General features: G+C 36.8%; 99 protein-coding genes and 7 tRNA genes (1 of these 106 running past the window's edge). 75 read left to right on the forward strand and 31 right to left on the reverse strand.

Going from position 1 to position 115,343, the window contains the following annotated elements; all coding sequences use genetic code 11:
* The 3 genes from HNP38_RS00005 to HNP38_RS00015 form a co-directional block, all read left to right on the forward strand.
* Positions 1-1,674, forward strand: a 1,674-nt coding sequence (locus HNP38_RS00005) for a condensation domain-containing protein (protein WP_228460878.1), incomplete at its 5' end; no start/stop codon positions are given.
* Positions 1,674-2,318, forward strand: a complete 645-nt coding sequence (locus HNP38_RS00010; RefSeq protein ID WP_184182528.1) for a 4'-phosphopantetheinyl transferase family protein — start codon at positions 1,674-1,676, stop codon at positions 2,316-2,318. The genes HNP38_RS00005 and HNP38_RS00010, both read left to right, overlap by 1 nt.
* Positions 2,319-4,235, forward strand: coding sequence for an alpha/beta fold hydrolase (locus HNP38_RS00015; RefSeq protein ID WP_184182531.1), 1,917 nt, complete (start codon positions 2,319-2,321; stop codon positions 4,233-4,235).
* 163 nt (positions 4,236-4,398) lie between these two features.
* Here the strand turns inward: HNP38_RS00015 and HNP38_RS00020 are convergent.
* The 5 genes from HNP38_RS00020 to HNP38_RS00040 all read right to left on the reverse strand — a co-directional run bounded on the left by HNP38_RS00020 (position 4,399) and on the right by HNP38_RS00040 (position 7,780).
* Positions 4,399-4,472, reverse strand: a tRNA-Arg gene (locus HNP38_RS00020).
* Positions 4,473-4,512: 40 nt separating this feature from the next.
* Positions 4,513-4,587 (reverse strand) — tRNA-Pro (locus HNP38_RS00025).
* Between the two features lie 551 nt (positions 4,588-5,138).
* Positions 5,139-5,801: a response regulator transcription factor gene (locus tag HNP38_RS00030; protein WP_184182534.1), complete on the reverse strand. Its 663-nt coding sequence runs from the start codon at positions 5,799-5,801 to the stop codon at positions 5,139-5,141.
* A 13-nt stretch (positions 5,802-5,814) separates the two neighbouring features.
* Positions 5,815-6,582: a sensor histidine kinase gene (locus HNP38_RS00035; RefSeq protein ID WP_184182537.1), complete on the reverse strand. Its 768-nt coding sequence runs from the start codon at positions 6,580-6,582 to the stop codon at positions 5,815-5,817.
* Positions 6,583-7,180: 598 nt separating this feature from the next.
* Positions 7,181-7,780, reverse strand: coding sequence for a hypothetical protein (locus HNP38_RS00040; protein ID WP_184182540.1), 600 nt, complete (start codon positions 7,778-7,780; stop codon positions 7,181-7,183).
* Between the two features lie 294 nt (positions 7,781-8,074).
* Here HNP38_RS00040 and HNP38_RS00045 point away from each other — a divergent pair, with 294 nt between their 5' ends.
* The 6 genes from HNP38_RS00045 to HNP38_RS00070 all read left to right on the forward strand — a co-directional run bounded on the left by HNP38_RS00045 (position 8,075) and on the right by HNP38_RS00070 (position 17,328).
* On the forward strand, positions 8,075-9,688 hold the full coding sequence (locus HNP38_RS00045; RefSeq protein ID WP_184182544.1) for a S8 family peptidase: 1,614 nt from the start codon (positions 8,075-8,077) through the stop codon (positions 9,686-9,688).
* Between the two features lie 38 nt (positions 9,689-9,726).
* Positions 9,727-10,320, forward strand: a complete 594-nt coding sequence (locus tag HNP38_RS00050; RefSeq protein WP_184182548.1) for a hypothetical protein — start codon at positions 9,727-9,729, stop codon at positions 10,318-10,320.
* A gap of 366 nt (positions 10,321-10,686) precedes the next feature.
* Positions 10,687-11,781: a hypothetical protein gene (locus tag HNP38_RS00055; RefSeq protein WP_184182551.1), complete on the forward strand. Its 1,095-nt coding sequence runs from the start codon at positions 10,687-10,689 to the stop codon at positions 11,779-11,781.
* Between the two features lie 17 nt (positions 11,782-11,798).
* Positions 11,799-12,761, forward strand: a complete 963-nt coding sequence (locus tag HNP38_RS00060) for a formylglycine-generating enzyme family protein (protein WP_184182567.1) — start codon at positions 11,799-11,801, stop codon at positions 12,759-12,761.
* Between the two features lie 11 nt (positions 12,762-12,772).
* Positions 12,773-13,378, forward strand: coding sequence for a hypothetical protein (locus HNP38_RS00065; protein ID WP_184182571.1), 606 nt, complete (start codon positions 12,773-12,775; stop codon positions 13,376-13,378).
* A gap of 35 nt (positions 13,379-13,413) precedes the next feature.
* Positions 13,414-17,328 (forward strand): pyruvate formate lyase family protein, encoded by a 3,915-nt coding sequence (locus HNP38_RS00070; RefSeq protein ID WP_184182574.1) that lies wholly within the window; start codon positions 13,414-13,416, stop codon positions 17,326-17,328.
* 125 nt (positions 17,329-17,453) lie between these two features.
* Here HNP38_RS00070 and HNP38_RS00075 read toward each other — a convergent pair.
* From HNP38_RS00075 to HNP38_RS00085, 3 genes are all read right to left on the reverse strand, one after another.
* Positions 17,454-17,527 (reverse strand) — tRNA-Arg (locus tag HNP38_RS00075).
* 40 nt (positions 17,528-17,567) lie between these two features.
* A tRNA-Pro gene (locus HNP38_RS00080) sits at positions 17,568-17,642 on the reverse strand.
* Between the two features lie 17 nt (positions 17,643-17,659).
* Positions 17,660-17,744, reverse strand: a tRNA-Ser gene (locus HNP38_RS00085).
* A gap of 136 nt (positions 17,745-17,880) precedes the next feature.
* On the opposite strand from HNP38_RS00085, the gene HNP38_RS00090 reads away from it, so the two are divergent.
* From HNP38_RS00090 to HNP38_RS00105, 4 genes are all read left to right on the forward strand, one after another.
* Complete coding sequence (locus HNP38_RS00090) at positions 17,881-18,909, forward strand: N-acetylmuramoyl-L-alanine amidase (protein WP_184182577.1); 1,029 nt, start codon at positions 17,881-17,883, stop codon at positions 18,907-18,909.
* Between the two features lie 69 nt (positions 18,910-18,978).
* Positions 18,979-20,379, forward strand: a complete 1,401-nt coding sequence (gene aspA / locus HNP38_RS00095; RefSeq protein WP_184182581.1) for an aspartate ammonia-lyase — start codon at positions 18,979-18,981, stop codon at positions 20,377-20,379.
* 489 nt (positions 20,380-20,868) lie between these two features.
* The gene (locus HNP38_RS00100; RefSeq protein WP_228460880.1) at positions 20,869-21,570 is read left to right on the forward strand and encodes a class I SAM-dependent methyltransferase; all 702 of its coding nucleotides are present in this window, start codon (positions 20,869-20,871) and stop codon (positions 21,568-21,570) included.
* A gap of 395 nt (positions 21,571-21,965) precedes the next feature.
* A complete protein-coding gene (locus tag HNP38_RS00105; protein WP_228460882.1) occupies positions 21,966-23,069 on the forward strand; it encodes a lipopolysaccharide biosynthesis protein in 1,104 nt (367 codons plus the stop codon).
* A 17-nt stretch (positions 23,070-23,086) separates the two neighbouring features.
* Here the strand turns inward: HNP38_RS00105 and HNP38_RS00110 are convergent, their stop codons facing one another.
* From HNP38_RS00110 to HNP38_RS00135, 6 genes are all read right to left on the reverse strand, one after another.
* On the reverse strand, positions 23,087-24,496 hold the full coding sequence (locus HNP38_RS00110; protein WP_184182588.1) for a M28 family peptidase: 1,410 nt from the start codon (positions 24,494-24,496) through the stop codon (positions 23,087-23,089).
* 177 nt (positions 24,497-24,673) lie between these two features.
* Complete coding sequence (locus HNP38_RS00115) at positions 24,674-25,519, reverse strand: glycosyltransferase family A protein (RefSeq protein ID WP_184182590.1); 846 nt, start codon at positions 25,517-25,519, stop codon at positions 24,674-24,676.
* Positions 25,509-26,306, reverse strand: coding sequence for a hypothetical protein (locus HNP38_RS00120; RefSeq protein WP_184182592.1), 798 nt, complete (start codon positions 26,304-26,306; stop codon positions 25,509-25,511). Before HNP38_RS00120 ends, HNP38_RS00115 begins: the two co-directional genes overlap by 11 nt.
* A 75-nt stretch (positions 26,307-26,381) precedes the next feature.
* Positions 26,382-27,860, reverse strand: a complete 1,479-nt coding sequence (locus HNP38_RS00125; RefSeq protein WP_184182594.1) for a lipopolysaccharide biosynthesis protein — start codon at positions 27,858-27,860, stop codon at positions 26,382-26,384.
* A 9-nt stretch (positions 27,861-27,869) separates the two neighbouring features.
* Positions 27,870-28,664, reverse strand: a complete 795-nt coding sequence (locus HNP38_RS00130) for an FkbM family methyltransferase (protein WP_184182596.1) — start codon at positions 28,662-28,664, stop codon at positions 27,870-27,872.
* 264 nt (positions 28,665-28,928) lie between these two features.
* Entirely contained in the window at positions 28,929-29,594 is a 666-nt protein-coding gene (locus HNP38_RS00135) for a DUF2461 domain-containing protein (protein WP_184182599.1), read from the reverse strand.
* A 438-nt stretch (positions 29,595-30,032) separates the two neighbouring features.
* On the opposite strand from HNP38_RS00135, the gene HNP38_RS00140 reads away from it, so the two are divergent.
* From HNP38_RS00140 to HNP38_RS00150, 3 genes are all read left to right on the forward strand, one after another.
* Entirely contained in the window at positions 30,033-31,715 is a 1,683-nt protein-coding gene (locus HNP38_RS00140; protein ID WP_184182602.1) for a DEAD/DEAH box helicase, read from the forward strand.
* 151 nt (positions 31,716-31,866) lie between these two features.
* Positions 31,867-32,505, forward strand: coding sequence for a DUF47 domain-containing protein (locus HNP38_RS00145; RefSeq protein WP_184182605.1), 639 nt, complete (start codon positions 31,867-31,869; stop codon positions 32,503-32,505).
* A gap of 15 nt (positions 32,506-32,520) precedes the next feature.
* On the forward strand, positions 32,521-33,663 hold the full coding sequence (locus HNP38_RS00150) for an inorganic phosphate transporter (protein ID WP_184182608.1): 1,143 nt from the start codon (positions 32,521-32,523) through the stop codon (positions 33,661-33,663).
* A gap of 65 nt (positions 33,664-33,728) precedes the next feature.
* Here HNP38_RS00150 and HNP38_RS00155 read toward each other — a convergent pair whose 3' ends face one another.
* A complete protein-coding gene (locus tag HNP38_RS00155; protein ID WP_184182611.1) occupies positions 33,729-34,109 on the reverse strand; it encodes a helix-turn-helix domain-containing protein in 381 nt (126 codons plus the stop codon).
* Positions 34,110-34,287: 178 nt separating this feature from the next.
* On the opposite strand from HNP38_RS00155, the gene HNP38_RS00160 reads away from it, so the two are divergent.
* From HNP38_RS00160 to HNP38_RS00180, 5 genes are all read left to right on the forward strand, one after another.
* A complete protein-coding gene (locus HNP38_RS00160) occupies positions 34,288-34,623 on the forward strand; it encodes a hypothetical protein (protein ID WP_184182614.1) in 336 nt (111 codons plus the stop codon).
* A gap of 13 nt (positions 34,624-34,636) precedes the next feature.
* Positions 34,637-35,431 carry a GLPGLI family protein gene (locus tag HNP38_RS00165; RefSeq protein WP_184182617.1) on the forward strand — a complete coding sequence of 265 codons (795 nt, stop codon included), beginning with the start codon at positions 34,637-34,639 and terminating at the stop codon, positions 35,429-35,431.
* Between the two features lie 128 nt (positions 35,432-35,559).
* Positions 35,560-36,531, forward strand: coding sequence for a polyprenyl synthetase family protein (locus HNP38_RS00170; RefSeq protein ID WP_184182620.1), 972 nt, complete (start codon positions 35,560-35,562; stop codon positions 36,529-36,531).
* 72 nt (positions 36,532-36,603) lie between these two features.
* Positions 36,604-37,554: a GSCFA domain-containing protein gene (locus HNP38_RS00175; RefSeq protein WP_184182624.1), complete on the forward strand. Its 951-nt coding sequence runs from the start codon at positions 36,604-36,606 to the stop codon at positions 37,552-37,554.
* 78 nt (positions 37,555-37,632) lie between these two features.
* Positions 37,633-38,397 (forward strand): TatD family hydrolase, encoded by a 765-nt coding sequence (locus tag HNP38_RS00180; protein ID WP_184182627.1) that lies wholly within the window; start codon positions 37,633-37,635, stop codon positions 38,395-38,397.
* A gap of 237 nt (positions 38,398-38,634) precedes the next feature.
* On the opposite strand, the gene HNP38_RS00185 is transcribed toward HNP38_RS00180, so the two are convergent.
* From HNP38_RS00185 to HNP38_RS00220, 8 genes are all read right to left on the reverse strand, one after another.
* A complete protein-coding gene (locus tag HNP38_RS00185) occupies positions 38,635-39,894 on the reverse strand; it encodes a DEAD/DEAH box helicase (RefSeq protein WP_184182630.1) in 1,260 nt (419 codons plus the stop codon).
* An 85-nt stretch (positions 39,895-39,979) separates the two neighbouring features.
* Positions 39,980-40,468, reverse strand: coding sequence for a DUF6438 domain-containing protein (locus HNP38_RS00190; RefSeq protein ID WP_184182633.1), 489 nt, complete (start codon positions 40,466-40,468; stop codon positions 39,980-39,982).
* A gap of 83 nt (positions 40,469-40,551) precedes the next feature.
* Positions 40,552-41,535 (reverse strand): GTPase ObgE, encoded by a 984-nt coding sequence (obgE, locus tag HNP38_RS00195; protein ID WP_184182636.1) that lies wholly within the window; start codon positions 41,533-41,535, stop codon positions 40,552-40,554.
* An 80-nt stretch (positions 41,536-41,615) separates the two neighbouring features.
* A complete protein-coding gene (locus HNP38_RS00200; protein ID WP_184182639.1) occupies positions 41,616-42,194 on the reverse strand; it encodes an adenylate kinase in 579 nt (192 codons plus the stop codon).
* Positions 42,195-42,238: 44 nt separating this feature from the next.
* On the reverse strand, positions 42,239-42,793 hold the full coding sequence (locus HNP38_RS00205) for a phosphoribosyltransferase (RefSeq protein ID WP_184182642.1): 555 nt from the start codon (positions 42,791-42,793) through the stop codon (positions 42,239-42,241).
* A 92-nt stretch (positions 42,794-42,885) separates the two neighbouring features.
* Positions 42,886-43,185, reverse strand: coding sequence for a type II toxin-antitoxin system RelE/ParE family toxin (locus HNP38_RS00210; RefSeq protein ID WP_184182645.1), 300 nt, complete (start codon positions 43,183-43,185; stop codon positions 42,886-42,888).
* On the reverse strand, positions 43,182-43,433 hold the full coding sequence (locus HNP38_RS00215; protein WP_184182648.1) for a type II toxin-antitoxin system ParD family antitoxin: 252 nt from the start codon (positions 43,431-43,433) through the stop codon (positions 43,182-43,184). The genes HNP38_RS00210 and HNP38_RS00215 overlap by 4 nt, the downstream gene beginning before the upstream one ends.
* A gap of 100 nt (positions 43,434-43,533) precedes the next feature.
* Positions 43,534-44,634 (reverse strand): hypothetical protein, encoded by a 1,101-nt coding sequence (locus tag HNP38_RS00220; RefSeq protein ID WP_184182652.1) that lies wholly within the window; start codon positions 44,632-44,634, stop codon positions 43,534-43,536.
* Between the two features lie 50 nt (positions 44,635-44,684).
* On the opposite strand from HNP38_RS00220, the gene HNP38_RS00225 reads away from it, so the two are divergent.
* Positions 44,685-45,971 carry an adenylosuccinate synthase gene (locus tag HNP38_RS00225; RefSeq protein WP_184182655.1) on the forward strand — a complete coding sequence of 429 codons (1,287 nt, stop codon included), beginning with the start codon at positions 44,685-44,687 and terminating at the stop codon, positions 45,969-45,971.
* A 37-nt stretch (positions 45,972-46,008) separates the two neighbouring features.
* Here HNP38_RS00225 and HNP38_RS00230 read toward each other — a convergent pair whose 3' ends face one another.
* From HNP38_RS00230 to HNP38_RS00245, 4 genes are all read right to left on the reverse strand, one after another.
* Positions 46,009-46,557 carry a TIGR02594 family protein gene (locus HNP38_RS00230; protein ID WP_184182658.1) on the reverse strand — a complete coding sequence of 183 codons (549 nt, stop codon included), beginning with the start codon at positions 46,555-46,557 and terminating at the stop codon, positions 46,009-46,011.
* A 14-nt stretch (positions 46,558-46,571) separates the two neighbouring features.
* Entirely contained in the window at positions 46,572-47,399 is an 828-nt protein-coding gene (locus HNP38_RS00235) for an N-acetylmuramidase domain-containing protein (protein WP_184182661.1), read from the reverse strand.
* Positions 47,400-47,499: 100 nt separating this feature from the next.
* A complete protein-coding gene (locus HNP38_RS00240) occupies positions 47,500-49,359 on the reverse strand; it encodes a hypothetical protein (RefSeq protein ID WP_184182665.1) in 1,860 nt (619 codons plus the stop codon).
* Between the two features lie 76 nt (positions 49,360-49,435).
* Positions 49,436-51,046, reverse strand: coding sequence for a hypothetical protein (locus HNP38_RS00245; protein WP_184182667.1), 1,611 nt, complete (start codon positions 51,044-51,046; stop codon positions 49,436-49,438).
* Positions 51,047-51,430: 384 nt separating this feature from the next.
* Here HNP38_RS00245 and HNP38_RS00250 point away from each other — a divergent pair, with 384 nt between their 5' ends.
* From HNP38_RS00250 to HNP38_RS00350, 21 genes are all read left to right on the forward strand, one after another.
* Positions 51,431-52,252, forward strand: coding sequence for an energy transducer TonB (locus HNP38_RS00250; protein ID WP_184182670.1), 822 nt, complete (start codon positions 51,431-51,433; stop codon positions 52,250-52,252).
* 167 nt (positions 52,253-52,419) lie between these two features.
* A complete protein-coding gene (locus HNP38_RS00255; protein WP_184182673.1) occupies positions 52,420-53,193 on the forward strand; it encodes a ParA family protein in 774 nt (257 codons plus the stop codon).
* Positions 53,194-53,232: 39 nt separating this feature from the next.
* Entirely contained in the window at positions 53,233-54,126 is an 894-nt protein-coding gene (locus tag HNP38_RS00260) for a ParB/RepB/Spo0J family partition protein (RefSeq protein ID WP_184182675.1), read from the forward strand.
* Entirely contained in the window at positions 54,123-54,761 is a 639-nt protein-coding gene (locus tag HNP38_RS00265; RefSeq protein ID WP_184182678.1) for a DUF5683 domain-containing protein, read from the forward strand. Before HNP38_RS00260 ends, HNP38_RS00265 begins: the two co-directional genes overlap by 4 nt.
* A gap of 142 nt (positions 54,762-54,903) precedes the next feature.
* Positions 54,904-55,605 carry a 4-hydroxy-tetrahydrodipicolinate reductase gene (dapB, locus tag HNP38_RS00270; protein WP_184182681.1) on the forward strand — a complete coding sequence of 234 codons (702 nt, stop codon included), beginning with the start codon at positions 54,904-54,906 and terminating at the stop codon, positions 55,603-55,605.
* Between the two features lie 80 nt (positions 55,606-55,685).
* Positions 55,686-57,338, forward strand: coding sequence for a signal peptidase I (gene lepB, locus HNP38_RS00275; protein ID WP_184182684.1), 1,653 nt, complete (start codon positions 55,686-55,688; stop codon positions 57,336-57,338).
* A gap of 54 nt (positions 57,339-57,392) precedes the next feature.
* Positions 57,393-58,016 (forward strand): WbqC family protein, encoded by a 624-nt coding sequence (locus HNP38_RS00280; protein ID WP_410493752.1) that lies wholly within the window; start codon positions 57,393-57,395, stop codon positions 58,014-58,016.
* A 1-nt stretch (position 58,017) separates the two neighbouring features.
* Positions 58,018-59,730, forward strand: coding sequence for a S8 family serine peptidase (locus HNP38_RS00285; RefSeq protein WP_184182691.1), 1,713 nt, complete (start codon positions 58,018-58,020; stop codon positions 59,728-59,730).
* A 118-nt stretch (positions 59,731-59,848) separates the two neighbouring features.
* A complete protein-coding gene (locus tag HNP38_RS00290) occupies positions 59,849-60,340 on the forward strand; it encodes a lipocalin family protein (protein WP_184182694.1) in 492 nt (163 codons plus the stop codon).
* 23 nt (positions 60,341-60,363) lie between these two features.
* A complete protein-coding gene (locus HNP38_RS00295) occupies positions 60,364-61,053 on the forward strand; it encodes an OmpA family protein (protein WP_184182697.1) in 690 nt (229 codons plus the stop codon).
* 107 nt (positions 61,054-61,160) lie between these two features.
* Positions 61,161-62,048, forward strand: a complete 888-nt coding sequence (locus HNP38_RS00300; RefSeq protein ID WP_184182700.1) for a decaprenyl-phosphate phosphoribosyltransferase — start codon at positions 61,161-61,163, stop codon at positions 62,046-62,048.
* Complete coding sequence (locus HNP38_RS00305) at positions 62,045-63,361, forward strand: FAD-dependent oxidoreductase (protein WP_184182703.1); 1,317 nt, start codon at positions 62,045-62,047, stop codon at positions 63,359-63,361. Before HNP38_RS00300 ends, HNP38_RS00305 begins: the two co-directional genes overlap by 4 nt.
* 3 nt (positions 63,362-63,364) lie before the next feature.
* Complete coding sequence (locus tag HNP38_RS00310; protein WP_184182706.1) at positions 63,365-64,090, forward strand: SDR family NAD(P)-dependent oxidoreductase; 726 nt, start codon at positions 63,365-63,367, stop codon at positions 64,088-64,090.
* Between the two features lie 6 nt (positions 64,091-64,096).
* Positions 64,097-64,684, forward strand: coding sequence for an HAD family hydrolase (locus HNP38_RS00315; protein WP_184182709.1), 588 nt, complete (start codon positions 64,097-64,099; stop codon positions 64,682-64,684).
* 104 nt (positions 64,685-64,788) lie between these two features.
* A complete protein-coding gene (locus tag HNP38_RS00320) occupies positions 64,789-65,181 on the forward strand; it encodes a hypothetical protein (protein ID WP_228460884.1) in 393 nt (130 codons plus the stop codon).
* Position 65,182: 1 nt separating this feature from the next.
* Positions 65,183-66,355: a cysteine desulfurase family protein gene (locus HNP38_RS00325; RefSeq protein ID WP_184182716.1), complete on the forward strand. Its 1,173-nt coding sequence runs from the start codon at positions 65,183-65,185 to the stop codon at positions 66,353-66,355.
* A 67-nt stretch (positions 66,356-66,422) separates the two neighbouring features.
* Positions 66,423-66,740 carry a thioredoxin gene (trxA, locus tag HNP38_RS00330; protein WP_121461284.1) on the forward strand — a complete coding sequence of 106 codons (318 nt, stop codon included), beginning with the start codon at positions 66,423-66,425 and terminating at the stop codon, positions 66,738-66,740.
* A gap of 126 nt (positions 66,741-66,866) precedes the next feature.
* Positions 66,867-66,940 (forward strand) — tRNA-Asp (locus tag HNP38_RS00335).
* 32 nt (positions 66,941-66,972) lie between these two features.
* Positions 66,973-67,046, forward strand: a tRNA-Asp gene (locus HNP38_RS00340).
* A 483-nt stretch (positions 67,047-67,529) separates the two neighbouring features.
* Entirely contained in the window at positions 67,530-69,080 is a 1,551-nt protein-coding gene (locus HNP38_RS00345; protein WP_184182720.1) for a type I restriction-modification system subunit M, read from the forward strand.
* A gap of 48 nt (positions 69,081-69,128) precedes the next feature.
* Entirely contained in the window at positions 69,129-70,289 is a 1,161-nt protein-coding gene (locus HNP38_RS00350; protein ID WP_228460886.1) for a restriction endonuclease subunit S, read from the forward strand.
* 3 nt (positions 70,290-70,292) lie between these two features.
* Here HNP38_RS00350 and HNP38_RS00355 read toward each other — a convergent pair whose 3' ends face one another.
* Positions 70,293-71,474: a restriction endonuclease subunit S gene (locus HNP38_RS00355; RefSeq protein WP_184182723.1), complete on the reverse strand. Its 1,182-nt coding sequence runs from the start codon at positions 71,472-71,474 to the stop codon at positions 70,293-70,295.
* A 128-nt stretch (positions 71,475-71,602) separates the two neighbouring features.
* On the opposite strand from HNP38_RS00355, the gene HNP38_RS00360 reads away from it, so the two are divergent.
* Together HNP38_RS00360 and HNP38_RS00365 are read left to right on the forward strand one after the other, a co-directional pair.
* Positions 71,603-72,526, forward strand: coding sequence for a tyrosine-type recombinase/integrase (locus HNP38_RS00360; RefSeq protein WP_184182726.1), 924 nt, complete (start codon positions 71,603-71,605; stop codon positions 72,524-72,526).
* Positions 72,527-72,614: 88 nt separating this feature from the next.
* Complete coding sequence (locus HNP38_RS00365) at positions 72,615-75,482, forward strand: type I restriction endonuclease subunit R (RefSeq protein WP_184182729.1); 2,868 nt, start codon at positions 72,615-72,617, stop codon at positions 75,480-75,482.
* Between the two features lie 85 nt (positions 75,483-75,567).
* Here HNP38_RS00365 and HNP38_RS00370 read toward each other — a convergent pair whose 3' ends face one another.
* Entirely contained in the window at positions 75,568-76,308 is a 741-nt protein-coding gene (locus HNP38_RS00370; RefSeq protein ID WP_184182733.1) for a DUF6577 family protein, read from the reverse strand.
* Positions 76,309-76,914: 606 nt separating this feature from the next.
* Here HNP38_RS00370 and HNP38_RS00375 point away from each other — a divergent pair.
* The 7 genes from HNP38_RS00375 to HNP38_RS00405 are packed head-to-tail and all read left to right on the forward strand — an operon-like array spanning position 76,915 to position 87,055.
* A complete protein-coding gene (locus HNP38_RS00375; protein ID WP_184182737.1) occupies positions 76,915-78,087 on the forward strand; it encodes a hypothetical protein in 1,173 nt (390 codons plus the stop codon).
* A complete protein-coding gene (locus tag HNP38_RS00380; RefSeq protein ID WP_184182740.1) occupies positions 78,087-79,748 on the forward strand; it encodes an ATP-binding protein in 1,662 nt (553 codons plus the stop codon). The genes HNP38_RS00375 and HNP38_RS00380 overlap by 1 nt, the downstream gene beginning before the upstream one ends.
* Positions 79,741-81,288, forward strand: a complete 1,548-nt coding sequence (locus HNP38_RS00385) for an ATP-binding protein (protein WP_184182743.1) — start codon at positions 79,741-79,743, stop codon at positions 81,286-81,288. Before HNP38_RS00380 ends, HNP38_RS00385 begins: the two co-directional genes overlap by 8 nt.
* A complete protein-coding gene (locus tag HNP38_RS00390) occupies positions 81,285-82,670 on the forward strand; it encodes an AAA family ATPase (RefSeq protein WP_184182746.1) in 1,386 nt (461 codons plus the stop codon). The genes HNP38_RS00385 and HNP38_RS00390 overlap by 4 nt, the downstream gene beginning before the upstream one ends.
* Positions 82,667-83,488, forward strand: coding sequence for a hypothetical protein (locus tag HNP38_RS00395; protein WP_184182749.1), 822 nt, complete (start codon positions 82,667-82,669; stop codon positions 83,486-83,488). The genes HNP38_RS00390 and HNP38_RS00395 overlap by 4 nt, the downstream gene beginning before the upstream one ends.
* The gene (locus tag HNP38_RS00400) at positions 83,488-85,041 is read left to right on the forward strand and encodes an ATP-binding protein (RefSeq protein ID WP_184182752.1); all 1,554 of its coding nucleotides are present in this window, start codon (positions 83,488-83,490) and stop codon (positions 85,039-85,041) included. The genes HNP38_RS00395 and HNP38_RS00400 overlap by 1 nt, the downstream gene beginning before the upstream one ends.
* Positions 85,016-87,055 carry a hypothetical protein gene (locus tag HNP38_RS00405; protein ID WP_184182755.1) on the forward strand — a complete coding sequence of 680 codons (2,040 nt, stop codon included), beginning with the start codon at positions 85,016-85,018 and terminating at the stop codon, positions 87,053-87,055. The genes HNP38_RS00400 and HNP38_RS00405 overlap by 26 nt, the downstream gene beginning before the upstream one ends.
* Positions 87,056-87,737: 682 nt before the next feature.
* On the opposite strand, the gene HNP38_RS00410 is transcribed toward HNP38_RS00405, so the two are convergent.
* Both HNP38_RS00410 and HNP38_RS00415 read right to left on the reverse strand, forming a co-directional pair.
* A complete protein-coding gene (locus tag HNP38_RS00410) occupies positions 87,738-88,331 on the reverse strand; it encodes a DDE-type integrase/transposase/recombinase (RefSeq protein ID WP_184182758.1) in 594 nt (197 codons plus the stop codon).
* On the reverse strand, positions 88,328-89,017 hold the full coding sequence (locus HNP38_RS00415; protein ID WP_184182761.1) for a hypothetical protein: 690 nt from the start codon (positions 89,015-89,017) through the stop codon (positions 88,328-88,330). The genes HNP38_RS00410 and HNP38_RS00415 overlap by 4 nt, the downstream gene beginning before the upstream one ends.
* Before the next feature lie 649 nt (positions 89,018-89,666).
* Between HNP38_RS00415 and HNP38_RS00420 the strand changes: the two genes are divergently transcribed.
* From HNP38_RS00420 to HNP38_RS00530, 23 genes are all read left to right on the forward strand, one after another.
* Positions 89,667-90,338 carry a DUF4255 domain-containing protein gene (locus HNP38_RS00420; protein WP_184182764.1) on the forward strand — a complete coding sequence of 224 codons (672 nt, stop codon included), beginning with the start codon at positions 89,667-89,669 and terminating at the stop codon, positions 90,336-90,338.
* 11 nt (positions 90,339-90,349) lie between these two features.
* The gene (locus tag HNP38_RS00425) at positions 90,350-92,302 is read left to right on the forward strand and encodes a phage tail sheath C-terminal domain-containing protein (RefSeq protein WP_184182767.1); all 1,953 of its coding nucleotides are present in this window, start codon (positions 90,350-90,352) and stop codon (positions 92,300-92,302) included.
* Positions 92,303-92,332: 30 nt separating this feature from the next.
* On the forward strand, positions 92,333-92,770 hold the full coding sequence (locus HNP38_RS00430) for a phage tail protein (protein ID WP_184182770.1): 438 nt from the start codon (positions 92,333-92,335) through the stop codon (positions 92,768-92,770).
* Between the two features lie 10 nt (positions 92,771-92,780).
* A complete protein-coding gene (locus tag HNP38_RS00435) occupies positions 92,781-93,239 on the forward strand; it encodes a phage tail protein (RefSeq protein WP_184182773.1) in 459 nt (152 codons plus the stop codon).
* A gap of 12 nt (positions 93,240-93,251) precedes the next feature.
* Positions 93,252-93,425: a DUF5908 family protein gene (locus tag HNP38_RS00440; protein ID WP_184182776.1), complete on the forward strand. Its 174-nt coding sequence runs from the start codon at positions 93,252-93,254 to the stop codon at positions 93,423-93,425.
* Positions 93,422-94,189, forward strand: a complete 768-nt coding sequence (locus HNP38_RS00445) for a hypothetical protein (RefSeq protein ID WP_184182779.1) — start codon at positions 93,422-93,424, stop codon at positions 94,187-94,189. The genes HNP38_RS00440 and HNP38_RS00445 overlap by 4 nt, the downstream gene beginning before the upstream one ends.
* 7 nt (positions 94,190-94,196) lie before the next feature.
* On the forward strand, positions 94,197-95,870 hold the full coding sequence (locus HNP38_RS00450) for a phage baseplate assembly protein V (protein WP_184182782.1): 1,674 nt from the start codon (positions 94,197-94,199) through the stop codon (positions 95,868-95,870).
* A 1-nt stretch (position 95,871) separates the two neighbouring features.
* Positions 95,872-96,162, forward strand: coding sequence for a PAAR domain-containing protein (locus tag HNP38_RS00455; protein WP_184182785.1), 291 nt, complete (start codon positions 95,872-95,874; stop codon positions 96,160-96,162).
* 62 nt (positions 96,163-96,224) lie between these two features.
* Positions 96,225-96,641: a GPW/gp25 family protein gene (locus tag HNP38_RS00460; RefSeq protein WP_184182788.1), complete on the forward strand. Its 417-nt coding sequence runs from the start codon at positions 96,225-96,227 to the stop codon at positions 96,639-96,641.
* Positions 96,642-96,645: 4 nt separating this feature from the next.
* Complete coding sequence (locus tag HNP38_RS00465) at positions 96,646-99,924, forward strand: hypothetical protein (protein WP_184182791.1); 3,279 nt, start codon at positions 96,646-96,648, stop codon at positions 99,922-99,924.
* Positions 99,925-99,926: 2 nt separating this feature from the next.
* Positions 99,927-102,953 (forward strand): hypothetical protein, encoded by a 3,027-nt coding sequence (locus HNP38_RS00470; RefSeq protein ID WP_184182794.1) that lies wholly within the window; start codon positions 99,927-99,929, stop codon positions 102,951-102,953.
* An 11-nt stretch (positions 102,954-102,964) separates the two neighbouring features.
* Positions 102,965-105,949: a hypothetical protein gene (locus tag HNP38_RS00475; protein ID WP_184182797.1), complete on the forward strand. Its 2,985-nt coding sequence runs from the start codon at positions 102,965-102,967 to the stop codon at positions 105,947-105,949.
* Positions 105,950-105,972: 23 nt separating this feature from the next.
* Complete coding sequence (locus tag HNP38_RS00480) at positions 105,973-106,542, forward strand: hypothetical protein (protein WP_184182800.1); 570 nt, start codon at positions 105,973-105,975, stop codon at positions 106,540-106,542.
* A 5-nt stretch (positions 106,543-106,547) separates the two neighbouring features.
* The gene (locus tag HNP38_RS00485; RefSeq protein WP_184182803.1) at positions 106,548-108,029 is read left to right on the forward strand and encodes a contractile injection system tape measure protein; all 1,482 of its coding nucleotides are present in this window, start codon (positions 106,548-106,550) and stop codon (positions 108,027-108,029) included.
* Positions 108,030-108,189: 160 nt separating this feature from the next.
* The gene (locus HNP38_RS00490; protein ID WP_184182806.1) at positions 108,190-108,864 is read left to right on the forward strand and encodes a chitosanase; all 675 of its coding nucleotides are present in this window, start codon (positions 108,190-108,192) and stop codon (positions 108,862-108,864) included.
* 6 nt (positions 108,865-108,870) lie between these two features.
* The gene (locus HNP38_RS00495; RefSeq protein ID WP_184182809.1) at positions 108,871-110,073 is read left to right on the forward strand and encodes a DUF4157 domain-containing protein; all 1,203 of its coding nucleotides are present in this window, start codon (positions 108,871-108,873) and stop codon (positions 110,071-110,073) included.
* A gap of 64 nt (positions 110,074-110,137) precedes the next feature.
* Complete coding sequence (locus HNP38_RS00500; RefSeq protein WP_184182811.1) at positions 110,138-110,515, forward strand: hypothetical protein; 378 nt, start codon at positions 110,138-110,140, stop codon at positions 110,513-110,515.
* 41 nt (positions 110,516-110,556) lie between these two features.
* Entirely contained in the window at positions 110,557-111,528 is a 972-nt protein-coding gene (locus HNP38_RS00505) for a DUF4157 domain-containing protein (protein ID WP_184182813.1), read from the forward strand.
* Positions 111,529-111,543: 15 nt separating this feature from the next.
* A complete protein-coding gene (locus HNP38_RS00510; protein WP_184182815.1) occupies positions 111,544-112,776 on the forward strand; it encodes a DUF4157 domain-containing protein in 1,233 nt (410 codons plus the stop codon).
* A 19-nt stretch (positions 112,777-112,795) separates the two neighbouring features.
* Entirely contained in the window at positions 112,796-113,212 is a 417-nt protein-coding gene (locus tag HNP38_RS00515; protein ID WP_184182817.1) for a hypothetical protein, read from the forward strand.
* Positions 113,213-113,218: 6 nt separating this feature from the next.
* The gene (locus HNP38_RS00520) at positions 113,219-114,829 is read left to right on the forward strand and encodes a DUF4157 domain-containing protein (protein WP_184182819.1); all 1,611 of its coding nucleotides are present in this window, start codon (positions 113,219-113,221) and stop codon (positions 114,827-114,829) included.
* A gap of 65 nt (positions 114,830-114,894) precedes the next feature.
* Positions 114,895-115,233, forward strand: coding sequence for a hypothetical protein (locus tag HNP38_RS00525; protein WP_184182821.1), 339 nt, complete (start codon positions 114,895-114,897; stop codon positions 115,231-115,233).
* Between the two features lie 44 nt (positions 115,234-115,277).
* Positions 115,278-115,343, forward strand: the beginning of a protein-coding gene (locus HNP38_RS00530; protein ID WP_184182823.1) for an ATP-binding protein. 1,218 nt of this gene lie beyond the right edge of the window; the window shows 66 of its 1,284 coding nt (coding positions 1-66); the start codon lies at positions 115,278-115,280; its stop codon lies off the right edge, out of view.

Consider the following 115,343-nt stretch of genomic DNA (forward strand, 5'->3'; position numbering starts at 1 on the left):
CCGGAGTATATGGTACCGGGTTTCTATGTAGAGTTGGAGGCAATACCATTAACGCCCAATGGTAAGATCGATAGGAAGAGCTTACCCGGAGTGAGCGGGGAAGATCTGATCCGGAGAGAATATACAGCACCGGGGAATGAGACGGAGGAGAAGCTTGTGGAGATCTGGCAGCAAACCCTTGGTATAGAAAAAGTAGGAGTCACGGATAATTTCTTTGAACTGGGAGGACACAGTCTGGCAGCCGGGAAAATACTGAATAGTATTTCCAGAAAATTAAATAAAGAAGTATCATTAAAATATATTTTTGAGAACCAAACGATTGAAAATCTGGCGAAGGTACTTGACAGCAATTCTAAAGCAAAAACTGTTATTCCCAAAGCAGAAACTGTTATTCCCAAAGCAGAAGAAAAGGATTTTTATGCCTTAACTTCCGATCAGATGAATATATGGCTGGCTTCTCAGAAAGAAGACCTTTCCAATGCCTATAATATGTATTCTGTTTTTGAAATAGAAGGGAGTTTTAATGATCTTTTACTGGAGCAGTCAATCCATACGGTTATTAGAGAAAATGAAATACTAAGAACAAATTTCATAGAAAAAGACGGAGGTATATTTCAAACGGTCAGGCAGGAAATTAACTTTAAAATAGAGACTATTCATGTAACAGAAGAGAATTTTTTATCCTCTATTAAAAACCTGACTTCTCAGAATTTTAATTTAGCAGCAGATACCCTTCTCAGAACGGCTGTTGTTAATAATAGTAATGGCAGGAAATATTTGGTTTTCCTTACCCACCATATTATTGTTGACGGCATGTCTTTAGAAATTATTCTGAATAAGCTTATCGGGGTTTATAATAATGAAACTTTAAAAACTACAGGCGATATTCAGTTTAAAGATTATTCCGAATGGCAGCAGATCAGGATTAATCAGACAATGCCGAATACTCATAAAAGCCATGCGAAAACAAAAGTTTTAAATAGCGATCAAATGCGGGGAACAGTCAAAAACGGAACCTTTCACTTGTCCACAGACCGCTATGATCAGTTAAGGGAGATTTCAAATGAAAATAAAACAACGGTATTTTCCTCCGTTCTTACCTTATTGAGCATTGTCCTGAATAAGATATATCAGCAAAACACAATTTGTCTGGGAACTGTTTTTAGCGGAAGGAACGCCGCTCAGCTGGAAGATACAATCGGAATGTTTATTAAGACCTTACCCATTCATTTACCGGTGGATGAAATTTCAAATTTTGAGTCTTTAACCAAAATAAATCAAAACTCACTGATGGATATGGAAGAGAATATGGATCGCTCTTTTGCAGGTAACCTTAGTGAGCTGACCGATTTCCTGGTTATCTATCAAAATTCCGATACATTGTCAAAAGACAATATAGATTTTGGAACATTTGTGTTGAAAAAGCAAAAGATGCATTCTACCCAATCCAGATTTCCGGTGGTATTTAATTTCTTTGAAACGGATGGATTGAAATGTGAAGTAGAATACAGTGAAAACATCAATTATAACTTAGTGGAAATCATTCTGGAAAAGCTATCGTTGTTGATTGATTGGGTGTATGGAAATCCCGGCAAAACCATTAAGGAAGCCGATCTTTCAACAGCTCTGGAAAAACAGGTGAGGGATTCCGTAGACATTGATTTTGATTTTTGATGATCATTTTATATACTTTTATAGAAGAAGGGAAGCACCAATACTTATTGGATAAGTATGCTGAGATCTGCTCCAAAGAATTCAATGCAAAGATCCTGAAATACAGGAGATGGCAGGATGCCCAGCTGTCTTTGCTCGGAAGAGTACTTTTAAGATATGGCTTAAACCATTATTTTGATATAAAAGATTTTGAAATGAGCCGTACATCAGACCATAAACCTTTTATAACAGATCATGCAATACACTTTAATATATCGCACGCAGGAAATTTAGTGGCTTGCTGCATCAGTAGGTCTCCTATAGGAATTGATGTGGAATATATAGACCACAAAATAAATTATGAAGATTTTAAATCTCAGATGACCTCGGGCGAATTTAGCAAAGTGTACCATTCAGAGGATAAGATCAAAAGCTTTTTTACTTACTGGACGGAAAAAGAAGCTATTATTAAAGCCCACGGAAGAGGGTTATTAATCCCGTTACGGTCTTTTGAAGTTTTTCAGGATCAGGCCGTAATTGAAAATGAAAAATTCTTCCTGAAAGAAATTTTTATAGATAAAGAATATCAATGCTATGTTGCTTCCAATGAAGACATCAGGCAGCAAAAAAACCATATAGAACATATAAATCTGAATAAATTATAAATGAGACTGTTTCGTTTTTTTTTCCTTATTACCCTTTTTATTACTGTTTCGTTAAATGCCCAGACAAAGCTGGAGAAAGTAAAGTCATACTTTCCGGATTCAAAAGAATTAAGAAAAGACCCTATTGAATGGTATCGTTTTTCAGTGCCCGAAAATTGGGAAAAAGTGAATGAAAGAAAAATTTCTCTTGCGGTTGCGGTATTAAAATCCAAAACGGCATCCAAACAGGAACCTGTTGTTTTCATCCAGGGAGGTCCCGGTGGAAATACGGTTGCAGAGACCACATTTTGGGTAGATCATCCTTTGAGAAAGAATCATGATATTGTATTGGTAGATTTAAGAGGAACAGGATTCTCAGAACCCCGATTATGTCCTGATCTGGGTAAAAAGTTCTTTGAAATATTAGCTAAAAACCAGCCTGAAGAACAGGATGTAAAAGATAAAGTACAGGTTTCATTAGAATGCAGGCAGGATATGATCAATCAGGGGATAGATTTAGGTTCATACAATAGCATATCTGTTGCACGTGATCTGCATGCTTTGAAAAATGCACTGAAGATTCAGAAATGGAATGTGTACGGAGTCTCTTACGGAACCTATATAAGCCAGAATTATGCTAAAATTTTCCCCAATGATATTCATACTCTAACATTGGACTCTTCAATATCTGATATTTCAGAATATTATACCAATAATACTCAAAACTATATGCTCAGCTTAAACAAGCTCTTTAAAAGCTGTAAAGATGATCCTAAGTGTAATAAAGAGTATCCTAATCTGGAAAAAGTTTACTACAACACTATTGCTGAATTAGAAAAGAAACCTATTACCGTAGAAGTAGATCATTCAGTTGTTCCGTCCGGAAAGTTTACCTATAATGCTGAAGACTATAAAATTGCAATCCAGCAGTCATTATACGAAAAAAAACTGGTTGAGGTATTACCCTTACTGATTTATCAGTTCAAAGAAAGAAATACAGCTGCCTTAGCGGGATTGGTTCAGGCATTTTCAGGGGCATTGTCCCTGAATTACGGGAACTATTTCTGTTTTACCTGTAACGAGGTTATTCCTTACAATAATCTGCAGAAGTACGATTCAATTTCATCAAAATACAAAAAGCTGAACGGCGGATTATCCTTTTACCGGTCAGATTTTAATGTATGCGACCAATGGAATCGGAATCAGGTTTCTTCCATGCCAGAGAGTCCGTCATTAAAAAATGACAATCCGTTTAAAGTATTGATCCTTTCAGGAGGATTTGATCCGATTACACCTGCTTATTTTGCCGATGAAACATCCCGGAATTTTAATAAAAATGTTCAGATTGTTAACGGGTATACCTATGGCCACGGTTTAGGATATACCCAATCAGGAGCCAATATAATTGGAAACTTTATGGAAAATAAGCCGATTACAGATTCTTTAAAGCAATATTTTAATAAAAAGGATATTGCTTTTAAAACTGATATTACTTTAAATAAAGGCGTTGTTAAAATGACCGGAGATATGAACTCGAAGCAGTGGTATTATTTTATTCCTCTGATCATATCTTTAGTGGTGATTCTTGTGGTATTTATAGGAAGTCTGGCCATTATTTTTTCTAAAGGAACAAAATCAGGTGCAGTTGTTCTTTTATTATTTTTAACTTCATTACTGATCCTGACATTTATTATCTCTTTGGGATTAGGGATCAATACTACACTCAATGACAATCTTTACTTACTGGCTTTCGGGCTGCCGTCAAAGTGGAGTTTTGCGTTTCTGATATATAGAGCGTCACTGTTACTTTCTGTCATTGCTTTTTTTGTTTCGCTGGTCAAGACATTCAGGAGCAATATTCCTTTATATGTTATACTATTTCTGGCAATCGGAATTGTTCATTATTATTTTATTAATTGGGGAGAGATTTCATTCTAAAAATCAATCATCATTCTTATTTATTTCATCCGGATTCTATTTATAAGTTCATACAATACAATAAACGGCTAGTATCATCATACTAAATTTCGGGATATGGACAAGATACAGGCATATAAAAAAGAGTTACATAATTTTCATATGTAACTCTTTTTTAATCAAGTGAGCGCGAAAGGATTCGAACCTTTGACCGTCTGCTTAGAAGGCAGATGCTCTATCCAGCTGAGCTACGCACCCTTAAAATGATTCTTGCTTAGTAAAATAAGCTGTGTTAAAGTCGGGGCGGCAGGATTCGAACCTGCGACCTCCTGGTCCCAAACCAGGCGCGATGACCGGACTACGCTACGCCCCGGGGAAGTATGATCTTAATGATTTTTACTTCGTTTTTGCGGGTGCAAATATAAGATAGTTTTGTGATTAAAAAAATAAAATCAATAAAAATCTGATATTAAATAATATTCAGGACGTTTATAATGATCAATATAAAGGATAGCGGCAGATAGTATCTTATCCCCATACCGGGGAAAGATAAATTAGTGAACCTTCAACAATAACATTCAAAAGTGATAAAGCCTTATCAGTATCTTTTATCCGCCAGTAATATCCACCCAGATTATAATTGATAAAAAATTGTTTATAGAATATTGCAATTCTTTATTCAGGGTATTAGCTTTTATTAGACAGCTATAGGCATTATCAGGGTTGTTTTCTATTATATAATAACGGATATGAAGCCTTATAGAAGACATCAATTTGTTCAACGGTCATTTATAAATCCTTTGTGGAAATCTCAATGGGCTGAAGACTGCCGGTTTAATTCCTCTAAACACAATGAATAAAGCAGTTGCAAACGAAAGTTTGTGACTGCTTTTTATTTTATAAATGAAGAGTACAAGCAGATCCTCAGCAAAAAGGGGCGGTCAGTTTATTACGGAAAGAAAAAAGTACAAGGCCTACTTTGGATTTTATCTGAAATTTCTCAAACAGGGCATTACGGTATACATCTACAGACTTTACCGAAACATTCATTTCCTCAGCGATCTGTTCATAAGTAAGCTCTCTTTCATCACATACCAAAGTAAGAAAATGCAGTTCCCTGTCTGATAACCTGATATTCTGCGGCTTATTCTCCTCCCGGGTTTTATAGTTCCTGATCCTTTTTAGAATTTCGGTCACATTACTGTATCCGAAAGATAGAATGTTATCGAGGCAGAATTTGAGTTCTGCTGCACTGCAGTTTTTGTGCAAAAAACCTCTGGCTCCATACTGATAGGCACTTTCAATAATGTCTTCTTCCAGGTGCTGGGTGAGCAAAAGAACTTTATATTCTTCATCCTGCCTTTGCTCAAGCTGCTGTAAAACTTCTATTCCGCTGAGTAACGGCATGGAATAATCGAGAATGAAAAGATCCGGCTTTTCTTTGGCAAAGGGTAATGTATCGAGGAAAATCTGCCCATTCTCAAATTCATGGGTAATGCTGTAATTGCCTAACTTTTCAATAAGCTGTCTCAATCCCTCCCTGACGATCTTATGGTCATCAATAAGAGCAATAGTAGATTTTTTCAATGGAATAATTTTTTTAATTTGGGTTTTTTTCGAAGATTTGTATGGCTGTCCCTTTTTGAAGCTCACTTACAACCTTTAATTCAAAGTTAATGATTTCTGCTCTTTTTCTAAGGGTATTCAATCCTAATTTAGCATTATCATGTTTTGGGATAAATCCTTTTCCATTGTCAGAAATTTCCAGCAGAAAATAAGGCTGAAATTGTAACTTTATGAAAACCCTGTCCGCTCCCGAATGTTTCAAAATATTATTGATGATCTCCTGATACATGCGGAACAGGATGTGAGAATATTCGGGAAGAATTTCGGAGGACTCATTTTCCGGACAACTGAAAGAAAATTCTATGGTATGGTTTTGCCCAAGGTATTCCAGGTCCTTCCGAATTCGTTTTTCGATGGATTTATTTTCTGAAAATGAAGGATGAATACGATGGCTTGTGGAACGTACGGATTCGGAAAGTTTGCCCAAAGAAGAAGATAAATGCCTCAAAGACGGGTTTACTTCCGGAAAGTCCAGCTTCATATTTTCTATCTGGAAGTTAAGTACCGTGATCTGCTGTCCGATATCATCATGCAGGTCGCCGGCTATTTGGGTACGAAGTTCTTCCTGGCTTTCCATAATACTTTGGGTAAGGGTTTTCTGAAAGTCCAGATCTTTCTGGTGGATATCTTTCTGGTAATTGGTGACTTTATAGATATGGAGCCGTACAAGGATCACACAAAACATTACCAGCAAACATACCAGCAGCATAACGATAATGATACCCAGTGCGATTTTATACATGGCTTTTGTTTTCTTTGTAAATATACCAGTTTATAAGAGAGTAATAGATGAAATTGACAAAATGACTTATAAATGCGTAGACGGTAATCTCCTTAAAAATTTTTGTATAGAAAAGATCAGATGAGTCAAAGGCAAATAAGAAGCTCATTCCCATGAAAAACAGGACGGGAGAGGAGATCAAAAGGTAATGATTGGTAGTAAAGAAATTGAAATTTTCCCGCTTTAGTTGAGCGTAGCTTTGGAACAGGAAAAAAGTACAGTATAACAGGGAACCTATGATAAAATTGTAAAAATTGGGTTTCCACCAATTATGGTAGATTAATAAATTGATTCCACAGAAAAATATAAAAACTCCTATAGCATGGGGCTTGTATTTTTTGAAAATGGAGTCTCCGGACAAAAGGGTAGAAAGCCATATAATAAACAGAAGAAATACATAAATATTTGTGCTTAGAGAATTACCTTTAATCAAAAGGAGGCAAATCTCATTGGCTAAAGAAATTAACAGATTCACTATAAGCAAAATGTTATTCCTCTTTTTTTTGAGGAATAACATGTGAATGAAAGTGATTAATATGTATGTATTAATGGGGTTCATTTACATAGCTATTAATGGCGGGGGAGTAGAAATATCAAATAAAGCACCCCCTACATAGAACATAAATTCTCTGGATGATGAATTATAGTAGAAAGTAATGGTATCAGTATCCTGGATTTTTTTCACTCTTCCGATACTGTCAAACAATTGACTCGAAAATGTATGCTTAGGCTCATGCTTATCAACAATCTCAATACCATTGAGAGAGAGTTTTAAATATTTTTTATATTTTTTGTGTGTATCCTTGACAAAAAGAAGTTTAAATTCTTTCCATCCAAATTGAAACATTTTGGTAAGAGTAAATAATTCATGAAGAGCAACAATCGAATCATCTGATCCTTTGGCTCCGTTAATGCCCTCATACTTGATGATTTCACCATTAGCTTTGAGCCATTCGGCTAATTTCCCAAAATCAGATGAGCCTTCTCTGAAAACCTTGATATAGGCTTCTTTTTTTGCATGATCAATAGTAGGTGCTACTCCTAATTCAATGCTTTTTCTTTCCCATTCATCAATATTTTCGACTGTTGTAAGATCCACTATAATAAGATAGCCTTCTTCTTGAAATATTGAGGGAATTTGAAATTGATTTGGTTCCATATTTTAACTGTTTTTAAAGTTCTAGTACAAATCTCCAGCTTCATTTTAAAAGAATCATTAGGGGAAATCCTAAATTATCAGGTTTTTTATCCTAGTGTTCAAATCTTTTGATAAATAAACTATTTTCCAAAAAGTATCTGTCCTGCTATTGCAATTCCAATTTAGGAAAACTCCTATATAAATATATGCTTTTTCGTATTGATTGATAGGAGCCTGCAATAATAATTTTGAAACAGAAATTCAACCGGGCAGTCGAAAACGGTATAGAGTAGACCCATTCAAAATTTGATTATTATGGAAAATTACAGATTAATTTTAGCTTTAAAAGAGAATGTTGATCCTTCTGAGATCTTACCCAACCAAGTTATGGGATCATCTCCCAATTTTTACAGATTATATGATCCGCAGGATCATATAGCAGAATTTAAGGATAGAAGCGATAACATAGCCGCTCCTTATGCCTCAGATGAAGAATTATTTACCAAAGAGATTTATCCATCGATGATTGATTCAGAAAAGAAGCTTTACAGGACATATGCTGTGAATTTGAATTCTAATGAAGAACTGCAGCAGTTAAAAAATTATCTGGAGCAGCAGGAAGGAGTAGAATTTGTGCAAAAAGACGAATTGAATGAGCTGTACCATCATCCCAATGATCCTCTTTTATCGAGGCAATGGGCTGTACAAAAAATTAATTGTGAACAGGCCTGGGATATTTCTAAAGGTGATGATATTATCGTTGCTGTGGTTGATACCGGGGTAGATTATAATCACCCTGATATTTCAGCAAATATGTGGAAAAATGCTCAGGGAAAGTTCGGATATGATTTTTCTGATCAAGATGATGATCCTAAAGACTATCAGGGACATGGTACGCATTGTGCAGGGACGATTGCCGCTGTAATGGATAATTCGCTTTTGGTTGCCGGGATAGCCCCCAAAGCAAAGATCATGGCAGTGAAAATTTTTCCAAATGCCTATGATAGTGTTTGTGTCAGAGCTATAAAGTATGCGGCGGATAATGGCGCGCGGATTATCAGCAATAGCTGGGGGCCGGTAGGTAGAAAGCCTTCCAATCCTTCAGTGGAAGATGCAATCGATTATGCATATAATAAAGGATGTATTGTGGTATTTGCTGCAGGGAATTCAAATGATGATGTTAGATTTTATTCTCCGGCTAACTACTCCAAAGTAATCAGCGTAGCAGCTACAGATATAAATGATAACAGAGCTGACTTTTCCAACTATGGCAATACAATAACTGTTGCAGCACCCGGAGTCGATATTGTTTCTCTGAGAATGAACTCTTCAGATGCCGTTTCTATGTCGGGAACTTCCATGGCGTGTCCGCATGTTTCAGCATTGGCAGCCTTAATCTTAATGAAAAACAGGCAATACACCTTTGAGAAGGTCAGACATTTCATACAGGCCTATGGTGACCCTGTTACAACGGACAGGCCTGTCGGCGGACGAATAAATGCTTTTGCTTCCGTCCAGAATTCATTAAACGTTCCTAAAATAACCGGGGCCAGAATGGTATTTAACTTAACATCGGATGACAAGGATAAAGAAGAAGAAATCCAACTCACGGTTACCCAATCCGGACAGGTAATAGGAGAGGGAAGATTTGGTAAAGGAATCAAATGGAGTGATCCGGGAACCTATCCCTGCACAGTTAATATTGCCCCTACGGACCCGTCTTTACTGTCGTCCATGAAAATAAGAATGTACAAAACGCCCCACGGTTCAGATACAGGGTGTGGAATGGAGGGCAGTATCGCCTGTGATTTAATTCTTGAAGGAGATCTGATCCAGAAATGGTTTACAGTTCCTGTAAGGAGGTATGGCGATAATAACCCTTATGATGTGACTTTTTCGCAAATTAATTTGATTACTAATGAGTTATGATGACCTTTGATTTTTTCAAAAACCTTAAATACAATTTTATGAAAACACAGACTATAATTTTAACCATGATTTTTTGTATGATTCCGATTCTATCCTTTGCAAATAATATTGATACAAAAGATGAAATAGAAGATTGGGAGAGATTTATGGCTTTAATACCGGTTATCCTTTACCTGCTGATCTCAATATTGATATTATGGAAATTGCGTAAAGATCGGGTAACCCTCAAAGAGTTACTTCTCGATAAAGATATGATCGTAGAACTGGAAGCGCAAAAAAACAAACAGGAACTGGAAATAGCAAAATTAAATCCGGTTTCCGCGCAGACTTATTTAGAGCGAACCCGACTTGAAAATGGTTCAGCAGAAACCAGCCAGAAAAGCAGTATCAGCAGGCTGTTGGCATTTATCAGTGGTTTAGTATCTGTAGGACTTGCTTGTGCAATCACAACGTTTTATATGTGGAGCTATTTTGAACCTGATATTATTGTTTCAAATACAAGTACAGGAACTGGAGTACCAAGCATTCAGTATCCAGACCTTGACAAGCTGCTAACTGTTCTTCTATCATTAGGTATAGGGGTAATTCCTTACGGTTTTAACAAAATAGGGAATGCTCTAAGAAATCCTTAATCTAGAGTGCTGACAAGAAACTTAACCATGACATTAGAAAATTAAAAGAAGTGTCCAATCTGCAGGAGCAACCTGTTTTCTCCTGCCGAAATAAAGAAGATGATGACCTATGCCGGCAATTACACAAACAGGTGATTGATAGCCTTGAAATAAAAGTATAATTTAGATTCGGATTTAAACCCAATTATTTATCAGATCAAAGAGTTTAAATTATTTTATGTTGAATAAATGATAAATAATTTTAGAATTCTTTATTTAACTATTGAAAAAATAGCTAACTTTAAGAAAAGATCATAATTGAAAAAAATAAAGTTATATGGCAAATTAATATGATATAATTAAACTAATAACCTAAAAACAAAGAAAATGAACATTTACCAAACCCTTTGGGACAAAGATGAAAACAAATTTTCAGTCTCAAGAAGATTAGACAACAGAGAGTTTGACAATCCGGACGCAGATATCCTGCTTGATGAGCAGATAAGAGCTAATGGAAAACCTGATACGGATCTGGCTAAAAACCCTTTATTTAAAAGCGTCAATAAGGAAAAGCTTCAGACTGATATCAATTTGAAATTTATCAAATTACTGAATAATTATATTGTCAACTTTAAAGACCGTGAAGAATACCTTCCGGAAGAAATAACAGAGATCAACGAGTTTATTGAAGCCATACGGCCTACAAAAGTCTGGGAAGAAGCGATCTATTATATTGAAAGTGAATTAAAATATTCCATTAAAGACAAGCTGCAGGAAACCCTTTTCAATATCTGGTGCAACCTTTATACAAACTGGTATAATAATAACAGGATAGATTACTGTTCCGGCTTTGAACATGTGTTTGTAGGAGAAGGTAAATTAGAAAAAAATCCTATCATAGACGGATATCATAACTGGATAAAATTCCTGCTGGATGAAAAAACAGGACGGGTCAATTACCAGGGATACAATTATGGAATTAATGGAGGCTCAGACTATGACGGGCCTTCCCAGCCTAATATAATCACACTGAAAATGATGTGGGATCTTTTTGACCTGAATGGCAATAAAATAGCTACTTTATTTAAATCCAGAGGTGGCTTTTTTGTAGGGACAAGTCCTGAGTGCGACTTTGCCATGGGTACCATTGCCTACTTTGAGCATCTGGCCGGCAGGCTGGTGGATGATAAAAGAGAAGTCTCTATTAACAAAGGAAGATATGACCTCATCCTGAGAAGAAATGTCAATCAGGACCAGACTTTAGGACAGGCTATCAGATCTTTTTTTCCGGTATACAGAGGAGAAGACATCGTAGAATTTATTCTTAAAAACCGATTTGACGGATTTGACAGAAACCTTTTGGTAAATCTTGCAGGAGGTGTAGACGCACAATTTGTAGGTACCTTACAGGAGAAAGGGGTAACCGAAATTTATTTCCATGATGAAGACTGGAAATTAAGTTTTGAAAACTGGAAAGAATAAACCAAACAATTTTACAGATGAAATATTTGTCCATGCTTTTAGCTTGTGGTCCGGACGGTGGCTGTTCAGACCCGGAGAATTCTGTTACAGAAATTGATGCAGGTAATTCTAAAACTATTTTCAGAAAGATAAAATCGGGAAGCTTTCAGATGGGAAGTGATTTTTATAAAGAGGTAAGCGAAGAAGAAAGAAAATATTTTATAGACGAGTCACCCATTCATCAGGTAACCATTACCAGAGATTTGTGGGTGTCAGAAAGTGAGATCAGTGTCGGACAGTTCAGTTCCTTTGTTTCCGAAACAAATTATATGACAGATGCTGAGAAGGCAGGGGAAAGTTTAGGAAAATATGTAATTGTCACAGATCCTGCAGGTAAAAAATCAGGATCATGGGAGATGGGTGCAGGGCTGAATTGGAAAAATCCCGGATTTCCCGTGTCCGATTCCCAGCCTGTGGTTCATATCAGCTGGAACGATGCCAACGAGTATTGTAAATGGCTGAGTAAAAAGACAGGAAAAGGCATCAGGCTGCTCACAGAAGCAGAGTGGGAATATTGTGCAGGGGGTGACCGGCAGTCTGTATATTCATGGGGAAACGGCTTGCCAACTCAGGAGAACGGAGGCAATATTGCTGATATAAGCTTTAAAAATACATTCCCGGATTGGCGCTACCCCGTTATGGAAGACTATAATGACGGGTATATCTATCCTTCGCCGGTAAAATCATTTCCGGATAATCATAACGGGCTATACGACATGACGGGCAATGTTTGGGAGTGGACCTCCGATTTTTATCAGCCCGATTATTATTCAAAATCCGAAACCGAAGACCCCTCAGGCCCCAACACAGGAGAAGAGCATACCATTCGTGGTGGCGGCTTCGACTGGGAATTGTCCTACCTCAGGATAGCCAAAAGAAGACGTTTGCCACCCGGCAGAACGGCTTGTAATCTTGGATTCAGAGTTTGTTTTAACCCGTAAAATAATTCAGAATGGCATTAGAGATGAACGTTATAAGGGATTTTGAAATAGAAAATCAAAAATTCAGAAGCTGTTTTAGCTTAACAGGAGGAGATTTGGAGCCTCCTAAACAATGGACAAACGTTACCGGCAGCTTTAAAGTTGATGCAATTAGCCAGCATGACAACAGTGAAAACACCATACTCAATATCAATCTTCCCGATTCCTTTCTTTTAGAAAGAATGGAGTATGACAGAATACTGGATAATCATAATGATTCTTGGAAATATTCACCGTATCCTTTGGTGCCTCCCGGCAAAGACTATTTCCTTATATGGAATTTCCTCAACAGGGATATGTATGTATTGAATGGATCAGAAATGCTGGGTCTTGTTCATCTGGATAGAATAGGGGGAAACAGGACGATTGAAGAATATAAATTCGTAGAAAGCGAGTATTTGATTTTGAGACTCAGGGAATACGGTTTTGATGATTATTGGCGGGACTGCATTGTTTTGCTAAACTTTGATGCCGAAAAATCAGGTTTGAAATTTAATATTTTCATAGCAGATACCTACGACTTTTATGATCTTGATCAGATATCTTCTGAAACAATAAAAGAAATATTCAAAAACTAAAAAACTAAAAAACTAACCATTTAATATTAATAAACATGAGCATACATTCCGGACTTAAGAATTCTGAACCATGGTTTAATTCCATTCAGGGAAATATCTTAAAACCACATGGCAGAAATTACCACGCCACCATTATCTTATCATTCGATCCGAGTGAAATTGAAAAGCTGAAACATTGGATCAGCAACCTGAACATTACTACCTTCAAAGAGCAGCTTGAAGGAACAAGAGTATTTCATACCTTATCAATATCAAAACAAATTTCTGATACATCTGATGTATTCACATCCTTTTACTTATCCGCTTCCGGGTACGGGAAATTAGGATTTACAGAAGATGATATCCCCAATGATCCGGCATTCATGCAGGGAATGAAGGTTTCCGGGAAAAAACTTAATGACAGCTCAGCAAATGATTGGGATCCTGCTTATCAACATACTGTTGATGCGGTTCTGATGCTGGCTCATGACGATAAGGAAATTCTGATCGGTAAGCGTAATAAAATTACAGAAGAAATACAAAGCTTTGTGAATATTCTGGGATCTGAGTTTGGCTCCACGGTCAGAGATGAAGATGGGTTTTCAAGAGAGCCGTTTGGCTTCCGGGACGGAATAAGTAATCCCATATTCCTGGAAGAAGACATTCAGAAATTCTCTTCGGATCCTGATAAAAAATTTGACATGAGGGCTACAAAAGAAGTTGTCCTGACCCAGGATCCTAATGATCGTGGTTCTTTTGGTTCCTATGTAGTATTCAGAAAACTCGAGCAAAATGTTAAGGCATTCCACGAAGCAGAACGAAAGATCAGTGAGAGCCTGGGAATGTCCGATCCGGAAAAGATCGGTGCCCTTATTATTGGCCGCCTCAGAAATGGAAATCCGATCATTGATCCGGATTCATCAGTAGCTGACAGAGATAAGATAAAGAGTAATAACTGGGATTTTTCTGCCGACTCATCAGGCTCTAAATGCCCGTTTCATGCCCATATAAGAAAAGCAAACGATAGGGGAGAAAGCCTAAGAACAGGTGTCGGCTTTGGAGATGAAAGGTATAAAAGGATCGTACGAAGAGGATTTACCTATGTTGCTGATGAAGACAGAAATTTTGTCAATCTTCAGTTTGCTGGCAAATCTGTGGACTATCCTGAAAATGGCACCGGCACCATATTCGTTGCTTTTCAGAGCAGTATTGCAGACCAGTTTGAAAAATTGATGGTCACCAATATTAACAATGTGGATTATTTCAAACCCCATACCGGTAATGATGCCTTACTGGGATCCAGAAACGGTGCGGAAGCAGATTATAAATTTTCCCATGATACAAAATCCGTGAATGTTCAGTTAGATTCATTCATTACTTTAAAAGGAGGGGAGTACTTTTTTGCTCCGTCAGTTCCTTTTTTAAAATCCCTGGCCAATTCAAATAATGAAGCGTCACACAGGCTGGGAAAACCTTCCTCGGACAGAACCGCATCATTAAGAAAAAAACTGGTTGAACGGTCTTTCTCCAACAGGAAAAACGAATGGTTCACAAAAGAAATGCTACCAAATATATTATCTGCAAAGCCGCAACTTGCCAGAGAATCGGTGATTGTCCGCCAGGCCTTTGCCTCAGAAGAAATGTTGAAAGCAATGGCCAATTCTGCCAATTCTGTTCATACGCATACCTATGAGATCCTTGAAGAAGAGCTGATTGTTGGGACAATGCCTATGGGGTCAGTCGGTCTAGGAAAGACCTTTCCGGGGTATCTTACAGATGACGAAGCAAGAGCGGCTTCTTTAAGCAACCGTGATGAAGGATCTGTTTTCGCCCATACCGTTCCGAATTTTAAACGGATCCTCCAAAGAGGGCTGAACCATGTAATTGAATTTTCTGAAGAAAAAATAGCTTCCCAATCAATTACCAATGAGCAAAATGATTTCTATAAAGCTGTAGTTATCTCATGCAAAGCTGTTATTGATTATGCAAATTCCTTTGCCGATCTTGCTGTTGAGGAATCTCAGAAAACTTCAAATGAAAAAAGGAAAAATGAACTTTTACAGATCGCATCAGTTTGCAGAAAAGTCCCTGCCTACCCTGCAGAAACCCTCCAGGAAGCATTACAGAGCGTATGGTTCATCCATTTGGCAGAAACTGCATTTTGTATCTTCAACTCATTGGGGCGTCTGGATCAGGTGTTAAATGAATACCTTGAAAACGATTTGCAAAAAGGAACCATAACCAATGACCATGCTCTTGAATTAGTTGAATGTTTTCTGATAAAATGCGCACAAAGATTAAACTTAAACCCTACAACGCTCAAAGATCAGGATTTTTTAACCTTTGGCACAGGCATTGGCACCAGAGCCATCTATCTTGACCAGATTGCAAGCTGTAATAATTTTATTCAGAATATTATTTTAGCAGGTGTAAAACCGGACGGAACCGATGGTACCAACGAAGCCACACTTTTATTTTTAAAAGCACATGGAAATATCGGACTGGCTACACCCACTATGAATGTCCGTGTCGGCAAAAATTCGCCCGAAAAACTGTTAAATGCTATAGATTCAACATTTAGAAATGCAGGTAACGGGCATCCGATCCTTTATAATGAAGATAATGTCATCGCAGGATTGAAGGATGCCGGCCTGCCGGAGGCCGAAGCCCGGGACTTTGCCGTTGCAGGTTGTTGGGAGCCTATGCTGCATGGTAAGAATTCCTTTATTTTCGGGATGGTCAATATGCTGCAGGTGCCGGAATGTGCACTCAACGAAGGAACATTTTTTTCAAGTGACCCACAGTTTCTGGTAGGGCAGAAGCAAAGCTGGAAAAGCCCTGCGCCCAATGATTACAGATCTTTTGACGATCTGATGGCGGAAGTAAAAAAACATATGCGGTTTTTTGCAGACAAAATAGCATTGGGAACCTGCTCCTTTTTCCAGTTTCCATCAGCTGTAACGCCTACGCCGTTTATGTCCGTACTGTTAGACGGGTGCTTGGAAAGAGGTACTGATCAGAGTATGGGAGGTGCAGATTATAATATCATTTCAAATCTGGCCTTTGCAGTTCCTAATACGGCGAATGCCTTAGCAAACATTAAGAAATATATTTTTGATGAAAAAACTAAGAAATGGGATCTTAAAGAGCTTGCAGATGCGCTTCGTGCCAATTGGGGAATGTCCGTAGTCCGTAATGAATATGAACAACAGGAAATTGATGATGAAAGTTTAAAGGACAAATATTACCAGATGAGGAGAACCTTTCTGGAAAGCGATATCAAGTTTGGAAATGATAATGAGTATGTTGATAAGATTGCAGCAGAATTAATGGATTATTGGTATTGGGCATGTAAAGAATCGGAAGCTCTTGCCCGAAAGGCATTTTTAGCAAATGCGGGAGATGCCGAAGCAGATAAACTCAGAATGATGGCCAATTACCCGGCAGATTCCTTTAAGGCAACGATGAGAAATGATCTCAGCATTCATTTCACTTCGGGAGCCGGAACTTTCGGGCAATACTCATCCATGGGGAAAGGGGTTAATGCTTCAGGTGACGGGCGGGCTGCCAATGATGCTTTGGTTCCTAACTGCTCACCTATGGCCGGTACCGCAATTAACGGGCTGACGGGGATTTTCAAAACCCTGGAAAAGCTTCAACTGGAAAGATTCGGAGGTGCTGTGGTAACAGATATACGGGTAGATGGAATTAACCAGCCGGTATCCTATTTCAGAAACCTTATCGAAGAATGGACGAAGCATGGAGGGAATATGCTGACGGTAAGCGTTCTTTCAACAAATGATGTTCTGGAAATGATCAGGCTTACGGATAGAATAAAGAATGACCCCGGTAACGCAGAAGAGCTTAGAAAATATGCAGACCGGTTCTGCAGGGTCGGAGGATGGAATTCCGGCTTTATTTGCCTGCCAAGACCTCAGCAGAGAGATCATTTATTAAGGGCAAGTTTTTAATAAAATAATATCATAAAACGCCAGGATCCGGAATAAATTCCGGATCCTGGCGTTTTATTTAGTAGAGGAGTATACAAATAAAAAAGAGTCACAGTTTCAAAAACTATGACTCTTTACTCATCAAGTGAGCGCGAAAGGATTCGAACCTTTGACCGTCTGCTTAGAAGGCAGATGCTCTATCCAGCTGAGCTACGCACCCTTAGATTGATTCTCGCTTAGTAAAATAAGCTGCGTTAAAGTCGGGGCGGCAGGATTCGAACCTGCGACCTCCTGGTCCCAAACCAGGCGCGATGACCGGACTACGCTACGCCCCGAAATATATTGTATGAAGCGGAGGGTAAGGGATTCGAACCCTTGCGACACTTTCGCGTCGACAGTTTAGCAAACTGCTCCGTTAACCACTCCGGCAACCCTCCTTTTATCCTTGTTTTTTAATGATCGTTACTCCGATATTGCGAGTGCAAATATAGAGCAGATTTCTTTATTTACCAAATATTTTACAAGAAATTTTTTGTGTATTTTTGAGGGAATAAACATTAAAAAATAGACTGCATGCGTAAGATATTATATTTCATTGGATTAGGAACTCTCATTTTTTCATGTACCCCGCAAAAAAACGTTAAGAAAAGCAATTATAGCCCTAAAACAACCTCTATACAGCCTAAAACTGTTGCCAAAACACCACAGGCTCAGGAAAAGCCGAAACCACAGATCACCAACGACAGAGGAGTGGAATTTTTTACAACCAATATCGCAGATCCTGCAAAAAATGATAATACCGTTAGCTATGGTTCCATTGTTTCAGCAAAACCGGCAGGATATAAAGTGGTAAAAACTTATTTCCCGGCATTAGCACAGAATTTCAGGCAAAAATATCTGATATTGCATTATACGGCTTTGCCGGACGATAAATCCATTACTGTTCTTACACAGCAGGCCGTAAGTGCACACTATCTTGTAAATAATACGGGAGATAATGAAATTTATCAGTTAGTGGATGAAAACAAGCGTTCCTACCATGCCGGAGTAAGTTCATGGAGGAGCGATAAAAACCTTAATGACACTTCCATAGGAATAGAGATTGTGAATGCAGGATATACTCCGGACAGTGCCGGAAAAAAGATCTTTGTAACGTTCAGTTACGAGCAGATGAAAAAAGTGGCTGCTTTGGCAAAAGATATAATTAACAGATATCAGATCCCTGCAACAAATGTATTGGCGCATTCGGATATTGCTCCCACCAGAAAGCAGGATCCCGGGCCATTGTTTCCGTGGAAAAAATTATATGACGAATACCAGATAGGAATGTGGTATGATGAAGCTGCAAAACAGAGCTACTATGATCTGGCAATGGCTGACTTTGCCACAAAATACAATGAAGCGTCATTTATTTTCAATATTCAGACCCAGCTGCAGAAATTCGGATATGGATTGGATCTGAGCGGGAAGTGGGATGATGCCACTAAAAAGACCATAGAAGCATTTCAGTATCATTTCCGCCCACAGAACTATGACGGAATTATGGATGCGGAAACATGGGCGATACTACAGGCCCTGAATCAGAAATATCCGGCAAAATAATTTTAAAACGCATCGGCTAAAGATGCGTTTTTGCTATATTTAAACCCTGTAAAATTAATAATACTTTTAATGGAAAATTTCAGAAAAGAAAGTGATTTATTAGGAGAGCTTAATGTGCCGGTAAATGCTTATTATGGAGTGCAGACGCAGAGGGCGATCAATAATTTTAAAATTTCAGGCCAGCTTCTGTCTTCATATCCGGAATTCATCAAAGGATTGGCTTTCGTAAAAAAAGCAGCAGCCAAAACCAATTATGAGCTGGGTTTATTAGATGAGAATTTATATTTCAGAATAGCTGAAACATGTGATGAGCTTATTGAAGGTAAACTTCATGACCAGTTTCCGGTGGATATGATCCAGGGAGGCGCCGGAACTTCCATCAATATGAATGCCAATGAAGTAATTGCCAACAGAGTGCTGGAAAAACTGGGGAAAAATAAAGGAGAATATGAATTCTGTTCGCCAAACGACCATATCAATCTTTCACAATCGACCAACGATGCATACCCTACTGCAATTAAGATGGGATTGTTACAGATGAATGTGAATTTGGTAGAAAAGCTTCAAAAAATAGTGGAGGCTTTTCGTGCAAAAGGAAAAGAATTTCAGGATGTAATAAAAATGGGGAGGACACAGCTTCAGGATGCCGTTCCCATGACATTGGGGCAGGAGTTTGAAGCATTTGCTGCCAATCTGGAAGAAGATATTTCCAAGTTGAACAACAATGCCAATCTTTTTGTAGAAGTCAATATGGGTGCTACGGCAATCGGGACAGGATTGAATGCCCCGGTAGGTTATGCTGTACTTTGTGCCAAAAACTTAGCCCAGATCACCGGTTATCCGGTCATTTCAGCTCCGGATTTGGTAGAAGCAACTCCGGACACAGGTTCTTATGTGATCTACTCATCAGCGATGAAGCGCCTTGCCGTGAAACTTTCGAAAATATGTAATGATCTTCGGCTACTTTCATCAGGGCCAAGGGCAGGGCTTTTTGAGATCAATCTGCCCCCTATGCAGCCCGGGTCATCCATCATGCCCGGAAAAGTAAATCCGGTGATCCCGGAAGTGGTCAATCAGGTGTGCTTTAAAGTGATCGGGAATGATCTTACCGTCACTTTTGCTGCCGAAGCAGGACAATTGCAGCTTAATGTAATGGAACCTGTACTTTCCCATGCCATTATGGAGAGTATCAACTTCCTTTGCAATGCATTGGATACCCTTCGTGAAAAATGCGTGACAGGAATCACGGCTAATAAGGAAATCTGCCTGAATATGGTGAAGCACAGCATTGGGATCGTTACCGCACTCAATCCTTACATCGGGTACAAACAGTCTACACAAATTGCAAAAGAAGCTCTGCAAACAGGAAAAAGCGTCTATAACCTTGTATTGGAAAAAGGGATACTTTCCCAGGAAAAACTGGATGAGATCCTTGACCCTAAAAATATGCTGAAACCTCATAATAAGTAGTTTTGTGAACAAAAAAATGTCAGTGTATTGTTAGAATAGGACCAACGCCAGACCTGCTTAATCTTTTTACTTTATTACAGAGAAGTAATAAAAAAGAATTTCTTAAAAATATCCTCTATATAGAAAATCCAAAAATCCTTCATTTTTATCCACTGATATTTTTTCACTTGCAAAAGAGAAGATAATATGATACTTTTGATGCCTGATAATTTGAAAAATTCAATTCTTAAAACGATTAAAATTTAAACTCATCAGGTTATCTGACTTTTACTTAATTTTTATTTTATTTCACTGATTTGTAATTTGTTGATGTGTAGATAAAGTAAAATAAAAAATAATTTAAAAATGAAATTTGGTAAAATAAAATACGAATATCTGTCTGCTATTTTTTTTGTTTTATTACTTATAATAGGGAGTATAGTATATATATCACTCAAGAGAATCGAAGATTTGGATTTGAATTTTATGGTATTTATTATGCTTGTTACTATGGTTTTAGCTTTTTGGATATTTGCTTCTACCATGAAGATATTGAGAGAAATCCAGATGAAAGGAAAACAATCAGATGCAATTTTTCATCAAATAGAATCCTCAATACAGTTGAATAATTTTGTAAAACCTATCCTTCCTTTTCCCAATACTAGAAACTGGGTTTCTTCTCCGGATTTTTTGGCAGTTATTGTAAAGAATGTTCTTCTTAAAAGGCCTAAGGTAATTGTTGAGCTTGGTTCGGGAGTTTCATCCTTATACGGAGGTTATTTATTAAAACAGCATCATATAGAAGGCAAATTATATTCTGTTGATCACGAAATAGATTATACAAAAAAAGCAATCAACCTCGTAAAAGATCATCAGTTGAATGATTTTGTAGAGGTTTTACATTGTCCTTTGGTCAGACAAAATATTAATGACCACAGCTGGACATGGTATGATATTGATAATATAAAACTGAATGAAATTGATTTTTTGATTATTGACGGACCTCCGACAAATGAAGTTTATAATGCAAGATATCCTGCAATTCCTATGTTTTATAAGTATTTGGATTCAGGAGCTATAATTTTGGTAGATGATTATGACAGGAAAGGTGAAACAGAAATGGTAAAAAAATGGTTAGCAGAATATCCTGATCTGGTTTTTGTAGAAAAGCTTTATACAGAAAAAGGCACGGCAGTTTTAATGAAAAAATAATGTACTGATAAATTGTATAGATGAGTGTTATAGTAAGACAAAGTATAAAATACAGTATGGTAGGATATTTCAGTTTCCTGTTTGGTATTTTATCGACAATTTTTATTTACACAAGCAATTTTCAGTTTTACGGAACATTAAGATATATACAACCTACTGCAGAGCTGATACTTCCTTTTGTTGTCTTTGGCATATCTTCCGCAAATATTAAATTTTATCATAAGCTTAAATCAAAAGGCTTATCTAATGATTTTTTTAAATTTTCGCTTGTTTTTATATTGGCGAACTTTTTATTCATATTTTTTCTCTTTTTACTTTTGGGACAGTTATTTCCCAACATCAGGGAAACCAAGATATGGGAATTTAAATATGAGATCTTTTTATCTGTAGGTTTTTTGTCTTTTTTTCAATTGTTTTCTCGTTATTTGTCTATTTATCAAAGAATTACCGTGGCGTCTATTTTTGATAACCTGTTTCCTAAAATAGCCGGACTGACAGCTTTTGTTTGTTTTGTTTATTTAGGATTGACAAAAGAGATTTCCTTATTTGTATTTGCCTCTTTTTTTGGATTATCTCTGGCAGGTATTTTTTTTTATTTTCTAAAATTTTCTAAAATTCCGAAGAAACTAAATCTGATCTTTATAAAAGACACGAGTCTTAGGAAAGAAATTTTTACATATAGTTTCTTTGTTCTTTTGGGAGCTTTTGGAAGTATGCTTGCATTGCGGATAGATAATTTTATGATCACAGAATTATTGGGGGAAAAGCCCAATGGGATTTACTCTACCATTATTTCAATTATAGGAGTTTTGAGTATTCCTATGGCAGGTGTTTTTTCAATTTTTACACCAATGATTGCTAAGCTTATAGATGAAGAAAATTTTTCAGATCTGAATAAGATTTTTCAAAAATCATCAATGTTTTTATTTTTAGTAGGATGCTTTCTGTTTGTGGGAATGCTTTCCGGATTAGAATATCTGTTTGAGATTATAAAAAACGGACACGAGCTAAAAGCAAATTATCAAGTATTTGTGATAGTGGGTGTGGCTACATTATTTGATATAGCGACAGGGTTTAATTCACAAATCATTGCAATGTCAAAATATTATAGGTTTAGTGTTTACACAATGCTGTTTTTGGCGATCATAACGGTTGTACTAAATATAATTTTTATAAAATATTTCCATTTAGAATTGTTAGGTATTGCATTGGCTACAGGCATCTCGCTGCTATCATACAATATAATAAAACTACTGTACATCTATTCAAAATTCAAAGTTCATCCTTTTTCTAAAAACTATGTCTGGATTATTTTGACCTCTGTAATAGCTTTTTTTATAAGTTACTATATTCCTGAATTTGAGAATAAATATATTAACCTGATCTATAAACCATCAGTTGTTTTAACAGTTTTCTTGATGTTTAATTTTTTATTTAATTTTTTCCCTATTAGTCAGTTAAGAAAAGGAAATCTGAAAACACTACTCATAGGAAAATAAATATTCTTTCTCTTTTTTTACCAGTTTTTATCGATCATAAAGATCATTTGTGTCATTACCACTGCGCCTAACAGGAGTTCACGTCTGTTTACCTTGTCAAAAGTATCTTCTACAGTGTGATTGTAGTCAAAGTATCTTTGTGTATCTACTACTAATTCTGATAATGGGATGTCTAACTTCATTAAAGGAGAAATATCCTGTGGTATTACATCAGTACGATCAAAATTATAAACCCCGTAAGGCAGGAAATATTTTTCCCATTCAAAGATCTGCCTTCTTCTTTGAGGTGGCATTTGCAGAGAAAAACCTCTGGGAGAATAGCCCCCGGAATCTGATTCTAATGCAAAAATGTGCTTTTCTTCTTTCTTTTTTACGTAATCCGCATAAGTGTTGCTTCCGCCGCCGCCATTTTCACTATTTGCAAATAATACCACTCTTATCGTATGATTATTATTTATCCCTAAAGTCTTGAATGCTCTTAAAACTTCGATGCATTGTACGACTCCGCTTCCGTCATCATGAGCTCCTTCAGTAAAATCCCAGGAATCTAACTGGGCTCCGAGAAGAATTACTTTATTGTCTTTTTTTCCGGGAATCTCACCAATGACATTATAGTTTTTCGTTTCACCTTTTGTTTCGGCAGATATATTGAGCTTTGCCTTTACAGGTTGCTTTTTTAATAATTTTTCAAGCTCATCAGCCGACTTTGCCCCAATTGTTAAGGCTGGTATTTTTATTTTATCTTCCGGTTCATAATAAGCTTTTTTAGCATGTGGGATGTCATCGGAAGCAGTGGATAATGATCTGATAATTAATCCTTTTGCTCCTTTTTTTGCAATAATAGAAGGAGAAAATAATTTGGATTTGATAGTAGACAGATAAGAATCCAGAGTATTCACAATCTTCTGGTCAATAGGAAGGTTAACGAAAATAATTTTATCTTTTACCTGGGCTGAAGTCAGACTGTTAAATTCTGAAAAATCTTTTAGAAGAAGGATATCTGCAACAAGATCCTTTCCCCCTGTTCCTTCAGAATTCCCAAAAGACAGCATTCTGATGTTTTTCCAGTCACCAGTTGAGGTTTTTATTTGAAATGATTCCTTGCCTCTTACCCAGATAGGGACACTTGCTTCCTGTTTCCATATATTTTCGGCTCCGGCTTCTTTAAGCTTTTTTTCTGCCCATTCTGTTGCTTTATCATAGCCCGGCGTGGCACTAAAACGTGGTCCTATGCCTTTTGTAAGTTCTTCCAGGTTTTCATAGGCAATGCCATTGATTAGAATCTCATTCGAGATTTTCTTGAATTCATCAGTGTAATTGAATTTTGCTCCGATTGATTTTTTAGCCGGCTTTTTCTGAGGTTTTTTTTGAGAAAATAAAAATCCGCTCAAAAAGAGTGGGAGAATTACAATGAATATTTTTTTCATTTTTTTATTGATCTATTCTTTTCGGGGTATAAAAGTAGGAAAAATAGATGTATAATAAGAAGAGGGTTTAAAAAATAGTAAATCTATATAAAACATATAGAAAATTATCAATTTTAATATTAATCCTGCAACTATAATTCAGTCAGAGGTTTGTGTATATTTTTACATCAGATAATGTTATAGTCTTTTCAGCCTCATCTTTATCAGGTATAGGATGTAATTCAATGAAACGAAAGGAGGGATCATATACCATTTCTTTTGCTCTATATTTTTCATCCTTAACCATTTCAGAAATGATTTGCTTGGATATTTTATTGAGGTGTTTTCCCTTCTTTCCGAAGCTTTTTCCATTACAGCAAGCTTTATTTCAAAAGCAGATTTTTGATATTTATTTAAAGAGATTGAAGAGAAATTGTGACGGTAATAATACAGGCATTCATTAAAAAATACAGACGGGCCGGTTTCTTCTAACTTGTAATATAAGTCCTGATCTACGGCTTTGGTAAGTGTTTCATCAATACCTTCAGTAAGAAAATAATTAGCTGTTTTATAACTTGCAAAATGAGAAATACCAAAATAGGTGAGATGGTTCTCGCCTTTCAGAATTTTTCTTGAACTTCCTTCTTTTATAATTTTTAGTGCTTCGTCACATACAAAATGATTGGAATATATCAGAACAGCATCAGGATTTAGCTGATGCATCTGCACCATTTTTTCTAATGCTGATTGATCTAAAACATCATCAGAATCAAAAAAACCGGAAATTTTTCCACTAGCATTCTTTGCCAACTGTGCTTTAGTAAAACCGGCTCCCTTATTACTCTGGTTTTGGAAAAGTCTGATCCTGTTATCCGAAAAATTTTTAATGATTTTTATAGAATCATCAGAAGAACTGTCATCCCATATTAACAGTTCAAAATTTTTATAAGATTGATCTAAAACACTTTGTATAGCTTCTTCAATAAAGTCGCTTCTATTAAAATTGGCCATTAAAACAGAAAAAAAAGGTGTACTATTGTCCAAACCACATAGTTTTAAGTGCTGAAAAATACGGAATTTTTTCTTGTTTAAGCTTAGGAAGTTTTTTTAATAAAAAATAGACACAGAAAGGATAATATAATAATCCGTAGGCTCTGTGAAAGACTTGTCCGAATGAGTACAGTAGCTTATTGGAATATTGTTTTCCTGAACTTATAAACGGATGATTTACAAGAAATTCAGGAATATATTTCAATCGCAGGCCTGCCCTCAGGCAATCCAATAAAAAAATAACTTCTTCTCCACCAGTCATTTTTTTTGAGCCTATTCCAAAATCGGTATTGAACCAAATCTGCTTTTCTTTTATTTTTTCGATCCGAAAAGCAACCTCAATACTCGATATTTTTAAAATTTTCTGTCTGTTTAATACCGAATTGGAATTCAATTCATAAGAATTTTTGCTGTACCCTTTATAAGGCTTTTCTGTTTGTGTGTCTATTTTATATGTGAAAATATCAAAGTCCGGGTTTTGTTCAAAACTTTTTCTGATAATCTGCTCAAAATCTTCATTATAGGAAACATCGTCATCAGCAATAATTCCTACTCCCTTTTCAACTGCATGTAAACAGGAATTTCTGTTTAAAGAAATCCCTTTGTTTTTCTGATTAATGATCTTTGTAAAAGGTTTATCCCAATCTAAGGCAATATCTTCGTGTATAATTTGATTTGAGACTACAAGCTGTAAATATTCAGAAGTTTGCAGGTACTTAAAGAAGTCATTCTGCAGAATTTTTCTGTCTGTTGTGGCAACTAAAATGTAAATAACCTGCATGCAATGGAGTTTAAAAACAAGGTTAAATTAATGTATTCTAAAAAAATATTCAGGTAATTAATTGATAGGGAAATATTATTTAAATTTAAAAATACTTTTTAAAAATTTCACATTCAGATAATCCTCAATCGGGAATATCTTTGTGAAATAATTTCCTATATAGATCAGCACCAGTACTACTGCCGGTTTATAGATCAGGTTTATAAAATGATTATCAAAATTCGGCAGAACGATAGCTACAGTGATAGCTAATGTACAAATTATTGAGACAAAGATCATCTCAATGCTTAGCGGAGATACTTTGAACATAAAATAATTGAAGACGATCTTGATGATATTGTATGTGGTCAGGGATATTGCTGTAGATAAAGCGATCCCGATCAGTTTCAGTTCTGTATGTTTAATGAAATAATAATTAAGGCCGATAGTAAGCCCTGCCAGCAAAAGCATCACCAGAATATTAAACCGGTAATACTTGGAAAGGGAAATAATATTTCCGTTAAATCCTGTTGCCCGGTCTACCAGAACGGCAGAGCCCCAGATCCATACCACGGGCTCGTATTCCCTCAGCACTGTGCCGTTTTCAGGCATAAACTGCGTCAAATAAGGAAAACCTACCATAATGCAGGAAAACAGTACTGATCCCAAAAAATATAGAGATAAAGAAGTTTTTTTATGAAACCTGTCCAGCTCTTCCATATCCCCGTCAGCAAGATTTTTACTGATAATAGGAGCAGAAACATTGAACAAACCCAATTGGGGGATCGATATAAGAGAGATCAGGGCGTACAATACGGCATAGATCCCATTTTCTTCCATTCCCATAAATTCACCGATCATAAGGCTGTTGATAGCCATATAATTCCCGAATGTTCCCAGAAACCCGAAAAAGCTGTAGTTGAAAAACTCTTTCCAGAAATTATTTTTTCTGAAATAATCCGTATTAAAATCAAGCTCTATTTTCTCCAGTTTATTCATATAAAAAATATACCCTAAAAACATGAGGGCAAACATCCCGAAAAAGAAGGCCAGAGCAATCCTCTGTGACAATGCAAAATAAAAGAAAATGCAAAATGCCCCTAAATTGGCAATTTTAGGAAAAAGATTGTCAAAAACGTTGGATACTACAATTCTTTTAAAATTGGAAATATACTTATTGAAAATAGCACAGAAAGAAAGTATTAAGACCAAGGGGAGAATAATCTCTTTGATTTTCCATGCTTCCGTTTCCCTGAATTTGGGATACACATAAGGCAGAAGGAAAAAGATCAGGGAAAACACCAAAAAATTGATAAAAACAGTGAGTAAGGATAAAGAAAGCATATTCTGCTTTTTTCCGTCCTTTTCGACCGTATGGAAAAACTTGACATTGGAATAAGAGATCCCCATTACCACAAAAGGAACCAAAAATTCCGCGCTTGGAAGGATGTAGCGCAGCTTTCCATAAAATTCAAAATCATTCGGGAAAATGAAGATGGCTGAAACCGTACCCAACAAAAAACCAATATACCCGATAATGGAATATTTGAACCCTTGCCTTGCCACTACACTCATAACGCTGTTTTAAAAATTTTTAGGGATGAAAATTATATTATTGATATATTCGGTTTTATTTTTTTCATTGATGGTATTTTGTGTTATGATCTCTTCTGTAAGCTTTTCAAGCTTAAAATTCCTTCGGTCCAGATATCTTGCTTCATATCCCCAGGTCTCAATTTCGGAAATATCATTCCATACGGGCGGATGATGAGGTCCTTGCTCTATTTCAATCATTAAAGTGGGCAAAAACTGCCTGATCGTTTTCCTGGCTCCTGAAAGCGTTTTCATTTCATTGCCCTGTACGTCTATTTTGATGAAGTCCAGTCTGTTGAAATGCTCCAGGGCAGCCCAGTCATCCAGCTTGATTACCTTTACTTTTTCCGTATGGTATATTTCCTCGTCATTCTCTTTATAGGATATATGTAGGACGCTTTTTGAAGCAGTAGCCTTCCCGTTAACAATAGGAACTTTGAACTTTGCGGTTGCATTTTCGTCAGATAAAGCGAGAGGAAGCACCCTCATCGAAGGAAATAATCTTTTCAAACGGCGGTACAGTTTTTTGTTCGGCTCAAAAGCATAAATGTTTTCGGGATTCAGCCTGTTTTCGATCTGGTACAGAAATGTTCCCACATTGGCGCCTATATCAAGAATGACCGCATTTTTAGATAAGTATTCTTTAATCCAGATCAGTTCCGGCTCTACATTTCGTTTCGAAAAATTATTTCGGTCAAGATTATTTAAATTTTTAAAATATCTTTTTTTATAAAAATCCGGACTTATATACTGTAGTTTTTCTGCAATTCTCTGATATAAAGACATCCTTAGTTTTTTGACGAACAGCAAAGATACGCAAAAATGTTAAACTAATGTTAAAATGTTTGTATTATAACGCTTTGATAGCCAATCAATAATAATTTATTCCTGTTTTCTGTTAATACTAAGTTTTAATTATTGTTTCTGATTGAGACAATAAATGCTAAGAATCAAAACAGAGTTATGTCATCCCAAATCTAAGCCGCAAAAAAATAATAGCGTGGATTTTTATGGAGTGACAAAGAGAAATTATAAAATTGAAAATTAATCTTACAAGAACGGTGTATTCAGGAAGTCATTTAAAGGCTTCATCAGCTTAAAGACCTTCCCAATGTTTTTCACCGCATTCTTATCCAAAGCCTCCTCATCCTTTAAGTTATAGACTACAATGAAGTTCTTCAGCTTTAAATATTCTGCCATCGGATCATCCTTTTCAAATCCCTGCGGAACTTTTACCAGTTTATCGTCCTGATCCAGTTCCGGGAAATACTTTTTGAAATCTTTGCTGTTCAAAATTTTCAGGAAATCCTCTCCATATAAAGAAATCTCCTTTCTTACTTCTTTCAGGACGGAAGATTCAGGCATATAAATTCCTCCGGCAAGAAAAGATTTGCCAGGCTCCAGATGAAGATAGTATCCTCCTTTCTGGCTGCCTTTCCCCATTCCCAGAGAAGCCCCGAAATTGGTTTTATAAGGAGACTTGTCTTTCGAGAACCGGGTATCCCTGTAAATTCTGAAGAGAGATTTTTTTGCATCTATTTTAGAAAGTTCTTCATCAAATCCGCCCATCTCTTTGATCAGGTCTTCCAGAAAAGCAATTACATTTTGCTGGGATTCCGTAAAAAGACCCTTATTTTCATTGAACCACTCGCGGTTATTATTTTTCGTAAGCTTTTTTAAGAAGTCAAAAGTTTTCGGAGAAAGGATTGCTGGCATATTTTGTAATTTTTATCAAATGTAATTAAATCTGTTTATTCACCAAAATTAGATGTTTCGGGATCAGAACCTGTTTAAATTTTATTCCTACCTTTAATTTCCTAGTGTTATTTTTTACTGTTAAATTAAACACACAATCTGTCATGCTGGAATCATCTCTACACCATGTAAATTCTTCGGAATGACAAACTGAATTCCACTGCAAAAAATATGAGTAATAAATTTAAACAGGGTCTGCCGTTTGGTAAAGATTACAATGATTTGATAATTAAAATATTGCTTCTGGTTTGGTTAATTAAAAAATAAAAAAACATACTTTTTTTTGAGGAAATTTTAAAATGAACAAAGTTTTATAAAATAAAATTATTGAATCCGTAATATTATCTCGAATCAATTTCAAATAATAATTGTATCTTTGCAAAAATTTTAAAATATTTAATGAATTTATTTACGGAGACCAATTTAAGTCCTGATATTCTTAAGGCAATTGGCGAAATGGGCTACGAAAGCCCGACAGAAATCCAAAAACAGACTATCCCTTTTATTCTTTCAGATATTCGCGACTTGATCGCACTTGCGCAGACTGGGACAGGCAAAACTGCAGCGTTTTCGCTTCCGATTTTGGATATGATTGACGATACGAGTCGCAAAATCCAATTATTGGTGCTTTGTCCGACACGAGAATTATGTCTTCAGATTGCTAAAGACATAAAAAATTACTCTAAATACATGCAGAACATCAAAACCACAGCAGTGTATGGTGGAAGCAGTATTACAGAACAGATACGATCTTTAAGGGATAAACCCCAGATTATTGTGGGAACTCCGGGAAGAGTGATCGACCTTATCAACAGGAAAGCCCTTGATTTTTCAGAGATCCACTGGCTGGTATTGGATGAAGCAGATGAGATGCTATCTATGGGTTTCAAAGACGAATTGGAAACCATTTTAAGCGAAACTCCTGAAACCAAGCAGACTTTCTTATTCTCTGCAACAATGAACAAGGAAGTGGAGAGAATTTCCAAGAACTATCTTACAAAGCCTCACCGTATTTCAGTAGGATCTATTAACGAAGTTAAAAAGAACATCACCCACGAATATTATGTGGTAGGATACCGTCAGAAAAAGGAAGCCCTTAAAAGGCTTATTGACGCCAACCCTAACCAGTATTCCATTATCTTCTGCAGAACAAGAATGGAAACCCAGGAAGTGGCAGATTTCTTAATGCAGAACGGCTATGCGGCAGATGCATTACATGGTGATCTTTCTCAGGCGCAGAGAGATACCGTAATGAAGAAGTTCAGGCTGAAGAACATTGATATCCTGGTGGCAACTGATGTGGCAGCAAGAGGACTGGATGTAAATTCCCTTACCCACGTTATCCATTATTCTTTACCGGATGATCCTGAAGTATTCGTTCACAGAAGCGGAAGAACAGGTAGAGCAGGGAAAGATGGTATTTCAATGGCGCTGATCAAGCCGGAAGAAAGCAGAAAACTGAAACAGATCAAATCTGCAACAAAGATCGATATCAACGAGAAGAAGATCCCAACCGGGGAAGAAGTTATAAAAGCTCAGGTAGGAGGTGTTTTTGAAAGCCTTTTCGAAGTTCATGAAGATTTTTTTGAATTTGATGATTCTCTAATCCCTGATTTATCAGCATTTACAAAAGAAGAATTAGTACATAAGCTGCTTCAGTTCCAGCTTAAGGATCTTGCATTGTATTACAAGGACAGGCATGATCTTATAGAGCAGAAATTGAGTAACAGGGATGATGATTCTAGAAGAGACAGAAGGGACCGTGACAGAGGAAGAGATCGTGACAGAGGCGAAAGGGGAGACAGAGAACGTAGCGGAAAACCCAGAAGAAGAAATGAGAATATGGTAAGATTTTTCTTCAATCTGGGTAAAAAAGATCAGCTGAAGAAACTGGATGTGCTGGATATCATCAATAAAGCAACCTCTGGGAAAAGCAAAAAAAGAGCAGAAATAGGAGACATTGAGATCCTGGAGAAATTTTCTTTTTTTGAGGTGGAAAAATCTTTCAAGGATAACCTTTTAAGCAATATTTCATCAATGAAATTCAAAGGAAAGGAAATGAGGGCGGAAGTGGCTAACTAAAACTCTTAAAAAATATACCAGAACCGGCATTGCTGCCGGTTTTTTTATTGATAACCAGATGTTAACCTAATGTTAATAAAACTTAATACAAGATTGTTTCAGGTAAGACGCTTTTTTAAGAAATTTGCACACGAATTATAAATACTTAAAAATGGGAATTGGTAATATTTTCCACGCTTTTCAGCCCAAAGATAAAATCTTCTTTGTACTTTTTGAAAAAGTAACTGATAACCTGGTTGCTATGTCTGAAGAATTCAACAACGGAGTAAAGGACTTCGACCTTAACGACGACTCCATGTTGAAAAAAATGAGCGACTATGAACACAAAAACGATGAATTAACACACGAAATTTTTGTAGAACTTGGAAAGAACTTCATCACTCCGTTCGACCGTGAAGATATTCATACACTGGCTACAGGATTGGATGATATTGCAGACTATATCTACGCTTCCACGAAATATATTTTCTTATACAAATCGCCTTTAATGAGGGCTTATGCAGATTTCTCTCTATTGATCCATAAAGCATGCCTGGAGATCCAGAATGCCATGAAAAACCTGAAAGGTTTCAAAAACATGGAGCAGGTGAAAGAAGCCTGCATCAAAGTAAATTCTATCGAAAATATTGCTGATGACCTGCTTTCCAACTCAATGGTTGAGTTATTTGAGACCAATGATGCGATCAACATTATCAAAGTTTCATCCGTACTTAATTATCTTGAAATAGTAACGGACAAAGCAGAAGATGTTGCCAATACCATTGAGAACATCATGATTAAATACGCCTAAACAATCTAACAGAAAATGGAATTTCCTATTTTACTTATAGTTATCATTGCTTTGGCTCTGATCTTTGATTACATTAATGGTTTTCATGATGCGGCCAATTCAATTGCCACTATAGTTTCTACAAAAGTTTTAACTCCATTCCAGGCTGTACTTTGGGCGGCGCTCTGGAACTTTGCAGCCTTCTTTTTAGCCGCATATGTCATTGGAGAGTTTAAAATTGGTAATACAATTGCCAAAACTGTTAATGAAAACTTTATCACCCTTGAGGTTATATTCTCAGGACTTGTAGCAGCTATTGCCTGGAACCTCTTAACATGGTGGTTCGGGATCCCTTCCTCATCATCACATACCCTTATCGGAGGCTTTTTGGGAGCTGCATTGATGCATGCTTTTATGATGGATTATCATAGTGTTGCTGCCGCTCAGCCAGAATTAGGTTTCTTTGATACCTTGAAGCATGCCTTTCATCAGGTGACTTCACAGGATGTTGTGAAATTCAATAAAGTGATCCCAATTTTCCTGTTCATCTTTATGGCACCAATCATAGGAATGATTATTTCCATTATCATCACCCTGATCATTGTACACCTTTATAAAAAATCGAACCCATATAAGGCGGATAAATCTTTCAAGAGATTGCAGCTGGCTTCGTCTGCCTTATTCAGCTTAGGGCACGGTTTGAATGATGCACAGAAAGTAATGGGGATTATTGGGGCTGCATTGATCTATTATCATGTTGAGATGCTGAACGACCCGATATATGTAAATCTTGAATCCGGAGCCCGTTTTGATTATTTTGCAGAACACTATCTTTGGGTGCCGTTAGTTTCCTTCCTTGCCATCGGTTTAGGAACCATGAGCGGAGGTTGGAAAATCATTAAGACAATGGGGACTAAGATTACTAAAGTTACTTCCCTGGAAGGGGTAAGTGCTGAAACAGCGGGGGCAATCACTCTGTTTATCACAGATCATTTTGGTATTCCTGTATCCACTACCCACACCATTACCGGTTCCATTATCGGGGTCGGGTTAACGAAAAGAGTTTCCGCGGTAAGATGGGGGATTACGGTGAGCCTTCTTTGGGCATGGATATTAACGATCCCGATTTCTGCAATTGTGGCGGGAGTCACCTATCTTTTAGTGAGATTTATTTCTTAAAACAGAAATTCAAATAATGATAAAAACTTTGTCTGATAAGGCAAAGTTTTTTTTGTATAAAAAAATTATTTGTTAAATAATTTTTCTATCAGCTTATTCTGTATTTCTATGAGGTGGGTTATCTGCTCCTGATTTTGAACGAAGTTTTTAAATAGATCCCCATCAATATTATTATTTATTGTCAAGGTACTGATGTATCCTACCGCAGAATTATTACTTGTTTCAATATCATTAATAATGGTATCTCCCTCTAAAAAATACTGTGGCTCAACCTTGAAAAAATCTGATACTTTCTGCATAAAAAGAAAGTCTATTTTTTCGATTGCACCATTTTCTATTTTACTAAGGTTGCTCTGAGATATGTCTAAATGATATGCTAAATCTTCTTGAGAAATATTCTTCTGTTCTCTTAGTTTTCTTATTTTGAAACCTATACTGCTATTCATAATTCTGGTATTGAAATGTAAAGATAACTTTTTTGTAAGAAATTCTTTATTCTAAATGGAATAGTATTTTATTCTTTTTGGAATTGTTCAGTAAAAGATCGTTTCACATTTTTGATAAAAGTTTTCGCGAAACACTTTTGACTTAAATTTTTTTATTAACTTCAAATTTCAGTTTAAGATGAAAAGAATTATTTTTTTAGCAACTTTAGGAGTTGCAGGATTTATTAGCGCAAAAAACACTGTGGAGCCTTCTAAAGAAATAGAAAAAGAAAGAATTGCTAAACAGGAAACCTTAAAAGAGGAAAAGATTGAAATGGTTTGTTATCAAACATATCAAATGACTTCTTGTGGTGTGGAACTAAATAATAGTGGATATTGTTATGAGCCAGGAAACCTGGCTTCAGCACAAGCAGCGTGGCATTGTGTTCAATCAGATATGCAAGCTATGGAAGCATATTATTGTGGAACAGGTTATAATAATGGCTTAGGTAAAGATATAGAGGGTGTTTGGTAATTTGTAAGTGATAATGAAAAGAAAAAATCTTTTAACATTTCTGATTTTATTTCCTCTTCTTTTTTGCAGTCAAAAACTTACTGTTGATAGCTCATATATTGTATGCAAATATAAGATTATCTCATATGTAGATACATTAGATAGTTATTCAAAATATGAGGAATTGGCTTCTTTACAAATAGGAGATAATGTTTCCCATTTCAAAAGTATTCAAAAGTATATCAGTGATTCATTGTCATATGCAATAGTAGAAAAAGGATTTCAAAATGCGACAAATGGAGTCGTAAAATTAAATACAGGTTCAATACCGAAGGCTTTATTTATATCCGAAGTTTATGTTAATAAAGATAAGGTGTTAATTTATGACAAACTACTGCAGGATTATTATAGTTATGTTCCACAAAGCATATGTACATGGACTTTGACAAAAGAAATGAAAGTGATAAGTGGCTATAAATGTTATAAAGCTATAGGGAAATATGGAAAACGAAGTATTGACGCATGGTACACAGACGAAGTTCCAATTCCTGAAGGACCTTATAATTTTAAAGGTTTGCCGGGGTTGATTATAGAGTTGGAAGATAAACAAAAGCATAATCATTTTATATTGCAATCTTTACAAAGAGTAAAAACTCCAATTAAACTTATTGTAAATTCAGTTGAGACAAGCTACGAACGATACAACGAAAAGCGGAAACAGGTATTAGCAGATCCCGTTTCTTTTATTCGGGCACGCTTCAATATACCAAAAGAAGATGAAGAGCGTGTTAATAGAAACGTACGAAAACGTAACAATTTTTTAGATTAGTTTTTCTATCCTATATAAAAAAGAAGCAAATTATTGCTTCTTTTTTAATGTTTTTTAAAAGCTTTGAATGATGTTTTTGTTTTATAAAGCCCTGAAAAATTGTATTTTTGTTGAAATTATAACACTTTATGGAATTTTTAGACAGATACCAGCAGATCGTTGCAGAAGCCATTGATAAATATACCTTTAAAGATAAGCCTACAGAATTATATGAGCCAATGAATTACATTATTTCCCATGGAGGAAAACGTCTTCGCCCGATCATGGTTCTGATGGCATGTGATTTATTCGGTGGTGATCTCAACCAGGCTGTAAAGCCTGCACTGGCTATTGAATTTTTCCATAATTTTACCCTGATCCATGATGATATTATGGATGAAGCTCCTCTGAGACGAAATAAGCCTACCATTCATACCTTACACGGCCTCAACGTAGGAATCCTTTCGGGGGACGGATTGATGTTAAAAGCTTATAAGTTTTTTGAAGATCTTGAGCCGGAAATCTTTAAGGCATGTATCAGGATATTCACCCATACCGGCCTTTTATTATGTGAGGGCCAGCAGTATGATATCAATTTCGAGACACAGGAAAATGTAACCTATGATGATTATATCCGGATGATCACCTATAAGACCGGAGTTTTAAGTGCTTCTTCTTTTGAGATCGGTGCTTTGATCGCAAGAGCTAACTTTAAGGATGCCAAAGCCATTTTCAATTTCGGGAAACATATCGGGATCGCTTTCCAGATCATGGATGATTATCTGGATGTATTCGGGGATCAGGCGAGCTTTGGTAAAAAGCATGCGGGAGATATTTATGAAAATAAAAAAACAGTTCTTTATCTATTGGCAAGGGAACATGGTACAGAGGAAGAAAGAAAAGAGCTGGATTACTGGTACTCCAAAAAAACCGATAATATCGACAAAGTATATGGCGTTGAAAAGATTTTCAGAAGGACCAAAGTGGATGAAAAAGCTTTGCGTTTAATTGAAAAGCATAATGAGATCGGCCAGAACTACCTTCAAAAGATCGATATTTCCGAAGAAAAGAAAAAACCTTTCATAGAGCTGGCTAATTATCTTTTGAGAAGAGAGAGTTAAATTCAGGTTGCAGGTTTTAGACGACAGGTAATAGTTACCTGTACCTTATGCCTGCAGCTTTATACCTATACAATGAAATTCAGGACTGAAGTTGACATCAGAGAATCGGGGCAGAAAATAGATGTTGAGGATAAAATATTTTCAATAGGATCCTGTTTTGCTTCGGAAATGTCAGACCTGTTCGGTCAGGGACAGCTTCAGACCGTTAATAATCCGTTTGGGACCATTTTTAACCCGTTTTCCATTAATACTGCGGTAAAGAGGCTCCATGATTCGGAATTTTATACGGAAGAGGATCTTATCACCTTTAATGACGAGTTCATCTCACTGGATCATCATACGGGTTTTGATACACGGTACATTCATCAGACCCTGGAAAAGATCAATGCTAAACTAGAAGAAGGCAATGCATTTCTCCAGGATACCGATTGGGTGATCATTACTTACGGAACTTCATTTATTTATGAGTTTCTTCCTAAGAAAAAGCTGGTGGCCAATTGTCATAAGATCCCTCAGAGATACTTTGAGAAAAGGCTTTTGACCCATCATGAAATTACAGACGCCATATACAATACTATTCTCAGTCTGAAAGATATCTGTAAAGATGAGATGCAAATACTCTTTACGGTTTCTCCTGTTCGCCACACTAAGGATGGGATGGTTGAGAACCAGCTGAGCAAATCAAAACTGATCACAACTGTCCATGAAGCCATTTCCGGGCTGGAAAATTGCCATTATCTGCCTGTATATGAAATACTCATGGATGATCTCAGGGATTACCGTTTTTATAAGGAAGATATGATCCATCCGAATGCACAGGCGGTGAACTATATTTTTGAGAAATTCGGGAAAGCCTATTTTTCTGAAGAAACCAAAGATTTTATCAAAGAGAACTTTAAGATCCATAAAGCACTGGAGCATAAAACAGAGGATGAGAAAGATCCGAAATATCTTGAATTTAAGAAAAAACTTAACGAAAGGATAGAAGCCCAGCGGAAAAAAGTAAAGCATAAAATATTTTAATAGTTATGAGTTATAAGTTTTGAGTTATGGGATGACTGCTAAAAACTTATAACTTATAACTCAAAACTTATAACTCAAATGATCGATACCCATACCCATTTATACGCAGAAGAATTTGATGAAAACAGAAAAGAAGCTATTCAAAAAGCTTTAGATAAAGGAATTACAGAGTTTTATCTTCCTGCTATAGATTCTGAGTCTCATGAAAAAATGCTTCAGTTGGAAGCAGAATATCCGGAGCACATTTTCTCAATGATGGGGCTGCACCCTTGTTATGTAAAACCTGAAACCTGGGAAAAAGAATTGAAAATTGTAAAGGATTATCTTGATCAGCGGGCTTTTCCGGCTATTGGCGAGATCGGGATCGATCTGTATTGGGATAAAACCACATTAGACATCCAAGTGAAAGCTTTTGAGCAGCAGATCGACTGGGCGATTGAAAAAGACCTGCCTATCGTTCTTCATACCAGGGAAAGCTTTGACGAAGTATTTGAAGTGCTGGAAGGGAAAAAACATCCGAAGCTTCGGGGGATCTTTCACTGTTTTTCAGGTGATCTTGAACAGGCAAATCGTGCCATAGATTTAAACTTTATCTTAGGAATAGGTGGAGTAGTCACTTTCAAAAACGGAAAGATCGATCAGTTCCTGCATGAGATCCCGTTGGAAAAAATAGTGCTGGAAACAGATTCTCCTTATCTGGCTCCCGTTCCGTACAGAGGGAAAAGGAACGAAAGCTCCTATCTGGATCTGGTAGCCGGGAAGCTTGTGAATATCTACCAAAAGGACTTCGCTGAGATTGACAGGATCACTACAGAAAATGCGAATAAGATATTCGTGAAATGACAAAATAGCGTATAAATTAATAAAAAGTGAGACTTAATTCGTTTAATCTCTAAACCACTAAAGTCGCAAAAGTTTTTATTTAACACTTGAGTACCATAAGTTAATATTGAGCTTGAAGATAAAGCTCACATAAGCTTATTTAAAAAACTAATGGGTTCTTTATTCCCTTTTAAACAGCATCCTGATAAGCTTACGTGTTAAATAAAAACTTTTGCAATTTGCGGTGAAAATTTACTATTATTTCTTTCTGAAAAAGCTTTTATTCTTAGGTTTTTTATACCCTATATCCTCCTTTTTAGCCGGATTAGGTTTTTGGGAATTTGCCTGGACAGGCTTGTTATTGGAGTCCCTTTTCTGTGCAACCAGATTATCCGTATGGAACGGGTGATCCTTAATAACAGGAATTTTCATTCCGATCAGCTTTTCTGTATTCTTTAAGTTTAAAAGGTCAAGCCCGTCCACAAAAGAAATGGAAGTTCCTTCCGCACCCGCTCTTCCTGTCCGTCCGATCCGGTGAACATAGGTTTCGGAAACATCCGAAAGTTCAAAATTAATAACGTATTTCAGCTCATCGATGTCAATTCCTCTGGCAGCAATATCGGTGGCAATCAAGACCCTGGTTTTCCCGGATTTGAAATTACTTAAGGCATTCTGGCGGGCATTCTGGGATTTGTCTCCGTGAATGGCCTGTGCCGAAATATTGCTTTTAACCAGTTTCCGGGTGATCCTGTCTGCCCCGTGTTTGGTTCTTGCAAACACCAAGACCGATTCTGCAATATCATTCTGAAGAATATGGGTAAGAAGATTCAGTTTGTCCTCCCTTTCCACAAAATACACAGACTGCTGAATGGTTTTTGCCGTGGAAGAAACCGGAGTAACCTCTACTTTTACAGGATTTACTAAAATGGAGTCTGCCAGTTTTTGGATTTCAGCAGGCATTGTGGCTGAAAAGAAAAGAGATTGCCTTTTTTGAGGTAAAAGCTTAATGATCCTTTTCACATCATGCACAAATCCCATATCCAGCATCCTGTCGGCTTCATCAAGTACAAAGATCTCAAGGTCCTTTAAACTGATAATTCCCTGTGAAATAAAATCCAATAATCTTCCGGGAGTAGCTACAAGAATGTCAACACCTTTTTTCAAGGCTGCTTCCTGGCTTCCCTGTTTTACCCCGCCAAAAATTACAAGTTTTTTCAAAGGCAGATACTTTCCATACGCTTTAAAGCTTTCTTCGATCTGTATCGCCAGTTCCCTTGTGGGAGTAAGGATAAGAGCTTTTATATGATTATTGGGCGTCTTATTATTGGTCAGGTTTTGCAAAATAGGGATGGCGAAAGCGGCGGTTTTTCCGGTTCCTGTCTGTGCGCATCCTAAAAAATCTTTCCCTTTTATAATTTCAGGAATTGCTTTTTCCTGAATAGGGGTGGGATTGGTGTACCCTTCACCCTGAATTGCTCTTGCAATGGGTTCTATAATGTTAAGGTCTGTAAAATTCAAATGAATAGTTTTAATTAAATAAAAATTCCTTCAAATTATGAAGGAATATACTTTTGCAAAGGTAGTTTAAATATTTTTAAGTGGATTATTTTATCTTGGTCCACTGCTGATTATGTTTCAGATCTTCAAATGCCTGATACACTTTTGCCAGTTCATCGCTGCCGTTCTTTCCGTAATCTTCCACATTTTTAGAGGTTCCGTCTGCAAATTTAATTCTCAGATGTGATGTGGAAAGGTCGGTGATATTGTGATCGCCATATTTGTCTTTCAAATTTTTTACATTCAGCTCATCCAGCAGAGTAACCAGTTTTTTATAGTCTGCATCTTTGATGGTTGCCTTGAAAGTTCCTTCACGTTCTTTCGAAAATTCAGCTTTTGAAGGATTTTTGGTGAAATTGAAATGCTCTGCCTCAAGAACAGCCGCTCTGTCTGAATTGATGGTCATCTTATAGATAGGGCAGAATCCGAAACAGGCACCAGCCTCATATTCAATGGTAGAATATTTGGATTGGGTATTTTGCGAATGGCATGAAAATAAAAATAGAAAAGCAAAAAGGCTTAGTAAATATTTCATAACTTAAATTTGACTGATGTCTTTCAAGAATTGTTCCAAATACCAATAAAAAAGAGAAACTAAAAAGTTTCCCTTATTATATTTTATCCGTGAAGTTTCTTCCAGATGGCATCCTTCAGCTCTGTAAGGCCTTCTCCCGTTACTCCTGAAAAAAACAAAGGCTGTCTGTTCTCAGGAAATTCTGCGGCAATTTCTTTTTTCAGCTCATCATCCAGAAGATCGGATTTCGAGACAGAAATAATGAAATCCTTATCCAGCAGTTCAGGATTATATTCTTTCAGTTCATTCTCAAGGATCTTAAACTCCTGAAAATGATCTTCGGAGTCTGAAGGGATCAGAAATAATAAAATCGCATTTCGTTCAATATGCCTTAAAAACCTGTGTCCAAGACCTTTTCCTTCTGCTGCTCCCTCAATGATCCCCGGAATATCTGCCATCACAAAAGATTTGTAATTCCTGTAATCCACAATTCCCAGGTTGGGGGTCAAAGTGGTAAAGGCATAGTTGGCAATTTTAGGTTTCGCTGCAGAAACAGAGGCCAGAAGAGTAGATTTTCCGGCATTCGGGAAGCCTACCAGGCCCACATCAGCTAAAATTTTAAGCTCAAAGGTAATATAGCCTTCCTCGCCCGGAAGCCCCGGCTGTGCATACCTCGGGGTCTGATTGGTGGAAGATTTGAAATGTTCGTTTCCTAAACCTCCTTTTCCGCCTTCCATCAGGATAATTTCCTGCCCGTCTTCCATGATCTCACCAATGATCTCACCCTCTTCATTTTTTGCGATCGTACCAATGGGAACTTCTATATAAACATCCGCCCCGAAAGCTCCTGTAAGCTGGTTTTTTCCTCCGTTCTCACCACGATCAGCCTTGATATGGCGGGTATAGCGAAGGGGAAGTAAAGTCCATTCGTGGGCATTTCCTTTCATGATAACGTGTCCGCCCCGTCCGCCGTCTCCGCCGTCGGGCCCGCCCTTGGGAATATATTTTTCACGGCGAAGGTGTGCAGAACCTGCACCGCCATGTCCGCTTTTACAATGGATCTTTACGTAATCTACAAAATTTGACATTTCTTATAATTATGAGTTATGAGTTATGAATTATGAGTTATGAATTGTGAAACTTATAACCCATTACTCATCACTTTTAACTATTTTATTTTTTCTACTTCAGCGAAAAGTTTCTGGGCAATTTCATCAATTTCCCCTACGCCGTTTACTTCAACATATTTTCCCTGCTGTTTGTACAGTTCCGCAACTTCTGCTGTTTTGGTGTAATATTCTTTAATTCTGTTCTCGATGATCTCTGCATTGCTGTCATCAGATCTTCCGCTGGTTTCTCCTCTTTTCAGAAGTCTTTCAGTTAAGATCTGATCTTCTACGATCAATGAAAGGCAGATATCAATCTCATCGTTCAGTTCTTCTTTAACGATCTTCTCCAAAGCTTCGGTCTGTGCCACTGTTCTTGGGTAGCCATCGAAAATAAACCCGTTGGTATCGGTCGGTTTTCTGATCTCGTCGATCAGCATATCCGTTGTTACCTGATCCGGAACCAATTCTCCTTTATCGATATATGATTTTGCCAGTTTCCCAAGCTCGGTATCATTCTTCATATTATATCTGAAAAGATCACCGGTTGAGACCTGCTTTAAATTAAATTTTTCGATCAGATTCTGTGCTTGTGTTCCTTTCCCGCTTCCTGGAGGGCCGAACAGAACAATATTTATCATTTTACTTAATTAGTTTATTTTGAAAATTAAATTTAGATTTGAAATTATTCGTTGATCTTTCCGTCCTGCAGCTGATATAAATTAGGTAAGTTTCTACCCAATTCATCATAATCTAACCCGTAACCAAGAACAAATTTGTTTGGAATTTCTTTTCCAATATAATCCAGCTTGAAATCTTTTTTATAGACCTCAGGCTTTAATAAGAAAGAAGCCAGCTTCACCGATTTCGGACGCTGGGTTTCCTTGAAATATTTGAAAAGGCTTTCCACAGTATTCCCAGTATCCACAATATCTTCTACAAGGATGATGTGACGGTCTTTTACGTCTTTGGTAAGCTCCATTTTCTGGTAAACGATCCCGGTAGATTCGGTTCCTGCATAAGAACTCATCTGGATGAAGGCAATCTCACATTTTCCCGGATAATATTTCAAAAGGTCTGAGAAGAACATAATCACCCCATTCAAAACTCCAATGAAAACAGGAACTTCATCCTTGTAATCTTCATAAATCTTTAAAGCTGTTGCTTTTACAATCTCCTGAATTTCGGCGTCCTTTAGGTAAGGAACAAAAGTTTTGTCGTGTACTTGAATGCTTTCCATAAAAATTTTTAGTAGGTGGCAAAGGTACGGATTTTTGGGAAAATATTTTGTGATTTGTTAGTGATTAACAAATCTGAAGCTAGTATGGATTTTTATTCGTCTAATCTTGATGAAATATCCATTTGCTGATGAAGAACTCTGATAATTTCAATTTCTTCATTTTTAAAGTTGATTTTGTAAAATATAAAGTGAAATTTCACTCTTGAACGAAAATATCCTTTTCTGATTTCATTATAATCTTTTCCTGATTTTGGATTATCTGATAAATATTCAATTTCATCCATAATCAGATCAAAATAATGATCTGCCTGTTCTTTTGACCAGACTTCAAAAGTGTAAAGCCAAATTTTTTCTAAATCATGTAAAGCTTCTTTGCTGATTTTATATTTCATGAGCCAGCAGTATGTTTTTGATGAAGATTTTTTAGAAATTCTTTACGATCAAAATTCTCAACAAATCCGAACTTTTCTCCTTTTTTCAATTCGTTGATCAATTCTGATTTCTTGGATTCTTCATACTCAAACATTCTTAAAGCAGCTCTCACAACCTCACTGGCTGAAGAAAATTTTCCAGATTTAATCTGCTGATTGATAAAGTTATCGAAATAATCACCTAATAATATGGATGTGTTTTTTGGCATTATCTTTAATTTATTTCAAATATACCAAGAATTGGTATATTTTCAAAATTTTTAAAGTTCCTTTTAAAGCATTTCGAAATAGAAAATGATATTTATATTTCTATAATTCAAAGTCTTCAGCATATTTGACAACTTCTTGAATCCAATTAATACTTTTACCTATAAAATATGTTTCAATTAATCCTTCTGTTTGTACTAATTCACCTAAATTATTTTGTTCGATGAAATGTTTTTCAACATCATACTTTCTTGTTCTCGTGTTTAAATTTAAATATTCACTGTCATTATATACAGATAAAGCCAATCTATTTAAAAGAGAATGTAAATTATAATCTATAATTTCCTCTAAGATATGCTTTATAAAAAGTACTTTATCAGAAACTGGCTCTATTGAATTTACGTAGTCTTTAAAAATATCCTTATTTTCAAAAATAATATTAAATTTAGAATAATTTGTGTACTCAAATTCATTTAATCGGTATTGATTAATTTGGTCATTTAAATACTTATTTAATTGGTTGATTTCTCCTAATTTTGAAGTCAAGGATATATTTTCTTTTGTAATCATATCAATTTGACTTTCTAAGTTTTTATCTTTTTGATTGTTAATATTCTCCATATTTTGTATCCTGTCTTCATAAGATTTCTTTAAATCTTCAATAGACTGATTATAGTCTTCTACCTCTTTGTTACCAGACAGAATTTTATTCATATCATATTTATGTTTAGTAATTTTAAGTTCTTCATTTCTATCAATGTCTTTTGTACTATTTTTTATTATTTTTCTTTCTTTATTAGGCTTTTTTAATAGATATTCGATTATGAACATTATTGAAGGAAATAAAATAGATGATATTGTACTTAAAAGTAATAATATTAAGAGGTTTAAAATATGATCCCAATGAGTATGGTTTTTATAAATAAAATCAATTTCTTTAATTTTTTCTTCAATTTTTTTTTCAGATAAGAAATAAATTGAAAGTGGTTTCCAATAAGAAATTACTAAAAGAAATATGTAAAATGTAACAATTGGTAGTTTTAATCTTTCCTGACTTGCTTCTTTACTTTCTTTTATAAAATCAATTATTGTTTTAATCATGGTTAAACTAAATTTATGATATCCAAATATAGTAAAAGAAAAAAAATCAACCACACAATTTCCACCCCACCCAAAAATAAAATCCACCCATAATTTGCCCACCCTATTTTTTAAAAGTAATTTTGCATGAATCTAAAAAACAAAAGTAAAATATGTCAACTTACGTAGTTGTAGGTCTTCAGTACGGAGATGAAGGCAAAGGGAAAATCACGGATGTTTTATCGGCAAAATCGGACTATGTTGTACGTTTCCAGGGAGGGGACAATGCAGGTCATACCGTATATGTAGGTGATGAAAAATTTGTGCTGCACCTTCTTCCTTCGGGAGTTCTTCAGTGTAAAGGGAAGTGTATCATTGCCAACGGAGTAGTGGTAAATCCTAAGTCTTTCATTAAAGAAGTTTCCCAGATCGAAAGCAAAGGCCTTAGAACCGACCACATTTTTATCAGCAGAAGAGCGCATGTCATCATGCCTTACCACATTCTTTTGGATACTTACCGTGAAGAAGAGCAGGGAGGAACCCAGATCGGGACGACCAAAAAAGGAATCGGGCCTTGTTATGAAGATAAGATCGCAAGAGTGGGGATCAGAATGGTAGATCTTTTAAATCCTGAGATCTTAAGAGAGAAAATTGAGAAAAACCTGAGAGTTAAGAATTCTCTTTTCGAAAAATATTACGGAAAGCCGGCTTTAGACGTTGAAGAGATTTATAACGAATTTTTAGAGATCGGAAAACAGCTGCAAGATAGAATTGTTGATACGGAACTGGAACTGAATGAAGCTATCCATGAAGGTAAGAATGTTTTATTTGAAGGGGCTCAGGCATTGATGCTGGATATCGATTTCGGAACCTATCCTTACGTAACTTCATCTTCTCCTTCTACAGGAGGGGTTTGTACGGGGGCAGGAGTTCCGCCGACGTCGCTTCAAAACCTGATCGGGGTTGCCAAAGCATACTGCACAAGAGTAGGAAACGGGCCTTTTCCGTCCGAATTAGATAATGAATTAGGAGAAAAGATCAGACAGATCGGTCATGAGTTCGGGGCTACGACCGGCAGGCCAAGAAGAACAGGCTGGCTGGACCTTGTTTCTTTGAAACATGCCTGTATGATCAATGGTATCAATAACCTGGTCATTACAAAATTAGACGTTCTTACAGGAATAGATACTCTGAAAATTGCTACAAAATACAAAACCGAAGACGGAAAGATCATTGATTATTTCACTTCTTCAACAACAAAATTATATGACTACGAAGCAATCTACGAAGAGCTTCCAGGCTGGAATGACGATCTTACCAAAGTAAGGAGCTACGATGAGCTTCCTGCAAACGCCCAGAAATACATCGAATTTATTGAGAAGTATTTGGGAATTAATGTTTATTTAGTTTCGGTAGGCCCTGAAAGAAGCCAGAACATTATCAGAAAAGAATTATTCTAAAATACAAACAAAAATCCTGCTCTCGCAGGATTTTTGTTTAGGCTTCGTTCTGTGAAACGGTGCCTGAAGAAGAAAGTGAAATTTTTCTTACGTTAACGGGCTGGTTGATATATTTAGGTCTTCTGGAAGTATATAGCCGGTTTTTTTCAATCCGGGTAATGCATACTTTGTCACTTTGATTTCCTCCCAGAACATGATAGCAGGTAGCGTCTTCACCTACATATAAACCTACGTGTCCGCCGCCTTTCCGGATGAAAACCAGAACATCGCCCAGCATCGGGACCGGAGTGTGTTTCCCGAAATTACCCCAGTTCAGTGCCCATAAAGGATCTTTAACGATCTGTTTTGAGCTCCTTTTAGCAACTACGGCCATAAAAAGCCCGCACCAGGGGATGGAATCTGCAATGTAAAAATCTTTTACTCCTTTATACATTGGATCTTGCCCTACTTCTTTAGCCCAGGAAAGAATAGTAGGATTGTTTTTGGCTCCCAGAACTTCAGAAGTATCATAAAGATTCAGAGCCTGCTTGATCATGATAGGCCCGTTTTCTTTAGTGAGCCATTCATATTGTTTAGTGAGTGCCATGGTTATTGGTTTTTTTAGTTTTTAGAATATTTTAAATAGGCTTTGGCGAGCTTTTCGTCATATTTGTTCTGCTTATAGCCTGCTCCATTGTATGCTTTAGAAAAGCCTGCCCAGTTTTTGTTTCTCAAATGGATCAATATATTGTTTACTTCCAGGAACTTCCCGAAAGCATTCAGATGCTCTCCTTCGCTGATCTCCATTCTGGCCACAAAGTCACTCACATTGGGATATCCGATGTTTTTAGCATGGAATCCCATGATCTGGAAGCATCCCCATGATGCGGAAGACAGGGCGGCATCTTTAAATTTAGGATCGCTACTCAGGGTAATCGCTTCATTGAGCCTGTCATATTCCTTTACACCGCCCTGATAATATATTTTCGTCCATTTTGGATATAGAACATCTTTGTGGGACGCACTATAATATGAATTTGGGTCGATGCCTCTTTTTTTGAGTTCGTTCCAGAAAATATGGCCTTCAAATAAAATCTTCGGTTTGTTATTGATCAGAAAGCCTTTTCCACTGCTTTCGATCTCGTTAACAGCCTTTACAGCGGCCAGTTCCAGCCCGTATTGATCGGCAAAACCGACCAGGTCACTTTCTTTAAGGAATTTGTCCGTCTGGTTGGCAGGCCGGGTGTTTTTTTCAAGCAAGACCTGCCATGTTTTTACACCAACAATTCCGTCCACTACCAAAGCGTTTTTCCTTTGAAAATCTTTTACGGCAGTATCTACTTCCAGGGTGAAAGAGTCTGAGATCCTGATACTGTACCCCAGTTTGTGGAGTATTTCACAAAGGGTGAGTACTTCCGGGGCTTTTGTGTAATATCTTAAAAGTTTCATAGCGATTGGTTTTTAGTTATGAATTATGAGTTATGAATTGTGAGCTGATCCTTTATTTATTGATCATTAATACATTATACGTCATACATTATACAAATTATCAATTCATCGGTATCTTAGGCATCTTTTCGCAGATCATCCCGATCAGGAAGAATGATTTGAATTTTACTTCTTCCCTCTGCAGCTTGTATTCCAGATTTATGGGAGAGATATTCGTCACACTGAAATTTTGATTTAAAACGGCATAATCATCAATCCTTAATTCAATGCTGTATTCTCCTGTGGGAATGAGTTGATTAATGATTCCTGCTTCATTGCTTTCTATTTCAAAGATCCTGTTGTTATTTATTCCTTTAATGGAAAGAGAACATTTATAGATGGGTTCGTTATTCATTTTGTCAAGTACCCTGAACTGTACATTGGTGCCCGGTGGAGGTGGCGGAACCGGAGTGGTGGGGTATTTCGGTCCCCATGTTCCCCAGGGTGCTCTTATCGGAGTAGGAGAAGGGGTTGCCGGTTTTGGAGTGGGTTGTACAGGGCTTGCACCATGAGGCGCAGGGGTGGCAGGCCTTGTGTTCTTGATCCCTCCTAATATATTCCCAATACTGACTTTGTTGGCATAAGCAACATTAGCCGTCATTTTTACAGCTTCCGGCTGTGACGGTTCTGTGGCGGGTTGAGTGGCAAAATCATTTACAGCAGTTATTCTGGCGGTTTCAAGGGAAGTTGTTTTTCTGGCCATATGATTTAGCTGGTCAGATTTAATGGTTTTCACATTGGTGATAGCCTTTAAAAACTTCTGATTGTTGTTTTTATTGACGAAAACCTGCTGTTTCATTACCAACGGCCCGAAATATACCAGTTGATTAGGATTGTTGACTGCATCATTATTAATGGATGGGTCTAAAATGATCTTCAGGTTTTTGATCAGGATCATTGTTTTGGGGAATGCCGGTAATTTATAATCACTGGAAATGGTTTGACCGTCTGAGATCTTTTTAGACTCATTCCATTCAAACATTCCGGAAAGCATGAAATTCTTATTGAACCAGTTTCTTTTAAGGTGAACGAAAGAAAAGTCAAATTCCACTGCCTGGATCATGCTTTCATCATAATCTATCGAAAGGATCTCGGAAGGGAGATTCTCATTCGCATTTTTGGCCTCCGAATGCAATCCTTCCAGCTCGGATCTTTCGATTCTCATACTATTCCAACCCGATTCGTTTTCCATAAAATCGTAGGGAATGAAATTGATGTCATGAATGGAAGAATTGCTGATCACATCCGTTTTTTCAGCTGCTTCAAAGGTATTTTTGGCATTTTGGGCCATGGCAAGATACAGATCAGCTTCAGAGGCTTTATTGATCTTTTCCAGTTCTTTTTCTATAATATCTTTATTGCCTTTTACCTTCCATTCGGAAAAAGTAAGGTCTTTTATATTGTTGAGGTTGACCAGTTGGTCGTTCCAGTTGTTTTTTTCTTCATCAGTGTCCAGTCCGTCAAACAATTCCAAGTGAGAAGTGATATTGTTAACAGCTGTTTCGTGAGCCGTCCGGTATTTTTTATAAGCTTTGAATTCCTTCGTATCATTGTTTTTAGCATCAAAAATAACCGTGCTTTTGTTCTCCAATACTTTATCCAGATGCTCTTCAATGTCTTTCAGGTTGTTTTTATCAAGGATATCCCTGTAAATATCAAATAAAGAATTGTTGGGGTTAAGGTCCCAGAAATTAGAAGAAATAGGAACGGAATTCAGTTCATAGGCCACATTCTGCTTTTTGATGATGGAAAGAGCCTTTTTCTGCTCATCATTAAGCAGGCTCTGAGGTTTTAGCAGTTCCAGTTCTTCATTTTCATACACTCTCAGGGATGGGCAGATCATCGGCAGATCATTCTCCATAGAGCTTTGGGACATATAGATGTTCTTAAGCTTCTGGTAAACGGCAACAAAGTATTTCATGGTTATTGGTTTTGGTTATTGGAAATAACCGACAGGGCAAAAGCGTCTGCCGGTTACTCGTATTGAGAAGAATGGTTTATGATTTTCCGTCTGTCCATTTTTTGATCTCCGGATTTGGATTTGGAGATTTTGGAACTACGTGGCATTTATAGCCGATGATGTAAATTCCGTCTGATGTTAATTTTTTGCCGTTCCATTTAGAATTGGATTTTACATCCTGGTTGTCATAGCTGTAAGTTCCGCCGAACATGAAAGGCCCGATACCTACTGCGGCGCCCGAGCTTACAGAATTCTTAACATCGGTAAAGGCAGTGCTGTTATTGGCGAAATCCAGAGAAACATCCTTTGCAATGATAAGTTCCGTAATAATAGAAGGCATAAGCCCTTTACCTTTACCATCGCTTATCATATCTCCATTTAGAGCTTGTGGGGACTGCTCGTGCAGCTTCCAGAATTTGGATTCTACAAATTGCTGGTTGAACCATCCTCTTTCCACCCTTACTTTTCCTACTTTGAAGGAAATTTTCATGTTGGTATAGTCTGTATTGATTTTGGTTTTTTCATGTTTTCCTCCACCTCTGGCTCCGATAGAGAAAATACCCATGCTGAATCCTCCGGCAGCACCCCAGTTATGAACGGTCTTTGAGTAATCATAGTTGGATTCGCCTTCTGTAATAGTGATCGTAGGCCATCCTTTGGATTCTTTTAATGCGTTGGCTGCTACCGGAATGGAAGGGGAATAGTTGGTATAATCCAGTATCCTCGTTCTCTGGCTGTTTCTGAATTCAGACTGAATTCTTTTCTTGATCACCAGCATGTGCTTTTCTTCGATCTCGCTCAGGTAATTCTGAATTCTTTCTACCGCTTCCTTGTATCCTAAAGACTGCCATGCTTTTAATGCTGCATCTTCACGTTTTTTCATGTTTTTACCATCGATGGAAAGCTTTGCCATAGCCTCAGGATCTCCGTTGTCGGCAGCGGTCCTGATCTCGTTGTTGGCATCTACGATATCGTAGTATTTCATCTGGTATTCGATGTATTTTGCATACGTAGGAGATACGAAAGTGTGGAAAATTTCAGGTTTGTTCATATCATCTATCGGTGCATTTTCATCAAAATCAGGATTTTTTAGCTTTTTGATTTTGAATAACTTATTTCTTAAAGTGTCTAATTTCTTTTCTACTTTTTCATCGAATTGAGTATCTACTACTACCGACCATTGTAAAAGATCTTCGTACACTTTTGAAACTCTTTTCTGAGAATCGTTCATAATGCTCATGATCGTCATAGATCTTCCGTTTCCATCCGCAGTAAGAGGGGGTAATTGAGAAGGAATTACGTCTACCATTGCCGCAAACTGTTCCATTTGAAGATATTTTCTGAATTTGCTGCTTGATAAAGCATTTTGATACGCTTCCATGTCTATTTTAGGATTTCCGTTGGCGTCCAGGATTGGCTTTCCGGTTCCGTCAAGCATTGGTTTTGGAGACGGTGCATCTCCGAAAAGTCCGTTAAGTGCATAATCAAAAGTGTCTTCAGAAAGAGTGACTCCCACGGGATCAAAGGCGATGAAATCATCAGGTCCTAAAGAATCAGGGTTTCCTCCATTGGTTACAGTGTCATAAACTTGTTTTAAAAGCATGCTCATTAACGAGTTCGATTTTGCTTCTTGGGTAATAGTTGGCATAATTATTAGTTTTAAAATAGTGCTTACTCTTTTAGGTTTTCAGCGTTCCCCTTTTTTGTATGGTACAAATGTATTTCGGCTTTGGAAAAAATATATCAGTGTATTTCCGATTGCACAGGTGTGGTTTTTACTATTTTTTAATTTATGTTGAATTTTTGTGAATTTTAAATGAATATTATTGAATAATGATAAATGTGAATTTCTTGTTTATAAAGGATTATTATTTCATACATAGTTAAATTTAACAGATTAGTATAATTTTTTATAAAATGATGATGTTTTAGTAAAATTTTGGCAAATATTTTGATATTGGTATAATACTTATCGATAGGTCTTATAAAACTAATAATCACCAAGTATTAACAGTTTAAATATTTACTAGTGATGAAACACCTACACCAGAACCAGGAATTTCGCTTTAATGAAATTCTTTTTGAGCACCGTAATAAGGAATATGGTGCCTATGCATTAAGAAATGAATCAGACAGGCTATTAACAAAAGCACTTTTTGTGGGTGTGGGTTTATTGGCTGCGATATCAATTACCCCGATGGTAATTTCGGCATTTAGAACTAATGACGTTGCTCCTACAGGCCCTGTTTACGTTTTGCCTCCGCCTGTGGATGTTGAAACGCCTGAGGTGAAACCTCCAGCAGCACAGCCTGTTCAGCAAACCCGTCCTGAGGTAAAAACCTTTGATAGTACGGTTCCAACACCATCAAGTGACGCAAATGAAAATGATAGAGAAGATGTGCCTGAAAATGCAGTAGCCGGTTTTAAAAATAATTTTAAAGCAGAACCTGCTAAAACAGAGTATGTGCCGTCAACTCCAACAATTGGTACAGGACCGGTGATTTCAATAAAACCTCCTGTAATTGAGACTCCAAAAGAAGACAATACCATTAAAACAGCTGTTGATGAGGAAGCGGGTTATGATGAAGGAATCAACACTTTCAGAAATAAAGTAATGAGTAAGTTTGATACTTCCGGCTTTGAAGGAGAAGGAGTGATGAAAACAATGATTACTTTTGTAGTAGAAAAAGATGGCACAATTTCCGGATTGAAAGCTGATGGTCAGGATGCAAATTTCAATAGTGAAGCACTTAGAACGATCAAATCGATTAAAGGAAAATGGATTCCTGCTAAAATAAAAGGCCAGGCCGTAAGAAGTTATTTCAAATTTCCGATCTCAATGAAATTTGAATAATCAATATCAAAAACAAATCTTGACACTTATCCACAAAGAGCTATTTTTTGTGGATAATTTTTTTGTTGGCTAAATCCTTTATTAACAATATTTTAACTCAATTTAGCTTTCGCTGCTTTCGAAGAGCAAAGAAAAAAAGTGTATTTTTGAAGCTTAAAGTTCTAGTAATGGCAAAAATCATAGGTATCGCTAATCAGAAAGGAGGAGTCGGGAAAACGACAACAGCCGTCAATTTAGCTGCAGCATTAGGGGTATTGGAAAAAAAGATATTAATCATTGATGCTGATCCGCAGGCAAACGCAACATCTGGTTTAGGGGTTGAAGAAGTTCAGTATTCTACATATAATCTATTGGAGCACAGTGTAGATACAAAAAGCTGTATTCAGAAAACCAGTACACCTAATCTTGATATTGTTCCGTCTCATATTGATCTGGTAGCAGCAGAAATCGAGCTGGTAGATAAAGATGACCGTGAATATATGCTTAAGCAGGCACTGCAAGGCGTGAGAGATGATTATGACTTCATTATCATCGATTGCGCGCCAAGTTTAGGGCTTATTACGGTTAATGCACTTACAGCTGCGGATTCTGTAATTATTCCTATTCAATGCGAATATTTTGCCCTGGAAGGATTAGGTAAGCTTTTGAATACCATTAAAAACGTTCAGAAGATCCATAATAAAGATCTGGATATTGAAGGTTTGCTTCTTACCATGTACGACAGTAGGTTGAGATTATCAAACCAAGTGGTGGAAGAAGTGAATGCCCATTTCCCGGAAATGGTCTTTGAAACCATTATCAGCAGGAACGTAAGATTGAGCGAAGCGCCAAGTTTTGGAGAAAGCATCCTGAATTATGATGCGGAAAGCAAAGGAGCGATCCAGTATATTCAGTTGGCAGAAGAAGTTTTGCTGAAGAACGAAAAATTAGTAAAGAATTAAAATAGCTTAAAGCCATAAGCTTAAAGCTTAAAGCATAATATGAAGGACAAAAAAAGAGCTATGGGACGTGGTTTGGGTGCCATTTTAAGTGCCGAATCCAAAGCAACGATCAACTCGGCTACCGATGAAGGAGCGGATAAGTTTGTAGGGAACATCGTAGAAGTGGCCATTGAGGATATTTATCCGAATCCTACCCAGCCAAGAACTTATTTTGATGAAAAAGCATTAAGCGAACTTGCACAGTCCATCAAAAACTTAGGCGTGATCCAGCCGGTTACCCTGAGAAAAGACGGCGAAAAGTTTGAGATCATATCCGGAGAAAGACGGTATAGGGCAAGTAAACTTGCCGGCCTTACCTCTATTCCGGCTTATATCCGTCTGGTAAATGATCAGGAGCTTCTGGAAATGGCTCTTGTTGAGAACATCCAGAGAGAAGACCTTGATTCGATCGAAATTGCCTTGACCTATCAAAGACTGTTGGATGAAATAGGAATGACCCAGGAAAATCTGAGCCAGAGAGTAGGAAAGGACAGAAGTACGATCACTAATTCTATCCGTCTTTTAAGGCTGAGTCCGGATATTCAGAATGCCATCAGAAGCGGGGAGATCTCCGCAGGGCACGGAAGAGCGATTATCAGTCTGGAAAATGATGAATTACAGCAGATATTATTTGACAAGATTATTAAAGAACAGCTGAATGTCCGCCAGACCGAACAGGCCTCTGCCGCTTTAAAGAATCCGAAATCATCTGCCGCCAAAAAAGCAAAACCGGAGCTTTCCAATAATTATAAAAAGGCGCAGAAAACACTTTCTGATATTTTAGACGTAAAAGTGGAAATTAAAACCTCTGGAAACGGTAAAAAAGGTAAAATAGTTCTGGACTTTAAAAATGAAGATGAGCTGGAATATATTTTGTCCCATATTAAACAATGAAAAAAATACTTTTCACATTTTTCCTGTGCCTGTTTTTTATGGCATATTCGCAGGTCAGTCCCAATGATACCATTCGGGTGGAATATCATCCGAAAGACAGTATTTCTGCGGCCAAACCTGCAAAATCCGAAGCTCAGATCATCGCTGATCTTGAAAACGCTAACGGGCCTACCAAGAAAACAATCAAACTGAATCCTACCAAAGCAGGATTATATTCTGCTGTTTTACCGGGATTAGGACAGTATTACAACAAAAAATACTGGAAAATTCCTATCGTTTGGGGTGCTGTGGGAGCAGGAGTAGGTATTGCAGTATGGAACGATAATCAGTATAAAAAATACAGGGAGTATTATATTGCTAAATTAAATGGCACTCCTAATGAATTTGTAGACAGTCATCCGTGGCTGGATAAAGTGGCATTGGGGAATGCCCAGGACAGAGCAAAAAGACAGAGAGACTATGCCATTGCCATTACAGGCCTGATATATATACTGAATATCGTAGATGCAGTAGTGGATGCACACCTCTATGAAAGCCGCCATGACCCGGACCTTTCTTTCAGCCCTGCTGTTATTCAGGATCAGTATAGGATTGCTCCTCCGAAAACAGGATTAAGTTTAAGTTACAGATTTTAATAATTATATTGAGTACGTTTAATGTATTACACTTTGCTAAATGAAATGCCTTTGTGAGCTTAAAAACATGAAGCATTTTAACTTTTCTTTGCGATCTTTGCGTTGAAAAATAAATAAAAACGTATAGTTAAATAAAATAAGTATGAAAATAGCATTAGTTGGTTATGGCAAAATGGGCAAAATCATTGATGAGATTGCCGCAAAAAGAGGACATGAAATAGTGGCCCGCCTGAAAGAAACCCCAACTGCTGAAAACCTTAATCGTCCGGATGTTGTCATCGAATTTTCCTTGCCGGAAGTGGCCTTTGATAACATTAAAGTCTGCCTGGAGAATAAAATTCCTGTGATATGCGGAACCACAGGATGGCTGGAGAAAAAAGAGGAAATAGAAAAGATAGCTGTTGAAAATGCTGCTGCATTCTTATATGGTTCCAACTTCAGTTTAGGAGTGAACCTGTTTTTTGCACTTAACGAAAAGCTGGCTGATTTAATGAAGAATGTTGACGAATATTCCTGCCAGTTGGAGGAAATCCATCATGTTCACAAAAAAGACGCTCCCAGCGGAACAGCCATTTCCATTGCAGAGGGTATCTTTAAAAACAATCCTAGATTTGATGCATGGAAACTGGACGAAACCCAAGGGAACCAATTAGGGATCTTTGCAATCCGTGAAGATGAAGTTCCAGGAACTCACAGCGTTTTCTACAAAAGCGAGGTTGATGAAATTGAAATAAAGCATACCGCCTTCAATAGAAGCGGATTTGCATTAGGCGCTGTAGTAGCTGCAGAATGGATCAAGGATAAAAAAGGAAACTTTACCATGAAAGATGTTTTGGGGCTGTAATACTGTAACAAAATATCAAAACCATAAACTAATAGTAAGTTGTTAAACACAAATTAAAACAGAATAGGCACAAAAAATTTATGAATTACTTTTTAACTTATACGGTATACGTTCTCATTCTATCTTTATTGATGGGGATTTCTACCTGGAAACTGTTCAAAAAAATGGGATATAGCCCATCGTTTGCTTTTATCCCCTTTTATAACTATTTCATTATTTTAAAAGAAACCAAACATCCGAAGTGGTGGGCCATTTTATCATATCTTCCGATTGTGGGGCCTATCATGATGTCTGTTTTTCATATTTATCTGATGAAAAAATTCGGGAGAGGCCTTTTCCAGCATCAGCTGCTTACGGTTATCCTTCCGTTTATTTATATGGCAACGGTCAACTATTCCAAAGATGTGGAAATAGAAGACGAAAATGAATTGTTTTTAACAGACGAAGAGAAAAACGCCAAAAAGAAAGACTCTTTTATGGGGTCTATTACCTTTGCCGTAGTTTTTGCTACTATCATCCATGTTTTCATCACCCAGCCTTTTGGTATTCCTACAGGATCTATGGAAAGGACTTTGCTAGTAGGTGATTTCCTTTTCGTTAACAAATGGAGCTATGGGTATAGGCTGCCTATGCGTCCTTTAGCCATACCATTCTTACAGGGTACAATTTATGATACCCAAAAAGATGGAAACCCTAAAAATGACCCCAAATCATATGTTGAAGGTATAAAATTACCCTATACAAGACTCCTTCAGTTCAATAAGCCCCAGAGGCATGATGTGGTGGTCTTCAACTATCCTCAGGATTCAGTGCATGTAGCGATTGACAGAAAAGACCCTTATGTTAAAAGATGTGTGGCGGTAGCCGGAGATACCTTTGAAATGAGAGCCGGAAGGCTTTTCGTGAACAATAAACCGGAAACCATTTTGGGAGATCAGGAATTACAGCATTCTTATACCGTCAATACAGGAGCTCAGCTGGATATTCCGGGACTTTATAATACGTATGGCTTCCTGCCGGTAAGAGAATACCAGACAGATAAAGGCTTTACATATGTTTTCCAGGGATTGACAGACCAGACGGCGAAAGAGATCAAAACTTTACCTAATGTGATCGATATGAGCGAAAATATCTATCCGAAGGACTCCGCTACCATTTCATATAAATTAAATGCCGATAAGACGGCTTTCACAAAAAGTGTAGATACCACCCAGTCTATATTCCCGATCAACAAACCATGGAACCAGGATTGGTATGGCCCTTTAAGAATTCCTAAAAAGGGAGATGTTGTAGCAATCAATAAAGAAACACTTCCAATGTATCAATGGATCATTTCCGAATACGAGCATAACAGCCTGGAAAATAAAAACGGGAAGATCTTCATCAACGGAAAAGAAGCTAATCAATATACCATCCAGCAGGATTATTATATGATGGTGGGAGACAACAGGGATGCCTCATTAGATGCCAGATTCTTTGGTTTCGTTCCTGAAGAGAATATCGTAGGAAAACCTATGTTTACATGGATGAGCTTACAGGGTGCATTCTCGGATGCCAGTTCTTCTTATCAGGCTCCGTTCAAAATCCGTTGGGAAAGGATGTTCAAAGCAACTAATACCGGGGAAGCCAACAAAACCTCGTACTGGTGGATCGCAGCTATGATCTTGGTCTTATTCTTCGGATGGGATTACTTTATGAAATTGTTCAGAAAGAAAAAAACAGAAGACGATTAATAACTAAAATAAAAATAAAATGAAGTATTTGAAAAAATACTTCATTTTTGTATAATGAATATGAAGAATGTACTATTACCGGTATTTTATTTACCGCCCGTTTCATGGTTTTCAGTATTCCTGCATGCTGAAAATGAAATTGTATTGGAGCAGTTCGAAAGCTTTCCGAAGCAGACGTACAGAAACAGAGCCAATATTTACGGGGCAAACGGAAAGCTGTCACTGATCCTTCCTATCAGTCATAACGGGAAAAGAAAATTGAAGGATATTGAGATCTCCCATTCGGAGGATTGGAGAAAGCTTCACTGGAAATCCATTCAGACCGCTTATCAGAGTTCACCTTATTTTGAGTATTATGAAGATAAATTCAGGAAGATTTTTGATGTCAATGAAAAATATCTTTTAGATTTTAATCTCAAAGGGCTGGAAATTATTCAGCAGATCCTGAAAACAGAAAAGGCATACTCTTTGAATGAAGAATATATCAAAAATCCGGAAGCCGTAAATTACAGAGAAAAATTCTCGGCTAAAGCTCCTTCAGAATTTGAAATGGAAGAGTATTACCAGACCTTCTCAGATAAATTGGGGTTTTTAAGTGATTTATCAATTTTGGATTTAATATGTAACAAAGGCCCGGAATCTTTGACTTATATTAAAAATATTAAACAATTATACTAACATGAAAAAGGTATTATTAGCAGCTGTTTTTTTAGCAGGATTTAATTTTTCTTTCGCCCAGGAAGCACAAACAAAGAATGTTGATCCTGGCAAGGATAAAGACCTTATGACGTGGTACCATAAAGATTTTGCCACGGCAAAAGTATATGGAGTAAATACAGAAAATGCATATAAATTTCTGGAATCCAAAGGTTTAAAACCATCTACTGTTGTAGTAGGGGTTTTGGATAGCGGAGTTCAGGTAGATCACCCGGGATTGGTAAAGAATATCTGGACGAATCCAAACGAAGTACCTAATAATGGGAAGGATGATGACGGAAACGGATATATTGATGATGTACATGGATGGAATTTCATAGGAGGTAAAAATGGGGATATTAGTGTCGATAATATGGAGATCACCAGAGTGGTGGCCAAGTATAAACCTGTTTTCGAAGGAGATGATTCTACAAAGAACAAAGCCAATCAGGCTAAAATGCCGGAAGAGTTTGCCATGTATATGAAGTCTAAAGAGCTTTATAGCAAAAAAAGTATTGAAGGCAAACAGGCTCTGAAAACCTATACCATGATCAATGAGATCATTCCTAATATGGTAAAGCTATTGGGAGGCAAATCCGTAACCGCTGAAAATATTGCTGCTATAAAAGCTCCTACCGATCAAAAGGATGCTATCGCTTACCAGATTTTGGGCCAGGTGTCCCAAAGCCCGGAATTTAAAGGAAAATCTGCTGCTGAGTTTGAAAAAAGTATGAAAGAGCAGATGAAAGAAGCAATCGATCATTACGAACCTCAGGCTAAGCAGTACGATCTGAACTATGATCCTAGAAAAGAAATCGTAGGAGATAACTATGATGATTATTCGGAAAAAGGGTATGGAAACAATCATTATGAAGGGCCGGACGCAGAACACGGGACCCATGTTGCCGGGATCATTGCAGGACTTCCTCAGGGAAAAGAGATCCAGTACGGGGTGGCCTCAAAAGTGGCAAAGATCATGTCTGTAAGAACAGTTCCGAATGGTGATGAAAGAGATAAAGATGTGGCCAACGCCATCAGATATGCTGTAGACAACGGAGCTAAAATTTTAAATATGAGTTTTGGCAAGCCGGTTTCTCCGGGTAAAAATGTAGTATGGGATGCTTTCAAATATGCCCAGGATAAAGGAGTCCTTTTGGTGAAAGCAGCAGGAAATGAGAATGAAGATGTTTCGGAACACTTGGCTTATCCTACCAACTTTAAGAACGTAACGGATGAAAAACCGTTTGTGAACAACGTAATTGTAGTAGGAGCAAGTACCAACAGAAATAACGAGCTGAGAGCAGGCTTCTCCAATTTCAACAAAAAAATGGTGAACGTATTTGCACCGGGTGAAGAAATCTACTCCACAGTTCCGAAGAATGAATACAAATACCTTCAGGGAACTTCTATGGCATCTCCGGTCGTAGCAGGGGCAGCAGCGGTTTTATTATCCTATATGCCGGGCTTGAAACCGGATCAGATCATTGAATCTCTTGTAAAATCAAGCAATCCGAATACGGAAAATCAGTTTGGCGATTTTTCCCAGTCGGGAGGTGTTATCGATCTGAAAAAAGCGGCAGAATATGCATATGCTAATTTTTACAATGCAAAATCTGTAAAATCTTCAGCTCCTAAAAAAGCGGTAAAACCCGTAAAAAAAGCACAGAAGCCTGCAGGAAAAGCAATAAAGTTATAAAATAGTAAACAGATACTGAATTTAAAACGGAAAAAGTCCCGATTTTCGGGACTTTTTCCGTTTTTTTATGATTTTGGCACGGTTTTTTGTAACTTTATTGTATTAATAATAAACAGATATGAAAAAGTTACTACTTGCAGGAATGTTGGGGACTTCGCTCTTTGCAGTGTCTTGTTCCACAGTTAAGAAAGCAGAAACATCTCAGAATCAGAGATCGGAATTCCTAAAGCTAAAAGGAGACTGGGAGATCGTAAGCATCGATTATGATAAACAGTACAAAATCAAACCATTTGATGAGGGTGCTGACGCTCAGTGCTTTGTGGGCAGTCATTGGAGACTGATCCCTAATAACTATTCAGGGGCATATACCTTAAAAGGCGGTGGAGCATGTCCGGCACTTACACAGCCAATTAAATTTGAAATAAAAAGTGGAAACACTTTCATGTTCAAAAAAATAATGGCTGATACAAAAGCCAAGCAAAATACAGTAGGATACTCTCTGAATGTGATTGACCAGACTACAGACCAGTTTTCGCTTGAACAGAATGTTCCGTTCGATGGAAGCACGGTGAGAGTTGTTTATAACTTTCAGAGAACAGGAATGAAATAATTAAAACTAATAAATATTACAAAATGAAATTTAACAAAACATATATAGGAGCTCTTTTTTTGTCATCAGCTTTATTGTTAACCAGTTGTGAGGCAGTTCAAAACTCAAATCACCAGCAAAGAGGTACAGCAGTAGGAGCTGCTTCAGGAGCAGTGATCGGAGGTATTTTAGGAAATAATGTAGGGAAAGGTAAGAATGCCGCACTAGGTGCCGTATTAGGTGGAATTATAGGAGGTGTTGCAGGAAATGTGATCGGTTCTAAGATGGATAAGCAGGCTAAAGAAATTAAAGAAACTTTACCGGGAGCTGAGGTGGAAAGAGTGGGAGACGGTATTAAAATTACCATGAGCGAAAGCATTGTCAACTTTGCATTTAACTCTTCAGATCTTACACCAGTGGCAAAAGCCAACTTAGACAAACTTACTCAGGTTCTTATCAATAATCCGGATACCAACATCAATATCTATGGACATACGGACAGCAAAGGTACTGATGAATATAATATGGGGCTTTCCGAAAGAAGAGCCAACTCTGTAAAATCTTATCTGATGGCTAAAGGAATTACATCTGCCAGATTGTTTGCTATGGGTGAAGGGGAAAGCAAGCCTGTGGCTACTAATGATACGGAAGAAGGAAGAGCAAAAAACAGAAGAGTGGAGTTTGCTATTACAGCCAATGAAAAAATGATTAATGAGGCCCAGCAGGGACAATAATTAATTTAACATATAAATATTTTCTTAAAAGACCGCTTCGGCGGTTTTTTTGTATTTTTATACAGGTAAATTTTAAAATCACTATTTTTGCAATTGAAATAGCATAAATGAAGAAATATCTTAAACTACTCCGTGTAGAGCAATGGGTGAAGAACCTTTTTGTTTTTGTTCCCCTTTTCTTTTCAGGCAATATTACCAATCTGGATCTACTTACCAAGAGTATTTTTGCCTTTCTTATTTTTTCGGTTGCGGCCAGTGTCGTTTACATTCTGAATGATTACAACGATATTGAAGCGGATAAAAAGCATCCGGAAAAAAGAAGAAGGCCACTGGCAAGCGGAGCCATTTCAAAATCCAAAGCAATAGGGATCCTGGTGGGGCTGATCATTATGGATATTGCTCTTGTATTCTTGGCACAGGCCTATTTCCATGAAAGCCTTTGGAAGTTTGCAACGATCATAGGGATATATTTCGTAATGAATCTTGCCTATACCTTTAAACTTAAGCATGTTGCCATCATCGATATTTTTATCATTGCCACCGGTTTTGTATTAAGGGTACTTGCAGGAGGATACATTACGGGAATTTCTATTTCACAATGGGCTATACTGCTGACCTTTGTCCTCGCTTTGGTGCTGGCAATAGGAAAAAGAAGGGGAGAGCTTATCAATGCGCAGGTTTCAGGAAAAACGAGAAGAGCTTTGGACGGGTATAATGTCCAGTTTGCAGATATTGCTGTATCTATTTCAGTAACACTGGCTATCGTATGTTACCTGATGTTTACCCTATCTCCCGAAGTTCAGGGAAGGTTCCATGAAAGAGTTTTTTACACGGTTATCTTTGTTGTATTTGCATTTTTAAGATACCTGCAGCAGACTCTTGTTTACAACAGGACGGAGTCTCCTACAAAGATAGTTTACAGAGACAGGTATATACAGGCAACCCTGCTATTGTGGGTTGCCGCGTTTCTCATTCAAATTTATTTTAAAAAATGAAGCCGAATTTTATACAGAAAGTGACCAACTGGGGCAATTTTCCCATAGTGGAAAAAGAAATGAAGGCTGAAGACAGCTTCAAAAAAATAAAAGAATTTGTATTAAGCCATAATGAAGTTATCGCAAGAGGAAACGGAAGATGTTACGGAGATGCTTCATTGGGAGAGCATATATTTTCTACAAAAAGACTCAATAAATTGATCAGTTTCGACCGTCTGAACGGGGTTATTGAATGCGAGTCCGGTGTGTTGCTTTCAGAGGTATTGGAAGTGGCTGTTCCGCAGGGATATTTCCTGTATGTAACTCCGGGAACAAAATTTGTTTCCGTGGGCGGAGCCATCGCATCGGATGTTCATGGAAAGAATCACCATTCGGAAGGTTGCTTTTCCGAGTATGTAATGGAGTTTACCCTGATGAATGAGCATGGAGAAATCATCACATGTTCCCGGGAGGAAAATCCGGATAAATTCTGGGCAACTATCGGAGGAATGGGACTTACGGGAATCATTCTTACAGCAAAATTTAAACTTAAAAATATAGAATCGGCCTATATTCGACAGGAAAGCATAAAAGCTGAAAATCTGGATGAAATCTTCAGGCTGTTTGATGAAAGTGAAAGCTGGACCTATACGGTGGCCTGGATCGATTGTCTGCAGAAGGGCAAAAATATAGGAAGAAGTATTTTGATGAGAGGAGAACATGCTTTTCAGCATGAGCTGCCTCCAAACCTTTCCAGAAACCCTTTAAGGTTGAAAGCAAAATTGCAGCCTACAGTTCCTTTCTACTTTCCTGATTTTGTTTTGAATGCGCTTACCGTAAAGATCTTTAATCTGCTCTACTATAAAAAGCAGGCTAAAAAAGAGATTAAAAACTTCATTGATTACGAAACATTCTTCTATCCTCTGGATGCCATCAATGAATGGAATAAGATCTATGGAAAATCAGGCTTTATCCAGTACCAGATGGTGATCCCTAAAGAAACCGGGAAAGAAGGAATGAAAAAGATCCTTGAAACCATTGCCAACAGCGGAAACGGGTCTTTCCTTGCCGTATTGAAACTTTTCGGGAAAAATAACCCTGAAGCATATAATTCTTTTCCTTTTGAAGGCTATACCTTGGCATTGGATTTTAAAGTCAATTCAAAACTTAAAAAACTTATTGACCAGCTGGATGATATCGTTCAGGAATTCGGAGGAAGGATCTATCTTACCAAAGACAGTATGAGCAGATCGTCTTTGACCAATTATCTTAAAAATATTCAAAATCCTAAATTTGTGTCCTTACAGCACAAAAGAATCATAAATAATAATTAAGCGATGATAGTTTTGGGAAGTACGTCTGAAGTGGCGCAGGCTTTTGTAGAAAAAGCTTTGGAAGAAGGAGAGAAATTCGAGAAAATATACTTATTCACCTCCAGTAAAGAGACCACCGAAAGATTTGCGAGGCATATAGATGTGAAATTTCTACAGCAGTCCGAAGTCATAGAACTAGATCTCCTGAAAGAGGTTGATTATGCTCAGTTTGAAAATATTAATTCTCATATGTTATTTTGTGCCATAGGCTATTTGGGCGAAGGAACGGAAGAAGGGCTGTATGATCATAAGAATACGGAGAAGATCATTGATATTAATTATTCAAAACTGGTTCCCGTAATGAATTATTTTGCCCGGAAGTTCGAAAGCAGAAGATCAGGAACCATCATTGGTTTATCATCAGTAGCCGGAGACCGGGGAAGACAGAGTAATTTTATTTACGGAAGTGCCAAAGCTGCCTTTACGGCTTACCTGAGTGGCTTAAGAAACTACCTTTTTGATAAAAAAGTGCACGTGCTTACAGTAAAACCGGGATTTATGGCCACAAAGATGACCCAAGGCCTGCCGTTGAATCCTAAGCTGACCGCCACTCCGGCACAGGCCGCAGCCTGTATCTATAAAGCCTATAAAAAGCAAAAGAATGTGGCATACGTTTTACCGGTTTGGGGTATTATAATGGTGATTATCAGGAATATCCCTGAATTTATATTCAAGAAATTAAAGCTTTAAATAAAAATGAAGAAACTGTATTGTTTTGATTTTGACGGGACTTTAACGTATAAGGACACTATGTTCATGTACCTTAAATTCTATGATGTTGCAAAATTCCGGATGCAATTTATCAGGCATGTACCGCTTTTCATTTTATTAAAATTAAAACTTGCAGACACCGAAAAGGTAAAAAAAAGTTTCATTGGCTCCATCCTGAAAGGGCAGACCCAGGAAAAAATTGAGCGAAAAGCCCGGGAATTTTTTGAACAGAACTATCCCAGGATCGTTAGGGAAAATGCTTTGGACTTTGTTAAGAATATAGACCGGAATAACACCCAAAGCTTATTGGTTACGGCCTCTCTTGATATATGGACAAAACCTTTTGCAGATGCTTTACAGATGCAGCTTATTTCCACCCGGGCGGAATTTAAAAACGGTATTTTCACCGGGAATTTTATCGGTAAGAATTGCAACGGAAAAGAAAAGCTGGTGAGAATAAAAGAACAGATAGATAAATCCAAATACGATAAAATAGTTGCTTTCGGAGATACCTCCGGGGATAAGCATATGCTTAAGTGGGCAAATGAAGGTCATTACCAATTTTTTCACTAATTTTGGGTAGTAAAAATGAAAAAATGAATAAACTGCTGATTTGGTGTTTTGCAGTCTTTATGAATTGCACAAGTACACCATCCCAATCTCAAAAATCCGGTGATATGCAGACCAAAGCAGAAATTCTTGTTTCGGAATCTCAGGGTGGGACCGGGCAGGCAGGTTTTACAATCATTAAAAACGAACAGGATCTCCGGAAAGCTTTCCAAGGAAACTCCACTATTATTGTAGAAGCAGGTCAGGAACCGGCCATCAACTATCCTCAGCTCCCTAAGAGCAAAAAAGTAATCCTATATAATCTCGGAAGCTTCAGATCAGGAGACCACCGGATCACTGAAATAAAAAACACATACGTGAAAGAGAATATTTTATATGTAGAGGTCCCGCAATACGTCTCGGGTGGTATGGAAATACAGGTGCTTTCCAATCCGTGGATGATCTTTACAGTGCCTTCAGACTATCAGTTCAACTCCGTAGAATTAAAATATTCAAAGTAAAATGGATAAAATATATTTAGATAACGCTGCAACAACCCCTCTTTCAGAAGAAGTTATTGATGCTATGGTTGGGATCATGAAAACGAATTTCGGAAATCCTTCTTCTACCCACAGTTTTGGGCAGGAAGCCAAGATCCTTCTTGAAAATGTGAGAAGACAGATCGCAGATTATCTTCACGTTACTCCCGCTGAAATTATCTTTACTTCCTGTGGGACAGAATCCAATAATATGATCATTAAATCCTGTGTGGAGCATCTTGGCATAGAGAGGATTATTAGTTCTCCTTTGGAGCATAAATGTGTTTCAGAGAGTATCCTGGAGATGAAGAACAGAAAGGGAGTGGAAGTGAATTATATCCGCCCGGATGAGAAAGGTGATATTGACCTTAGTAAACTGGAGGAGCTGTTAAAAGCTTCTGATAAAAAAACTTTGGTGAGCTTAATGCATGCCAACAACGAGATAGGAAATATCATGGATATCAAAAAGGCTGCTGAGATATGTAAAGCTCATAACGCTCTTTTCCATTCTGATACGGTGCAGACCATGGCACATATGGATCTGGATTTTTCCGATGTTGCTGTAGATTTTGCTTCATGCAGTGCCCATAAATTCCATGGACCAAAAGGAGTAGGGTTTGCCTTCATCAGGAAATCAACAGGTTTAAAGGGGATCATCACCGGAGGACCGCAGGAAAGAAGTCTGAGAGCCGGTACTGAGAACGTTGCCGGTATTGCAGGTTTAGGAAAGGCACTGGAGCTTTCCCTTGATAATATGGAGGTATATGCCGGTCATATTCAGGAAATCAAAGATTATGCTATTGAAAGGTTGTCTATGGATATTCCGGGTATTAAATTCAATGGCAGAAGTGCACAGAAAAATAGTCTTTATACTGTTTTAAGTGCCTTATTACCTTATAAAAACCCTTTGATCGGGCTTCAGTTAGACATGAAAGGAATAGCAATATCTCAGGGAAGTGCCTGTTCTTCGGGAGCCTCAAAACCTTCTATGGTCATGATGATGGTATTATCAGAAGATGAAATGGACAGCTGTACCCCATTGCGTATCTCATTCAGTCATTTGACCACAAAAGAGGATATTGATGCTTTAGTAAATGCTCTGAAAGAAATCTCAGATGACCTGGTTATAGAAAAAACAAATGCTGAGCATAGATAACCATATTACTGAAAAGTATTAATTTTGAATTGTGATAAAGTAGAATATTAATTTAAATAAAAATAAAATGGCTTTAGAAATTACAGACAGCTCATTTCAGGAAACGGTTTTAAAATCAGATAAGCCGGTATTAGTAGACTTTTGGGCGGTATGGTGTGGACCCTGCAGAACTTTAGGACCGATCATTGAAGAAGTTGCTGCAGACTTTGAAGGAAAAGCAATCGTAGGAAAGGTGGATGTAGACAATAATCAGGAGATCTCTATGCAATATGGGATCAGGAATATTCCTACGGTTCTGATTTTTAAGAATGGTGAAGTTGTTGACAAATTGGTGGGAGTTGCTCCTAAGGACGTTATCGCTGAAAAGTTAAGTGCACACTTATAAAAAAATAGCTTTGATAATGAATGCCTTCCGGTTATGGGAGGTATTTTTTTATAAAATAATTTGCAGGAAAATAAAAAAGATGTATTTTTGCAAGCACAAAAGAAAAAGAGTTCTTATAAAAAATCAGATCCGGTAGTTCAGTTGGTTAGAATGCCGCCCTGTCACGGCGGAGGTCGCGGGTTCGAGTCCCGTCCGGATCGCATAAGTTTTATCAGTTTACTTCAAAAAAATTGATCCGGTAGTTCAGCTGGTTAGAATGCCGCCCTGTCACGGCGGAGGTCGCGGGTTCGAGTCCCGTCCGGATCGCAGAACTGACAAGTCGCCAATTTGGCGACTTTTTTCATTTATAACTGTTTGATAAACAGAGTTATATCCGCTTACAAACGGGTTCGAGAAGTCCACAATAAAATTATGGGATTTTCGGGGCAATTCTCGAACCGCTTCTTAGAAATTGTCTTTAAATATTTGATAATTAGAGAGATATGTGGTTCGATAAATGTCAGTCGGGTCTATTGAAAAAATTACTAACTTTCCTTTGTTTTTTAGTCTTTACTTATACAGAAAAATAACCATGATAATCCCACTCCATTCGTTTGAGCAGTTTTCTTAAAATTATCGGAATTGTCCTCTAATAAACATATGCTTGTGTATTTTTTTCTTTATCAAATTTTAATTTCTTAAAAAGGATCATAGATTTTTTCTACGAACATAAGCTCTACAAGATAAAAGTTTGCTATTTTAGTGGATTCTTAAGGATTAAAAATCCCTAATCAAATAACGCTTATTTCGATGTCAGAAGAACAAAAGAAAATATTAGAGCAACAGCTCTGGAATATAGCAAATACATTACGTGGAAAAATGAATGCAGATGAATTCCGAGATTATATTTTGGGATTTATTTTTTATAAATATTTAGCTGAAAAAATGGAAATCTATGCGAATTCCATTTTGGAAGAAGATCAAATCCAGTTCAGAGACATCAAAGAAGATACACCTAAAGGTTTAGAATATATTGAAGCTATTCGAGAAGAAGCTCTGGAAACATTGGGTTATTTTTTAAAGCCTTCTGAACTATTTAGCGAAATTACTAAAAGAGGTGATAACAATTTCATTCTTGAAGATTTACAAAAAATTCTAACCAATATCCAACTTAGTACAATGGGAACGCAAAGTGAAGAAGACTTTGAGGACTTGTTCTCTGATATGGATTTGAACAGTAATAATCTGGGTAGAACGGCTGATGCTAGAAATTCACTTATCGTAAAAGTTTTGAAGCATCTTGATGAAATTGACTTCAAATTGAATGATACAGAACTTGATGTATTAGGTGATGCTTATGAATATTTGATAGGTCAGTTTGCGAGCGGTGCAGGAAAAAAAGCTGGGGAGTTTTATACCCCTCAAGAAGTTTCTAAGATTCTCGCAAAGATTGTTACAACAGGTAAAAATCGTTTAAAATCAGTATATGATCCAACTTGTGGTTCAGGATCATTATTATTACGTGTGGCAAGAGAAGTAAAGGATGTCAATAATTTCTACGGACAAGAAATGAACCGTACAACGTACAATCTTGCTCGAATGAATATGATTTTGCATGGAGTGCATTATCGTCAGTTCGATATAAAACAAGAGGATACACTAGAACATCCACAGCATTTAAACGATATGCCATTTGAAGCGATTGTAGCAAACCCTCCTTTTTCAGCGAAATGGAGTGCCAATCCATTATTTTTGAATGATGACCGTTTTAGCCAATATGGAAAATTAGCTCCTTCAAGCAAAGCTGACTTTGCATTTGTGCAACACATGATCTATCATTTGGCAGAGAATGGAACAATGGCTATTGTTCTGCCTCACGGTGTGTTGTTCCGTGGAGCAACAGAACTACACATCCGTAAATACTTGATTGAACAGAAAAATTATTTGGATGCGGTCATCGGCTTGCCTGCCAATATTTTCTACGGAACAAGTATTCCAACCTGTATTCTGGTATTTAAAAAGTGTAAGGAAGATCCTGAACATATCTTATTTATCGATGCCAGCAAAGAATTTGAAAAGGTAAAGAACCAAAATATGTTACGGGATGAACATATCGATAAGATTATAGAAACCTACCGTAACAGAACGACTATTGAAAAATACAGTCACTTAGCTACTTTAAAAGAAGTTGAAGAGAATGACTATAACCTCAATATTCCTCGCTACGTAGATACGTTTGAAGCCGAAGAAGAAATCGATATCCAATCCGTAATGCAAGAAATCAAATCTTTAGAAGTAAAACGAGCTGAACTCGATAAAGAGATTGATGTTTATTTTAAGGAATTAGGGCTTGTTTTTTAATTTTTTTATATCCTTAATGTTTTTACTAACGAAAATTGAATTATTGAGATGGCGAATAAAAAATTAAACATAGGTAAGGTTCCTAATTTGAGATTTCCGGGGTTTGAGAGTGAGTGGGAAACGAAAAAGTTGGGGGAGATTGCCACGTTTTCAAAAGGAAAAGGAATTTCTAAAAGTGATATTGAAGAAAATGGAATTACTGAATGTATAAGATATGGCGAACTTTATACACATTACAGAGAAATCATCACCGAAATAAAATCCAAAACCAATGTAAATACATCTACTTTAGTTTTAAGTGAAGAAAATGATGTCGTCATTCCGGCATCTGGAGAAACAACAATCGATATTGCAACAGCTTCCTGCATTTTGAAGTCTGGGATTGCATTAGGAGGTGATTTGAATATCATCAAGACCGAGAATAATGGAATCTTTTTATCTTATTATCTGAACAGTAAAAAGAAAATGGAAATAGCTAATTTGGCACAGGGTATTTCCGTAGTGCATTTATATTCAAGTCAATTAGCTTCTCTTTCTTTAAGTTTACCAAAACTCAATGAGCAGAGTAAAATTTCTTCATTTTTAGCCTTACTTGACGAAAGAGTTCAAACCCAAAACAAAATAATTCAACAATTAGAAACCTTAATCCAAGCACTCCGAAATCAAATATTCAAACGAAAAAGAAGATTTACAGATACAGACGGGAGAGATTCTTCTGATTGGAAAAAAGTAAAAATTGGAGATATATTGAAAATAGGAAGTGGTAAAGATTACAAACATTTGCAATCTGGTAATATTCCCGTATTTGGTACTGGTGGTTTTATGACTTTGGTTAATGATTATCTTTATGACGGTGAAACCGTTTGTATTGGACGCAAAGGTACAATTGACAAACCTATGTACCATAAGGGTAAACTTTGGACTGTAGATACATTATTCTATACACACTCATTTCAATCTTGCATTCCAAAATTCATATTTCACCTTTTTCAAACAATTAATTGGTTGGAATATAATGAAGCATCAGGAGTACCAAGTTTATCCAAAACAACTATAGAAAAAATCGGTTTGCAAATTCCTTCAATAGAAGAACAAGAAAGAATAGCATCTTTTCTATCCAAAGTTGACCAAAAAATTCAAATTGAAAAAGCAATTTTAGAGCAATTGGAAATGCAAAAGAAATACATGTTACAGCAAATGTTTGTATAGAATTTATATAAACATTTCTTGCAGTAAAAACTTTTTCTGTTCTTCTAGCTTTTTTAAAAGTTGGGTTTCAATATCAACTTTTGAGTCGATAGACAAAAGAAAGTCAGCTATTTTCATCTGTTCATCAATGCTTGGAAAATTAATCTCAATTTTTTCAATTTCTGACTTACTAATTTCTGCGAATGTAGATCCATTTGCTCGTTTTGCCAATTCATATTTATTCATTTTCAGCCAATTGAAAAGAAATATGTTATTACAGTCTTCTTTTGTGATTAAAGATTGAAATCCTTGATTGGTCGTACATTCTTCAAGTGCTATTGATGCTTCGCCTATCGTGGCTCTTGTCGTTAATAATATTGTTCCTTTAGGTAAAAGTTTTGCAGAAGAGTTTTTTAACCCTAATTCGGAAATAGTTCTTTCACTTTTAGAAACGTAATTTGATTTTATTTCAGTCGGTGTGAACCATTGTATATTTCCATTCCAATATTCAGTTTTATTAGTTTCTGGTGTACCTCCTCCAATTATTTCACAGATATCTTGTAGTTTCTTAATTTGCCATTTCTGAAATTCATTCCCCTTATCATCTTTAAATCTTAAATCTTGTGAAAATATCCTTTTAGCAAGTGTATTTTTTAATACACTTAGCTCCTCAATTATTTTGTTTTGGGTTGTTATCCTCTCATCTACCAACGATAGAAAAAATGCTATTTTTTGTTGCTCATTCTCTTTAGGAGTAAATAATTTCTTCGATTTTATTTCGATTGAAGAAATCCCTTTAATTGACGTTCCTTGTACGGCTGATGCAGCCTTTTTCATTTCAACAGAAAGTAAATAAGAAAGAAAAACTCCGTTACATTTAAAGTTTATGATGTTTAAAAAATCCTGACTTGTACATAAACTTTTTTCTGAATATGCAACTTTCCCTACACCGACTCTTGAAACTATTAAGATAATGGGAGCTGAACATAGTTTTGTTGCTGAATTACTAATGGCATCTTCTGTTATGAATCTTGAAATATTCACAGAATGTATATCGCCTTCTGACAAGTCAGAAGAAGAAACCCAAGGGATATTTCCTCTCCAAAAATCTTCATTTGATGATGAGGGGGTTCCTCCTCCCAAAAACTCTCCCAATTCATTCAATTCAGTCACTTCCCACTCACTCTCAAACCCCGGAAATCTCAAATTAGGAACATCGGGATTACAAATCTCTTTAATGCAGATTGAGGAGAGCTTTATCCTCCGATTGAAATACTAACGCATTTAATTCCTTTCTGCTTCCTTTGTCATTTTAAATATTTAATTCAAATAAAATGAACAAAAAACAACTCTCAGAAGTTATCGATCTATGGAAAATAGACAAAAAGCAGTATGTGAAAAAGTCAAGTTTCTCAGCTTATACGTTATTGATTGAAAATCATCTCTTACCTAATTTCGGTAACAAAATTGCGATTGAAGAAGCTGATGTCCAAAGCTTTGTTTTTCAAAAATTGGAAACGGGTTTAAGTCATAAAACAATTAAAGATATTTTAATTGTTCTGAAAATGATTTTAAAATTCGGAGCTAAAAACAAATGGTTACAGTATACCCCTTTTGATATTCAGTTTCCTACTGAACGAGAAAAGCATAATATTGAAGTGCTTACCAAAACCGATCAGAAAAAAATAATGAACTACATACAGGAGCATTTTACATTTAGGAATTTAGGTGTATATATATGTTTAAGTGCAGGGATGCGTATTGGCGAAATATGTGCATTAACCTGGGAAGATGTTGATACAGATAATGGGATTATTAGTGTTAACAGAACCATCCAACGCATTTATGTGATAGAGGGTGGAATTCGTAGAACGGAATTGATTCTGGACACCCCGAAAACTAAAAATTCTATTCGTGAAATTCCGATAAGTAAGGATTTATTAAGAATATTGAAACCTTTTAAAAAGATAGTGAATCCAACCTTTTTTGTACTGACAAACGATGCTAAACCAACAGAACCCAGAACCTACAGAAGCTATTACAAGAACTTAATGGCAGCATTAAAAATGCCGGAGCTTAAATTTCACGGATTAAGGCATAGCTTTGCTACCCGATGTATTGAAAGTAATTGTGATTATAAAACGGTAAGTGTATTATTAGGACACTCTAATATCAGTACAACACTGAATCTTTATGTTCATCCCAATATGGAGCAAAAGAAAAAAGCTATTGAGCAGATGTTTAAGGCTCTTAGATAAGGTTTAAATTATGGATTGGGAGAACTTTATTTTGTTAAATTTGTGCATAGATGGAACGAATAAGATAAACTCCTAATTCATAATTATTTTGAGCAAACAGTCCGAACAAATTTTAGAAGAGCAACTCGTTGCCCAATTACAAAAATTGGGATATAAATACGCTTTTATTGCTGATGAAAAAGCTTTATTGGCGAACCTGAAAACACAGTTAGAAAAGCACAACCATCTACAATTCAGCAACAGTGAATTTGAAAAAGTATTGAATATACTTAACAAAGGTTCTATATTTGAAAAAGCCAAAGTATTGCGTGAAAAAAAACATCATATTATAAGGGATAATGGTGATAACCTGTATTTTGAATTTCTCAATGTAGAACATTGGTGTCAGAACGAATATCAAGTGACTAATCAAATTACACAAGAAGGGAAATATGAAAACCGTTATGATGTTACCTTATTGGTGAATGGGTTGCCTTTGGTGCAAATCGAGCTGAAACGAAGAGGCTTGGAAATGAAAGAAGCATTCAACCAAATCAACCGTTATCAAAAACATAGCTTTGGTGCTGGAAAAGGTTTGTTTCATTTTGTGCAATTATTCGTTATCAGTAACGGTGTAAACACCAAATATTTCAGCAATTTCGGAACACACAAACAGGAATATCTTCAAACTTTTCACTGGACAGACGAACAAAATAATCCATTGAATAATATTTTAAACGGCTTTACCGATTCTTTTTTAGAACCTTGTCATATCAGTAAAATGATCTGTAAATACATCGTGCTGAATGAAACCGATAAACGTCTGATGGTACTTCGGCCATACCAATATTATGCGGTAGAAAGTATTATCAAAAAGGTAAAAGAAAACGAAATACTGAACGGCTATAACATCGAAAAAAATGGCTACATCTGGCATACAACGGGAAGTGGTAAAACCTTAACCAGTTTTAAAGCCAGTCAGATTCTATCCAAAATTCCAGCTATCAAAAAAGTGGTTTTTGTGGTAGATAGAAAAGATTTGGACTATCAAACCAATCAAGAGTATGATAAGTTCAGTAAGGGGTCAGTAAGTTCTGCAACCAATACAGACGATTTGATAAGAAAATTTAACGACCCAAATGTTCGCATCATCGTTACCACTATTCAAAAGCTGAATAATGCAATTTCAGGTAGAAATTTATCGAAAATGAAATCCATTCAGCATGAAAGAATGGTTTTTATCTTTGATGAATGCCATCGTTCTCAATTTGGTGATACCCACAAAAATATTGTCAATTATTTTACCAATATTCAACTATTTGGCTTTACAGGTACTCCTATTTTGGCAGAGAATGCGGATGGAGAAAAAACAACAGCGAGTTTGTTTGGGAAATGTCTACATAAATATGTGATTACAGATGCTATACGTGATGAGAATGTATTGAAATTCTCGGTTGAGTACATTCAAACCTTTAAGCAGAAAGAACATATTGTTGACTTAAAAGTAGAGCAAATTAACGAAACAGAAGTTTTTGAAGCTCCTGAACGAAAGGAGGCAATTGTGGATTACATCATTCAATACCACAATCAGAAAACGCAAAACAGAAAATTTTGTGCAATGATGTGTATACAGGACATTGATTCGGTCATTCAATACTATGAAATTTTCAAGCGTAAAAAACAAGATGAACAACACGATTTAAAAATAGCAACTATTTTTAGCTTTGCTCAGAACGAAGAGGAAATGGAAGATTCGGTTTATTCCCAATTGGGAATGGTTGCCGAACCACAAGCAGCATACGGCTACAAGCCTCATCGTAGAGAATTATTAGAAACGTATGTGCAAGACTTTAATGAATTATTTGGAGAGAAACAGAACGTAAAAGATACCGAAGGATTTTACAATTATTACAATGCAGTAGCAAAGAAGTCAAAGCAAAATGAGACAGATATTTTGTTGGTTGCCAATATGTTTTTGACAGGATTTGACAGTAAGTATTTAAACACCTTATATGTTGATAAAAATTTGAAATACCATGGATTGATACAAGCATTTAGCCGTACCAATCGTATTCTGGATAAGAATAAAACACAGGGAAATATAGTGTGCTTTCGAAACCTGAAAGACAAGACAGACGAAGCCATTGCTTTATTCAGTAACAAAGAAGCAATTGATGAAATCATAGTGGAACCCTACGAAGCGTATGTAGAAAAGTTTAATGAAGCCACACAGAAATTATTAGAAATCGTTCCAGAAGTAGTATCTGTTGACGGGCTATATTCGGAAGAAGATCAGCTACAGTTTATTTTGGCTTTCCGTGCTATGATGCGTTTACACAAAAAAATGAGTCATTATACCGAATTTACTTGGGATGATTTACAGATGGAGGAACAGCTTTTTGCAGATTACACCAGTAAGTATTTGGATTTAAAGGAAAGACTTGATCCTACTGATCCTTCTAAAAAAACATCTATTCTCAATGATATAGATTTTGAATTGGAATTGATAAGACGTGATACGATCAATGTAACTTACATACTCCAGTTATTAATTAAATTCAAGTCGAAACATAGTACAAAAGACAAAGAAAGTATTGAAAAAGATATTTTCAATTTATTGAACACCGAAGTCTCGTTAAGAAGTAAAAGAGAATTGATTGAAAAATTTATTCAAGAAAGCTTACCACATATTGAAGATACGGATACCATTCCCGAAGAATTTGAAAAATTCTGGAATGTAGAGCAGGAAAAGGCACTCCAAGAACTAGTCAAGACAGAAAATCTTTCTGAAGAAAAAACGGAAAGACTGATAGAGAATTATTTATTTACAGAACGTGAACCTTTGCGAAAAGAGATTTTAGATTTACGAAAAGAAGGAAGACCGAGTGTTTTAAAATCTAAGGAAATTGGAGACCGTATTCTAAATAAAATTTTAGGATTCGTAGATACTTTCGTTAATGGGATAGCTGGAAATTAATTTTAACCTCTAGTTATCGGATCAAATTATGACTATTATATGTTGTAATAATTTGAATTGTTTAATCTTTTCTATTTTAGAAGTATTATTTATTCAACTTCTTTAAAAGTCGAATAAAAATTTCCTTTTTCTTTCTTCTGTCTGCATAACGCAAAAGTTTACTTTCATTGATAGAAAAATCTTTGTGCAATTTTTTCAATAGCTGTTGAAAAGTAGGTTTTTCATGAGGATATATCAAATTCCAATCACAATATAAATCAACAATTATCTTTTCCAGATGAGCATAGAAGATTCCCTCTGACTCTGTTAAAGGAGATCCACTAATCATTTTCCTTACGACAATGCTATTTTTGTAAAACATTTTTGAAACCTTGTCTAGTAATCTATAATATACTGAACAATATCTTTGTTCCCAAAGATGAAAATAAAAATTGATCGGCTCATTTCCAATTCCCTCAACAAAAATAATTTGCACATCCAGTTTAGTAAGATATGTTTTCAGCCATTCGGTTGACCAAACGCAGTATTTTGAATCAGGAAATTTACTGATTAAATGATGATGGGCTTTCTTTATTTGAGAAGTAGGATAGGGGATAAACTTTCTATAATTTCCTATTGTGTATTTTCCCCTTCCAATTCTTTGTATGACTCCCAATTCTAAAAGTCTGGTAACTCTCCACTGAACAGTTGATTTTTTTATGGCTGGAGTTTGCAATTGATAAAATTTCAAAATATCGCTTAAACTAAATTCAGGGTATTTTATGAAATTATCTTTAAAATCACTGATATTCAAGTTTTTAATTGTCTCATTTAAGGAATATGGCATACAGCAAATATACGATTTTAGCAAAACTGTCAATAATTGGTATAAAAACAATTTTATACAATATATATTATTGATAATCAAACAATTGAAAATTTAAACAATTTCATTTTTTAAGAAAATATTTTATGTATTAAGTTGATTATCAGCTGTTTGAAAATAATGGGTTTCGATATCCAGTCGGGTCGCCCGAGTGAAAAGTCGCCAAATTGGCGACTTTTTTTGTTTGTAACTGTTTGATAGACAAAGTTATACCCGATTACAAACGGGTTCGAGAAGTCCATAATAAAATTATGGGATTTTTGGGGCAATTCTCGAACCGCTCCTTTGTATTTGATGTAAACTTCAAATAATCAAATAGTTAGTGATTACTTGAATAGGGTTTGAAAATCATCTGCTTTTTCTGTGTCCACTACTTTTTCAATTTGGTGTTTTTTGTAATTTCGTTTTAGGCAGTTTATTTTTAATCTGAGATGATTTTCACATAATTCATTAAATTCCTACAAATTAAAAAACGCTTGATAATTATACATATAAAAATATTTGAATAAAATTTAATTTGTCTAACAATTTTTGTAAGTTTAGGGGTTTTTTAATCTGACTGTTTTAGTGGATAAAGTTTTAGATATAGTTTCAAATGAAACAACCTGCAAATGTTATAGATCATTCCGATATTGTGCGGATGATGAAATTCGTGTGCCAACACTTGATTTTGATACTAAACTAAAGGAAATTTCAGTAGTTATAAAGGAGTATGGTGAAACAGATACACACTTAAATACATCAAAAAGCTTGAAAACACTTGCTGACAGAATCATTGACGATGAACCTTTATTTCAGTTTTTTCTTGATGGTTCAAGACGTACATATAAAGTTGATGACATTGAAATAAATCGAAATGTTTATCCAATTATTGCTGGACAAATTGGTGTTGCTTGTTGCCAAAGAATAAACGCAAGTCAATTCAAGAGTGTTAAAGATGGATTTGAACATAATTTAGTTCTATCATTACCAAAAGCAGCAAATCCAAATGCTGGTGATGCTTCATTGTTTTTCAATGCCCTTAAATCAAAAATTAATAAGAATAGAAGAATCGAAAGAGCAGGTATCAGTTTTTCTAAAGTCTTATCTTATGATTCTAAAAAGCAAGAGGACGGAACAAAATATGAGAATTTAGGTATTGCAACTATTCAAGATGAAATGATTGAAACTGAAAAGAAAATAGTAGCACATTTAAGTACAAAAAACTTAATCAATCCTGATAGATATTTGATTAAAGATGGTTCATTGCAATACAAGCCGATGAAAACTGGCGATTTCAAAGAACTAACAAAAATAAAAAATCATTATAAATGTGCGATTGGTGTTTCTAAAATGTTCAATCCCGAATTGTGCCAAGACAGAAGCGGCAAAAGCAACGCCGATAAAATTGCAAAATTACCATTGTATCACAGAACACCTGCTTTCAAATATAAAAGTGAAATTGTAGGAAATATATTTTTTGCAATTTGGTATGTACGAATAAGAGAAGCCGACCGCACAGAAAGTCCCTTCGCTGGAGTTTTGAAGATTGAAAAAATTCTGATTACAGATGACGAAAACGAAAACGGATTGAATAGTGAAGAAGTGGATTTAATAACAGCCAACATAATTAACGAAAGAAATCCTGTTTGTTATGGTAAAGATTCACGTTGGGCAAATCATCTGTATCCTGTTTATTTGACAGAAAGCTTTATTAAAAGCAAATATTTGAGCGACATTAACTTTTTGAATTTATTTTGATGAAAAAAATAGGAAAAATAATAGCCACAGAAAAAGTACCTACAACGATTGATGAATTTTTCTTTTGGACAGACAAACATCTTGTATTGAAACCTTTTGATGTGGTAAAAGTTGAACACATCAAAAACTCTGTAACATTTGGTGTTGTAGAAGAAATTTCACATTTAACAGACGGTGCAAGTTTCTTGGCAGGTTATATTTCCAGCGACTTTGGAGAAGTAGAAGCAAAAAGCAATTCACAAAGAATTGGAATGAATTATGTGAAAGCAAAAGTTGTTGCAAATTCAAAAAATATCTATACGCCAGTTTTGGACGGTTGCACCGTTTCTCTTGCCGATGAAAAAGATGTAAAAAAAGCATTAGGATTGGATAATGTAAAAAATCCTCTAGCTTGTGGTGTAATTGAAATGTATGAAGATGAAGATAAAATAACCGTGCCTGTTCATTTCAACTCACACTTTTTAATTGGTCCAGAAGGAGCTCACTTAAATATTTCAGGAATTTCAGGTTTGGCATCAAAAACATCGTATGCAATGTTTCTGATGAAAGCAATTCAAGAGCAGTATATCAAAAATAAAACAAACGAAAGTGTAGCTTTTGTTTTACTGAATGTAAAAGGAAGAGATTTGTTGGCTATTGACGAAGCTAATGATGAATTACTTGATGAGGACATAAAAGTTTACAAAGATTTAGGTATTGAGGTTTCACCTTTCAAAAATGTAAAGTATTATTACCCGTACTCAAAAGATGTAAGAACTACAACTTATGCAGATGTAAAAGACGTAGAAAGTCAGAAGAAGCTTAAAAAGGCTTTTCAGTATAAATATCTTTTTGAAGACGATAAAGAGAGTTTAGATTTACTTTTCTCAAACATTGATGACCCAACACAATCAATGGAATCGATCGTTAATTACATCATTTCTGGTGAAGGTGTTTTTAATGGTGTAAGAAATTGGGAAGAACTCAAGGACGAAATCAAAAAGCATCAAGAAAAAGGTGATAACGGAAAAGACAAGACAATTTCTGTATTGAGCTGGCGTAAGTTTTACCGTCTTTTCAGAAAGACATTAGAAAGAAACAAAGATTTGTTTGCCAATACAATAAAAGAAGAAAATTCAGAAGTTCGCTTACAGGAATCTATAAAAGGAATTAAAAAAAACGACATACACGTTATCGACATCGCCAAACTAGATGAAGAATCGCAAGGCTTTGTATTTGGAGATGTAATGAGAGCTATTTATGATTTGAAATTAGGACAAATTACAGGCAGAGAAGAATCTGAGATACCGTCAAAAATTGTCATATTTATTGATGAGCTAAATAAATACGGAAGTAAAGATGTTCCTAAAAATTCGCCAATACTTCGTCAGTTGTTAGATATAACCGAGCGTGGTCGCTCTTTAGGGATTATCTTATTTGCAGCTGAACAATTTAAGAGTGATATACACGACCGGGTAAAAGGAAATTGTGCAACACACGCCTATGGAAGAACAAACGCCATTGAAATTTCAAAACCTGATTATCAGTTTGTACCGCCTGTTTATAAATCTATGCTTACAAGATTGAAACAAGGCGAATACATTTTGCAAAATCCTGTATTCCGCTCATTGTTGAATATCAAATTTCCAAGACCACTTTATAAACAGTTCAAGAATGGATAATAATTTCAAAACTATTATTGGTAAAGATGTTATCGAATCGCTTACAATCGGAATGTATGACGATTCACGATTTATTTACCGTGAATATATACAAAATGCAGCAGACCAAATAGATAAAGCAAGACAGCAAGGTTTGATAGAAGAAGGCGAAATTCATATTGTAATTGACGCTGAAAAAAAACTTATTTCCATTGAAGATGATGCAACAGGAATTGAGGAAAACAAGGTTGTTGAAATACTAAAAAACATTGCACAATCAACTAAAAAACGAGGAATTAATAAAGGATTTAGAGGAATTGGGCGATTAGGCGGTTTGGGATATTGCGAAAAATTGGTTTTTGAAACATCATTTAAAGGTGAGGCTGTAAAATCAATAATGACATGGGACGCAAAGAAGCTAAAGGCAATTATCAATGACCGTGAACAAAAGGAAGAAGCATCAGACGTAATTGATGCTGTTACAACACTTGAAACAAAAAAAGAAGATGCCAATAAGCATTATTTTAAAGTTTCATTGATTGGTGTTAGTAATAAAGATCTTTTGGATGTAAAAGAGATAAGAACTTATCTCTCAATGGTTGCACCAGTTGCTTTCAATAAATCATTTGTGTACGCTAAGAAAATATATGATGAACTAAAAAAAGAAGAGATTACTGTTGATGAATACAAAACATTTATCAATACCGAACAGCTTTTTAAGGGTTACAATTCATATATCTACGAAGGCGATGTCAACAACAAAAAAAAAATCGGAGAAGTAATTGATGTGTTGTTTTTCAAAGATTATGATCCTGAAAGCAATAAATTATTTTGGGGGTGGTACGGGATTACGGAAAAAAATCAATCGCTAAATCAAGTCAATTTTGCAAGAGGTCTCCGTTTAAGAAAGGCAAATATCCAAATTGGAAATGAAAGTACATTAACCAAACTACACAGAGACAAACGCTTTCAGTTTTATTTTTTTGGTGAAGTTTATGGATTGCACCAAGATTTAATTCCAAACGCAAGGCGTGATTATTTTTCTGAAACAGAAACTTTTTACGACTTTGAGAACAAACTAAAATCCTTTTTTCATACGACCATACATAAACTTTGCTATACTGCTTCAGATGTAAACAGTGCCGTAAGAACTATCAATAGTTACAATGAAGTTGCTGAAGAGTTTGAAAAGAAAAAAGAAGAAGGTTTTGTTGATAAGGAAGAACAACAATCTTTTTTGGAAAATTTAAAAAAGAAAAAAGAGGAAGCAGAAAAGGCAGAAAGAAAACTAGAAAGCATAAAAACAAAATCGGCAGAAACCGACACGCTAACGCCAATAACCAAAATTATTGAACGTGCTACCTTAAACCATACATTGACAGTAAAGAATAATGTAGAAACAGAAGTGGCAGAAGAACCTGTTTTTAGAACAGATAAACTTATAAGGCTTAACAAGCAAGAACGTAAGTTTTTGGGAAATATTTTTACAACAATCAGGAATGTATTGCCTAAAGAAACGGCAGAATTGCTAATTTTGAAGATTGAAGAAGATTATAAATGAAAATATCAATAAATAATTTTAAGTCAATAGGCTCATTAGTTAACTATGAGATGCAACCGCTAACTATTTTGTCAGGAACAAATAGTTCGGGGAAGTCTTCTTTCATTCAGTTATTGTTATTGTTAAAGCAAACTTTGGAAGATGATTCTGCCCAACGGCCTTTGGATTTAGGTGGAGATCTATTTAAGGTTCGTAATTATTTGGATATATTAAAAGATAAAAAAAAAGATAATAAACTCAAAGTTGAATTTACTTTTAATAAATCAGAACTCAGTAAATATAAAGACTTTCCAGAGTTAAGAATCTATGAAGCACTAGATTATAACTTACATATAGAAATTAAATTTGATTTTGACGAAAAACTGATTATAGTGAGTTCCTTTAGCGTCAAAATAGAAACTGAAATTAAACCAGACTATATAAAATTTGAAAACAACGGAACTTTATTTAATGTGGAAACTAATGTAGCGGTTTTTAGTGAAAAATTATATGGCAAAAATTACTCAATTACGAAAATAAACTATTCTTCATTCATCCCAACCAATTATGAAATTGCATTTAGTGATGGGATAATAGCTAACGAAGTTCCCAAGTTAGATGGCATAAAAGCTATTTTAAAAGATTTTTTTACGAATCTGAATTATGTTGGTCCGCTTCGTAATGAACCAAAAGATATTTATCCAGCAAATGGAAAAAGCAACTCTGTTGGGAAACAAGGGGAAAATGTTGCAGATATATTTTGTGAATTAGCTGAAAGACCAACAATCTTTTTTAAAATCGAAGAATCAGAAAGTAATGTAAACTTTGTAAAAATAGAAGATACATTCATAAATGCCGTAAAATATTGGCTTTGTGAGAGATTTAATTTATGTGCAAATATTTATTCTCGAAAAGAAGCTGATTCATATATTATTTATGTGGAGAGCTTATCGGGAATTACGTCTACCATAAAACACGTTGGTTTTGGAATTAGTCAAGTTTTACCAATTATAGTAGAAGGCTTACGTATTGCCAATAATGAAACATTTATTTTGGAACAACCTGAAATACACTTACACCCCAAAGTTCAAAGTGGTCTGACTGATTTTTTAATTTCATTAATAGAGCAAGGCAAAAAAGTTATCATAGAAACACATAGTGACCATTTAATTACACGATTGAGGAGAAGAATTGCAGAAGACCAAACTAATCAATTAGATGGTAAAATACAATTGACGTTTGTAGAAGTAGGAAAATATGATATTTTATTCAGAAATATCACGATTGATGATTTTGGCGTAATTGAATTACCATATCCTGAAGGATTTATCGAGAAAACCGATGCAGAATTAAAAGCTATTTTGAGGGCTCAAATGAATAAACGCTTAAATCAACAAAGATGAGTTTAATTGCTGCCATAGATATATCTACTTTTATTTGGTGTGAAGAAGATTTTAATAAGAACAAAAATCACTATATAGTTCTAAAGACTTTGGCACCTAATATCTACTCCCAAATAAAAGAGTTGAAATTGCCAATATTATTGAGAAATGAACTTTATCAATCAATAATGAATGAATTTCCTTACAATATGGTAATGGAAATAGGATACGATTTTCAGAAATTAACATTAGAGTTTTTAACTGATACTTTTTCTAATTGGGTATTATATACGAATGATAATGATAAGTCAATAACCTCTACCCCAGAAATTTCAAAGCCCCATTTTAGTGATAATATTCAAGTAGAATTACATAGTCAAGTATGTCACCTATTTCATAATAGTCAAAATCCTGAGCCTAAATACATTGCTTATGATTATTTTTTTGAAAGTGAAAATAATCTTGTTCTGAGCAAACAAGACTACAATGTAAATGTTGAAACACTTAGGTATAGCACCGAAAAAGAAATAGAAAATTTCTTCAATAAGTTTAAAATAAAATTTGAGCATAACCCTAAACACAGACGTGAGGCATATTACGATTATGATCGTAATGAAGATGTATCACCATTTAGTTGTTACCATAATCAAGGCGAGAACAAAGCTCAAGAATTATTGGATAATGCAATTTTATACAATGGGGTTTACTATAATTTTGATTTGGATAACAACGTCTTTGTTCGTTTTATCAAAACAAGTAATCTAATATATCACGGACATGATTTATTAGATGAAGGAAATCATATTCCAAACGTGGTAAAAAAGAAATTGAGTAAGTAATGGAAAAAGAGATCAAACCGACAATAGGTAAAACAGTTTTGGAAACTCTAACATCTGGAATGTATGATGATGCAAGGTTTGTTTTCCGTGAATATATTCAAAATGCTGCCGACCAGATTGACGAAGCTGTAGAATTAAGCATTTTAGGAGATAAAAGTGATGGCGAAATAAAAATTTTTATAGACACAGAAAATAAAAAAATAACTATTACAGATAATGCAACAGGTGTACGCCAAAAAGATGTTGTTCGTCTTTTAGGTGATGTTGCAAATTCTCAAAAGGACACAGCAAAAAGAAAAGGATTTAGAGGAATTGGACGTTTAGGAGGTCTAGGTTATTGTGATAAATTAATTTTTGAAACAAGTTATCGAGACGAAAGTGTTAAAAGCAAAATGATACTTGATGCTAAATTGTTAAAAAAGATAATTGAAAACCGTAAAGACAATAGTGATGCTATGGCTGCTATGAGCGTAATTACGGTGGAAGACCCTCCAAAAGAAGAAGATTTAGACAAACATTATTTCCGTGTAATACTTGAAAATGTTCATAATGATAATTTGCTTGATGTAGACTTTGTAACAGAATATCTATCAATGGTTGCACCAGTGCCTTTTTCTTCATCATTCACATTTACCGACGAAATAAAGACATATCTCAAAAGCAGAAATTTAGTACTAGATGAATACAATATTGAAATAAATAACAATACGCTTTTCAAAAGATATAAAAATACTTTTACTGACGATAAAGGTAAAAATGTGTCCAATTTAATTGGTGTTGATTTTGTAGATATCAGAAATGACAATCAAGAATTGTTAGCTACCTGTTGGTACGGTTATCGGGAACACTCGAATATTGTCCTTGATGAATTAAATTTAGAGAGAGGATTAAGGATAAGAACAAAAAATATTGCAATTGGAAACGAGTTCACTTGTAATAGATTTTTTGACCAAGAGAGAACAAATCTTCGATTTATAGGAGAAATTCATACTTTAAATGATGGTTTTATTCCCAACGCCAGACGTGATTATTTTACGGAAAATATAACCTATGAACAGTTTGAGAAAAACCTAAGAGAAATTCTAAAAGCAGAAAACCTTGAAAACAGATTGGCTCAAACGGCTTCTAAATTACATAATAGACTAAAAGAAATTGAAAAGTATCAAGAAAAATATGGAGAATTTATGGAAAAAAAAGGTTTTTTTGAAAATGCAGCAACTGAAAGTTTCCATTTAAACAGATTAAAGGAGTTAGAAGAAAAAGCAAGAAAAGCAAAAATTGAAATTGAAAAAATTAATGCTAAAGCTACCGTTTCTGAAAATGTGAAAAAATTATTTAATAGTATCGTTGGAGATAAAGATTTGTCAATAAATTACTTGACGGGTCAAGATCTGCAAATTAGTAAATACACTCCACCAACTTTTGAAAAATTAAGAGAAGAACAAAAATTAGTTGTTTTAGAAATTTTTGAAATTCTTGAAGAAGAACTTGATTTCGATATATCCGAGTTAATAAAAAAAAGAATCGTTGAGAAATACAACAGTGATGAATAATAAAAAACGGAAAATACTTCTAATAGAGCCAAACTATAAAAACAAATATCCACCTATTGGATTAATGAAAATTGCATCTTACCATCGTCTGTTAGGTGATGATGTAAAATTTTATAAAGGTGATTTAAAAGATCTTGTAGTTGATGAATTGTTTGAAGAATGTTTGGTGAAACTAGCTAAAATAGACTCTTCAATCAATTGGATACAAAAAGCATTCTTCATCAAACAGTTTATTAAATCAGGGAAAAAGCACTTTATTGAACTTTTAGAGCTTAAAGAAACTAGGTATGCTTCACTTGCTATTGAAGTTATTGACGAATTTTCAAAAACATTTCGCAAAAAAAATTATGAGCCTTTTTGGGATAGAATTTATGTTACTACTCTTTTTACTTTCTATTGGAAAATAACAGTAGATACAATCAATTTTGTAAAACCATTAGTAAACGATTCTTCACAAATTTTTGTTGGAGGTGTTTTAGCATCTCTGCTTCATAAAGAATTAGAAGAGGCTACGGGAATAAAACCACACCAAGGATTACTTGACCGTCCCGGGATGTTAGATCCAAACATTAAAGAAGCAAAGAAAATTATCATTGATAATCTTCCCCTTGACTATTCAATTCTTGACGAAATTGATTATCAATACCCAACTGAAAGTGCTTATTTTACCTTTATGACAAAAGGTTGCACAAGAAAATGTGCGTTTTGTTCGGTTCCTATATTAGAACCAACTTACAAACCAAAAATTGAAACTAAAGGAAAATTTGACGAAATAAAGGAACTGTATGGAGAACAGCAAAATTTATTGCTGATGGACAACAATGTATTGGCTTCACCAAACTTTGCAGAAATTATTCAGGAAATTAAAGATATGGGCTTTGTGAAAGGAACAACTTGGGAAGAACCAAATCAGCTTGAAATTGCAATTAGAAATCTACAAAACCATCCAAATACAAGAGCATATACTAAGCGAAGCTTCAGATTATTTCACGAACTTATAAAACGTTTGAAAGGAGAAAATCAACAGTTCGCATATAATGTACTGGATGACTGTCAGTTGTTGAATTTTGAAACAACGACAAAAGAAAATCTAATTAAGGCGTATAATGAGTTAAAAGATTTAAATGAAAAATATAGAATAAAATCAAAAAAACTTCGCTATGTAGATTTCAATCAAGGGACTGATGCAAGATATGTTACCGATGAGTTTATGAAGCTAATGAGCGAAATTCCAATCCGACCTTTGCGAATTGCTTTTGATTATATTGGAATTAGAAAACAATATGAAAATGCAGTTAAATTAGCTGCAAAGTATGGTATTCGCGAACTATCAAACTACATTCTATATAACTTTAATGACAAACCAGAAGATTTGTACAACCGATTGGAAATAAATATCAATTTATGTCATGAACATAATATTGATATTTTTTCATTTCCTATGAAATATATTCCATTATTTGGCGAAGATGCTAAGCATAGAGAATACACAGGAAAGCATTGGAATAAAAAGTTTATCCGCGCAGTGCAATCTGTCTTAAATGTTACAAAAGGTATTGTTGCACCAGCAAGCAAAAAAGAACAAACTTCGTTTTTTCATAAAGCATTTGGTAATAATATTGAAGAATATTTTGAAATTCTATATATGCCAGAAACTTATATTGTTTACAGAAGTGTTTTCGAAAAAACATTAGGTTATACCGATATTTGGAAACAAGAATATCAATCTATTAAGAAAAGTAAGGATTGGCAAGAAGCAAAAGGAATAATTGAATCAAATGATTTTTCAAATATTGAAGAAAGGACAATTAATCCTGTAATTAGAGAGTTTTTAAGGCATTATCAAATTCAAAGAAGCACTTTGAAAAATGAAGACAAAGAGTATATGACATTAAAAAAACAGTATGATAAACTCATAAAATCAGACCGTTTTATTGATTTGACGTTAACTTATGACTTTGAAGATGAGCAACCTACTATTAAAAGCAAAAAAAAAATAATACAATTAAAGTAATGTCTCAATATTAAAATATATGGAGGGAGATAAAATATGGATTTATGGTTTTGAAAACGTCAATAGTGACACTATTTAATATGAAGATAATCATCTTTTCTTTTGATTTCAATTCCTGCCCGAAGTGGCAGGAACTATTTACGACACCAGAACTTCCTCCTTCACTTCCTGCACCTCGGCTCCCTCTCACGAACAGGAATTGAGATAAAAAACCTCTGTAAAGAAGTAAATCCTTTATTAAAGGGTATTGAAAATGTAAGTTGTTCACCATCAGTCTGTACGAATTTACGTACAGACTGATGGTAATAATAAAAGCAGGTTCAGGATTGTATAAAAATTAGAAATTTTATATTTTTGTTCGATCAAAAAAGAAAATCGATCTTTGACTTTGTGTTTAGGCTCCCTCTCATGAAACAGGTGTTGAGATAAAAAACATCTGAAAATGAAGAAAGTCTTTATTGAAGGGTGTTGAAAATGTAAGTTACTTACCATCAGTGTGTACGAATATTGGTACACACTGATGGTAATACAAAAAGAAGTTTGCAGATTGTAAAAAAACAGAAATTTTGTATTTTTGTTCCCTTCAAAAAGAAAAATGTTCTTTGACTTTGATGATTAAATATGGAAATATAGAAAATAGAAATAGAACCCATTGCAGAAACAGTATTTTCTCATGAAAGTCCTATGCTGCTTTACAACAAGAGTTGCGATTATTTTGTAATCGTTGTTTGTTGATTCGTTCTAATGTTGGTTTTATGTTGATGAGTTCAGGATTTAAATGAATCTCATCAGGAGTGTAAGTCCAGTGCTGATAATGAGGTCTTATAGAATTGTAATCTTTCACAAAGAACCCAATGATTTTGTGAAAATCCCGTGAATGAATTTCACCGTGGCAACGGAGAAATTTCTTGAGAATTTGAAAATGCCCTTCAATCATAGAATTAGAGAACAGTACATCTTTGAGGGCAACTTTCTTGTGAATATTCACCTGGCAATGTCGGATAAAGTTTCGGATTCTGAAGTTATTGTTTTCTGAGCCACCATCTACAATGAGATCCAAATCAGCAGGAGAGAGGATTTTGCTGAATTGTAAAAGTATTGCATCTTTCAGACTGATAAGTCTTGTTTTGGCAGTTTTATCACGAGATATAGTATAAGCAATCACTTTTCTTGAAAAGTTATCCAAGACCGTATGAATGTAGAATTTGACATTATCAGAAGTCACAAACTCTGTAACGTCAGCATGCCAGATTTCATTGGGACTGGAAGCTTTCACCGAACCTCGTTTCTTTGGTTTTTTACCGGATTTTCTTTTTTTAGAGATATCCAATCGAAGACAATACCTATACCAAGAAGTTCTGGACATTGAGATATGTCCTTTTTTAATAGCATATCCCCAAACGGAAGCGGTGCTCCAGGCAGAAAACCTTTTTCTGGACTGAGGCTTTTTAAAACATTGATTTCTTTTTGAGAAATCTGATTAGGAAAACGCTTCTTGCAATATCCAATGATAGACAAAGAACATCTAAATAATCGGTTGCTTTTCCAAATGTTGAACTGATGCGGAGTAATTTGCAAGAACTTACAAACTAAATTCCGATCAAACTCTACAGGGAGATTAGAAACAAGATCAATAACAGCTTCCCTATTCTGAAGGATAATTTTCTCGAAATTCTTTTTCCCGATGAATTCAATAATAGTTATATACAAACGGCAGAAAGCATAAATAGCTACTCTAATTTTACGAAGCCGTTTATCAAGAATGAGTTTGACTTGTTCCAAGTCAGTTTCCACTTGGGAAGCAAATTCATTTCCAACAAATTTCTGGGGATTAAGTTCTTTCCAGTTTTGGGAAGTAGATCTGGGAATAGAAGAAGTGAAAGAGTGGGGTAGAACCTGCTGTTGAATTCCTAAAGCATAAGAAGTCTTAATAGTTGAATGGTACCTGTTGTATTTTTTCATCAAGTACAAAACTACTAAAAAAAGAAATCCATTTTAAAAGTCAAAACATCAAGACAAGTCAAAGAAAACTAAAAAATACCAGTGCCCAATATTGGGCAGTCTCTAACAACAATCCAAATGGTTCGAGTCCCGTAAGGTTCTATGAATTAGCTTAATGTGTTGATTTACAATACCAAGCGGTTCGAGATTAAGTCAGTGGGGGTCGCCGAGATAGAAACCTTTAAGGTCAATTATAAAAGATCAGAAACGGAATCTGAGATACACACAATACTGACAGCGAAAAAAAATGCTCTACAATAAAGATTTTGTGCCAAGGCAGCCTGAATTCATAGCCCCGAAATATGACCTGCAATATTTTGTACCAAAGATACAAACTCAGACAAAGCCGCTTTTTAGCGGCTTTTTGTTCATTGATAAGGATGGTTTGATATAGGGTTAGGAAATTACTGCTTCGGGCTGCATCCTTTCGTCAAAATCCATTCCTGTAAAGCATCCCGAGCCGTTCATTTCTAATATTTAAGCTTAAAAATATCAACCATTTTAATAGTTTCAAAGAAAAATATGGGGTTTTTCCCATCCCAAAAAGGGGTTTTTTCCTGTGCTTTAAATAATATTTAATAAGCACCTTTGATAGCAGAAACTAATTACCATGAAAGTTACAGAGTTCCTTTCGAAGCTTGTTATTGCAGTGAATGCTGAGATAACAGGAACGCCTGTTGTTGAACTGGCAAACATCGCTACGCTTAATGATGGGGATGAATTCCTGTCATCCAAATCATCCATCATCTTATCCATCGTCAATATAGAAGAAGATAAGATACTCAAAAATCAGACCCTGTACAAAAACTATGTTAAACCAAGTGATACCATAGAAAAATATAAAAACCCTACTCAAAACTTAATTCTGTCTCTCTTATTTGCCTCTTATAATATAGATCAGTCCAAATATGCAGAAGGAATAGATAAGCTGGAGGTGGTGATCCGGTACTTTCAAAACAGACGTGTTTTTTACTGGCAGGCCCCCAATTTATTGGAAGATGAGCCGGGTAGCGGTTCTTATGACAAACTTATATTTGAAATGGTAAGCTTAAAGACAGACCAGCTCAATCAGATGTGGTCTTACCTGGGAGCCAAATATATGCCTTCCGTCCTGTATCAGGTACAGATGATCCCTATCCAGGCAGAAGAAACCTCTCCGAATGAGATCATTAAAAAAGCTAAGATACAACTTTGGGAAAACAATCCTAACGATCCCACCGGGCATCTTGAATCAGGTACCTTCACAAAAGACGCCAATGACCAAATTATAACAACTAATTAAAATTAATTATCATGAATATTAGTGCAATCAAAACTCCGGGAGTTTACGTCAACGAAATTGATGCATTTCCTCCTTCCATCGCCCAAGTAGCCACTGCAATTCCTGCATTTGTAGGATATACACAGAAAGCAGTTTCCCAGAATGTTCCTACCAGAATTTCTTCATTGCTGGAATATGAACAGATTTTTGGCGGAGCTCCGTCTCCTGAAAGTATTACTGTAGACCTTGACAGTAATCTATTACCTACTGATGACAGTGCTGTTACGGAAAGTGACTTCAAGCTCTACAACAGCATGCGGTTATTTTATGCCAATGGTGGTGGAGAATGTTATATTGTTTCTATTGGGCTTTACACAGATAATCCGGCATTTGATGCTGCAACAAAAACTAAATTTACCGATGGGGTCACCACATTGGAAAAATATGACGAACCTACTCTCATCTTATTTCCGGATGCCGTTAATTTATCTGCAGCCGATTTAGGAGCAGTGCAGGTTCATTCATTAATGCAGTGTAATAAGCTTATGGATAGGTTTACCATTATGGATGTAAAACAAACGGCCAACCTGGATGATGACAGTGCCGACTTCAGAGATGAGGTAGGAAACCAGAACCTTAAATACGGAGCTGCCTATTATCCATATCTGCAGGCTAATTTCCCGTATCAGTTCAGATTTAATGATATCAACGGAACAGCACCGGGAAAAGTCGATTTCAATTCTATTTATGCAACCGATCTAAAGGTAGCACCATTATTAGCCGGATTTGATGTAACCTATAAAAAAGTATATCAGAATGTAGCTCCTAATGATGCGGGCAATGGGTACAGTGTGAAATGGGGTGAAAAAAACAAAGACAAAGTGGTCATAGCCAATGATTTCAGCAATACGGCAAATTATGTAAATAAATTGCAGGGATTCCTTGAAGTTCTTGGGCAAACCACTTCTTTGGCTAATCCTTTCAAAACATATGTTCAGGGTCTTATTTCCGTATCCCTTAAGCAGTATGCACAAAAACTCGTAGATTTTAAAGCAGTTTATGACGGCTTACAGACTGCTGACGGAGCAGATGCAGGCACTGACCCGGATGATCTGGCAGATATTGTTCTTACAACAGATCCCAATACTGCTTTTGAAGATCTTGTATGGAGAAATGGTGCTTTTGCTGCTTCAAATCCAAACCCTTATACCGGAGCATTGATTACCGGAGGCTTTGCAGACAAAGCGAAAATTCAGGCTGCTTTAGATAAGCTGCATGCCCAGATCATAGCCGCAATGAATTCTGCGATCAGTGCATTGGAAAACTATGTGTCTACAGAAGAAAATAACCTGACTTCCAATATCCCGATCTACGCTTCTATTATTTCAAAACTTTCCCAATCCATGAATACCGTGCCTCCTTCAGGAGCTATTGCCGGAATTTATGCCCAGACCGATGCCACCAGAGGCGTATGGAAAGCCCCGGCGAATGTAAGCGTGAACGGAATAATCGGATTAATGGATGACATCAATGACAAAGATCAGGAAGATATGAACATCCATGAAACAGGAAAATCCATCAATGCCATTCGGAAATTTACAGGCAGAGGAAACCTTGTCTGGGGTGCCAGAACATTGGCAGGAAACAACAACGACTGGAAATATGTGAACGTAAGACGACTGGCCAATATGATCGAAGAGTCTGTGAAAAAAGCCTGTATGCAGTTTGTATTTGAGCCTAATGTTGCACAGACATGGGTGAACGTAAAAGGAATGATTGAAAACTACCTGACCACACTTTGGAATGACGGTGCTCTCGCAGGAGCCAAACCGGAACATGCTTTCTTTGTAGCGGTGGGACTTAACCAGACCATGTCTGCACAGGATATCCTGGAAGGTAGAATGATCGTGAAAATAGGATATGCCCCTTCAAGGCCTGCAGAATTCATCATACTTGAATTCAAACAAATGCAACAGAAATCTTAATTATTTTTTTTAACTCTAAAACTATACATCATGCCTAATACAGATTTTCCGCTACCAAAGTTTCATTTCAGTGTAGAATGGGGCGGTAGTAAAATAGCCTTTACGGAAGTATCCGGATTAAATAAAGAGATGGATGTCATCGAACATCGTGTAGGGTCAAGCCCCGAATTCTTTAAAAAGAAAATGCCGGGAATGCTCAAACTCAGCAATATTACCCTGAAAAGAGGAGTATTTGCCGGAGATAATGAATTCTATGACTGGTACAATACCGTAGCGCTCAATACCGTAGAACGAAGGAATATCACGATCTCATTACTGGATGAAAATCACGAACCTAAAGTGGTGTGGAAAGTAAAAGACTGCTTTATTGTTTCTTTAAAATGTACAGATTTGAAATCTGACGCCAACGAAGCAGCCATTGACAGTGTGGAAATTGCCAATCACGGGTTTACAGTAGAACACGTATAAACTGAATGCCATGCCTGATAGCAATCCTATACCCGGTTTTTACTTTTCCGTGATCTTTGAACTATTGCCGCAATTCAGTATTGATACAAAATTTCAGATCGTCAACGGATTAAAAGTTACAATGGAAACGGAACCTTATACCGAAGGAGGGCAGAATAAATTCAAGCATAATTTACCCCTGCGGTCAGGATATCAGGACCTGGTTCTGAAAAGAGGGTTGACCTCAGATATGTCCGGCTTATCCATGTGGTGCAATCAGGCATTGGAAAATTTTGTTTTCTATCCGGCCAATCTGGTCATTTCCTTGCTGAATGAAAAAGGAAATCCCCTGAAAGTCTGGTATGTATCCCATGCTATTCCGTTGAGCTATGAATTCAGTGATTTCAATGCCGAAGAAAATAAAATCGTCATTGAAACCATCACCTTGAAATACAATTTTTTCAAAGAACTTCCGGTACCTAACTTTTAAATAATGTACGCAATGGCTATTCAGATCAAAGAATTACATATCAAGGTAAAGATAGAAGAAGAGCAGGCAAATCCTGCCCGTTCCCACCAGGTGGATCCTGTAAAAATACAGGAATTGAAATCGCAGCTCGTGAAAGAGTGTACCAAAGAAGTATTAGAGAAACTTAAAGAAAGAAACGAGAGATGATACAGGCAGCCCTGGGGATCATAGACAAAATGAGGATAGAAGTATATGAGAACAGCAAATATACTACCCCCAAAAAAACAATTTTTGTTCAGCTGAACCCTGAAAAATATACCCTCAAGCACAACGTAATGTTTTGCGAAGGACAACCGATGGGAGCCTCTTCCAATAATTTAAGTTTTAACAGGATAGAAGGAGAGGAAGTAACCTTTGATTTTGTTTTTGACAGCTCAGGCGTTGTGCCGCCCGGAAAAATAAAAGACGGAAAAGGCGAATTGTCTTTACTGGACAAAGCAGGGGATGTTTTGGGAGCATTATCCCCGGCCATCGTTAACCCCTTTGCCGAAGTAAAATCTGTAGAAGAAGATGTGGAAGAGTTTAAAAAGCTCGTTATGGGGTATAATGGAAGCACCCACCAGACCGCCTATCTTCAACTTCTTTGGGGAGGTTATAAACTGCAGTGCCGGTTAAAAAGCATGGATATAGACTATATGCTTTTCAGAAAAGACGGCCGGCCGATCAGGGCAAAGGTGAAATGCGTCTTTAAAGGAACCGCTACCTATGAAGTAATGGCTGCCAGGCAGAATAAAAGTTCTCCGGACCTTACCCATATAAGAACGTTGGGAATGAACGATAAACTGGCATTGATGGCCGAAAATATCTATGAAAACCCATCGTACTATATGGATGTGGCTCAAAACAACCGACTATTAAGCTTTAGAAAAACAGAAACCGGGCAGAACATATCGTTTCCGCCTATTAAATAACAAAACTATGCCTGTTCAACCTTACATACCTGCTGAAGATCTTTTAACCCTGGAATTTTTAGTCGACGGGAAGAGTAATGGTCTGGATGCTCTGCTGAAAGAAGGACAGGTGGCTTTTGAGCTGAATAAGATACCCTTTGCAAAATTTACCTTTACAGCATCTGATCCCAATGTGGATCCTGAAACAACCCTTCCCGCCGACGAACTTAAAAAGGGGCAGAAAATAGAACTGAAAGTAACCGTTGATAAAAAAAACCAGACCCTTTTTAAAGGATTTATCAAATCTATAGAGAAAAATATAAGCGGTGAGTGTGTTACGGTAAAAATAGAATGCAAAGACGATGCCTATCAGCTTACCACTCCTTCAGAGACCCCGGATAACAGCAGCGAGACCTTCAAAACAAAACTAGATGCATTTCTAAGCAAGGCAAAGGTTGCCAATAAGCTGGATGTAAAAGAAAAAGGCTGGGAAGAAGAAATGATAACCCGTAATCTTCATACGATCCCGTGGGATTACCTCGTAGGTTTTTTAGACTCCATCGGAATATGGGTAGCTGTACGGAATGGTGAATTTGGCGGGATAGATGTACTGGGCTCAGTTCCTGAAGAAAAGTATGCCGCAGAGAACGGAATTAATGTATTCAGCTTTTCAGGAAGAGAAGACCAGTCCAAAAAACTGAGCAAAGCTTCCATAGAATACTGGGATGCCTCCTCACAGGCCATGGAAAAAATCGAAGCAGAACAGGACGCTGAAAAAAATGTCAAAACAGTTACGCTCAATGAAAGCCGCCTTCTGACCTCCACCATGACAAGAATGGCAAAAACATCCCTTCAGAGAAGCAGCCATGCCGTGATACAGGCTCAGGTATCCACCTTCGGAAACCTGAAAGCTAAAATAGGGGACTTTCTCATTTGCAATAAAGTAAACAGGGAAATAGACCATAAAAAATTGCTGATCAGTAAAGAGCTGCACACCTTTGAAAGCGGCTGTTGGAAAACAGAATATACCTTAGGGATAGAAGTTGAACAGTCATTTGCTGAGAACGCCTCACCGGCAATACCTGCCCAGCAGGCACAGACCGGGCAGACCAACTTTGTAAGCGGATTGCAGATCGGGATTGTTACCCAGATAGAAGAAGACCCGGACAACGAATTCAGGATAAAAGTAAGGATACCCACCCTTTCCGAAAGCGGGGAAGGAATCTGGGCAAGGCTGGCCACTCTTTTTGCAGGAAATGACATGGGAAGCTATTTCATCCCCGATGTAAATGATGAGGTCATTGTCGGCTGTTTGGGAAACAATCCCGATACGCCCGTTATCCTCGGAAGCCTGTACAGTTCACAGCGTGTCATGCCTATTCCTTCTATAGAGAAAGAAAACTATGTAAAAGGGCTGGTCACCAAAGAAGGGACAAAAATAGAGCTTGATGATGAAAAAAAATCCATTGAGCTGAGCACGAAAAAAGGAAACAAACTCCTCATAAGCGATGATGAAAAAGGCTTTGTCCTCGAAGATGAAAACGGCAACAAGCTTATGATGAATGCTGACGGAATTACTTTAGACAGCAGCAAAGACATCATTCTGAAAGCAACGAAAGATTTTAACATCAAAGGGGCAAAAGGCGAAATTTCTGCCAATGCCACCTTGGATATAAAAGGTGCAATCATAAAACTCAACTAATATGCCCGCAGCAGCAAGAACAAGTGATATGCATGTGTGTCCCATGACCACAGGAACAGTACCTCATGTAGGAGGTCCGATATTACCCGGAGGAAACTCTACCGTACTGATAGGCGGAATGCCTGCGTCAGTAGTAGGTGACAGTTGCGTGTGTACAGGCCCTCCCGATACCATCGTAAAAGGCTCATCCACTGTACTGATAGGAGGGATGCCTGCCGCAAGGATGGGAGACTCTACCGCCCACGGAGGCAGTATTGTAGCAGGATGTCCGACAGTAATTATCGGAGGATAAGAAAGAGTTTGTTTAAACATATCAAAAAAATAAAAGTTTAAACAGGTTTAAAATAAAATACCATGAAAACAGATGATTTTTTAGGAACAGGATGGGGGTTTCCCCCGACGTTTGACCCTATTGCAAGAACGGTTGAAACGGTTTCGGATGAACAGGATATATACCAAAGCCTGCAGATACTCTTAAGCACTCAATTAACAGAAAGAGTGATGCGTTCAGATTTTGGCTGTGACCTTACTCCGCTTTTGTTTGAAAATATTACCGTTACCCTGCTTACAAAAATCAAAGGGATCATAGAACATTCTATTTTAATGTATGAACCCAGGATAGACCTGAATGATATTTATTTTGCTTCGGAAAATAATGAAACACAGGGAGTGATCAGGATTCAGATTGAATATACCATTCGCGCGACCAATTCAAGGCACAACTATGTATTTCCTTATTACCTGGAAGAGGGAACCTATATAAAAACTTAGCATCATGGAAAATTGTTCTTCAAAAATATCAATTCACCAAGGCATGGGAACCACCCAAAGCAACAGGTTTTTGCCTGCCCTCGAAACCGATTACTTTTTATTGGAAGAGAGGAAGGAGGTAGACCATATTGTGCTGGCTCAGAAAATGTCCGATTATCTTAGGTATTTTAATGAATTTAATTTAGAACAAGGTAACTGGTCCTTATTTTTTGCATGGGAATCTACTGCAGTTTTAGCAAAAATTTTTACATGGAATATTCAGGAATATGGGAAGAGATATGAAAATGGCAGAAAACTGATTCCGCTGATCAGTGACAATGAAGGACAAAAAGAAATACTAAAGAAAATTTTTGAAGGTCTTCAAAAGGATTTTACCAGGCTGGCCGAAAAAGTAACCACCTTAGATAATGCAATAAACGTAAAAGAATTTTTAACAGGTTCCCGGATCACCATTGAAAACCAGTTTAATGCCCTACTGTTAAAAATAAATAATGAAAATTCCATCATTACCTTAATAAGCAGCTATCAATTCAATAAAAGTGTTCAGCAGCTTTTCGGGTTGCTTTTGCATTGGAAAAATACTACCGAAGAACCTCTAAGACAGCAATTGGAAAATTATCCTGCCCATTCACCCCATTATGCCCTGTTTCTGGCTTTTCTAAAGCTGCTGGGCATTGCAAAAAACCACCTGAATGAGTTTACCAAAAGACATCTGGACTTCTATTATAAAGAAATTTTACAGCTGCTTCCCGAAAAAGCAAATCCTGACTATGTCCATTTGCTCATAGAACCGTTTGCTCAGGCAGGCACTTTCTTACTTCCGGAAAAAACCATTTTTCCTGCCGGGAAAAACTCGTTGGGAAAAAATAAATTTTATGCTTCCACCTCAGATCAGGTGGTCAATTCCATAAAGATCAAATCTTTTCTGAGCCATCATACAGATAATGATGTTTGGAGAAAAACAGATCTGTTTCCTCTTAACGGAACCAATACACCCTTTTCTGCCTTTCCTGTTTCCGCTGAAAATACAAGAACAGGATTGCTTTTGGCCAGCCCGTTATTCTATCTTAGAGGCGGAACAAGAACCATCACACTTAAACTGGATACCCAAAACCTGAGCCCGGATGTGTTTGAATTCTGGATCACAGGAGAAAAAAAATGGATCGAGATCGGTCTGAAAGAACTGACTCAAGATAAAAGCATTCAGCTTACCATTCCTGCCACTGAAAAAGCTATAGTTCCGTTTGATCAAAAAATCCATGACGGAGATATCATCAATACATCGCATCCGATCCTTAAAATAATTCCTAAAAACAATACATCAGCTGTAAAATGCAGCAGCCTGTCGGTAAAAATAAATGTGACAGGACTGAAAAATTTCATGGTTTCTACAGATACGGGAGTAGTGGATATCAATAAGCCGTTTAAACCTTTCGGGGACTTTCCTAAAAACGGTAATGGTTTTACCATAGGCTGTAATGAGTTTTTCGTTAAAAAAGGAGCGGTTGCCCAATTTTCGATCGATACCAATGTTTCTACATTTCACAGCAATGTCAACCAACAGATTTCAGCTTTAAATGATAACTTATCTGTTGCCAAAACCACCGCAAAAGCACAGTTGCTTGAGATGGAAGAAATGACAGCATCAATTAATCATATTGTATCCCAGGAACTTACCATATTATCGGGAACTTTTATAAGTGCTGTGGACGCTTCCACATTATTTGAAATGAAAGACGGGCATTTTACTAAGGCTGCAGATAATTTCAGCTCTACTTATACCAATAGCTATCCCGTAAAAGAATATCTGGAAGATGTAATACCTGATAAAAAAAGCATTTCAGGCTATATAAGAATTCAGCTGGATGATCCTGCCTATGAAAAAGAAAAGTTCCTGCAGGATTATATTGCAGCTGCTAAAACAGCAAGTCCGGTTTTACCTACCGTCCCTGTTATCCAGTCGATTATGATGAATTATTCAGTGGCTCATACCTATACGTTCAAAGACTCGGATAATGCCCTTAACCCTATAGAATATTATCACTTATTACCTTTTGGGCATCAAAAATTTACTCCGAAGTCCTCTCTATCACTCATTCCATCTTTGCCACAGCAGGGCGAAATTTATATAGGACTTGAAAATGCACAGGCAGGAAACGGATTAAGCATTCTTTTTCAGATGGCAGAAGGAACGGCCAATCCCAGAAAAGAACCGGCGAAAATCTCATGGAAATATCTAAGCAATAACGAATGGAAAACCATAGATTCCCATGATATTGGAGATGAAACCTTGGGGCTATTGCAATCCGGGATCGTAAAGCTTACCCTGCCCGAATTTGACAATTCACAAACAACAGTACTGCCGGCATCACTTTTCTGGATAAAGATTTCCGTAGAAGGATTAGACAGGATCTGTCATTTCGTAGGCATTCATGAGCAGGCTTTAAAAGCGGTTTTATTTGATTTTGAAAATAACGGAAGCTATTTTCTTGAAATGACCCCGCAGGGAACCGTTTCCAAGCTGTACCAGCCTCATCCGTCCGTTAAAAAGGTAAAGCAGCCTTATTCCTCTTTCGGGGGTAAAAAACAGGAAGATGATAGTTTACTGTACCAAAGAAGCAGCGAAAGGCTGCGTCACAAGCAGAGAGCCATCACTTCATGGGATCACGAAAGGATTATCTTACAGGAGTTCCCGGAAGTGTACCGGATCAAATGCTTAAACCACTACAGATATGATACAGGAAACGTTTCCAATGTGTCTGCCGGATATGTAACCCTTATCCCCATTGCAAGATCCCTCAGCTCATCAGCAGTCTGGGAATGGAAGCCTCTACTGAGCCTGAGTACATTGCAGCGTATCAGAAACAGAGTAACGGAGCTGTGTTCACCCCATGTACGCTTATGCGTGAAACCGCCGGTTTTAGAAAAAATACAGATCAGATGTAAAGTAAAATACAGGGAAATTCCCGGCGCAGATACGAGGTTGTATGCAGATATTTTGAAAGAAACTCTCAATAAATTTATCAGCCCGTGGGCGTACAGCGGTCTTGATATTGATTTTGCAAAAAAAATAGAGCTTTCCGCACTCATCCAGTTGATCGATAATCAGAGTTTTGTGGATTATGTGGTCGATTTTCAGGTGAATCAGCTGATCCTTGATGATACGGAGAACATCGTGAAAAGAACCATATCAGACGTAAAAGAGATCGTTCCGCAAACCGATTATACTTTATTTATTCCTAATGATGTACATGAAATAGAAGAACTTAAAAACAACTGCTAACCATGAATCCTACATATTACATACCATCAGAAAGAATACTGAAACCCTCGCAGGATTATGAATTGTTGCGCAAAGAAGGACTAAAGTATGTCGAAAAACTCGGAAATAAGCTGTGGACAGATTATAACGCCCACGATCCAGGGATCACGATCCTGGAAGCATTGTCTTTTATGATCACAGAATTGGGCTACAGAACAGATTTCGATATTAAGGATCTTTTGGCTGACAAAAAAGGACAGATCCGGAACCAGTCGTTTTTCACAGCCAGGGACATCATGACCAATGCGCCGCTGACAGAACTGGATTACCGGAAGCTTTTAATTGATATTGAAGGCGTTTCCAATGCATGGTATCTGGCAACAAGAAAAGAAACTGATCTTTACGGCTACAATCTGCCTCATAAAGCAGAGAAAAATATATACATCAATGTCTTGGAAGATAAGCTGAGCTTTACCTCAAAAGATAAGCACAATAAGCTTCTGGAACCATTATCCGTAAGAGGCTTAAGCAAAATAAAAATAGAACTGGAGGAAGATCCCGTTCTTGGAGATCTGAACACCACGGAACTGGAATTTGCCTTTTTAAACGGCGAAAAATGGGTGCAGGTAAAAATAACCCCTGATTTTTCTTCATGGAATGATCCGAAAGCGCTTCTCCTGAGCAAAATGGACAAGCCAACAAAGATCAAAAACAAAAAAGTAGAAATAAAAGACAATGCCGTTACCATCACGGTTGTACGGACTACCCAGGTCAATGACATCCTGAAATTTACCGTACAGCCTTTTAATCCAGGAGAAATTAACGAAGTAAAAGAACACTTCAGTACCGAAAAGCCTATTTGTGAGATCATCACCTTATTAAAAAATAAAAAAGAAAAATCGGACCGTATTTTCAGAACGGTTCAGCAAAGGCTGCATCAGAACAGGAATCTTACGGAAGATTTCCTATGTTTGGAAACCATTGGAACTGTTGAGGTAAGCTTTTGTGTAGATGTGGAACTGGCTTCGGAAACCGATTCGGTGGAAGTGATGGCCCAGATACAGATGGCCATTGAAAAAGTACTGAATCCTCCTGTACGTTTTTACACCCTGTCACAATTGATGGAGCAGGGACTGAATTCTACAGAAATTTTTCTGGGCCCGAAACTGGAACACGGCTTTTTAAAAGACGAAGAGCTTAAAAAAGCACAGCTGCCTAAATGCATCCATGCTTCGGATATTATTGCTGCCCTTATGGAAATTAAAGGAGTGGTTTCAGTGGAAAACCTTCTGATGACAGCCTACAATGATCTGGGACAGCCTATTGCAGGAAGTACCAACCAAAAATGGTGCTTACAGCTATCCGGGGAAGAAAAACCAATTTTTTCCGGTGAAAGATCAAAAATATTGTTATTCCAGAAAAATATTCCCTTCCTTTTGTCTGAAAACAATCAGATGCTGGTAGATCAGAAGGTACAGCAGCTTAAAGCACAGATACAGAATTACAAGCTGTACTCAACCCAGGATGATTTGCCTGTTCCATCAGGACAATTTTACCAATTGGATGAGTATTACAGCATTCAGGAAGAATTTCCTATAACCTACGGCTTGGGCAAAAACCAGCTTTCCGATAAAGTTCCGGAAAAAAGAAAAGCCCAGGTAAAACAGCTTAAAGCCTATCTTCATTTTTATGATCAGGTATTGGCAGATTTTTTCAGCCAGCTGTACCATGCTAAAAATATATTTGACCTAAAACCAATTCAGCAGACCTATTATCCTAATTACCTGAGTATAGACCCGAAAACCGGAGAAGATTTCTACGGAAAAGAAATATACGGTGATGATTTTCAGAATAAGCTGTTACTCGGAGAAACGGAATTTGATATTTCTTTAGAAGAAACACGATCTGTTTTTTATGACAGGAGAAACCGGGTTTTGGATCATTTAATGGCCCGTTTCAGTGAGAGCTTTAATGATTATGTCTTTATGATGTATCGTGTAAGCCAGGATGCAGGCGGGTTGGGGGAGTTATCCTTTCAGCCGCAGGATCTCATTAACGATAAAGAAGCATTCATAAAAGACTATGCAGAAACCAGTTATAAAAGAGGATTGGGAATAGACTACCTGTATGCGGAGATTACCCAGAATGCATTTGATTTTCAGGATTTCTGGGATACCGACCACAGAGGCGGATACGAAAGAAGAGCCGCAAGATTATTAGGTATTAATAATATCGGACTCAGAGATATCGTCACCGAAACTGAAGTACAGGCCCAATGGACATTACCACTAACAATAGATAATGAAAGTGTGGTCTGCAAGATCGTACAGCCGGCTACAGACCTGGAAGAAAAATGGAAATGGGCACAGCAGAATCTGCTTAACCCAACCGTTTATTTCAGCCATAAGCAGGGCAGTAAGTTTTATATCTATTTAGGAATAAAGCCTAAAAAAATAGCCACTATAGATAAGACATTTACGAGCAGCCGGCAGGCATCAGAATTTCTTTATAAGCTGATGCAGGCGCTCAATGAGGCGTATGAAAACTTTTATTGCCTGGAGCATATCTTATTAAGGCCTTTCCCTCATTTGGACAATGATACCGAAGATCTGCTGACCGTCTGCCTGAAAGACGACTGTAAGGATGAAGCTAATAATGATCCATACTCATTCAAAGCAACCATTGTTTTGCCGGGATATCTGTCAAGATTTAAGAATATTACCTTCAGAAGGTATGCAGAACAGATCTTCAGGCAGGAAGCACCGGCTCATGTACTGCTGAAAATCTGCTGGGTAAACTCAAAAGATATGGAGGAATTCCAGATAGCCTATAAAAACTGGCTGGAGAGTTACAGGATTTTCAGACTCAGATATTGCAGCAAGACCCTTATTAAAAAAGACTATATCAACTTTACCAAATATCACAAAATTCTGCTTGCCAAGCTTAAACAGCTCAACACCATCTATCCTGAAGGAAATTTATATGACTGCCAGCTCAGCGAAACCAATAACCCCATCATATTAGGAAGCACTTCATTAGGAACCCTTTAAAATACATTACCATGAAAGCATATACCCCATCCAAATATCCCGTTTTTGAAGCAGACCAGGTGCTCAGTCAAAAACATTTGAATCGTGCCATAAGTTACCTGGAAGAACAGGACAGGCTTACCCGTGTGGGAGGTATCGGAATCGGAATTCTTTGCGGCCTGGAGATCTCACATCCGAAAGCCAACCAGATCACTATAAGCTGCGGAACCGCAATTACTTCTTTGGGGTATCAGATCCAGTGGGAAGAGCAGACCTTCAGTTATTATCATCCGGTAGAATTGTCTCCCGATTTTCTGGCTCCCGTGTATATAGACGGCGAGTATTTGGATAAGGTTTTGCCTCATACCAAAATATATGAGCCGTTGAAGAATTCTATAGAATTGCTCCCGACGAATACGCTGGAAGGGGACAGGATTGCCATTCCGGACCAGTTTTTTGAGAATAAAATTGTTGTTCTTTTACTGGAAACTTCGCTCATAGATGAGAAAAACTGTGTCACAACCAATTGCGACGACAAAGGCAAAAGACTGGAGTTTAAAATAAGGCCTTTGCTGGTTTCGGTAGATAAATCGAATGCTTTCCTGTTTCCTGAATATCCGGAAGTCGTTTCACTGGAAAAGATTTGCCTGCCAAGGTATAATGTGCCGAATACTCAGCTGGTGACCGGATCACAGGTACTGAATGAATTTAAAAAAATCATAGCCAATCCCATCATTGAAGATTTATCAAATAAGATAGGCAGTGCTTACAACAATTATAAGCCGATCATTAATAACAATGCCGGCCTCAATGTATTAAGCAGTGTGAAAACCAGTCTGGAAGCCGTCATTAATGCCAATAAGAACAGCATCAATGTGCAATACCTATGGGACTGGATCTTCGATATATCCTTTGCTTACAATGAAATTGTGGAATTTAGTGCCCAAAACCCGTCCTTATGCTGTGTAGATGAAAGTTTATTCCCTTTTCATGTTGTATTAGGAGAAGCTGACGATTCAGGAACTGAATACAGGACACCTTTTTTCTCGACGCAGAACAGTTCAGGCAAGAATAATAAGAAAAAACAGGAGCTGACCTTATTGTTTGAAAGGTTGGTTCACATCATAAAATCCTGGAAAATACAGAATAACGGCATTAAAGTGACGCCATCCCTATACGGGAACATTCCGCTTTCCGGAAAATCAATACCATTCTATTACGATCATATTTTAGAATTAAATAAAAAATGGAGTCCTAAAAAAACGATCAGGAATAGAAATAACGAAATACTCTCGTATCACTCCGAAGTTGCCAATTACACTTCTTTGGATTGTGTAAAAAAACCTTTGCTGTATGACATCGAACCCTATAATTTCTTTAGGATCGAAGGGCATTTAGGTAAAAAATACGCAGATGTGGTTGAAGAACTTACTATCATTAAAAACAGCTATAATCTTCCCTTTAAAATTACAGCCCTGAATGCAGTGGATTATATCGGAAAAGAACTGGATATATCCAAATTTCAGGGCCGTTGGGATGATCTGGAAACAGATTATGACCTGGCGAGGAAAAGGCTGTATAACATTACGGAGTTTGTCATCAACTGGATCAATCAACGCAGAACGACTTTGGTTCAGCAAAACCTGCTGACCAATTCAAGCATAGACAGCTTTAAAAATATCCTTCAGCAGATCAAGAATTTATTAACCAATGATCTAAAGGATTTTCTGCCGAATTTCATAAGCTTCAATGAAGTTTTCAAAGAGCTTAACCAGATCTTCCTGATGCACAGGTTCTGTATCCAATTCCTTAATAATGACAAATTATCGATGATTGCAGAAGACCTGATAGACCGTTTTGATGATATTAACGAGCTGTTTCTGGAAGATCCTTTTGCCGTTATTTTTGAAGAATCACAGATCAGGTGGAAAACCATCTTCAAAGATCTTTTCCTTTCAACCTTTATCCAGAAACATCCGGGAATGGAACATAAAGCCGGAGTTACAAAAGGAGGGACTTTCATATTGGTATATGTTGACAGCTCAGTATTTAAGCCCAAAGCACCTGTGAAATACTTCCAGCTGCTAGAATCCATAAAGATTTATAAGCAGGGCTTTAATCTGGAAGAAAGTGTGATGCAGGATATCACATCAAGCATTAAATTCAAGGATTATACCTCCCAGATTGTAAATCCACCCATAGAAGAGCTGGATAAATGCAAGCAGGAAACAGAAAACATAAAGGCCAACATCCTGAAACTGGCAGATTATAATATGTCACCGGCCTATACAAAAGAAATGAAAACCTATTTATTAGGAAACCTGTCTTATGCCATGCAGTATTATAATCCGAATCAGCAGCCTCAGGAAATTCCTAATCAGCAATTGGTGATCGCCGACTTTTTCCTTCCTTATTTATGCTGTGGAGACGGAAATACGGTCGAAATAAAAATTGAGAAAAAAGAGCCTTTGGCCATTTCCCTCAATACCTTAAAATACTGCAATACCGATGATAAAGAATATGAAGTGGTCATCAAAGGAAAATCCGGCGGAACTTTCTTGGGAACAGCAAAAGATGCGGTGATTAAAAGAAGTGATAAATTTTTCCTTCAGCCTGGTCATGCATCTATAGCAACACCTGCAAAATATACTTTACAGTATGAAAGTGAAGGAGAGCTGAGCAATACTTTGGAAATTGAAATATCCAAACCACAACAGATCTCAAACTGGAGTGGGGCCAGAACCCTTCAGGATATCAGAAGTTTTGATTTTACCAATGCTGCCCAGGAAGATACTCATCAGTATGAGATAGATTTCGGAGATAAATCTGAAAAAATAACTACTGATAAAAAAGTGATCAGCCATACCTTCCCTTTCAATGAAAGAGTGAAAGCATTCACGGTAATCATCAAACAACTTGGGGAAATATGCGAAAACAGCCAGAAAATTACGGTAAACGCGGTAGGAGATTTTAACAATCCCGATTTTGATGAAAAAGATTTTTACACTCAGAAATAATAACCATCTAAAATAAAAATATCATGGCAACAAGAGCTGACGTAGTCACAAAAATAGCAGCAATTAACGATAGCGGAAATAATACTGCAAGAGAAGTACGCGATGTACTTACAGGTTTACTTGAGTATACAGAAACGGTACCTGTCCCTGGTTCAGGTTCCGATGTTGATTTTTATCATTATTGGGAGCCCACTTCCATAAGTGATCCGAAAGGAGCCCAGCTTTGGTACTCGTTCAAGGGGATCAGCAAGCAGACGGTTAACTTTACCTTCAGGCTTTTGATAAAAGAATCCAATTCAAACAATTTTAATTTCCCGCTTAATGAAAAACTGGCGAAAGAGTTGCGCTCAATTTTTCTGACACCGAAAAATATGGTCAATCCTATGTCTTTTACGGTATCTTTAAATAACGCCAATCCGTCTACAGGAGGAGCAGCCAACCCGAGAACCTGGACCATGTATCTGTTCCTTAAAGAGAATACCCTTAATATGATGCTGGCAAAAGAGAAAATGCTTCAGGATGGTATAAAAGCCGGCGATGAAGTATTCACATCCATCCATTTCCATTGTCCGGAATTTGAGTTTGAAAAATAATTGAGATGCATCTTCTTCAGCAGCATATCATGAATGTTCAGTGCTCATCCCAACCTTTGGGAAAAGAGATACAGAACACATTATCTGATGTGTTGGAGAAAGAATTTTATCCTAAGCTGGAGATCTTACTTGACAAATATTCTGTAGAAAATTATACATGGACAATAGATCAGTTAACAGTTGAACTGCCTGCTGTTTCTCCTAAAGAATGGAAAAAAGAATTGGTCAACCAGTCATTGACCCGGATAGAAGACTATCTGAAGAATCATTTCCGGGAGGTAAGCCACAATGGCAATGAAGAAATTTTAGAAAAGCTGGGCTTTGAAACAGTAGCTTTCCACTCTGTGAATTTATTGATCGGATATTTAAAAACAGGGATAATTGCGGAGAACTCATTCTCCGGTAACATCAATGAAATAGTAAAAGCAATAGAAATTTCCGGGGCTTTTATCGAAAAGCTCCTTAAAGTATTTCATAGCCATAAAAAAGCTTTTATACGTTATTATTTCAATATTCCTGATTTTTTCCGGGAAAAAATAAAGGTCGAAATGATCGGTTATCCGGATGCTTCTGGCCCATTGAGCGGGTTCATTAATTTCTTCAAAGCCGAAATTGAGTTCTCTTCTGTGGAAGAAATGGAACATTGGGTAGAAAATTCAGGACTGTATTCTGAAAGAACAGAAGAAGATGATGATACATTGTCAGGCAAAAAATACAATATAGAAAATCAGGAATTCAGTAGGGAAAATGAACGGGACATACAGAATGAAGAAGGCGAGCATCTGGAACTCAATAAAAACAATAGAAAAACCGGCAGTCAGGAGACACACAAAGGTAATAATGACGGTGGAAATGAGGAAAATACACAAAATAAGAAAACAGAGAAAAAAAGCAATCAAAAAAACGGGAATAATAAGGATGTGGAGAATAATTCCACGACTGAAAAACAGGAAATGAGCAGCTCCATATTGATGGCTTCACCTCTTTATGTAGAAAATGCAGGATTGGTGATTCTGCATCCGTTCCTTTCAACCCTTTTTAAAAAACTGGATATGTGCCATGATGAAGCTTGGACAGATAAAAAAAGCCAGCATAAAGCTATTTTGTTAACTCAATATTTAATTACCGGTCAGGAAATTTTCTTTGAAAATGAATTGGTTTTAAATAAGCTTCTTTGTGGTTTCCCGATTGATGAGGTAGTGAATACCAGGCAGAAAATAAGTAGAAAAGAAAAAGAAACCTGTAATGACTTATTACTAGCCGTAATAGAGCATTGGGCCATGTTGAAAGGCAGCTCCGTAAGTGCCCTCCGGGAGACTTTTTTACAAAGGGCGGGAAAGCTGTCAGCCGGATCAGAATCTCATTTCCCTGAATTATGGGTTGAAGAAAAAGGAGTGGATGTTTTGTTATCGGGCTTACCGTGGGGAATAGGAATGATCCAGACACCCTGGATGGAAAATTATATGAATGTTTATTGGACCTATTAAAATAAAAATAGTTATCTGTCGACCAGCACTTTGTATTTTTGCTAAGACGAATACCTTTGCTCATTTAAAAGCAGGCTTATAGTAAAAATAACTGGCTTTCTTTACGATAACAAAAAGCATACGGTATTTTTATAGACAAACTAAAATAAAAACAAGTAAAATGATAACAGCACCGCAAAAATCAAAAATACTACAGGTTATCAATGTTTTCGAAACAGGAAGTAAAGAAGGAAAGTATGATACCCTGGTTATCTATGCTGACGGTAAAAATGGAAGCCGTCAGATCACATATGGCAGAAGCCAGACCACCGAGCAGGGAAATCTGAAAGCCCTGATAGAAATGTATATTTCAAAAAACGGTCTTTTCTCTGACCAGTTCAGGACTTTCGTAAGTTTAATAGGAAAACAGAGCCTGGTTGATAATACAGTATTTAAAAACTTATTAAGAAGATCAGCTCGTGAAGATAGTATCATGAGAAAATGCCAGGATGAATTTTTTGATATTTTGTATTACCAGCCGGCATTGCATTTCTTTCAGAAAAACAAGTTTACCCATGCATTAAGTATGCTGGTGATCTATGACAGTTACATTCATTCCGGAAGTGTTCCCGCTTTTTTAAGAGAAAGATTCCCTGAAAACACCCCTTTAAACGGAGGAAACGAAAAAAAATGGATCACTCAGTATGTGAATACAAGACATCATTGGCTGGAGAATCATTCCAGGCAGATATTGCGGAAAACCATTTACAGGACAAAATGTTTTAAAAATCAGATTACTGACGGTAACTGGGACCTGTCCAAAGAAATTGTAGCCAATGGTGTAAAAATAAAGTAAAGGAGTATGGAAACAATAAAAGATCAAAAAGAGCCTGCTTCAGCTAAAAAACATAAATCATCTTTTTTCAGACCGAATATTCAGAAGAAACTGAGTGTAGGTTCAGCTAATGATTCTTATGAGATAGAAGCAGACCAGATGGCAGATAAAGTGATGAAAATGCCTGAACCTTCCCCACAGGTCACCCATACCGGTGCATTGCTTCAAAGAAAATGTGCAGCCTGTGAAGAAGAAGAAAAGCTTCAGATGAAACCTCTTGCGGAAAGCATCACTCCATTGATCCAGCGTTCCTCTTCAGAAAGCGGGGGAGTTGCCCCGGATCATGTCGAAAGCAGTATCAATTCCAGCAAAGGAGGCGGAAGTCATATGGATGCAGGAACTAAAAGCTTCATGGAAAGCCGTTTCGGAACCGATTTTTCCCAGGTGAAGATACATACAGGAAGCGAGGCTGTGCAAATGAGCAGGGAACTTAATGCACAGGCTTTTGCTATAGGAAACGATATTTATTTCAATGAAGGGAAATACAATCCGGGTACCAGTTCAGGGAAGCATTTGCTGGCTCACGAGCTTACCCATACGATTCAGCAAACCGGAACAATCGGGAAGATGGAGATTCAGAGAACTCCGGGCACTCCGCCTAGTATAAATGCCTGGCAAGAGAAACTTTCAGGCTCTACATCTGCGGATAACCTTTGCGGGCTTTGTCCTATAAATTTGGGAGTAGATTCAGTCGCCAGCGGATTTCATAATGGAATTGAGCTAAAGGCATTTATCCTTAATGATGATCCTTCCTATTCATATGATATAAAAAGAACCAAACATGGTAAAGTATGGATAAAAAGTTCCGGTACCTGGGCTAATCCCATAAACCTTGGTCCGGGCAATGATGATGATTCCCATAATACCGATGAATTCCTTACATCTCAGATTACAGTTCCTTATCTTCCTTATATTTATTCGATGGATGCACCGGGTTTCAGTAATCGTGCAAATCCAATAGCTTCTGCTTCTGTCACAGAAGCAATACTAAGTGGAAATTTTATTGAGTTTGTACGTATTACAAAGCCTGATAATACAACTTATGATGATACAAGAACCTTTAACTGGCATTCAATGATATGGATAGTTAAAAATGCATCTGGAACTTGGGATGTAAATGCTGGTAGAAGTGTAATTGGTACGGGGCATTTATCATCTTTGGATCCTTAATATAATAATATAAAAAGCTGTTACATAATAAAGGCAGATTTTAATAATTTAAATCTATAGAAATATGTTGTTTGATAAATTAATAGAACAGTCTGAAGAAATTGTTGTACTTCGTATCATACTTGAAGAATCATCATTTTCTTTAGAAAAAGGTGTAATACAATATATTTATAAAGCGGAAATTCAGAGCTCGCTTAAAGGTAATTTGAGTCCTAAAGCAGAAATAAGTTTGACGATAGATAGATATACGTTTTTAAGTAATAATAATGGTGAAGCTATGGTGGAAGAAACGAATAGTCTCCCTGGAGAAGAATATATTGCTTTTCTGGTTGGCACTTCTTCAGAGAATAATAATTTATCAATTTATCAATTGACAGACAGGTGGTTAGGGTTGCATAAGGACTCAGCATATATGTCACATTATATTCAAAATAGGAAATAAGATTTCTGAAATAACCGCTCTATTATTTTTTTAAAATTAAAATGGAAACAGCAGCCCTTCAAAAAGAACCGAAAACACCATTGAAAAATAAAAACACTTCATTTTTCAAGCCGGCTGTTCAAAAAAAACTAAGTGTAGGTTCAGCTGACGACTCCTATGAAACAGAAGCAGACAGGGCTGCAGATAAAGTAATGAAAATGCCGGAACCGACTCCACAGGTTACCCATACAGGAGCATTGCTTCAAAGAAAATGTGCGGACTGTGGAGAAGATGAACTTCAGATGAAGCCTTTGGCAGAAAACATAACCCCGTTGATCCAGCGTTCCTCTTCAGAAAGCGGGGGAGTTGCCCCGCATCATGTGGAAAGCGGTATCAATTCGGGCAGAGGAAGTGGAAGCAGTATGGATACAGGAACCAAAAGCTTCATGGAAAGCCGTTTCGGAACAGATTTTTCCCATGTTAAGATCCATACAGGAAGCGAAGCGGTACAAATGAGCAGGGAACTCAGCGCACAGGCTTTCACCGTAGGCAATGATATCTATTTTAACGAAGGAAAATACAGTCCCGGTTCCGATCATGGAAAACATTTGTTAGCTCATGAACTGACCCACACAATACAACAAAACGGAACCATCGGAAGAAAGATACAAAGGGCCTTCAATCCCGGAAGATGCTGTAATGAATCCGTAACAGGAAATGATGAATGGGCATTGGTCTCCACAAGCAACGCCTCAGATCCTACCGTATGGCAAAGATTGCCTGTAGGAAATTGTGTAGGAAATTTTTACGATACTGACTGTGAGGGAATGACCTGTGGAGGAGGCTTTTATACCGTACAGGGCTGGACAACACTGGTAGCCCCGGGTACATGCAGAACACCGGGAGAAGATGATTACTTTTATGAAGATAATCGCTGGACCCCTTCTGATCAGACCAGGGCCGATGCCCATTCGCCAACTGCCAGGGGCAGTGATGAAGGAGATGTACCTCCTAATTATGTATATACCCAATAAAAATACTTGAATCTTATGTTACACCAATCCCAATATAGGAACAGCTCTTCTGAACATAAAAATACCGCCATGTTTTTCAAACCGGTTATCCAGAAGAAGCTAAGTGTAGGTTCAGCCAGTGACTCTTATGAGGTAGAAGCAGACCGCGTGGCAGATCAGGTGATGAAAATGCCTGAGTCTTCCTCACAGGTGACCCATACAGGAGCATTGCTTCAACGTAAATGTGCGGCCTGTGAAGAAGAAGAAAAAGTTCAGATGAAGCCTCTTTCGGAAAGTATCACTCCATTCATCCAGCGTTCCTCTTCAGAAAGTGGGGGAATTGCCCCGGATCATGTGGAAAGCGGTATCAATTCGGGCAGAGGAAGTGGAAACAGTATGGATACAGGAACCAAAAACTTCATGGAAAACCGTTTCGGAGCGGATTTTTCCCAGGTAAAAATACATACGGGAAGCGAGGCGGTACACATGAGCAGGGAGCTTGGCGCACAGGCTTTCACCGTAGGGAATGATATCTACTTCAATGAAGGGAAATACAGTCCCGGTTCCCATCATGGAAAGCATTTGCTGGCTCATGAGCTTACCCATACTATACAGCAAGGCGGAGGTATTGAAAGGAAAGTACAAAGAATAACCGATGAAGACCTCTATTTCCGGGCAATAGAATCGGAACCTGAACCCGAAACTACAGTAGCCGGAGTATGCGGTCCTGATATTACAACAGAATTAAGCAGTGAGATTTCCCGCTACAGATCAGCTTATTCTGCTTTGAGTGCAACACAGAAAACTGAGGTATGTGACAGCTTAAGCAGCTATGATTTGGGTGAGGTTACCTGGGATATTGAAGAACTGCATAACAATGCATGGATCTATCAAAATTATCGTCCGCAATGTGCCACTGCGGGAGCACAACCGCCATGCGGTTCAACGGTTCAGGTGGATAATCAGTGCTTCTATGCAGGTTCAGTAAATTATGTGATCTTCGGGGTAATGTGTAAAGAGTGCGGTATGTGGAAGAGTACCATGAATACTCTGATATGGCTGTACAAAAGCTCCTCCGCAAACTATACCAAATCCAGCGAATGGGCCAATGTAGGATATGACGGCTGGACTCCGGGAAGCAATACACCTACAGGAGACAGGAACAATTGTACCCCTACGTGTTCTGTACCATTTGCCGGCCCTACATTCCATACACGGATCTGCCCTCATATTGATCCTTCAGGTGTATGTCCGTCACCTTCAAGATAAAAAAATAAACCATTTTGAAATGAGAACAATCATCGTCATCATAATACTGGTAGTCCTTATCCTGTTTGTCATTAATTACCTTGTCCGTTCCCGGAAGGAGGATTGTACTGTTTTCGGTTATATTATAAAATCAACAGAGTTTATCAATTCACCTGAAAAACAAACCATTCAAAAAGTAATAACCATTGAGAATAAACCGGTAGAAATCACTTTTTATAAATATAATACAGAAAAATTCATTATCTTAATAAAAACATTACAGAAATATAAAGGCAATTTTGAAGGGATCTGTTACAGCACATTTGATGAAAATAGTATTAAAATCGTTAATAGCAAAGAATACTTCAGCATCAATGGAACCGGGATTTTTGAAGAACTCTATATTAAAAGGAAAATCTCACCCCAATGCTATAAAGTATATTTTGATTTAAACTAATTGATCATGGAAACAACAAGAAGCCATAAGTGCGTCAAAAAATCAGGAACAACCCATGCTTCATTTTTCAAGCCTGCCATTCAAAAAAAACTAAGTGTAGGTTCAGCAGATGATTCCTATGAAGCAGAAGCAGACCGGGTGGCAGATCAGGTAATGAAAATGCAAGGGTCTTCTTCCCAGCCTGCCCATACCGGAGCATTGCTTCAAAGGAAATGTGCAGCCTGTGAACAGGAAGAAAAGCTTCAGATGAAACCACTTACAGAAAGTATCACCCCATTGATCCAGCGTTCCTCTTCAGAAAGCGGGGGAGTAGCTCCAGACCCTATGGAAAGTCAGATCAATTCCGGTAAAGGAGGTGGAAACCGTATGGATGCGGAAACGGAAAGCTTTATGGAAAGCCGCTTCAGTGCAGATTTTTCCAATGTAAAGATCCATACAGGAAACGAAGCTGTACAGATGAGCAGGGAGCTCAGTGCACAGGCCTTTACTGTGGGAAATGATATTTACTTCAATGAAGGAAAATATGATCCCAATTCAGATCATGGCAAACATTTATTAGCCCATGAGCTTACCCATACCATTCAGCAGGGAAACAGAATACAGGCAAAATCAGAGCACAGGATCCAAAGGTACCTGGAAGGAAACGGCACCGCAGGCTCAGCAATAGGAAACGCTTACAGGATAGCAGATGATTTGAGTGCAGCCGTTAAAGTAGGGTATCCCAATCATGACTTATATGCAGAGGCCGGTAAAGCAGCAGCTTCCAATACCCTGCTGGCCAATGTAGGTTCAGGGATAAGGCTTGTGGAAGAAACCACCAATTTTGTCGTATCACACGCCGGTAAAAGCAAAACACTTAAAAAAGTAGTCCCTGAAAATATACGGAACAGCACATCCGGGAACTCTATGAAAATATCAGATGACTGCGGAAACAGCTGTGCCGTGGTGGTAGGCGGGAACAGGAGAGGTGCCCTGCACCGTGATGCCATGACGGGAGCCGATGCCCGGACTATAGAAACCACACCATCATTGATGAAAGCTGAAATAATGAAGAAAATGCTTAACAAATGGCTTACCATGCCATCAACCTCGGCAGCGCAAAAAACAGAAATAAATGCGGTACTTGCCAGAGCCACTGCCAAACAGCTGGAGATAAATGCCGCTGAAACCGCTTATAATGCCGCCACTACAGATGCAGAAAGAAAGATAAAAGGAGATACTTACTGGGCAAAAGTAGATCAGTACGGGAATATTATGATGGAGTTCTACAACAAAATGTCCGAAGCAAAACGGGAAGAAGTAGATAAATACCTGAAAATAAATAAATTTGCAGCCCCTTCAGTAGGCCAGGGATATACGATGTCTTCAGGAGGGGCCAACTATGCAGGAAAAAGTACCTGGAACTTTCACTGGGGAGGGGTAGTGATGAAAAGCAATGACCAGCAGGATACCATCACTCTGGAGAATTACGCCGTACCGGGAGATGAGGAAAATACAAGATGGGATTTTGCCATGTACGGAACTGCAGCTAAAAAAGGACAGACTTTCCACGAGCAGCACCATGATACCCAGCAACACGGAGACCGGCCTACAACTATGAGGATCGAAAAGAGATGAGACAAAAAATAATATATCTTGTCATGCTTCTGATAGCATGCAATACAAAACAACCACCTGCCGATATGCAAAATAATAACACCGATTTTCAGTTTAATGAAAAGGTAACTCTTACGGGCATATACACTAAAAGTATCATGTCAAAAAAAGGAGAAGGAGACCATTTAGGGCATTATAAAATTATTGTAAATGATTCCCTGGAAGTGAATCTTTTGCCCCCCTACCTTAAAGAAGCGGTTCGTCCCAAACAGGAAGCCCGGGAATTTGAAGGAAAAAAAGTAACAGTTACAGGTATTATTACGGAAAGTACCGCTTTTTCAAAACCTTCTCTGGAAGATCCGCCTTTAACGGTTAATATCCCCTGTTTTGTTACCATTGAAGCTATTCATTTAGCAGAAGAATAAAGAATTTATATACCTATCTGAAAGCCACTAAAAATATAAAATATATGCTTTTTGTCAATCTGAAAAAATATATAATCAATGCTTTGGCTCCCGGCGAAGGGATAAAACCG

The sequence above is a fragment of the Chryseobacterium defluvii genome, assembly GCF_014204415.1.
Classification (GTDB): Bacteria; Bacteroidota; Bacteroidia; order Flavobacteriales; family Weeksellaceae; genus Chryseobacterium; species Chryseobacterium defluvii_A.

What these genes read in the sequence shown, in the direction of transcription:
- HNP38_RS00010 (WP_184182528.1), top strand. Translation starts at nt 1,674, where the DNA reads ATGATCATTTTATATACTTTTATAGAAGAAGGGAAGCACCAATACTTA.
- HNP38_RS00015 (WP_184182531.1), top strand. Translation starts at nt 2,319, where the DNA reads ATGAGACTGTTTCGTTTTTTTTTCCTTATTACCCTTTTTATTACTGTT.
- HNP38_RS00035 (WP_184182537.1), bottom strand. Translation starts at nt 6,582, where the DNA reads ATGTATAAAATCGCACTGGGTATCATTATCGTTATGCTGCTGGTATGT.
- HNP38_RS00040 (WP_184182540.1), bottom strand. Translation starts at nt 7,780, where the DNA reads ATGGAACCAAATCAATTTCAAATTCCCTCAATATTTCAAGAAGAAGGC.
- HNP38_RS00045 (WP_184182544.1), top strand. Translation starts at nt 8,075, where the DNA reads ATGGAAAATTACAGATTAATTTTAGCTTTAAAAGAGAATGTTGATCCT.
- HNP38_RS00050 (WP_184182548.1), top strand. Translation starts at nt 9,727, where the DNA reads ATGAAAACACAGACTATAATTTTAACCATGATTTTTTGTATGATTCCG.
- HNP38_RS00055 (WP_184182551.1), top strand. Translation starts at nt 10,687, where the DNA reads ATGAACATTTACCAAACCCTTTGGGACAAAGATGAAAACAAATTTTCA.
- HNP38_RS00060 (WP_184182567.1), top strand. Translation starts at nt 11,799, where the DNA reads ATGAAATATTTGTCCATGCTTTTAGCTTGTGGTCCGGACGGTGGCTGT.
- HNP38_RS00065 (WP_184182571.1), top strand. Translation starts at nt 12,773, where the DNA reads ATGGCATTAGAGATGAACGTTATAAGGGATTTTGAAATAGAAAATCAA.
- HNP38_RS00070 (WP_184182574.1), top strand. Translation starts at nt 13,414, where the DNA reads ATGAGCATACATTCCGGACTTAAGAATTCTGAACCATGGTTTAATTCC.
- HNP38_RS00090 (WP_184182577.1), top strand. Translation starts at nt 17,881, where the DNA reads ATGCGTAAGATATTATATTTCATTGGATTAGGAACTCTCATTTTTTCA.
- aspA (WP_184182581.1), top strand. Translation starts at nt 18,979, where the DNA reads ATGGAAAATTTCAGAAAAGAAAGTGATTTATTAGGAGAGCTTAATGTG.
- HNP38_RS00100 (WP_228460880.1), top strand. Translation starts at nt 20,869, where the DNA reads ATGGTTTTAGCTTTTTGGATATTTGCTTCTACCATGAAGATATTGAGA.
- HNP38_RS00110 (WP_184182588.1), bottom strand. Translation starts at nt 24,496, where the DNA reads ATGAAAAAAATATTCATTGTAATTCTCCCACTCTTTTTGAGCGGATTT.
- HNP38_RS00120 (WP_184182592.1), bottom strand. Translation starts at nt 26,306, where the DNA reads ATGCAGGTTATTTACATTTTAGTTGCCACAACAGACAGAAAAATTCTG.
- HNP38_RS00125 (WP_184182594.1), bottom strand. Translation starts at nt 27,860, where the DNA reads ATGAGTGTAGTGGCAAGGCAAGGGTTCAAATATTCCATTATCGGGTAT.
- HNP38_RS00130 (WP_184182596.1), bottom strand. Translation starts at nt 28,664, where the DNA reads ATGTCTTTATATCAGAGAATTGCAGAAAAACTACAGTATATAAGTCCG.
- HNP38_RS00135 (WP_184182599.1), bottom strand. Translation starts at nt 29,594, where the DNA reads ATGCCAGCAATCCTTTCTCCGAAAACTTTTGACTTCTTAAAAAAGCTT.
- HNP38_RS00140 (WP_184182602.1), top strand. Translation starts at nt 30,033, where the DNA reads ATGAATTTATTTACGGAGACCAATTTAAGTCCTGATATTCTTAAGGCA.
- HNP38_RS00145 (WP_184182605.1), top strand. Translation starts at nt 31,867, where the DNA reads ATGGGAATTGGTAATATTTTCCACGCTTTTCAGCCCAAAGATAAAATC.
- HNP38_RS00150 (WP_184182608.1), top strand. Translation starts at nt 32,521, where the DNA reads ATGGAATTTCCTATTTTACTTATAGTTATCATTGCTTTGGCTCTGATC.
- HNP38_RS00155 (WP_184182611.1), bottom strand. Translation starts at nt 34,109, where the DNA reads ATGAATAGCAGTATAGGTTTCAAAATAAGAAAACTAAGAGAACAGAAG.
- HNP38_RS00160 (WP_184182614.1), top strand. Translation starts at nt 34,288, where the DNA reads ATGAAAAGAATTATTTTTTTAGCAACTTTAGGAGTTGCAGGATTTATT.
- HNP38_RS00165 (WP_184182617.1), top strand. Translation starts at nt 34,637, where the DNA reads ATGAAAAGAAAAAATCTTTTAACATTTCTGATTTTATTTCCTCTTCTT.
- HNP38_RS00170 (WP_184182620.1), top strand. Translation starts at nt 35,560, where the DNA reads ATGGAATTTTTAGACAGATACCAGCAGATCGTTGCAGAAGCCATTGAT.
- HNP38_RS00175 (WP_184182624.1), top strand. Translation starts at nt 36,604, where the DNA reads ATGAAATTCAGGACTGAAGTTGACATCAGAGAATCGGGGCAGAAAATA.
- HNP38_RS00180 (WP_184182627.1), top strand. Translation starts at nt 37,633, where the DNA reads ATGATCGATACCCATACCCATTTATACGCAGAAGAATTTGATGAAAAC.
- HNP38_RS00190 (WP_184182633.1), bottom strand. Translation starts at nt 40,468, where the DNA reads ATGAAATATTTACTAAGCCTTTTTGCTTTTCTATTTTTATTTTCATGC.
- obgE (WP_184182636.1), bottom strand. Translation starts at nt 41,535, where the DNA reads ATGTCAAATTTTGTAGATTACGTAAAGATCCATTGTAAAAGCGGACAT.
- HNP38_RS00200 (WP_184182639.1), bottom strand. Translation starts at nt 42,194, where the DNA reads ATGATAAATATTGTTCTGTTCGGCCCTCCAGGAAGCGGGAAAGGAACA.
- HNP38_RS00205 (WP_184182642.1), bottom strand. Translation starts at nt 42,793, where the DNA reads ATGGAAAGCATTCAAGTACACGACAAAACTTTTGTTCCTTACCTAAAG.
- HNP38_RS00210 (WP_184182645.1), bottom strand. Translation starts at nt 43,185, where the DNA reads ATGAAATATAAAATCAGCAAAGAAGCTTTACATGATTTAGAAAAAATT.
- HNP38_RS00215 (WP_184182648.1), bottom strand. Translation starts at nt 43,433, where the DNA reads ATGCCAAAAAACACATCCATATTATTAGGTGATTATTTCGATAACTTT.
- HNP38_RS00225 (WP_184182655.1), top strand. Translation starts at nt 44,685, where the DNA reads ATGTCAACTTACGTAGTTGTAGGTCTTCAGTACGGAGATGAAGGCAAA.
- HNP38_RS00230 (WP_184182658.1), bottom strand. Translation starts at nt 46,557, where the DNA reads ATGGCACTCACTAAACAATATGAATGGCTCACTAAAGAAAACGGGCCT.
- HNP38_RS00235 (WP_184182661.1), bottom strand. Translation starts at nt 47,399, where the DNA reads ATGAAACTTTTAAGATATTACACAAAAGCCCCGGAAGTACTCACCCTT.
- HNP38_RS00240 (WP_184182665.1), bottom strand. Translation starts at nt 49,359, where the DNA reads ATGAAATACTTTGTTGCCGTTTACCAGAAGCTTAAGAACATCTATATG.
- HNP38_RS00245 (WP_184182667.1), bottom strand. Translation starts at nt 51,046, where the DNA reads ATGCCAACTATTACCCAAGAAGCAAAATCGAACTCGTTAATGAGCATG.
- HNP38_RS00250 (WP_184182670.1), top strand. Translation starts at nt 51,431, where the DNA reads ATGAAACACCTACACCAGAACCAGGAATTTCGCTTTAATGAAATTCTT.
- HNP38_RS00255 (WP_184182673.1), top strand. Translation starts at nt 52,420, where the DNA reads ATGGCAAAAATCATAGGTATCGCTAATCAGAAAGGAGGAGTCGGGAAA.
- HNP38_RS00260 (WP_184182675.1), top strand. Translation starts at nt 53,233, where the DNA reads ATGAAGGACAAAAAAAGAGCTATGGGACGTGGTTTGGGTGCCATTTTA.
- HNP38_RS00265 (WP_184182678.1), top strand. Translation starts at nt 54,123, where the DNA reads ATGAAAAAAATACTTTTCACATTTTTCCTGTGCCTGTTTTTTATGGCA.
- dapB (WP_184182681.1), top strand. Translation starts at nt 54,904, where the DNA reads ATGAAAATAGCATTAGTTGGTTATGGCAAAATGGGCAAAATCATTGAT.
- lepB (WP_184182684.1), top strand. Translation starts at nt 55,686, where the DNA reads ATGAATTACTTTTTAACTTATACGGTATACGTTCTCATTCTATCTTTA.
- HNP38_RS00280 (WP_410493752.1), top strand. Translation starts at nt 57,393, where the DNA reads ATGAATATGAAGAATGTACTATTACCGGTATTTTATTTACCGCCCGTT.
- HNP38_RS00285 (WP_184182691.1), top strand. Translation starts at nt 58,018, where the DNA reads ATGAAAAAGGTATTATTAGCAGCTGTTTTTTTAGCAGGATTTAATTTT.
- HNP38_RS00290 (WP_184182694.1), top strand. Translation starts at nt 59,849, where the DNA reads ATGAAAAAGTTACTACTTGCAGGAATGTTGGGGACTTCGCTCTTTGCA.
- HNP38_RS00295 (WP_184182697.1), top strand. Translation starts at nt 60,364, where the DNA reads ATGAAATTTAACAAAACATATATAGGAGCTCTTTTTTTGTCATCAGCT.
- HNP38_RS00300 (WP_184182700.1), top strand. Translation starts at nt 61,161, where the DNA reads ATGAAGAAATATCTTAAACTACTCCGTGTAGAGCAATGGGTGAAGAAC.
- HNP38_RS00305 (WP_184182703.1), top strand. Translation starts at nt 62,045, where the DNA reads ATGAAGCCGAATTTTATACAGAAAGTGACCAACTGGGGCAATTTTCCC.
- HNP38_RS00310 (WP_184182706.1), top strand. Translation starts at nt 63,365, where the DNA reads ATGATAGTTTTGGGAAGTACGTCTGAAGTGGCGCAGGCTTTTGTAGAA.
- HNP38_RS00315 (WP_184182709.1), top strand. Translation starts at nt 64,097, where the DNA reads ATGAAGAAACTGTATTGTTTTGATTTTGACGGGACTTTAACGTATAAG.
- HNP38_RS00320 (WP_228460884.1), top strand. Translation starts at nt 64,789, where the DNA reads ATGCAGACCAAAGCAGAAATTCTTGTTTCGGAATCTCAGGGTGGGACC.
- HNP38_RS00325 (WP_184182716.1), top strand. Translation starts at nt 65,183, where the DNA reads ATGGATAAAATATATTTAGATAACGCTGCAACAACCCCTCTTTCAGAA.
- trxA (WP_121461284.1), top strand. Translation starts at nt 66,423, where the DNA reads ATGGCTTTAGAAATTACAGACAGCTCATTTCAGGAAACGGTTTTAAAA.
- HNP38_RS00345 (WP_184182720.1), top strand. Translation starts at nt 67,530, where the DNA reads ATGTCAGAAGAACAAAAGAAAATATTAGAGCAACAGCTCTGGAATATA.
- HNP38_RS00350 (WP_228460886.1), top strand. Translation starts at nt 69,129, where the DNA reads ATGGCGAATAAAAAATTAAACATAGGTAAGGTTCCTAATTTGAGATTT.
- HNP38_RS00360 (WP_184182726.1), top strand. Translation starts at nt 71,603, where the DNA reads ATGAACAAAAAACAACTCTCAGAAGTTATCGATCTATGGAAAATAGAC.
- HNP38_RS00370 (WP_184182733.1), bottom strand. Translation starts at nt 76,308, where the DNA reads ATGCCATATTCCTTAAATGAGACAATTAAAAACTTGAATATCAGTGAT.
- HNP38_RS00380 (WP_184182740.1), top strand. Translation starts at nt 78,087, where the DNA reads ATGAAAAAAATAGGAAAAATAATAGCCACAGAAAAAGTACCTACAACG.
- HNP38_RS00385 (WP_184182743.1), top strand. Translation starts at nt 79,741, where the DNA reads ATGGATAATAATTTCAAAACTATTATTGGTAAAGATGTTATCGAATCG.
- HNP38_RS00390 (WP_184182746.1), top strand. Translation starts at nt 81,285, where the DNA reads ATGAAAATATCAATAAATAATTTTAAGTCAATAGGCTCATTAGTTAAC.
- HNP38_RS00395 (WP_184182749.1), top strand. Translation starts at nt 82,667, where the DNA reads ATGAGTTTAATTGCTGCCATAGATATATCTACTTTTATTTGGTGTGAA.
- HNP38_RS00400 (WP_184182752.1), top strand. Translation starts at nt 83,488, where the DNA reads ATGGAAAAAGAGATCAAACCGACAATAGGTAAAACAGTTTTGGAAACT.
- HNP38_RS00415 (WP_184182761.1), bottom strand. Translation starts at nt 89,017, where the DNA reads ATGAAAAAATACAACAGGTACCATTCAACTATTAAGACTTCTTATGCT.
- HNP38_RS00420 (WP_184182764.1), top strand. Translation starts at nt 89,667, where the DNA reads ATGAAAGTTACAGAGTTCCTTTCGAAGCTTGTTATTGCAGTGAATGCT.
- HNP38_RS00425 (WP_184182767.1), top strand. Translation starts at nt 90,350, where the DNA reads ATGAATATTAGTGCAATCAAAACTCCGGGAGTTTACGTCAACGAAATT.
- HNP38_RS00430 (WP_184182770.1), top strand. Translation starts at nt 92,333, where the DNA reads ATGCCTAATACAGATTTTCCGCTACCAAAGTTTCATTTCAGTGTAGAA.
- HNP38_RS00435 (WP_184182773.1), top strand. Translation starts at nt 92,781, where the DNA reads ATGCCTGATAGCAATCCTATACCCGGTTTTTACTTTTCCGTGATCTTT.
- HNP38_RS00440 (WP_184182776.1), top strand. Translation starts at nt 93,252, where the DNA reads ATGGCTATTCAGATCAAAGAATTACATATCAAGGTAAAGATAGAAGAA.
- HNP38_RS00445 (WP_184182779.1), top strand. Translation starts at nt 93,422, where the DNA reads ATGATACAGGCAGCCCTGGGGATCATAGACAAAATGAGGATAGAAGTA.
- HNP38_RS00450 (WP_184182782.1), top strand. Translation starts at nt 94,197, where the DNA reads ATGCCTGTTCAACCTTACATACCTGCTGAAGATCTTTTAACCCTGGAA.
- HNP38_RS00455 (WP_184182785.1), top strand. Translation starts at nt 95,872, where the DNA reads ATGCCCGCAGCAGCAAGAACAAGTGATATGCATGTGTGTCCCATGACC.
- HNP38_RS00460 (WP_184182788.1), top strand. Translation starts at nt 96,225, where the DNA reads ATGAAAACAGATGATTTTTTAGGAACAGGATGGGGGTTTCCCCCGACG.
- HNP38_RS00465 (WP_184182791.1), top strand. Translation starts at nt 96,646, where the DNA reads ATGGAAAATTGTTCTTCAAAAATATCAATTCACCAAGGCATGGGAACC.
- HNP38_RS00470 (WP_184182794.1), top strand. Translation starts at nt 99,927, where the DNA reads ATGAATCCTACATATTACATACCATCAGAAAGAATACTGAAACCCTCG.
- HNP38_RS00475 (WP_184182797.1), top strand. Translation starts at nt 102,965, where the DNA reads ATGAAAGCATATACCCCATCCAAATATCCCGTTTTTGAAGCAGACCAG.
- HNP38_RS00480 (WP_184182800.1), top strand. Translation starts at nt 105,973, where the DNA reads ATGGCAACAAGAGCTGACGTAGTCACAAAAATAGCAGCAATTAACGAT.
- HNP38_RS00485 (WP_184182803.1), top strand. Translation starts at nt 106,548, where the DNA reads ATGCATCTTCTTCAGCAGCATATCATGAATGTTCAGTGCTCATCCCAA.
- HNP38_RS00490 (WP_184182806.1), top strand. Translation starts at nt 108,190, where the DNA reads ATGATAACAGCACCGCAAAAATCAAAAATACTACAGGTTATCAATGTT.
- HNP38_RS00495 (WP_184182809.1), top strand. Translation starts at nt 108,871, where the DNA reads ATGGAAACAATAAAAGATCAAAAAGAGCCTGCTTCAGCTAAAAAACAT.
- HNP38_RS00500 (WP_184182811.1), top strand. Translation starts at nt 110,138, where the DNA reads ATGTTGTTTGATAAATTAATAGAACAGTCTGAAGAAATTGTTGTACTT.
- HNP38_RS00505 (WP_184182813.1), top strand. Translation starts at nt 110,557, where the DNA reads ATGGAAACAGCAGCCCTTCAAAAAGAACCGAAAACACCATTGAAAAAT.
- HNP38_RS00510 (WP_184182815.1), top strand. Translation starts at nt 111,544, where the DNA reads ATGTTACACCAATCCCAATATAGGAACAGCTCTTCTGAACATAAAAAT.
- HNP38_RS00515 (WP_184182817.1), top strand. Translation starts at nt 112,796, where the DNA reads ATGAGAACAATCATCGTCATCATAATACTGGTAGTCCTTATCCTGTTT.
- HNP38_RS00520 (WP_184182819.1), top strand. Translation starts at nt 113,219, where the DNA reads ATGGAAACAACAAGAAGCCATAAGTGCGTCAAAAAATCAGGAACAACC.
- HNP38_RS00525 (WP_184182821.1), top strand. Translation starts at nt 114,895, where the DNA reads ATGCAAAATAATAACACCGATTTTCAGTTTAATGAAAAGGTAACTCTT.